Source organism: Streptococcus oralis (assembly GCF_022749195.1).
Classification (GTDB): Bacteria; Bacillota; Bacilli; order Lactobacillales; family Streptococcaceae; genus Streptococcus; species Streptococcus oralis_CI.
Genome location: NZ_CP094226.1, coordinates 1 through 115,343, shown reverse-complemented (window position 1 = coordinate 115,343; position 115,343 = coordinate 1). Strand labels below are relative to the sequence as shown.

Here is a 115,343-nt window from a genome sequence, read left to right as displayed (position 1 = left end):
TTCACGAGCATAGAATTCGCTTGACTTGTAAGCTGCTTTTGCGTAAAGGTCGATAACAGTTTCTGAATCTTCACCGAAGATGTAGATGTTTTCGTCGCCAACCAATTCAGCGATTTCCACGTTAGCTCCGTCCATAGTACCAAGAGTCAAAGCTCCGTTCAACATGAATTTCATGTTACCAGTACCTGAAGCTTCTTTAGAAGCAAGTGAGATTTGTTCTGAGATGTCACATGCTGGGATAAGGAAGCTTGCTGCAGTAACGTTGTAGTTTTCAACCATAACCACTTGCAAGTATGGAGCTACTGCTGGGTCGTTAGCAATCACTTCTGACAAGCAAAGGATCAAGTGAATGATGTCTTGGGCAATTGTGTAGGCAGGAGCCGCTTTACCACCAAAGAAGACTGTGATTGGACGAGCAGGGATGTTACCAGCCTTGATATCAAGGTATTTGTGGATCACATACAAAGCGTTCATTTGTTGGCGTTTGTACTCGTGAAGACGTTTGATCTGGATATCAAAGATAGAGTTTGTATTGATTTCCACACCTTGGTGTTCTTTCAAGTGACGAGCCAATTTACGTTTGTTGTGAGCCTTGATGCTTTCCAATTTTTCTTTAACAGCAGCCTTGTCTTCGTATGACAAGAGTTTTTCAAGCTCATCTGCTTCATGGTGCCAACCATGTCCAAGAATCTCATCCAAGTAGTGAGACAAGCTTGGGTTAGCATGCATGAGCCAACGACGGAATGTGATACCGTTTGTTTTGTTGTTGAATTTTTCTGGGTAGATGTCGTAGAAAGCTTTCAACTCTGAGTTCTTCAAGATCTCAGTGTGAAGAGCCGCAACCCCGTTAACGCTGTATCCGTAGTGGATATCCATGTGAGCCATGTGGACACGTCCACTCTCATCGATGATTTGAACAGCTGGGTCTTTATATTCTGCCTTCACACGACGGTCCAATTCTTCGATGATTGGTACCAAATGAGGAACCACTTCTTCCAAGAATTCAAGAGGCCATTTTTCAAGGGCTTCAGCAAGAATGGTGTGGTTAGTGTAGGCAGTCATGCTACGAACAATTGAGATCGCTTCGTCAAGTTCGATACCGCGTGCAGTCAAAAGACGGATCAATTCAGGGATCACCATTGATGGGTGAGTATCGTTGATTTGTACAACTGCGTAGTCCGCAAGGTCATGCAAGTTGCTTCCTTTTTCGATTGCTTCATCAATGATCAATTGCGCACCGTTTGAAACCATGAAGTATTGTTGGAAGATACGGAGCAATTCACCTTGGCGGTCACTGTCATCTGGATACAAGAAGAGAGTCAAGTTGCGAGCGATGTCTGTCTTGTCAAAGCTGATACCATCTTCGATGATAGAAGAATCAACTGAGTCCAAGTCAAACAAACGCAAGCGGTTTTTAGTAGCTGTCTTGTAACCAGGTACATCGATATCGTAAAGAGTAGATGTCAAGGTGAAGTGTGCAAATGGCACTTGGTAGCTACGGCTTGAGCGAACCAACCAGTTTTGCTCTGTCAACCAAGCGTTAGGAATTGTTTCTTGTTGGTTGTTTTTAAGAACTTGTTGGAAAAGACCGAAGTGGTAGTTCAAACCAACACCGTCACCATTCAAACCAAGTGTAGCGATTGAGTCGATAAAGCAGGCTGCCAAACGTCCCAAACCACCGTTACCAAGTGATGGTTCCAATTCTACTTCTTCAATTTCGATCAACTCTTTACCTGCAGCTGCAAGTTCCTTTTTCACATCGTCATAAAGACCGAGGTTAATCAAGTTGTTTGACAAGAGTTTACCAATCAAGAACTCAGCTGAGATGTAGTAAACTTTTTTCTTACCAGTGTTGACTGGTTTTTGACTGCTAGCAAGCTTGCTGTAGTTAAGAAGAGCAAGGTAAAGCTCTTCATTGCTACATTCTGCAATGGTTTTATTGTAACGTTTTTGTACAAATTCGTTTAATGGTAACATGTTTATGTGTCTCCTGATAATGTCTTATTTCTTTAATTCTACCAAATTTTCATTAATTCGGCGATAAATTGTAGTCAAGTCAAGCAAAGTTTCTTCAACAGCTGGTGTCAATTGATCTTCAGTCATACGCCAAGACCAGTTTCCACCAAGGGTAGATGGGAAGTTCATACGAGCTGACTCATCTAGTTCTAGCAAGTCTTGCATGGTTGCAATAGCCATGAAGCTAACTGATGAAAAGACTGTACGAAGCATAGCGTGTGGCACTGTTTCGTATTCTTTACGGTTAGTGTAGCGAGCCATGTACTCACGTGTCGCATCATCGATCTCGTTACGGTACCAACCAAGGACCGTATTATTATCGTGTGTTCCTGTGTACATAACAGAGTTGGCAGGCGCCAAGTGTGGGCTATCGATACTTTCGTCTTCTGGGTTGAAGGCAAACTGAAGAATCTTCATTCCTGGGAAACCAGTACGTTCGCGCAACTCGATAACCTCATCTGTCATGAAACCAAGGTCTTCTGCGATGATGTTCAGTTCACCAAGTTCTTCCTTAACGGCTGCAAAAAGTTTGTAGCCTGGACCTTTCACCCATTTACCAGGGGCCGCTGTATCGGAACCAGCAGGGATTTCCCAGTAAGATTCAAAGCCACGGAAGTGGTCGATACGAACAATGTCGTAGATTTTGAAGCTTTCACGCAAGCGTTCAATCCACCATTTGTAACCGTCTTTGTCCATTGCTTCCCAGTCATAGATTGGGTTCCCCCAAAGCTGACCAGTGGCAGAAAACTCATCTGGTGGGCATCCTGCGATACAAGTTGCTTTACCATTGGCATCTGTCTTAAAGAGATGTGGATTTGCCCACATGTCGCTTGAATCTTCCGCTACGTAGATAGGCATGTCCCCAACAATTTCGATGTGGTTATCGTTAGCATAGGCTTTCAATTTCAACCATTGTTGGAAGAAGAAGTATTGAGTCACACGGTGGTAAACCAACTTGTCTGCCAATTTCTCACGGTAGCTTTCAAGTGCTGAAGCTTTACGAGCACGAGCATCTGCATCTGGCCATTCTGTCCAAGCAAGATTGTCAAAATGCTCTTTGATCGCCATATATTCTGCGAAGAGTTCGAGCCATGATTGGTTGTCTTTAGCAAACTTCTCAAAATCTTTGACATCACCCACTTCCAAGAAGCGTTTGACTGCTTTTTCTAAAAGCGGACGACGTGCATAATAAATCTTCGCATAGTCAACTTCAGATGCATCACTACCAAAGTCAAAACCTTTAAGATCACTGGCTTCAAGCAAGCCTTGCTCTACCAAGATATCAAGGTCGATAAAATGCGTATTTCCAGCAAAGGCTGAGAATGATTGGTATGGAGAATCTCCATAGCTTGTTGTCCCAAGAGGGAGGATTTGCCAGTAACGTTGCTTGGTACGAACCAAGAAATCAACGAAATCATAGGCAGTCTGGCCAAATGATCCAATCCCGTATGCTCCTGGCAGAGAAGAGATGTGCATCAACACACCACTTTGACGTTTTTTCATAATAGCACCTCATGTGTTTGTTATAAAACGTTGCGCAATTAAGGCGCAAACGTTTGCGTTAATTTAAGTATAACGCATTTCAAAAACAAATGCAAGCGTTTTTAAAAAATTTTTTTGAATTATTTTAATCAAACAAAACTTGTTGCCACTGATATTTTATGAAATAAGCGAAAAAATTTTAAAGATTTTCTGATTTAAGATAATTCATTCCCAATATCTGCTCTATTTTCTGAAAAACCGAGCCGAATTTACGCAATCGTTTTCCTAATATATTTTCCATTCAAGAAAAACAAACATTTTAAGTTCTTTCCTATATAAAGGCTTTAATAAATGTTTGAAACCTTAAAATTTTTTTAAAATTTTTGCTAAAAAAGCTTGCAACCGTTTTCTATTTGTGCTATACTAAGTTCGTAAAAGAAAACGTTTGCGTTTTCTCATTAAATTATTTTTGTTATTCTTTAGGAGGAATACACTATGTCATCTAAATTCATGAAGAGCGCTGCTGTGCTCGGAACTGCTACTCTTGCTAGCTTACTTTTGGTAGCTTGCGGAAGCAAAACTGCTGATAAAGCAGCTGATACTAGCTCATCTGAAGCAAAAGAAATCACTTTCTACGTTGAAGACCAATACAAAGCCTACGCTGAAAAAGTTGCTGCAGCTTATGAAAAAGAATCAGGTACAAAAGTTAACATCAAATCAGGTGACCAACTTGGTGGACTTGACAAACTTTCTCTTGACAACCAATCAGGTCAAGCTGCTGACGTTATGATGGCACCATACGACCGCGTAGGTAGCCTTGGTACTGACGGACAACTTTCAGAAGTTACTTTGAGCGACGGCGCTAAAACAGATGATAAGACTAAATCTCTTGTAACAGCTGCTGACGGTAAAGTTTACGGTGCTCCTGCCGTTATTGAGTCACTTGTTATGTACTACAACAAAGACTTGCTTAAAGAAGCTCCAAAAACTTTTGCTGAATTAGAAGAACTTGCTAAAGACAGCAAATACGCTTTCGCTGGTGAAGATGGCAAAACTACTGCATTCCTAGCTGACTGGACAAACTTCTACTACGCATACGGACTTCTTGCTGGTAACGGTGGTTACGTATTCGGACAAAACGGTAAAGACGCTAAAGACATCGGTCTTGCAAACGACGGTTCTATCACTGGTGTCAACTACGCTAAATCTTGGTACGAAAAATGGCCTAAAGGTATGCAAGATACTGAAGGTGCTGCAAACTTGATCCAAACACAATTCCAAGAAGGTAAAACAGCTGCTATCATCGACGGTCCTTGGAAAGCTCAAGCATTCAAAGATGCTAAAGTAAACTACGGTGTTGCTACTATTCCAACTCTTCCAAATGGTAAAGACTACACACCATTCGGTGGTGGTAAAGCTTGGATCATCCCATCAAGCACTAAGAACCTTGAAGCTGCACAAAAATTTGTAGACTTCCTTGTTTCAACTGAACAACAAAAAGCATTCTACGATGCAACTAACGAAATCCCAGCTAACACTGAAGCTCGTTCATACGCTGAAGGTAAAAACGATGAGTTGACAACAGCTGTTATCAAACAGTTCAAGAACGCTCAACCAATGCCAAACATTTCTCAAATGTCAGCAGTTTGGGATCCAGCTAAAACAATGCTCTTTGATGCTGTAAGTGGTAAAAAAGATGCTAAGACAGCTGCTAACGATGCTGTAACATTGATCAAAGAAACAATCAAACAAAAATTTGGTGAATAATTGAATTCGTTACAAGGGGGGAGAATACAAATCCCCCTTTGATTTTATAAATTTACGAATGATTGCAGTTGCCTATCTAGTGATTGGAGACAAACTTCAATCTCGTATCCTATGAAAGGAGTATTCATGGAAAACCAACAACCTAGCAAAGCAGCCTTGCTTTCAGTGATTCCTGGGTTAGGACAGATTTACAATAAACAAAAGGCCAAAGGTTTTATCTTCCTTGGTGTAACTATCGTGTTTGTTCTTTATTTCCTAGCACTTGCAGCCCCTGAATTGCACAATTTGATCACTCTTGGTGACAAGCCAGGTCGTGATAATTCCCTCTTTATGCTGATTCGTGGTGCCTTCCATTTAATCTTTGTAGTCGTTTATGTGCTCTTTTATTTCTCAAATATTAAAGATGCACATACAATCGCAAAACGTATTAACAATGGAATTCCTGTCCCACGTACTTTTAAAGATATGATCAAAGGTATTTATGAGAATGGATTCCCATACCTCTTGATCATCCCATCTTACGTCGCTATGACATTTGCGATTATCTTCCCAGTTATCGTAACCTTGATGATTGCCTTTACCAACTATGACTTCCAACACTTGCCACCAAACAAATTATTGGACTGGGTTGGTTTGACGAACTTCACTAACATCTGGAGTTTGAGTACCTTCCGTTCAGCCTTTGGTTCCGTTCTTTCTTGGACTATTATCTGGGCTTTATCTGCTTCTACTTTGCAGATTGTCATTGGTATCTTTACTGCAATCATTGCCAACCAACCATTTATTAAAGGAAAACGTATCTTTGGTGTTATTTTCCTTCTTCCTTGGGCTGTTCCAGCCTTCATCACTATCTTGACTTTCTCAAACATGTTTAACGATAGTGTCGGTGCTATCAACACTCAAGTATTGCCAATCTTGGCTAAATTCCTTCCTTTCCTTGATGGGGCTCTTATTCCTTGGAAAACAGACCCAACTTGGACTAAGATTGCCTTGATTATGATGCAAGGTTGGCTTGGATTCCCATACATCTACGTTTTGACCTTGGGTATCTTGCAATCTATTCCTAACGACCTTTACGAAGCAGCTTATATTGACGGTGCCAATGCTTGGCAAAAATTCCGCAACATCACTTTCCCAATGATCTTGGCTGTTGCGGCACCAACATTGATCAGCCAATACACCTTCAACTTTAACAACTTCTCTATCATGTACCTCTTCAACGGCGGAGGTCCTGGTAGCGTTGGTGGTGGAGCCGGTTCAACTGATATCTTGATCTCATGGATTTATCGCTTGACAACAGGTACATCTCCTCAATACTCTATGGCGGCAGCTGTTACCTTGATCATCTCTATCATTGTCATCTCTATCTCTATGATCGCATTCAAGAAACTACACGCATTTGATATGGAGGACGTCTAAGATGAATAACTCAATCAAACTCAAACGTAGACTGACTCAAACCCTCACTTACCTCTACTTGATTGGTCTTTCAATCGTGATTATCTATCCACTTTTGATTACTATTATGTCAGCCTTCAAGACTGGTAACGTCGTAGCTTTTAAACTAGATGCTAACGTCGACTTTAGCTTTGCCAACTTCCAAGGGCTCTTCACCGAAACCTTGTACGGCACTTGGTACCTCAACACTTTGATTATCGCCTTGATTACAATGGCTGTTCAAACAAGTATCATCGTACTTGCTGGTTATGCTTACAGCCGTTATAACTTCTTGGCTCGTAAACAAAGTTTGGTCTTCTTCTTGATCATCCAAATGGTGCCAACTATGGCCGCTTTGACAGCCTTCTTCGTTATGGCCCTTATGTTGAACGCCCTTAACCATAGCTGGTTCCTCATCTTCCTCTATGTCGGTGGTGGTATCCCGATGAATGCTTGGTTGATGAAAGGCTACTTCGACACAGTACCGATGTCTCTTGATGAATCAGCAAAACTTGATGGTGCAGGGCACTTCCGCCGCTTCTGGCAAATTGTTCTCCCACTTGTTCGCCCAATGGTGGCTGTACAAGCGCTCTGGGCCTTCATGGGACCTTTCGGAGACTATATCCTCTCTAGTTTCTTGCTTCGTGAGAAAGAATACTTTACAGTTGCCGTTGGTCTACAGACCTTTGTCAGCAATGTGAAAAACTTGAAGATTGCCTACTTCTCAGCAGGTGCTATCCTCATCGCGCTTCCAATCTGTATTCTCTTCTTCTTCCTACAAAAGAACTTTGTTTCAGGACTTACAAGTGGTGGCGACAAGGGATAATATATCCCCGCCACCCTTTTTCATTTTATACTCTTCGAAAATCTCTTCAAACCACGTCAGCTTCGCCTTGCCGTACTCAAGTACTGCCTACGGCTAGCTTCCTAGTTTGCTCTTTGATTTTCATTGAGTATTAGAGCTTGTGACTATAAAACTATTCTTGAAGCAAGCAATTTGTCTCCTAGACTTGAAATAAAGCACATTTCTCTATATAATAATACTCATATAGAAAACACTTTTAGAAAGATGCCTATGCTTCCATATCCATTTTCATATTTTTCAAGTATTTGGGGATTTCGTAAGCCCCTGTCAAAACGTTTCGGACTCAACTGGTTTCAACTCCTCTTTACTAGCATTTTCCTCATCAGCTTGTCCATGATTCCAATTGCCATTCAAAACAGCTCACAGGAAACGTATCCACTGGATACTTTTATCGATAATGTCTACACACCCCTGACAGATGAAGCGATCATGGACTTGTCAGAGAATGCACAAATCATTGATGGAAAGCTGAACTACTCAGGTACGAAGAATCAGCAGCCTTCTCTTTTGATTGGCCCGAGCCAAAGCAAAGAATTGCCAAAGGACTTGCAACTTCATTTTGATACGGAAGAACTCGTCATCAGTAAGGAAAGTAAGGAACTAACTCGCATTCGCTACCACGCGATTCAAACGGAGAGTTTCCAGAGTAAGGAAGATCTAACCCAGGCCATTTCTAAAGATTGGTACCAACAAAATCGGGTCTATATCAGTCTCTTTCTCGTTCTTGGTGCTAGCTTCCTCTTTGGATTGAATTTCTTCATTGTCTCTCTTGGAGCTAGTCTTCTCCTTTATATCACCAAAAAATCACGCCTCTTTTCATTTAGGACTTTTAAAGAGTGCTACCATTTTATCTTGAACTGTTTAGGATTACCCACTCTGATTACGCTTATTTTGGGACTTTTTGGCCAAAATATGACAACGCTTATCACTGTACAAAACATTCTTTTTGTTCTTTATCTGGTCACTATTTTTTACAAGACACATTTCCGTGATCCAGATTATCATAAATAGGAGATTTTTATGCCCGTGACGATTAAAGATGTGGCTAAAGTAGCAGGTGTATCACCTTCAACTGTTACCCGCGTCATTCAAAATAAATCAACGATTAGTGATGAAACCAAAAAACGAGTTCGCAAGGCGATGAAGGAACTCAACTACCATCCCAACCTCAATGCTCGTAGCTTGGTAAGTAGCTATACTCAGGTTATCGGCCTGGTGCTTCCTGATGACTCGGATGCCTTTTACCAAAATCCTTTCTTCCCATCTGTCCTTCGAGGAATTGCCCAAGTCGCGTCTGAAAACCACTACGCTATTCAGATTGCAACGGGGAAAGATGAGAAAGAACGTCTCAATGCGATATCTCAGATGGTTTATGGCAAGCGTGTTGACGGTTTGATTTTCCTCTACGCTGAAGAAGAAGATCCTCTGGTCAAGTTAGTAGCTGATGAGCAGTTCCCTTTCCTCATTCTCGGAAAATCCACTTCACCCTTTATCCCTCTTGTTGATAATGACAATGTACAAGCGGGCTTTGATGCGACCGAGTATTTCATCAAAAAAGGATGCAAACGAATTGCCTTCATCGGGGGTACAAAGCGACTCTTCGTAACGCAAGATCGTCTAACTGGCTATGAGTCCGCGCTCAAACAACACCAACTTCCGATTGATACCAACTTAACCTACTTTGCGACCGAATTTCTAGAAGAAAAAGGGTATCAGTTCAGTGAACTCCTATTCAATCACGATCCGCAGATTGATGCTATCATCACAACCGACAGTCTCCTAGCCGAAGGAGTCTGTGACTATATCGCTAAGCACAAACTGGATGTTCCTGTCTTGAGTTTCGACTCTGTCAATCCTCGACTTGACCTCGTAGCTTATGTCGATATCAATAGTCTGGAACTTGGGCGCGTTTCCTTTGAAACCATTCTCCAGATCATCAACGATGCTAAAAACAATAAACAGATTTGTTACCGCCAGTTGATTGGACACAAAATTATCGAAAAATAAAGACCAGCCCCAAGGCTGGTCTTTTGAGTATTATTAATTGTCTGTTTCTACGAATCGCCCGAGAATGTGGACATTTTCAGATACAGAGACAAAGGCTGTCGGATCGACCTGTTTCATGATGTGTTTAAAATCATTAAACTCTGCTCGTGTGATAACCGTGATCAAGACTGCTTTTCTCTCATGATTATAGGTTCCTTCTGCATCGTGGATCATGGTTGCTCCGCGGTGCAATTTTTTATGGATTTTTGCGATTACCTTGTCAGGATTATTGGTCACAATCATGGCCTGCATACGTTTTTGCTTTGTAAAGACCGCATCTGTCACACGACTGGAGACAAAGATGGTAATCATGGAGTAGAGAGCGTATTTCCAACCAAAGGTCAATCCTGCTATCAGCATAATCGTCCCATTCACTAAGAAAGAAATACTACCGACATTCTTACCCGTTTTCTTTCGAATGGTGAGACTGACGATATCTGTACCTCCGCTAGAAATATTGTTACGGAGCGCAAAACCAATCCCCAAGCCCATGACAACACCCCCAAAAAGGGCATTGATAATGGGATCCTCTGTCAATGTCACAACTGGTACAATCTGGATAAAGAGGGAACTCATGGATACTGTGATAAAGGTAAAGATTGTAAACTTATGCCCAATCTGATACCAAGCCAAAATCATCAACGGAAAATTGATAGCATAAAAGGTTAGCGATATCGGAATGTAAAACCCAAACCAGTGATTACTCAAAGCAGAGATAATCTGTGCCAGACCTGTCGCACCACTAGAGTAAACGTGTCCTGGTTGAAAAAAGAAATTGACTGCTACTGCTGACAGAAAGCCATAAACCAGAGAAGCCGATACTTTCTCATCGTATTTTTCCCGAGAGATACTTTGTAAAACTCGTAAGATTTTTATCTGATAAGCAAAGCGGCGCAGATAATAGCGCCACCGCTTAATTCGTTTTGCTTGTTTCATCTTCTTCTACTTGTAAGCTGAGTTCCTCTAGTTGTTTGAGAGCGACTGTTGATGGAGCTTGTGTCATTGGGTCGGTTGCCTTATTGTTCTTAGGAAAGGCAATGACTTCACGGATATTCTCTTCTCCTGCTAAGAGCATCACAAAACGGTCAAGCCCGATAGCCAAACCACCGTGTGGTGGGAAACCATAGTCCATGGCTTCAAGAAGGAACCCAAACTGGTCATTGGCTTCTTCAGATGAGAAACCAAGAGCCTTAAACATGCGTTCTTGAAGGTCTTTTTGGTTGATACGGAGACTACCACCACCAAGCTCATAACCGTTCAAGACGATATCGTAAGCAATGGCACGAACCTTAGCCAAATCACCTTCTAATTCGTGAGCTGTTTCTTCCTGTGGAAGAGTAAATGGATGGTGGGCGCTCATGTAGCGACCTTCTTCTTCAGACCATTCAAACATTGGCCAATCAACTACCCAAAGGAAATTGAATTTATCGTTATCAATCAAGCCAAGCTCTTTGGCAATACGTCCACGAAGGGCACCAAGTGTTGCATTGGCTACCTCAAGCGTATCTGCCACAAAGAGAACCAAGTCCTTATCTTCAAGACCAAGTGCTGCAGTCAATTCTGCTTGGATACCAGTCAAGAACTTGGCAACTGGTCCATTTAATTCTCCATCAACAACCTTGACCCAAGCAAGACCCTTGGCTCCGTACTGTTTGGCTACTTCAGTCATCTTGTCAATGTCTTTACGTGAGTAGTTATCCGCAGCTCCTTTGACCACAATGGCTTTAACAGCAGGTGCTTCTGAGAAGACTTTAAAATCAACACCCTTGACCACTTCTGTCAAGTCCTGAAGCAACATATCAAAACGAGTATCAGGTTTGTCAGAACCGTAAAGAGCCATCGCGTCATCATACTTCATACGAGGAAATGGAAGCGTCACGTCGATGCCTTTGGTTTCTTTCATCACACGCGCAATCAATCCTTCTGTAATATCTTGGATCTCCTGCTCCGTAAGGAAGGATGTTTCCAAGTCGACCTGAGTGAACTCAGGCTGGCGGTCACCACGCAAGTCCTCATCACGGAAACATTTAACGATTTGGTAGTAACGGTCAAACCCAGCATTCATCAAGAGCTGTTTCGTGATTTGTGGACTTTGAGGAAGGGCGTAAAAATGCCCTTTATTGACACGAGATGGCACCAAATAGTCACGCGCCCCTTCTGGCGTTGATTTAGAAAGGAATGGCGTCTCCACATCGATAAACTCCAACTCATCCAAGTAGTTACGGATTGAGTGGGTCACCTTAGCACGAAGCTTAAGGTTTTCTAGCATTTCTGGACGACGAAGGTCAAGGTAACGGTAACGCAAACGTGTATCGTCATTGGCCTCAATCCCATCCTTAATCTCAAATGGCGTTGTTTTAGCTGTATTCAGCACTGTAAGAGCTGTCACGTTCAACTCAACTGCACCCGTTGGTAACTTATCATTAGCTTGCTCACGCGCAGCAACCTGACCAGTCACCTCAATGACAAACTCACTGCGAAGGCTTTCAGCTATTGCCATAACCTCTGCAGAAACTTTTTCAGGGTTGATAACCAACTGCATGATCCCTTCACGATCACGAAGGTCGATAAAGATCAAACCACCTAGGTCACGACGACGGCCAACCCATCCTTTCAAGGTCATTTCTTGTCCGATGTGTCCCTCACGAACACGACCAGCATACATACTACGTTTCATTGTTTCTCTCCTCTTTTATTCTGTTACTATTTTACCATAAAAGCGCAGGCTCTTCATGAAAATCAGCAGAAAAGTTTGATTGTCTTTAGGAATCAAAACGAACAGACAAAAAATCCGATGAAAACGTCATCGAATTCTCTGATTATGATTCTTAACCTTTTTTACGCTTTTCAGCAATCTCAGCTGCCTTTTTAGGTAGAACAATCTCCGTCGCATAAGCCGAAGCAAAACGCAAGACACCTGCAATAGGCGCAAAGACAACTGCTAGATAGTTGTAAAAGAAATCGCCTTTAAAGGCATAGGCAAGTGCCCCGATGATAAAGAAGAGAACGACCGCCTGTATCACTGCTAATAAAATTACTCGTTTCATGTGACCTCCTGACTCTATTATAGCATGAGTATCATCAAAAAGCCGATTAAATTATTCAAAGCGTGGAGAGAAATGCTGTAAAGAAGCCCTTTTCGGCTCACATAAGCCAGACCCAAACTCAATCCCAGACTAGCATAAACTAAAAACTGTTGCAAAGTCCCTGGAAAATGAATCAAGGCAAAAAGCACACTTGATACGAGGAGAAACAGAGCTGTCTGTTTACTGTTGTTTTGCTTAGGAAAGAGATAACGCGCCAGCATCCCTCTAAAGATGAGTTCTTCCGTCAGAGGAGCAAAGACCACTACCATAAAGAAACCAAAGACAGGCTGAGCAACTGTCAGTTGTGATACAATTTGTTGATTGACTGACGGATCTTCTGGCAAAAAGAACTGGGCTGTAATCGCCACTAGCAAAACCAGAGTAGGCAACCAGATATAACGATTAAAAGCTGTTGTCTGGATGCTAACCTTTTCTGTCTGATACCATCTGTAAACTCCATAAACATAGGCCCCTGACAGGGCGACATAAAGTGGCAAGACTCCAAAGATTGAAGCCCCTAGGTCAAGCGCTGATAAAGCCATACTCTGAACCAGACCATAGCCAAAGAAAAAGGATAAAACAGCTAGAAGAAACCAGCCAAGATTTTTAAGTAGTTTCATAAAAGACTCCTATTTGAAATGAAGACTTAGCATTGTTATTCGCATCATTTTGATAAAAATGTGGAATACAGTCGCAACTAAAAGGGCTAATCAGTGAATTCCTCTTGCAAAAATAGAAACGGTAGTAATGGTTTTATAAAGATATTTTTGAGCAAGCAAGAGCAATGTTGATCCTAGGAAAAAGAGGGTCAGGAATAAGATCCTGACCAGTTTTTCTACTATTAAAAGCCTAATTTCCCAAAGATTTCTGAGAAATTTTGATTGATAGCATCAAGTGACACTTGAACTTCTTCTCGTGTTTGGTTGTTCTTAACCGTCACTTGTCCGCTTTCGACTTCGCTCTCCCCTAGCGTGATGAGAGTCTTAGCCGCAAAGACATCGGCTGACTTGAACTGAGCTTTGAGTTTACGGTTAAGGTAATCACGCTCTGCTTTGAATCCTTGTTGGCGAAGGGCTTGTACCAATTCCAAGGCCTTAACATTTGCGCCTTCTCCCAAGACTGCGATATAGACATCTAGGGCATTCTCGATAGGGAGGGCCACACCTTGCTTTTCAAGGATGAGAAGCAGGCGCTCTACACCAAGCCCAAATCCAAATCCAGCAGTTTCAGGGCCACCAAAGTAGGCAACCAAACCATCGTAGCGACCACCCGCACAGACCGTCAAGTCATTACCCTCAATCTCTGTGATGAATTCGAAAATGGTGTGGTTGTAGTAGTCCAGACCACGCACCATATTGGTATCGATGATATAGTCTACACCCAGATTTTCCAACATCTGACGCACAGCATCAAAATGAGCTTGGCTTTCTGCATCAAGGAAGTCCAAGATAGACGGCGCATTTTCTACTGCCACCTTGTCTTCTTTTTCCTTAGAGTCCAAGACACGGAGAGGATTTTCCTCCAAACGACGTTGGCTATCCTTCGACAAGGTCTCCTTAAGCGGTGTCAAATAGTCGATCAAGGCTTGACGGTAGGCTACACGACTCTCAGGATTTCCAAGAGTATTAAGATGCAATTTGACACCTTGGATGCCGATTTCTTTCAAGAAATGAGCCGCCATAGCGATGGTTTCCACATCGGTAGCTGGATTACTAGAGCCAAAGCACTCGACACCAATCTGGTGGAACTGACGCAAACGACCTGCTTGTGGACGCTCATAACGGAACATAGGGCCCATGTAATAGAACTTACTTGGCTTTTGCACTTCTGGGGCGAAGAGTTTATTTTCCACATAAGAGCGGACAACGGGCGCAGTTCCTTCTGGACGGAGGGTGATATGACGATCACCCTTGTCATAAAAATCGTACATTTCCTTGGTAACGATATCCGTTGTATCTCCGACAGAGCGGCTGATGACCTCGTAATGCTCAAAAATAGGCGTACGCACCTCCGCATAGTTATAGCGCTTGAAAATCTCACGGGCAAAGCCCTCAACGTACTGCCACTTGGCAGACTCAGCAGGTAAAATATCCTGCGTTCCTTTAGGTTTTTGTAATTTCATAGGGAATCCTCTTTAAACTTAATAGTCTTATTTTACCATAAATAGAGGGATTAAAACAGCGAGAGTAGAAAATCTCAAGAGAGTCTTTTCAGAAAATTCATCAAAAACTTGCCAAATTGTCAGAATTATGAGAAAATAGAGGATATTTATCACGTGGAGGGACTGTTATGAGAGACGATATCAAAATCAATGACCGCGCTTTGGCCTTACAAGACCAAATTATCGAAAAACTAGAGAAGGTTTTTGATACAGATGTGGAATTGGATGTTTACAATCTAGGCTTGATTTATGAAATCAATCTGGATGAAACAGGTCTCTGTAAGATTGTCATGACCTTTACCGACACTGCCTGTGATTGCGCCGAAAGCCTGCCTATTGAAATCGTGGCCGGTCTGAAACAAATCGAGGGTATCGAAGATGTCAAGGTTGAAGTTACCTGGTCGCCTGCCTGGAAGATCACACGAATCAGTCGCTACGGACGTATTGCCCTTGGACTGCCGCCCCGTTAATACTCTTCAAAAATCTCTTCAAACCACGTCAGCTTTATCTCCAACCTCAAAGCTGTGCTTTGAGCAACCTGCGCCTAGCTTTCTAGTTTGCTCTTTGATTTTTATTGAGTATAAGCAGGCAAATCACTTTTGAAGATGAAAAGAAGCAAGCCGAAAATGGCTTGCTTTTTGAGTTTATTTTTTACCTGACTTGTCCATATTCCAGAAGTCTGTCACAGCTCCGCGTGAAGCAGATGATACGATATGGGCATATTTACCAAGGACACCACGGCTGTAGAGTGGTGGCAAGGTTGTTTCTGCCTTGCGTTTTTCAAGTTCTTCTTCGGATACGGCCATGGAAATTTCTTTGGTATCTTGGTCAACCGTAACGATATCACCTGTACGGAGGTAGGCAATTGGTCCACCATCCTGAGCTTCAGGAGCAATATGTCCGACAACAAGACCATAAGTACCACCAGAGAAACGACCATCCGTCAAGAGGGCAACCTTGTCTCCTTGACCTTTACCAACGATCATTGAAGAAAGGGACAGCATCTCAGGCATACCAGGACCACCCTTAGGTCCAACAAAACGAACAACGACAACATCGCCATCAACGATTTCATCTGTCAGAACGGCCTGAATCGCATCTTCTTCTGAGTCAAAGACCTTAGCAGGTCCAACGTGACGACGCACTTTAACACCTGATACCTTGGCAACCGCACCGTCAGGGGCAAGGTTCCCGTTCAAGATGATAAGCGGACCGTCTGCACGTTTTGGATTTTCAAGTGGCATAATGACTTTTTGGCCTGGTGTAAGGTCTGCAAAGTCAGCCAAGTTTTCAGCGACTGTCTTACCAGTACATGTGATACGGTCTCCATGAAGGAAGCCATTCGCTAAGAGATATTTCATAACTGCTGGCACACCACCGACTTCGTAGAGATCTTGGAAGACATACTGACCAGATGGTTTCAAGTCAGCCAAGTGAGGCACACGCTCTTGGATTGTATTGAAGTCCTCAAGTGACAAGTCAACATTGGCAGCATGGGCAATGGCAAGCAAGTGAAGAGTGGCATTTGTAGAACCACCGAGAGCCATCGTTACAGTGATGGCATCTTCAAAGGCTTCACGAGTCAAGATATCTGATGGTTTGAGACCAAGTTCCAGCATCTTAACAACAGCACGTCCTGCTGCTTCGATATCTTCTTTCTTATCAGCTGATTCAGCTGGGTGAGATGAAGATCCTGGCAAACTCATCCCTAGAACTTCGATAGCAGTCGCCATGGTATTAGCTGTGTACATACCACCACAGCCACCAGGGCCAGGGCAGGCATTACATTCGAGACGCTTCACATCCTCAGCCGTCATATCACCGTGGTTCCATTTTCCGATACCCTCAAACACAGAAACCAAGTCAATGTCTTTGCCATCAAGATTTCCAGGTGCAATGGTTCCACCATAAGCGAAAATAGCTGGGATATCCATATTGGCAATAGCAATCATAGAACCAGGCATGTTCTTGTCACAGCCACCAATAGCCACAAAGGCATCTACGTTGTGACCACCCATAGCCGCCTCGATTGAGTCTGCAATGATATCACGAGATGTTAGAGAGAAACGCATACCAGGCGTTCCCATAGCAATCCCGTCCGCTACCGTGATCGTTCCAAACTGCACAGGCCAAGCACCTGCAGATTTGACACCTTCTTTCGCCAATTTCCCAAAATCATGCAAGTGAATGTTACAAGGGGTATTTTCCGCCCAAGTCGAAATCACTCCCACAATCGGTGTTTCAAAGTCCTTATCTGTCATACCAGTGGCACGAAGCATGGCACGGTTTGGTGATTTAACCATGCTGTCATAAATGCTACTGCGGTGACGTTTATCTAATTCAGTCATCTTATCCCTCCCGTTTCAGTTTTTACTATTATAGCACATTTTAAAGGCAATGAACAGAAGAAAATTCTTGAATTTTCAGAAAATTTCGATTAATTTGATTGAATGACTTCTAATTTTTTCATCTTTTTTTGTCAAGTAACTTTACTTTACAAAAAAAATGTGTTATTCTAATATGGTTGATGAAAATCAGTAGATTGAATCGAATTTAAATACCTAAAGGAGAAAAGAAAATGGCAGTACCTGCACGTCGCACCTCAAAAGCGAAGAAAAACAAACGTCGTACACACTACAAAGTAACAGCTCCATCTGTAAACTTTGACGAAACTACTGGAGATTACTCACGTTCTCACCGCGTATCACTTAAAGGATACTACAAAGGACGTAAAATCGCTAAAGCTGCATCAGCTGAATAATAGAAGGGAGATACCATGCGCGTAAATATTACACTTGAACACAAAGAATCTGGTGAACGCTTGTACCTTACTTCTAAAAACAAACGTAACACTCCAGACCGTCTTCAATTGAAGAAATACTCACCAAAACTTCGCAAGCACGTTGTGTTCACCGAAGTTAAATAAGAGTTAAATTAGTGAAAATAGCGTTAAATCAACGTTTAAACACTTAATACTAGCCGAGTGGGAACATTTTGGCAACAAAAAAGGTAGTAAGATGTAATCTTGCTACCTTTTTATAATCTCCGTTTTCGTATAACAGACTTCGCTAGTGATACGAAAGCCGTGATTGAAATTAAAGCGATATTACCCCCTCTAGTTTATCCGCTACCTCTTTCATAGCTGAAGGGCGAAGATGGGAATATACTCCTAAAGTCGTCTGTATATCCGCATGTCCTAACCTATTTTTAAGTTCTAGGTCATTCATACCTAAAGATAGCAATAGACTTGCGTGGGAGTGCCTTAAATCATGTATACGGATACTTTTGACTCCAGCCATTTCTCCATGTTTCTTCATGCTATTAGCAAGCATTGTCTTAGTCACAGGTAAACAGTTATAAGAAAAGACAAAACTTATTTTTCCTAGCTGTTTCTGATGATTTTTCCATGAGGATAGCGCCTTAATCGTCATGGCATCGAGATAGATTTTTCTATTACTTGAAAAAGTTTTTGTAGGGTTAATTTGCCAATTATTTTTATTTTGATAAAACATAGACTTATTGACTTGTACAGCTTTATTTTCAAAATCGACATCTTCCCACGTTAAGGCTTGTAATTCGCTGATCCTCAATCCTGTCATAAAGAGAAATAGAAAACAGGTATATTTTAAATGTTCTACAACATCATTTTTTTCAAATGTTTTGATAAATTTTTCAAATTCTTCTTTTGTCCAAAAATCAACCTTTTTTCTAGTCCTCTTCATATTCCCCACCTGCCGAGCAGGATTTTCACTGACAACACCCAAAGTAAGAGCCATATCAAATAATTCTTTTACTGTTTGATGTAAATCTTTTAAGTAGTTATTAGATAAGCCTTCTTCCAAGATATCTGTATGCCATTTTTTTATATGAATAGGTTTAACATCAACCATTTTCATAGGATAAAAATATTTCAATCTTTTCAACTTAGAAGAAAATGTCATAAATGTCCGAACTGTCACTTTATTCTTATAGTGAGGTACAAAATATTTTTCCAGGAACAACTCAACCGTTAAAGTTGCACCATGTACAATAGCTTTTTTCGAGTGTTTGGCTATAAAATCATCATACCATTTCTTGGCTTCTGTTTGAGTTTTAAACCCTCTTTTCTTTTTCTGCATTCTTTTACCGGTCACTTCATCAAAACCTAGAGAAGCAACCGCATAATAAGAACTACTAGCCTTGTCATAATATACATGAGGGATTTTAGGCATATTCTTCCACTTCCTCAAAATTTAATTTTGTACCCAAAATTTCCTCAACAGCTTCAACAGGAACTTGACCCAAACCCTTGGAATTATAGTAAGCAAAGCCCTTTTGTACCATCAAAGCCTTAGCCTGTTTAATCAAACTGTAAGCCTGATAATTTCCAAAACCTAATTTTTTTAAATCTTCTTTTGTTACGAACATAGCTTTTTTCTCCTTTTCATGTTATAATTATCTTGGTTTTTTATTTTGATGTGTGATTGATTTTCACGCATCTTTTTTTTGCATCTATTCCATAAATTCCTATCATTCAGAAACATATAGATGTTATCTATTTCTTGCCTTACTGGTATACACTTCCCAAAGCGTACTATACGAAAGCTAGTATTTAACCTTTCATCAAAGAACATCACAATTTTTTTAGTCATTTGTCACGTCCTTTGCTTTTTTAGGCAATATTCTAGGATAGATACAATCTTCAAGCAATTTACGAATAAAATCGTCCTTATCTTGCGAACAAAACAAATCTTCATAGTCAAAGTTCAAAACGACGCTAGAGCCATCAGGACGTTGAAAATGACCATTCTCTCTATTCTCTCGAACTTCTGAAACACTATAAAATCTTTCTTCCATTCCATGTTTTCTAGCAATTTCAGAAGAGTAATTGACACGTCTTAAATACTGGTTTATATCTTCTTCCTGAATTTGTCCGAAAAATTGTTTAGGAGACATATAAGCCGACATAATCACCAATCTAGGAACTACTAGCTTATTTCGATAGCGTGCCGACATTCTAGCCGAGTTGATTGGATCGAATAACTTCAACCAATCCGCAGGAGCTAGGCTATCCTCTCGCAAGTCATCTAAAATAAGGATTTCCTCTCCTGAGTAATTGTCAAATGGATTTTTTGAGCTTGCAGAATATGAGCCACCTCTTAAACCTGCATTTTCAAGCGCTCCTTGCACCTCTAAAGCAATATCTCTAGCAAGTGTAGACTTACCAATCCCAGGCTTCCCTTGGATATATAGGACAGTCAAATCATACTCCCCATTTTGCAAGGCTTCCAAGCGTAGAACACTTTCACGTTCTCCAAAAATATCAAAGCCCTCAAGGAATTTCTGACGATTGTTCGCCATCAGATAATACAAATTATCGTCTTTCATAATATCAAAATATGTAAGTTCTCCCTTGTAAACTTTAGACAATACCAAATCTAAACTTTCATCAGATTTCTCACGCTTTTTCGTAGCTGCATACTTCTCAAAATCTTCTTTATTCTGATTGATAAAGGTTTCATAATCAAGCGTATCAAATGTTTCCACATCACTAGCAGGATACTGATATTTATCTTTATCCTTGGCATGGATAAGATAAGCTAAAGCGTTGATACGTGTTAGGTGTCTTCCTCCTCTTGATTTTGGAGTTTCTACACGTTCTTTTTCTACTCCAAGAGCCAAGGCAACTTTTGATAAATCCATTCTTCTTGGGAAATCAATATATCCGTGAATATGAGGTTCAACCAATTTTGTCCCATAAGAAATATCTTTATCATGGACGATAAAAGCGACTTCCACAAATTCCTCTTCTTCAACTAATTCACGGATACGGTCAAAGATTAATCTGAAAATCTTTGTCTTATTATCTTCCCAATTCTCAAGTAATTTCTTATCTGATACAGCCCAATCCCAAAAGTCTGGTTTCAGTTGTTGCTCAAATAAGAAACGTCTATTTCTAATTCTTTTCGTCATTCTTTCTCCTTTTCAATTTATGAAAGGTTTTTTGCATATTATTTCTATGCTTTTGTTTTTTTATTCTTTTGTTTTGGGCATATGCTTCATTTTTTCGAGCATAAGCCCATACATAAGCCCATGCATAAACCCAAGAAAAACCCCTTAATTTTTGGCATTTTTGCTTTTCCTAACGCTACGCTGACACCTTCGGTAATGTCCTCGGAAAGCTTGCCAATCAAGGGATTACCCTTGGTTTGCACCATTCTATCGTCAAGTCCTAGAATGGCGCCCGCGCATAGGTTTTGGGCATATGGGCATATACTTCCTCAAAAAACTCTTGTGACTAAAATTTCTGCATATTTAGGTAGCTTGGTTGCATTGCCCTGTCGGAACAAGTCAGCCAACTAGATGCCCGCTGATACCCGCAACCGCTCAGGGCGAACCGCCCTTTTTGCGGTTGCTATCAGCTACTAGTTAGCTCACTTGTAAACCGACAGGAGCAAGGCGGCCAGCTCCCATCATATACAGAAATTTTAGACCTACATAGCAAGTTTTAGCCCAGAGGCTACTAGTTTGACGGCTTTATATCCTGCATTTCTACCCTCAACCCAGTCCGCTTTGACCTGCACATCTAGCAACTCAACGAATAGAGAGCCACCAAACTCAATGGTTTCTTCAATCTCCTCAAAACTGCCATGAACTTCAATCTTGATAGACTTAACGTCCTCTTGATCAATTAACCCATCATTTACGGCTTTAGCGGTTCGCTCATCAATTCCCTCTAAAATATAATGGCTCAAAATGTCCGTCTGTTTACCATCTTTGAACTTCTTACTTGGTCGAGCTTTGGAAAAATCTACTTGAATTTTCTTCGGAATATCAAATTGAGAGCTTTCAAGAGCTACTTCTTTAAGTGAAAGAGGTGATGTAAGTTTAATTTTTTTGTTTGCCATTTTTTATATTTCCTTTTCTATTTTTTCAATTTTGAGAAGAACCCTTTTGCCTGTTTTTCTTCCAAGGCTTCAAGTCGTTCTTCTAGCTTTTGTAGTCTTCTAATATCGTTTTTCAAAGAAATAATCTGAAAGGCTGTATTTTTGTTACTTTCTTTCTGTTTCTCTTTGAACTTTTTTAATTCAGCCACGTCTTGTTTAAGTGCCCTTTCTTCAGCACTCTTCAAGTCGCCCCATATAGCAGTTACAGCTTCAGTCATGTTTTTTGTTTCATCAATTCGCTTAGAAAGTTTGATAAACTTTTCAAATTCTTCTTCAGTAAATTGATAATGGTCTTTTACGTGCTTACGTGTGACCTTTATTTTGACTTTCTTAAACTCGTAACCTGATAAGCGTTCTATACTTATCCGCCATTTTTTAACAGCACTATAAGACTTCCCTGTGGCTTCCATGATGTCTTTATACTCGTAATAATTCTTATTCGGCATCTCCTTTCCTCTTTTCTATATATATGTTATAATTAAGATGGTTTTATTAAATATGTCTTTGAGGTTTTTCTTCAAAGACCATTTTTATACAATCATAAGCAGTTACCCCCTTGAAAATCCTTCTCAAAATATGATATAATCAATACGTCTTTTTGAGATATATTTTATTTTATCTCGTTTTGAAGTGTTTGTCAAGTTTTTAACACGTCTTTTTGAGATTTTAGATCGGAGCAACTATGGGAAAAGTATCTTTACTACCTCAACGATTAAAAGAATTGCGATTACAGCATGGACTTACACAGGCTCAACTAGGTGAAAAAGTCGGTGTAAAACAAAATACCTTCACAAATTGGGAAAATGGAAAAAGAACTCCCAGTTTAGAAGATATTGTTAAATTATCTAATTTATTAAGTGTATCCATAGAATATCTTGTTGGATATAGCGACATAAGAAGACCTTATATTGTCACTAATGTAGAAGATGAAAATTACAGAACAGTAGAAGCACTGTTAGAAATTACAGACTTACTTATAGGTATCAACAAAGAGGCAACGGAAACCGGACAAAGCATAGAAAATATAATCGAAAACTTAGCAATTTCTGAACAGACCAAAAAACTCTATAAAGACTTCTTAAATTTTGCTAAATTCCAATATTTTGGCAACAATTCGGAAACAACAGAAACAGAATAACCCTATTTTTAGTAACTTAAAACTTATTAAAACTTAATAAAACATGGCGTTTTAGTTAAATCAATAGCTATATGTTACAGAGGTTAAATAAGCATAACTCAAAACGCCTTACTGAGCGTTTTTTGCTTTATTGGTTAGCGATCTATAACTTTTCAGGAGAGATTTATGGCATTTTATCTTTGGATATTCCCGCTACTCTTTATCTTTCACGATATGGAAGAAATTATCGGTCTTGTCCCTTGGATTCATCTCAACGAAACCTTGCTGGCTCAAAAGGCTCCTGCTATTCTCAAGATTCACAAAGGAATTACAACAGAGGGATTTGCCCTTGCTGTTTTTGAGGAGTTTATCATTGTCTTATCCATCACTTTATTAGCGTATTTTACTCAATCTAGAGCGCTCGAATTAGTTTGGTTAGGAGGATTTGTGGCCTTTGCACTCCATCTCTTGCTCCACATTGGACAATCAATTCTTCTCCGTAAGTATATCCCTGCTCTCATCACTTCTATCCTTTGTTTTCCTATCAGTGCTTATTTGATTATCGACATCGCGCATTTGTGGCAGGTTTCGACTAGCGAATTTTTCCTATTTTCACTGGTCGGTTCAAGCATCGTCGTCATCAATCTCCTCTTTGCTCTCTGGCTTGGGAAAAAATATTCCGTCTGGCTTGCCCATAACCATTAACAAAAGTTCCTTGCAATTTCATTTTGCAGGGAAATTTTTTATCCTCCTTCATAGTTAAGAAGTGTTCTATAGTTTTTTAAGACAAAGCAAAAAGCCCACTGTTGTAGGCTTTCTGTAAGATATTTCTTAAAATTAAAGCATTTTGTTGTAGAATTCAACGACAAGTGCTTCGTTGATTTCTGGGTTGATTTCGTCGCGTTCTGGCAAGCGAGTCAATGAACCTTCCAATTTTTCAGCGTCGAATGATACGAATGCTGGACGTCCAAGAGTAGCTTCTACTGCTTCAAGGATAGCTGGAACTTTCAATGATTTTTCACGAACTGAGATCACTTGACCTGGAGTTACGCGGTATGATGGGATATCAACGCGTTTTCCGTCAACAAGGATGTGACCGTGGTTTACGAATTGACGAGCTTGACGACGAGTAGTCGCAAGGCCAAGACGGTAAACAACGTTATCCAAACGACGTTCCAAAAGAAGCATAAAGTTGAAACCTAGGATTCCGCCTTTGATTTTTGTAGCTTGTACGAACAAGTTACGGAATTGTTTTTCACCTACACCGTAAGTGAAACGAAGTTTTTGTTTTTCAGCCAATTGCAAACCGTATTCTGACAATTTAGAACGGTTGTTTGGTCCGTGTTGTCCTGGTACGTAGTTACGACGTGCCAATTCTTTACCTGTACCTGTAAGTGAAAGGCCAAGGCGACGAGCTTGTTTCCAAGATGGTCCTGTATAACGTGACATGTGAATGTCCTCCTGATATAAATAATATTTCGGTGGAAATAGTCACTTAGAAAGCCCTGATTCGTGCAGATGCCCTTCGCCTAAACAGCCAAGGTTACTTGTCATAAGACACCTGTTGACGAGCTTCATGCTTTCCTGCTGCTATTTCACACAAAGGCTATTGTACCATGAAAAGCTAGATTTGTAAAGGGATTTTACGGCTTTATTTCAAATTAAGGCTGAATGTAAACTTGCTTCCTAAGCCATATTGACTTTCTGCTGTGATTTCGCCACCAAGCTGATGGGCTAGTTCGCGTGCAATCGCAAGACCTAATCCATGTCCACCTGTCTTCATATTGCGCGAAGTTTCCACACGATAAAGTCGTTTAAAGATCTTTTCCAAATCCTCAGGAAGGATCCCCTGACCCTCGTCTTTCACACTGATTGTCAGCTCTTGTTCTGTTAATTGGGCAAGAACCTCGATTCTGGTTCCTGGTTCTGAATATTTAAAGGCATTGTTTAACAAATTGACCAGAATGCGAGAAAGTTTGTCAGAATGGCTCTTGATTTTCGCCGACTCAGGTGACACTTGAATGTAAACATCCCGCTCCTCTTGTTCAATCTGGAGTTGAAATTCACTCATTGACTCAATCAGTAACTGATCTAAAAAGACCTCTTCGACTTCTTCATCGGCAGTATCTTGAGGTTGTGTATTAAGAGTCAAAACATCCAATTCCTCCACTAGCTTGTTTAGACGCTCAGTTTGCCGACCAATCGTGGTTAAGTAGTGGAGCCGCTCCTCTTCCTTAATCACTCCATCTAGAATTCCCTCCACAGTAACCTGAATGGAGGTAATGGGAGTTTTAATATCGTGAGAGAGCTGCGCAATCATCATTCTCTTTTCTTGCTCGCTCTCATCAAGTGATTGAAAGGTAGCTTGCAAATTGTGGGACATGTCATTAAAAGCCTGGCCCAGCTCTTGAAATTCTAATGGGCCTTTAGTTTCGATTTCTGTGCTGAAATCCTTGCTTGCTATATCCTGAGCTTGTTTTTTCAAATGTTTCAGAGAAGAGAACACTGGCGACAAAAGAAAGATGCTCACTGCAGCGCCAATGAAACTAGCAATCAAGGTCATTCCAACTAGGAAGTAAACTTCACTTTTCTCGATCAACATCCGTTGGACTGCCCAGAAAACGACCAAAATCGTTAGTAGAGTCGACACTAGATACCCCACTAAAATATAGTTTTTTAATTTCATTTTCTACCTCTTGGTCTTTCCATCTTATAGCCCAAACCCCAAACAGTTTTGATAGCAGGAGCATTTGAATTCGTATACTTGGTCAACTCTTGCCTCAAAGCATGGATATGAACATTGAGTGTATTGGTATCATCCACATAGTCCTCTTGCCATACCTTCTCGTAAAGTTCCGTCTTTGAAAAGACTCTCTCGGGATTGCTGGCTAATATCCATAGAAGTTCAAAGGATTTTACTGTCAATTCCAAAGGTTGATCCCCAATGCGAACCTCATGAGTCACATGGTTGATCACTAAGTCACCAAACTCGATCTGTTCTGTCTCTCTTCCACGGCTAAGGCGACGCAAGATATTATTCACTCTTAAAACCAATTCGCGTGGACTAAAGGGTTTGACTATAAAATCATCTGCCCCCAAACTTAAGCCATAAATCTTATCCTGTTCGCTTGTCTTAGCAGTTGTAAAGAGGAAGGGTTGATCCGGAGCGATATACTGAACTTCACTGATAAAATCATAGCCATCCATATTGGGCATCATGATATCTGTGATAATGAGGTCGATAGATTTTTTTCTGAAAAGCTCTAAGCCCTCCTTACCATCATGGGCGACCAAAACATCGTAACCTGCCTGTATAAGATAGCGGTGTTGAATATCTAGAATATCTATCTCATCATCAACCAGCAAAATTGTCTTTTTCATCTGACACTCCTTCGATAAAAACAGTGTTATACTTGCTTTAGTATAACACTATTTTCCCTAATGTTTAAGTGATTTGAATCTTAATCTTCTCGTTTGCTTGTCAAACCCAAAAGTCCAACAAGACCTGCCAAGGCTAGACCAAAGATACCAAGGCCAGCTGTAGCTGTTTTAGCTTCCCCAGTATTTGGTAACATCGCTTTATCATCTTTTTTCATCATATTAGCCATTGGGCTAGAAGCTGGTTGATCTACTTTCATATCTGACATATGGTGATTTGTACCCATCATACCCTCAGTCGTACCTGTAGAGCCTGTTTCAGAAGGCTTCGTATTCATCTGACCTTGTTGAGATGGTATTGTCGCCATTTCTTTTCCACGAAACTGAATCGTTACTTGACGAGTAGCAATCAGATTGGTCAAATCAGGTTTGCCATCTTTAGAACCATAGACTTTAACAGTAGCTAGGTATGTATGTGTTCCGTTAGCTCGAAGTTGATCCAGCAAGGCCTGACCATCTTTGCCAACCGTATTGCCATTCAAATCCACTTCGTAGAAATATTGGCCTTTAGCCAAGCCTTCAAGTGGCAATAGAGCAGGATTTTTAGCTGTTCCGTTGTCTGACCATGGGGCTTTGTCTGAAGCTTTTAACAAGAGGCGAGTCAACATACCATCTCCACCAAAAGCTTCGTATGGAATAACTTGGTTGACACCGGCCAAGAATGGACCTGGAACATTTGCTTTTTCAAGGTAGCTAGCTGGAACATCAATGCTATTTTTGATGTTATTAGCAACAGAGTCTTTAACCTGATTTGGTGTGGTCAAGCCATTCAAATTAACAGTCAAATCTTTAGTCGCTACCAGATTAGTTAAGTCAGGCTTGCCGTCTTTTGCACCGTACACCTTGATGGTAGCCTTATAGCTTTGAGTTCCATTTTGTTTCAAGAGATCAAGCAACTCTTTGTCAGATTTGCCTTGGGTGCCTGCCAAGTCCACTTCATAGAAGTAAAGGCCTTTGCCCAATTTCTCTACTGGTGGAAGAGCGGGATTTTTAGCTGAACCATTGTCTGACCATGGAGCTTTGTCTGAAGCTTTCAAGATAAGACGAGTTAACATACCGTCACCAGCGAAGAATTCATATGGAATGACTTGATTGACACCAGCTGTGAATGGGCCTGGGAAGTTGGCTTTGTCAAGGTAGCTAGCTGGGACATCTACTGTGTCTTTGGTATTGTCAGCCACACCTTTTTGCACTTCAGCTGGAGTGGTCAAACCATTCAAGTTGACATTTAAATCCTTAGTCGCTACGAGGTTAGTTAAGTCAGGCTTGCCGTCTTTCGCACCGTACACCTTGATAGTAGCTTTATAGCTTTGTGTACCATTTTGTTTCAAGAGATCAAGCAGCTCTTTATCAGATTTGCCTTGGGTGCCTGCTAAATCCACTTCATAGAAGTAAAGGCCTTTGCCCAATTTCTCTACTGGTGGGAGAGCGGGATTTTTAGCTGTTCCGTTGTCTGACCATGGAGCCTTATCAGAGGCTTTCAAGATCAGGCGAGTTAACATGCCGTCTCCAGCGAAGAATTCATATGGAATGACTTGATTAACACCAGCTGTAAATGGTCCTGGGAAGTTAGCCTTGTCCAAGTAAGTGGCTGGGACATCTACTGTATCTTTGGTATTGTCAGCCACACCTTTTTGCACTTCAGCTGGAGTAGTCAAGCCATTCAAGTTGACATCCAAATCTTTAGTCGCTACCAGATTAGTTAAGTCAGGTTTGCCGTCTTTCGCACCGTACACCTTGATAGTAGCTTTATAGCTTTGAGTACCATTTTGTTTCAAGAGATCAAGCAGCTCTTTGTCAGATTTTCCTTGGGTTCCAGCCAAATCCACTTCATAGAAGTAAAGGCCTTTGCCCAATTTCTCTACTGGTGGGAGAGCAGGATTTTTAGCTGTTCCGTTGTCTGACCATGGAGCCTTATCAGATGCTTTCAAGATCAGGCGAGTCAACATGCCGTCACCAGCAAAGAATTCATATGGAATGACTTGATTGACACCGGCTGTGAAGGGACCAGGGAAGTTAGCCTTATCCAAGTAAGTGGCTGGGACATCTACTGTGTCTTTTGTGTTATCAGCCACACCTTTTTGCACTTCAGCTGGAGTGGTCGCCGGTTGCGCTTCACTGGCTTCACGGTCTTGTCCAGAACCTGTAGACGCAGGACTTTCCACAGGTTTAACTGCATCTTCTGTTTGTTTCTTAGAGTCAGGTTGTGCTTGCACTTCTTCTTTTGGTTCTACCACTGGCTCTTTAGCAGTTACATCCGCTTTTTCTGAAGAGCTTGTCGTATCCACACTTGCTTTAGGTGTTGGAACAGACTGTTCTGAAGGAAGAGCTACATCAACTGATTTTTTGAGAACCTCTGCTGGTAAGTCGCTCTTTTCACTCACCGAAGTAGTGTCTGGCACGACTTGGGCAGGGGTCGGATTGACGACATCAGCACGTGCAGAACTTGGTTGACCAACTAGGACAAAGAAGCCACTAGCCACAACAACTGAAGCAACACCGACACTGAGACGGCGAATTGACCAACGAGTATATCTCTGATTTGGATTGAATTTCATAGGATTCTCCTTAGAGTTTTCTTTTTTTTGATGACTCTAGTATAATCTCCTAAAATTAAAAAGGATTAAGAAAAAGTTAAAATTTTTCTTAAATCCCTCTTATAAAATACTTATATTGACTCGTTAATTATTGGGATAGAGAGTACCCTTCCTCTCCTACTCACTCAGTTCAGCTAGGGTGTCCAGATGTTGGTTATTAATGACGGCCATGATGTAGGCATCTGCCTGCAAAAGGTCATTGGGTCCGAATTGGACATCCAGAGGAGCATTTTCGTAGGCACGAAAACCAAGTACGTTGAGGTTGTATCGCCCACGCAAATCCAACTGACTGAGGCTTTTACCTACCCATGATTGGGGGATTTTCATCTCGACAATCGATACATTCTTGTCCAGCTGAAAGACGTCTACGCTGTTATGAAAGAGGATGGTCTGCGCCAATGAGCGCCCCATTTCAAACTCTGGTGAGATGACTGCGTCTGCGCCAATTTTTTCTAGAACCTTTTTAGCTGTATGACTTTTGACCTTGGCAATAACAGTCGGTACTCCTAGACTCTTGCAGTGCATGACCGCGAGAACACTGGACTCTAGATTTTCCCCCGTTGCGACAACTACGGTATCACAGGTGTCAATCCCCGCTGATAGAAGGAGTTCTTCATCCGTGATATCTCCAACTACTCCACGCGCCAGCACAGGTTCAAATTGATTAATGCGTTCCTCGTGGTCATCAATAGCAATGATATTCATGTCATGCTTGGCTAGGGCAGCCAAAACACTGCTCCCAAAAATTCCCAAGCCTAAAATTCCAATTGTCCGATCTGACATCGTTCTTCCTTTCTTATCCGATAGTGATATCTGCTTTCATATAGTGAATCGTATCTTTCTTGTCTGGCTGGTATTCCGCTACACTGACCAGTAGTGTCAAGGGACCAATACGACCGATAAACATCAACAACATAACGATGCTGAGGGCTAACTTACCTAACTCCGGCGTTAAATTTGCTGTCACTCCAACTGTCGCAAGCGCTGAAATAGTCTCAAACATGAGGTAGATAAAGCGCGGATTTCCCTCTGCGGTTACCCCTAGCAGGATCAGGCCCAGCAAGAAGGTCAGCAAGAAGATAATAAAGACACTGAAAGATTTTTGCACAGTTCGGGGTTCAATGGTTCTCCGAGCAACATTGGCATGAGGCAAGCCCAATAGTTCGCTACGAGCAAAGACCAACAAGACAAAGAAGGTCGTAATCTTGAGCCCTCCTGCTGTCCCTCCAGGTGCCCCGCCCAGAAACATCTGCAAGATGTAGATCAGCAAGGTAACTGGTCGAGCCTGGGTGTAGTCAATTGAAGCAAATCCTGCCGTTCTCATGCTGACGGTCTGGAAGAAACTAACCAGCAGTTTCTCTGGAGCGCTGAGATTTCCAATCGTTCCAGGATTATTCCACTCAATTAAGAGAGTCGATACTGTTCCAAAGAGCAGAATTCCCGCCGTTAAAAAGAGAACCAGCTTGGTATGGAAACGCAGACGGCGTTTTTTCTTTTTCCCAATCTGGGTCGCTAGGTTAAACCAGACCATAAATCCTAGACCACCTGTGATAATCAAGCCTGCAATCACTAGATTGATTAAGGGATCCGTTTGAAAGGCTACCAAACTCGTACTTCCAAAATTATCAAATCCAGCATTACAGAAAGCTGAAACAGCCAAAAAGATAGAGGTTAGAATCCCTCTCCCCCAGCCAAATTCGGGGATAAAGCGCAAACTCAAGAGAAAGGCACCAATTCCTTCCACCAGAAAAGTCGTCAGAAAGATTGAGCGGATGAAGTCCTTTAGAGACTGGGTTTCTCCATAACTGAAACTTTCTAGAATGGTCTCACGACCACGAAGGCTGAGCTTTTGCTTGCCTTGGATGTAAAAGACTCCGATAAAGGTCATAAGCCCCAATCCACCGATCTGGATCAAGAGCATGCAAATCAACTGGCCCCATATATTGTAAGTAGAGGCTACCGGCTGGGTAAAGAGTCCTGTCACACAGACCATGGACACGGTCGTAAAGAGATGGTCAAAGTAGGTCGCTTGTGACGTTGTTGCTTGCACAAAGGGAAGACTTAAAAGGAGAGAACCCAGGAAGATAACTAAGGCAAAACTTAAAAAGATGCGACGGGCTGGCGACAACCGAGACAGCGTCGTATTTGTTTTTCCCAAAAATGATTTGAATAACATAACTACATTCTACCATAAAAACAGTCAGAGCACTCACATATGGTGCACAATGGCAAGACAGAGTTCGAGTGCCTTATCAAAAGCTTCTGATCCCCAGTCACGACTGTCGTAGTTGTCCAGATCCGCTAAGGAATCTGCGGTAAAGAGTAACTCTCCCCAGACAACACCACGTAGCTGAGCTACTGCCGCTAGAGCCGAGCACTCCATCTCCACAACAGCACAGCCTTCTTCCTTGCGATAGGCAACCTTTTCAGCTGTCTCTCGGTAAAAACCATCTGTCGTCCAGGTCATAACTTCCTCATAAGGAATGCCTCTTTTCTCCAAGACTTGCTCAATGGCAGAGATAGCCTCAAGCTGCATCTCCATATAACGAGAAGGCGCTGCATAATGGTAGCTTGTCCCCTCATCTCGCAAAGCGCGAACAGGGACAAGAAAAGCATTTTCCTCTATATCGGCTAGGACTCCACAGGTTCCAGTGGAAATAATTTGCTCCACACCATAGCCAATCAACCAATCCATAAACTGGGACGCTGGGGCAGAGCCCACGGGCGCCTGGGCCAGACAAATCTCCTCGTCCTTGTAGTTGAGGACATAGACTGGATACGTCTTGGTGGCCGAAACGAACTCACCAACACAATCCGCCCCTACTTCCTGAGCATAGCGGTCAATCTCTTCCTCCAAAAACGCATAGATGCACTTCTTTGGCAACTTTAAATCTAGCCCCTCGTGATTTGGCATAAGGATCGCTTGGGGATTGTCGTCAAACTCTAAAATGGGAATCACATGTTTCTGAATCATAGCCCACCTCCTGTAATTTTGTACTATTGTATCAAAAGCTGACGAAGTGTCAAGGAGTTGTCTTTATCAATCCAGAAATCTCCTCTTCCATACACTTGAGAAATCGTTGCACCGCTGGAGAGGTCGGTTTCTGTTTTAGTAAAGTGATTGAGGACTATCACCAAAATACCAAATTCAATAATAAAAAAGCACAAATCTGCATCAGGTAATGTATACCCTTTTATATTATCTTGTACAAGAAGCCAAACCAATAGAATCTAGCCTCCATTTTGTCTAGGCCTACTCTATTTCCACAAACCACCTAAAATCTGTTTTTCTAATAAGTCTAGGTCTTCTTCCTTTATTTCTCCGTTGTCACTAACGATATAAAGCTGAGCGAAGTAAGCCAACAATGGACCAACACAAATACGAACCATTTGAGGAATCGTTAACTCTGGATTTACACGTGGATCTGCTAGCAATTCCTTATGAAGCACTCGAAGTTTATCTTGAATAGCACTCCAGATAAAAATCTGTTCATTTTTTAGTTTTTTATTTGAAAAACTCTCCTGCAGAATGATTTTCATCAAAGCACGATTTTTTTTGAGATAGCTCATACGATCATGGACGAGATAACGAACCCTCTCTTCTGTCGTTTCAAAAGCTAAGAGTTCCTCAAAAAAACTACCGAAAATGCCTGGGACTACAGGATGTAAAATAGCCGTCAGTAAATCATCCTTCGTCTTAAAATACTTAAACAAAGTTGCCTGGCTTAGTCCAGCACGCTCAGCTATGTGAAGAGTTGAGGTCCCATGGTAACTCCTAGTTGATATGAGGTCCACTGCTGCCTGCATGATTTTTTTCTTTCCTTGAGGGTAATTCGCTTCTTCTAAGTAATCTTCAAACGATTCAAAAACAGTCTTATCCATCTAATCTTCACACCTTTTTAGCATTATTTATGTCGATTTCTAAACTTTACGATAACGACGCAATCCAACAATATTAAGAATTGTTAAAATGATCAAGAAAACCATTAAAACACCAAGATTTGACAAAATATCACCAAGATTGTGCCCGTAAAGAATAATCTGGCTTATTGCATCACCAGAATAGGTTAATGGCAAAAATTTCCCCACAGTTAGAGCCCATTCTCCCATGGATGACAATGGAATAATTCCTGAGAAAAAAAGTTGGGGCATAATCACGAGAGGAATAAATTGCATCATTTGGAATTCTGATTTTGCTAGAGTAGACAAGAGAATTCCAAAAGCTAGTGCTACAAGAGCCAGTACTACATTAACTATTATAACATTTAAAATACTTCCTACAACTTCTACATCTAGTAGCCAAATTGCTGCTAAAACGACAACTGCCGTTTGAAAAATCGCAATAATACCGTAAGACAACATATAGCCATAGACGATTTCAGATCGTTTCACTGGTGTTGCTAACAAACGTTCTAGTGTTCCACTGGTGCGCTCTTTCAAAAGCGCCATACCTGAAATCAAAAAGACAAAGAAGAAAACTACAAAACCTATCAAAACCGGAATCATACTGGTAAAGAAGCTTGTATTTTCATCTCCATATTGATAGGACTCCTTGATTTCTGGTATTTTTGCGTCCGAGTCCAATTGTGGAAGAGCTTGTTTGACACGAGATAGTAACTGATCGGTGCCTTCACTGGCGATACTTGTTCGTAACACTTGTCGTATCATAGATGTCTTGGAGACATCTGTATTTGCGTAGTCGACCTGATACTCACCGTCTTTATAAGAAATCACAGCATCGACTTTTTCATTTGCTAGCGCTTCTTTGGCCTGATCTAAGTCTTGATAAGTCTCGATGTCCACATGATCAAGCTCATCCATTTTCGTTACCAAACCAGTTGGTAGATCTTGTGTCGCTAACTTGACATTCACGGTTGTACTAGCTGAAAACATGAGGTTCATCAACCACATGATAAAAACAGGTGCCATAAACATCAGGGCTAGAGTTCGTTTGTCACGAAGTAATTCTTTGATGACTTTTTTTGCAATCGCTATTGTTCTCATTTTACTCACCTTCTGCTTTTAAAAATACTTCTTCAATACTTGAAACTTGATAACTTTCTTTTAAGTGTTGCGGTGTATCAAAAGCAATGATTTTTCCGCCTAATAATAAGCCGACCTTATCCGTCAACTCTGCTTCATCCATAACATGGGTAGTAACTAATATCCCAATCCCATTGTCTCTAAGCGCGAATAATTCTTTCCAGATTTTCTTTCGAAGAGAAGGGTCGATTCCAACTGTCGGTTCGTCCAAAATCAAGAGTTGAGGATTTCCTAACAGCGCGATAGCAAGAGACAAACGCCGTTTCATTCCTCCAGAATAACCAGATACCGCCTTGTTTAAGTAGTCTGTCAGATCTACTACTTGAGCTATATGAGCAATTTCCGCCTTTAGGTCTTTTTTAGAAAGCCCCTTTAGCTGACCAAAAAATTCCAGATTTTCTTGGCCTGACAAGGACTCGTATAAAGCATCTGATTGGGCCATATAGCCAATATCTCCTAAAATATGGCGATTGGGCATAGTGTGATTTAACACTAAAGCTACGCCTCCATCAGCCTTTTCCATTCCTAACGTAGTCTTAATCATAGTTGATTTACCAGCACCAGACGGACCAATTAATCCTATAATTTCTCCTGTCTGCAATTCAAAGCTGACATGATTCAGAACTATTTGATTGTCAAAAGATTTTACTAAATCTTGTAAATGTAGTAATGTTTTCATTTACTTCCTCCTTGGTGAGTGGGTACTCACTTTTTAAATCACAGAAGCTATTATAGTGAGTAATCACTCACTTGTCAAGAGAAAGGGTTAAATTCTTTAAAAAAATAAAACACCAGATTCGTATCTGATGTTTATAATGCACATGTCTTATTTCTAAAAATGTTTTTGAACTTCCTCTCTATACTCCGAAATGGTCTTTCCTGTCCACTTTTTAAAGGCCTATTCTTCCTCTACTTTTCTCAGCCAATCCTACCATCGTCATTGCTATCGCAACTCTAATGACCTTGGCGATGGAAATTCATTTTACTCATTTTTATATGAAACAGACTAAGAAATTTTCAAGACCTAATTGGGAGTTGTTTTAGCTACAATCCACCTCTCAAACACAAAAACTCTCCCTTCTCTTTCGAGAAAGGAGATTTTTTGTTTATCCTTGTCCACTAGGGGCTGGACCGCCGCCTTGAGGGCCTCCATTTGGTCCACCGCCTCCAGGCATAGAGTTGACAATTTCCGTTTGTTTCTCACCGTTGAGATAGATATCTCCACCTGTGTAGGTCGCTGTTCCATCAAAGTCAAAACCTGTTTGACCAGTCATTTTAATGGTTCCACCTGTGACTGTGATATTGCCGTTCGAGTCGATTGGATCTGTGTCTTCTTGGCCGACTTCTACTGTCAGGTTCCCACCGTTCATAGTGAAGAAGATTTCACTCTGTTGGGCATTTTTGTTAGCTGCGTTGACTCCATCATCTGTCGAATAGATGCTAATGTCCCCATTGTTGATAGTGATTGACTTACCTTCAAGTCCTTCTGTCGAATTCTTGACGGTGTAGGTACCACTATCGATAACCAAATCACCTGATGCGTGAATGCCATCATCTCCTGCTGTGACGGTGATGTTGTTGTTGGATAGGTACATGGTTCCGACTGAAGTATCCTCGTCATTGTCCACCTTGACCCCATCTTCTTTGGCATCGATAGTCATGGTCGTTCCAGTGATGTTGAGTTCATCATTGACATTAAAGGCATCGCCAACTGCTGTGATGTTATAGGTTCCACCCGTGATGTGGAGGGTGTCGTTGGCCTTGATACCGTTGTTTTTCTTGCCATCCACATTGAGAGTTCCTTTCCCGTTGATGGTCAAATCCATCTTAGAAAAGAGAGCTGCGTCTGCTTTTTCGTCGCTGTTAGAGCTTGAGTCAGAGAGACTGTTGGTGGTTCCCTCTGCTAGAGTCAAGTAGACATGGCCAGCTGATGTCGCAGAAATTACTGCATTGGTATTGGTCATGGTCGCGCCTTTTAGGACTAGATGAACATCTGCAGACTTATCTGCCGCGATCTTGATCTGCACTCCGTCAGACTGACCTGAAATTACATAGGTTCCAGATTTTGTGATGGTCACTGTTGATTCAGAGACTGTCACCCCATCTCCAGAGACGTTTGCTGATGAGCCAGATAACTCAATTTTAGAAGCTGTGCTTTCGTCATAAGAAGTATCATTGTCCTTCTCTGTAAAATAGGATGATTGGTTTGTCTTTGTTGCAGTTGTTGTGGCACTATTTGTCGTTGCATTGGTATTGGATGTAGTTGTTGACTGGGCACATGCTGCCAGCAGTACCATTGCCGTTAAACTCGTTGCGAGTAGGGTCCATTTTTTTGATTTCATACTTTTTCCTCTCCTTCGTATGATATAGCTAGACAGTCTACAGAAGATTCCTGAAACAAAACTAAAACTTTTCTGAAAGTTTCCTTAAATTCAATTTCGCTCAGTATTCTTTTGAAAGGGCTACTAGAAACAATTTGAGAGTACTAAAATGCATTTAATAGTTTTTAAAAGCAACATCCCCAAGTGCGATGTCACTCTAACCCAAAAAGCCAAAAAAGAAAAATCTATAAGACTAAGATAAAGAAAACTAAAAAGAACAGCCCAAGCTGTTCTTTTTAGTTTTCTTTTACTGGGATTTCCTTGATAACACGCGCAGGATTACCAGCTAGGACGACATTGTCTCCAAAGGACTTGGTAATCACGGCCCCTGCTCCTGCAACGACATTATTTCCCAGTGTCACTCCAGGAAGGACAATGACGCCACCTCCAGCCCAGAAATTGTCTCCGATAGTGATGGGCTTACCATATTCGACCTCTGAATTGCGTTCATCCGGATCCAGTGGATGGAGTGGGGTTAAAAACTGACAGTTGGGGCCAAGCATGGCGTTGTTCCCGATGCGAATCGGACAAACATCCAGCATGGTCAAGTTCCAATTAGAATAAAAATTTTCCCCTAGATGGATATTGACTCCATAATCGACCACCAAGCGTGGATTGATATAAAGATTTTGCCCGGTTGAACCAAACCAAGTCTTGATGATATCCGCTCCCTTCAAGGGATCTTCTTCCTTGTTAAAGGCAACCTGTTTTTGGCGAGAAGCCTGCGCCAAGGCCCGTAACTCTGGGTCCGACGGACGGTAAGGCTCCCCTGCTATCATTTTCTGGTATTCGCTAGCCATCTTATCACCTCACACTTACTTTGGACCCATCATATCAAAAAGCCTTTGAAAGGTCAAGAATAGCCTGCTTTCTAGACTCTCAAAACCAATCCCCTCCAAGTTAAAACAACTTGCTTGACAAAAGCTTAACTTCATGGTTTAATATACCCCATAATGGTATATGTGGAGGTGCCTATGTTTCACTTATTATTTACAAAAATTGACAGTATTTCTACCAGCGAGTTAGAAGCTAAACTCAGAGAACCGATTCAACTACTAGATGTTCGGACGCCTATGGAATTCCGTAGAGGTCATATCAAAAATGCCAAAAATGTTCCTTTAACGGAAATCGGTTCATACACACCTGCGACAAAAGAAACACTTTATGTCATTTGTCACTCTGGTGTACGAAGCAAACTAGCTGCGAAAAAGCTTAAGAAAAAAGGCTACGATGTCATCAATGTACGAGGCGGTATGAGCGCTTGGACAGGTCAGGTCACCTAGAAGCATCAAATGGGCTACGCAGCCTTGAACCTTATCGAAGGTCTGAGCGACCATATCCAATGGTGTCAGCTCAAAGACGATCTGACTAAGGGCAAATAATCCCTAGATGTGCGGACAAGTGGCGAATTTCAGAGTGGTCGACTCAAAGTCGACACCATCCACATTCCCCTAAACGAATTACGGGAACGCTTGGATGAATCGGACAAGAAGCAAACCTACATCCTTAGCTACCACAGCGTTTTACGCAACTATATCGCAGTGCGTATCCTCCAGTAGGCAGGATTTACCGTCCAAAACCTTGATGGCGCTTATTCACTATATAAAATAGCTAATCCAGAAGGAGTCAAATATGGAAACGAGTATCAGCATGGCTGACTTTTATGAAAAATACCTAAATGAAAATCTAAATCTTATCGATGTACGTGAAGTGCATGAATTCCAAGCAGGACATGCACCAGGTGCCAAAAATCTTCCGTTAAGTACCTTGGAGCAAGGTTACAAAGAACTCAAACCTGACCAGGAATACCATGTCATCTGTCAAGGTGGAGTACGCTCCGCATCTGCTTGTGAATTTCTAAGCGCCCAAGGCCTCACCGTTATCGATGTAGAAGGTGGTATGAATGCTTGCCCGGTCAAGTAGAATAATGAAAAAAACCGATTAAGGAACTTAATCGGTTTTTTCATTTCTGCAACCCACTGATATAGGGCTCGTAGCCCGTCGCTTCTAAAAAACGAAACACATTGATGGTATCTAAAAAGAGGTTTTCTCATTGGTATTGGGGGGAACTCATCCGTTTGTCTGACATGATTTCTTTATCGAAATAGACTTAAATGCCTTTGTCTGCATTGTTTATCAATAGCAAATTAGTTTATTTCCGTTTAATCAGGTATCGGATGGCCTTTTCTAGGCGTTCCTTTTGAGCCTCGGGGTCATCTAATGGTTGGTTGATACAGTCAGTGAGATTTTCAGCAATGATCATCTCAATCACGCGCTCAACGCTAGATTTCACTGCTGTCAACTGCGTAACAATATCTGCGCAGTCACGATCTTCTTCAATCATCTTTTGAATTCCACGCAACTGGCCCTCTGAACGTTTCAGACGTGTTATATACTTTGAGTTTGTCATTGATTTATCCTTGGTCACTTTTTCTTCATTATATCTCGAATAAGGGGCTTTGTCAAAATTCACTTCCTGTCTGTATTTGTAGGAGGCAACCTCTCCTCTGTATCAGATAGAAAAAATTGATAAGCATTGAAATGGAAAAGAAACTCTGTCCTCCTTGAAGCTCGATGGGAAATTAAATTTCCTATTAACCAACTGACCTTTATGCGTATATCTTGGACAAATTGGACAAAAAGGCTAGGATCACTATCCCATAGACTATAACTAGAGCCAGCCCAAATCCGATACCAAACCACTTGTAAAACTTGTTCATTCCGCTGTAACGTTCGACATAGGCCCTGGTCGGCTTGTCTGGATCATACCAGACCGTCAGCTCCGAATGAAGGGGGAAATGGGTCTGCATCAAGCGTTTGAAGGAAACAAAGGAGTTGCTGTAGCGAGTGATCGAAGAGGCCAGCATGTCCTCTCTTGTATAGTCCTTTAAAAATTTAGTAGTTCCCCACGGAATTGTGACCGTTTTGAACATAAAATACTGCAAGGTTTTCTTATAAGTAATCCCATCCACCGTGTATTCGACGATAGGTGGATACCCCTCACGAAAACGGCTATAGCCGATAACTGTTCCCTGTACGGATGACTGGGCAAAGCGGACCAACTTCTGATCTCGAAGATAGAGGTAGAGAAAGGTCCCACATACAAACACAAAAGATAGGAAGATGACGATTGTCCCAACTATCAAACCAATCACTTCTTTATTCATATGAACTCCTCCTGTTATTTTATACAGTAAAATCCCAAAACTAGCTCCTCCAGCAAGGGCATCGAAGCCCTTGAGTCTACTCTTCGGATTTTTCTTTTGACTGTTTTTCTCTCAAATCTTTCACAGATTTTGATATGATATCTCTCACCTGTTCGTCAGTAAGTCCTGGAATCTGGTAATAAGGATTATTGGACTCGCTTTTTGACGGCTTTGTTCCTGAACTTTCGGTTTTAGAACCTTGTTCAGTCGAAGACGAGGATTTCGACTCTGAGGAACTGGATTCTTTGGTCTTAGAGGAACTGGACGACTCAGACTCAGGAGACTTGGACGTTCCAGGCGTGTTAAAATCAAGCTTAGGCGGATTGTTTACTTGGACGTTCGGCTGTTTCACAGGTTTATAGAATAGCCCAAAAGACAAGAGTAAGGCTATCAAGATTCCAATACCAGCCAAGGTTCTTTTATTGGCTTCAGCCGAGGGAACCTTTACTCCCTTCGTACTGAGTATTTTCCATTCTGGATGCTCTTTTTCTATGGCTTTTTTCTGTCTCCTAAGAGGACCAAGTAGAAAATGATTAAAAGGCACAATCGTTACCATAGCCACCGTTACAAGCGGGACATAATTGGAATGACTTGATACCAGTAGAACATCGAGTATAGCGAGAAGAATGAAGAGGAAACGCCCCACAAACTTACGAACTTGATGCTCTTTTTTGATCTGCAAATATCTCTCTTGTGACATTATTATTCCCTCTTTTCTATTTCTTCCTTAAATATCACTTTCCCCTGTTCATACTTTCGCACAGCTAAGAGCCAGCGGATAGGGTTGTTTTGGAATAAGAAAAGGTACAACAAGGCAGGAAAGAGACCTGCTAAAGGCGAGAAAAAGATTTGTATATCAAATGCCTCTTGCTTATTGAATGAGTCAATAGTGCCCGGAATTGCAGCAGCAAATATTACTATAGTAGTCATAAAAACTAGTAGCATGACAATCATAAAAGCCAACATTTTCGCAAACGTCGCTTTTTTCTCACTAAAATTTTCCCAGAACAAATTTGAATAAACTGCTTCTTTAAACTCTTTCTTTGTTGCTCCTTGGACTCGTTTCACTCCTTTATATAAGGCGACTTCCATCATCCATATAAATCCAAATAGGATAAAGGAAAGACAAAGAATAAAAATAGGAACCATCCCACTATTATAACGAAGGCCTGAGAAAATTGGTATTGCAACAAATCCTCCGAGTAAACCTAACAAAGAGAATATAGCAATTAAAGGAGCAATCCCCCTATTCGATCTCCTAGCCCCTTCTGTATTTAAAAGGGCACTCTTATCTGCTACAAGAGCTTCTCTCGTTCGCGTGTTATAGTAAACGGCCTTATCACCGCTCTGTCCAATAAAAATTATTTTTCTCATATAAAATCACCACAGTTTCCACCAATCACTACAATCAGAAACTTCAATTTTTATCATAGGTCGTTGATAAAACATCATCAACCACTGGTAATGATAATAGTGTTTCACTCATGTTTCTAGTTCTTCTCTTCCCTAAATAATACTTTCCCCTGCTTGTATTTTCGTACGGCTAAGAGCCAGCGGATTGGATTGTTTTGAAATAGTAGAAGAACCACGCTAATTGGGACGATCGTTGCTCCGATTGGCACCATGAACATCGACGGTTCAAACCATTCATGTTCATAGTAGGGAATGAAGGTCCCAGGTATGGCAAAGAACACAACAATAACAAAAACAAATAGAAGAACGAGGATAACAAATAGATACAAGATGATTTTATCGACTGTTGGTTCCTTATCTGGAGACTTTTTCCAAAATTTACTACTTTCAACTGCTTCTTTAAACTGCTCTTCACTTGCTGGGACAAGCGACTTGGCCCCACTGTAAAAAAGTTTTTCAAATCCATAAACACTTCCGATAAAAACGAAAAGGATAGCGGATAGATGGATTGGAACCATCCACTCACTCAATCTAAAGGGCGCTATCAAAGAACGAATCCAAATGCCGATAATAGCAACTAGCAAGAAAGCAAAGAAGACAACCCAAGGCCACTTGGATTTCTTTGAACTGATGGCACCGTCGGTTTCTGACGAGGCGCTAGACTCTGTCGCTAAAGCCTCTCTCGTCCTTGTGTTATAGTAAACGGCCTTATCACCGCTCTGTCCAATAAAGATTATTTTTCTCATCTTACATGTCTCCCTCCTTCCCTCGACTACCGTCCTGTAATGTCTCCATCAGCTCCTTGAACAGTCGTTTGCGCGTTTTCATCCGAAAATCATAGACTATATATGTAAGAATACCAATCCCTAACATGTACATAAGTAAAAACTGAAAATCAGAAACAGCCAGATAACGATAGGCTGAAAAAATCGTTATTAAAACAAAAATGTAGCCAACTACTGTCAACGCCCTTGATTTTCTCCTAAGTGTTTTGATATTGGCTTTTGTCAGCCGGACTTTTCTGAATCTATCTGTCTTCATGTTACGTCGGGTAGACTTGGCAAGGAGAATGGTCCCAAAAACTAAAAACAGCGACATCAAGATAAAGAAGATTAGATTAAGAGGGGATGAGACATCTCCAAAGGTTTGGTTGAGCAACTTTGACAGCCGTTGGAAGGAATAGATTGCAATAGGGGCTGCAATGGCTGAATAATTCATGCCTTGTTTTACACCGTAGAATACTTGATTCTTCAGATCATAATAGATAAAATAGTCCTCCAGAGGGCCCATACTGATTAAATTTTTTACACTTGTGTCCATCTTATTACCATTTCCTAAACTCAATACGGATGTTCAAACAAAGTTCTACTTTCTCTTAAAAGCATCGTGACAACGATTGCCAGCATTCTAGCTGATTTTGGGCATTTGCCTTCCTAGAGAAAGAAAAGTTTATTAGTATTATAGCATGAACCCCCAGAAAATGAAAAATATCCCCGACCAATACCTTTGCCAGAGCCAAGAAAGCTTTCGTCATTTCATAAAAAAGCGGACAAGTCCGCATTATAAAAACAGAATGCGAGCTTATCCGCCTTTTCCTATGTCTCTAAAATAAATAATGTGTTTTCCTCGTCTCATCGTTCCAAGCGAATGCGAGTCACAATCCCATCTGGGTCTACAAGATCCAACTCACTCGAATTTAGCCACTTAATCGGAGATTCTAGCTCTTGTGCTTGCTGAACGATGTCCAAGAGTTCTTCCTTGCTTTCGACCTCAAGGACATAGTAGGCCAAGCCTGGCAAGCCTTGCTCACGCGGAGCCAGCCCTTTTCCAGCCCATTCGTTGACAGCCAGGTGGTGATGGTACTGACCAGCCGCTATCCAACTAGCACTAGGAATGCTAAATTTATCTTCTAGTCCTAACACCTTTTGATAAAACTGGCTCGCCGCATGGCTATCCTTCACCGATAGATGGATATGCCCCATTCTCGTCCCTTCAGCTAGGATAAAGGGATCCACCTTTTCCCCTAACTCATAGATGTCCTGTGCCGCAAGGGCTTCGGTCACACCGATAATGCGATCGTCTTCTCGAATATCCCATGAAGACACTGGCTTATCACGGTAGAGTTCAATGCCATTTCCTTCCAAATCCTCTAGATAAATAGCCTCACTGTATCCATGATCTGCACCCCCAACCAGAGGAATCCGCAAATCACTTAGGTGTTTCAAGACATCTGCCAAGGCTTTTCGTGTCGGCAACAAAATCGCCAGATGGTAGAGCCCATAATGCTCCCTTACTTCGCCAGACTTTTCTGCCTGAATCAAGTGAACCAAGGCTTTTCGACCAAGTCCCAAAATCGCTTCTGTCTCTGTTTGGGATAAAATCTCCAAGCCAATAATCTGGTGATAAAAAGCCGTTTGACTCGTCAAATCCTTGACATTTAAAACCGCCTCTGCTAGATAAATGTGGCTTTGGTATGCATAAGTCATCGAGTGTCTCCTTTTGTTGTAACTTTATTAATTACATCAATTATACACTATTGAAATAAAATGTCAACGAAGACAACTCAAAAGAGCTGGAAACCAGCTCTTCTTTTTATTTTACAACAAGCTCATAGCGAGTTTTGCTGGTGAAGGTTTGACCTGCTTTGAGAATGACTTGGTCTTTGAGGTCACTGTGAATGGCATCTGGTAAAGCTTGCGCTTCCAGGGCAATCCCATTGTGTTGCAGCATTGGCTGACCAGCTATGAGCACGCTCTCATCCACAAAGTTTGCTGTGTAGACCACAAAGCAAGGGGCCTCTGTCTTGAAAAGCAGGAAGCGACCTGAGTTTTGGTCATAAAGGAAACCAGCATTGTCATGACCGGCAGGAAGGGCAAATGGGTGATCCAAACCAGATACCAGCTGGATTTGCTCATCTTCCTCTGCAAAGATGTCCTTCAGCAAAGCTCCATTGTAGATATGTTTAACCACATCACGAGTAGCATCTGGAGTCTTAGCCGGAACACCGTCCGGAGCGATTGGATAAATGCCCTCCGTATTTAACTGAAAGACATGGCGGTCAACTGTCTGCGTGAAATCACCAGACAAGTTGAAGTAGCTGTGATTAGTTGGATTGACAAGCGTATCCTGATCTGTCGTCACCTTATAGCTGACTTCGTAGGCACCACTTTCTTCCAAATGATAGCTGATCCATATCTTGAGATTGCCAGGAAATCCTCCTGTCCCGTCTGTACGCTCTGTGTAGAGGGTCAAACCATGGTCGCTCACCTCAGTCAATTCAAATAAGCTCGCATCCCAACCTGTTGAACCACTGTGGTTACAGTTGCTAGCATTATTGACTTCAAGATCATAGGTCTTGCCATTAAGCTCAAATGTCGCACCTGCAATACGGCCCGCTACAGGACCTACACTTGCTCCATGCTTGGGACTATTGCCTACATAGCTATCAAAATCATCAAAGCCCAAAATCAGATTGGCAAAATTCCCAGCCTTGTCAGGCGTGACATAGCGCAAGATGGTCGCACCATAGGTCATAATTTCTAGTTGGTAGCCACTGTCAGTCTCAAAGCGATAGGCCAAGACATCCTTACCCTCATGATTTCCAAATACACGTTCTGTGTATGCTTTCATTCTTCTCTCCTTTGATCCATTTCTCTTAAGTAAACAAACCATAGAGAGTGTATTCACCATCTATGGTTGTAGTTTCTATTTTCAGAATCCTTTGTCAGAAAACCTAAGCATTTGCTTAACAAAAAGGGATTCCTCTATATTTGTTTTATGCTTCCACTCGTTCAGTCCATGACGTCGCTGTTGTTTGAAGAACCTTGTTGAGTTCGTCAATGTTCTCAAATCCAGTTGTACGCAACCACTCACGAGCTGCTGTTTCACCGTCTTTGATGTAGGCTTCAACTGATCCAGCCCATGTAGCACGGCCACAAAGAACTCCGTTGAAGTTTGCGCCTGATTCGTGGGCAAAGACAAGTGTTTCTTGGAAGAGTTTAGCTGACACACCTGCACTCAAGTAGATGTATGGAAGATTTGTTGCTTCGTCTTGTGCTTTGAAGAAGGCTGCTGCTTCTTCACGTGTATGAACGATTTCACCATCACCAAAGCCTTCAACGTATTTGACGTTGACTGGAACTTCCACTTTCAAGACATCGATGTTGAAGCGTGGGTCTGAGAAGACCTTCATGGCACCGATAACCTTGTGTGGTTTTACTTTTGCGTATTCTGCAGAACCTGCGTCAGCGATTTTTTCATCGTAAGCCAAGATTTCAAGGAAGAATGGAATGTCTTCCGCCACACACTCTGAACCAATGCGTTCGATGTAGGCTTGTTTTTGCTGGTTGAGTTCGTCAGAGCTATCTACATCGTAGTAAAGCAAGAACTTAACAGCATCTGCACCTTGTTCCTTGATGCGTTTGGCAGACCAAACATCCAAGCAGTCAGGCAAGCGTTTGGTGCTTGTTGTGTCGTAGCCAGTTTTCTCATAAGCAAGGAGAAGACCAGCATTTGGTGCAAGAGCTTTTGTAGCTGGAAGACCATACTCAGGGTCAAGAAGCATAGAGGATGCGTATTTTGTCAATTCATCTGCAACCAATACTTTAAGTTCTTCCATTTGAGCAACTGTTGGCTCTTCTGTTTGATATTGAGCCATGAGACGTTTCAAAGCGCCACGTTGGTCAAAGGCAAGAGCTGAGATGATGCCGTTCTCGTCAGAGAGTTTTTGCAAGCAAGCTACTTTATTAGGACTTAATTGTAATTTACTCATAGACACTTCCTTATTTTTGATATTCATGAATGATCACACCTTGTACCACACGGTTTACAGTGCCAGTAGGAGATGGTGTATCTGGTTTATTTTCTACCTTGAGTGAAGTCAATAGGGCAAAGAGTTGGGCATAAACGATGTAAGGGAAGACACGGTAAATATCATTCAAGACACCGCCACAACTAAGGGACACTTCCTTGACATTTTCAAGACCAAAGGCTTGATCACTCAAGAGCACGACACGACGGGCGATGTGATCACCAGCCACTTCACGAACCAAGTCCAAGTCGTACTTGCGAGTGTAGTCTGTCGTTGTGCCAAAGATCAAAACAACTGTATCTTCGTTGATAAGAGATTTTGGACCGTGACGGAAGCCAACTGGGCTTTCATACATGGTCGCCACTTGACCAGCTGTTAATTCCAAAATCTTGAGCTGAGCTTCATGAGCAAGTCCAAAGAAAGGACCAGCACCAAGATAGATGACGCGGTTAAAGTCGAGGTCAACCAGCTCTTTAACATCTTCTGCATTGTCTAGAATCTTACGCGCAAGGCTCGTCACAACTTCAAAACGTTGAGCTTTCACAGCAAATTCTGTAGGATCAAAGACCAAGAGAGCTGTTAGCATCATGGACGTAAAGCTAGAAGTCATGGCAAATCCAGCGTCATTGGAAGCAGCTGGTTGCAAGAGCAAAAGATTGCGCTCATCGCCATGAGCTTGAAGAGCCAATTTACCATCTGCAGCACATGTAATGGTCACTTGATAGAGGTCATCAACCAAGGCTTTGGCCAAATCAACCGTCGCCACACTTTCAGGTGAGTTCCCACTACGAGCAAAGGAAACAAGAACAGTCGCCACATCTTTTTTCAAATAAGTTTCTGGATTGGCAACAATATCTGTTGTCGCAATAGCATTGAAATTCCATTTGCGCTCGTCATAGACTTCCTTAAAGTATGGCACCAAGGTATCTCCCACATAAGCAGAAGTACCAGCACCCGTCAAGATAACCTTGATATAGTCATGTTTATCAGCGATACCTTGCAGAAAGGCTGCAATTTCTTCACGTTTCGCTTGATAGGCTTCAAAAGCTTCTTTCCATACATCAGGCTGTTGGTAGATTTCACGAGTCGTGATTTCTGCACCCAGTTCAAGTAATTCTTCTTTTGTGTAATTTAGCATAGAGTTCCTCTAATCTATTATTGTTTCATTCCTATTGAAAATATGGGAATGGGATTGACTCCCATTCCCATGTATATTCTATATAAGATGCTCTAAGTTACATCTTATACTCAATGAAAATCAAAGAGCAAACTAGGAAGCTAGCCGCAGGCTGTACTTGAGTACGGCAAGGCGTCGCTGACGTAGTTTGAATTTGATTTTCGAAGAGTATTATTCATCTTCGTCATCATCGAAGCCCGCTAACAGATCATTGACTTTCACAATGCTTTCTGCAGCACGGCTCTTGTAGTCCGCATCTGCACCCGTAAGGCTCGCATTGATAAATTCAATCACCATTGGAAGATTCATCCCTGCGTAGAGTTCAATGTCGCGACCTTCCATGATCAAACGGCTTACCACGTTACATGGTGTACCACCGAGAAGGTCCGCAAAGACTAGGAAATCATCCAATCCTTCGATAGCAGCTTCAAATTTTGCAGTAAATTCTTCTGGGCCATCTTCTGGAAGAAGAGCCACTGCATGAATGTTGTCCTGTGGACCCATGATCATTTCTGTGCTACCTTTAAGTTCTTCACAGAAACGACCATGACTCACCAAAATTAATGATTTACTCATAAATTATGCGCCCATTCCAAGCAAGAATTTACCGATGAATGAAAGACCTACTGCAAGAACGATAATGATACCGATCGCTTTAGTAGAGTTCATACCTTTCTTACCAAGCAACCAGAAGATAAAGGCAGTAAAGATTGCTGGAAGCAAGCGTGGGAAGATTGAGTTCAAGATGTCTTGGAAGTCAATCATCTTTTCACCGATTGGCAATTTGTAAGAAATGTCAAAGTTGATCATTGTTGCTACAAGAGCACCCATCATGAAGACACCAAGTACAGATGCAGCATCAATCAAAGCTGTCAAAGTACTTTGCATGTTGTTGATAAGGTTAACCCCTTCTTTGTAGGCAAATTCCAATTGTTTCCAACGGAAGATGTCATATGCAACTGCAACTGCGATCCAAAGGAAGATACCCCATGGTTGGCCAGCGATAGCCATAGTTGCTGCGATAGATCCCATGATAGCAGGTACAAGTGAACCAAAGATAGTATCTCCAAGAGGAGCAAATGGTCCCATCAAACCTGTCTTGATACCGTTAACGGCATCTTTTGAACCCACACCATCTTTTTCTTCCATGGCAAGGTCAAAACCAGCGATAATTGTGTGGAAGAATGGTGAAGTGTTGAAGAATTGAGTATGAACTTTCATCATTTCTTTCAATTCAGGAGTTCCATCCCCATACATTTTACGCAATTGAGGCAAGATCATGTAAAGGTAACCAGAAGCTTGCATACGTTCGTAGTTCCAACCTAATTGGAAAGTAAACAAGCTACGTTTGTTGATTTGATTAAAATCTTCTTTTGTTAATTTGTAATTAGAATTCGTCATCTTCAATTTCCCCACTTTCTGATGGTGTAGAAGGTGCTGCTACAGCTACTTTTTGGCTGTTCTTAAAGTGAACAACTGCAAGGAAGATACCTACGATAGAGATACCGATCATAGACAAACCTTTGAAGTTGTTAGCAAAGCCAATCTTTTCAGCAACATCAGCAGGAAGAGTACCAAGAATACCCGCAACAGCTCCACCAAGACCTGTTACATATGAGTAAAGAACAGTCAACATAGCTGTCAAACCGAATCCCATTGCAAGGTAGTGAAGGTTACGTTTAACTGGAAGGTAACGAAGCAAGATTGCAAATCCAAGACCTGGAAGCATACGACCTGCAAGTGTCAAACCGTCTGCAACCCATTGGTATTCTTTAACAAGGTTTACAACACCTTGTACGAATTCTCCACCAAAAGCAAGAGCGAAGAACACTGGAAGGGCACGAGAAAGAGCCCATGGAAGCGCGCCAAGTAGGTAGTTGCGTTCGATACCTTTGTAGTCAAAGCGTTCGATCGCAGCATCAATACGGTGTGCAAAGAAAGTAGTTGTCATACGTCCAAGAACGTCGAAGTATGTCAAAAGTGCTGCTACTGGTACAGCGATTGTTGTAATCGCAAGGTCTGTATCAATACCTTGAGAGATAGAGAATGCTGTTGCAAGAACCGCACCAGAAGTTGCGTCAATACGAGAAGCACCACCGAAGGTACCAACCCCGAGAACGAACAACTGCAAGCTACCACCGATAAACAAACCAGTTGTCACATCTCCCATGATCAAACCAGTAATGAAACCAGCGAATACAGGGGAACCTGCAGATGAAACGATTGTCAACTCATCACAGATTTGATAAGCTGAGTACAAAGTGAGAAGTAAAATTTGCCACCATTGTATCATAACAATGACCTCCTAAAAATTTTTTCCTATTTTAATAAGCTCAAAAAGTCTGAAACTGGATCATTTGGAACCATTTGAGCAGTGAGTTTCACACCTTTTTCTGCTAGTTTGTGGAAATCTTCCACATCCTTGTCTACCACGTTGATAGAACGTGTGATAGAGCGAGTTTCTGGTGTTTGAGACATATTGCCGACGTTGAGTGTTTCAAGCGGAACACCTGCTTCAACCAAACCAAGGAAACGGTCTGGTTTACGTGCAACGATAAAGAGACGTTGGCTATCGTATTTACCAGCAAGGATATTTGCTGCTGCTTTCTCAACTGGCAAGATACTGAGTTTCACACCTGGTGGTGTCGCAAGTTTCAAACCACTCTTTTCAATATCGTTGTTAACAACTTCGTCGTCTACAACCATAATGCGTGAAACATTTAGTTTTCCAGCCCAAAGATTGGCTACTTGACCGTGGATCAAACGTCCATCGATACGGCATCCTACAATTGTCATAAGTTTTCCCCCTTTATGTGTTTTAGTGTAGGTTTATGAGTTAAATGAATCTCTTCTTTATATTCGCCCTCAGTTTCAAAGATGATGATGCGGTTAGCACCTTCCTTGAGATAGCTATGAGGGATATAAAGTGAGAGGGTCGGGCCGACGTTCCAGAAACGTCCTAAGTGACGCCCGTTGACAAAGGCAACTCCCTTACCAAACTCAGACAAGTCTAAGTAGGTATCCTTCGGCTCTTCAACAGTAAAGTCGAAAGCGTAAAAGGCTGGCTGTCCTTCTGTCCATCCTTTTGAAAAATCAATCTTCTCAGGATTATCCAGTGGCAGTGGATATTGTTTCCAATTCAGTAAGAAATGTAGATCTTTGCAGACACCTGTACGAATTCCTTTACGTTGCGTATCTGCCAAGAACTTATGACCGTAGTTGACACGCCCCATATTTTCAATCAAGATGTCAATCTCTGAAAAGCCTTCTCGATTGCCCTGACAGTAGATATCTTCACCAATCTCTGTCTGGTATTGAGTAGCAATCCATTGACCATCTACAAAGAGTTGAGCTCGGTCACGTCCATCGATGATACGGAGACGTTCCTCTTCTGCATCCCAACTTGCCTCAGTGCGGTAGAGAAGGTAGCCATAACTTTGACCAAGTTCTTCCATCGCTTTTGGATAGAGGCTTTCAGTAGGACTAGAGAGATTATCCAGGGTTTCAAACAAGGAAACTTTTTCGACCAATGGAATGGACCCTATCTCCATGCTTTCCTTATAGAGTGGTTCCAACTGTGGATACTCTGGGAAGTGGGTTGCCATCATCTTCTTGACTGCTAAGTATTTAGCAGTTGGATTTCCTTCTTCATCGAGAAGGGCATCATAGTCGTAAGATGTGACTTGTGGCAAATCCAGAGTCCCTCGAGCTGAGCAACCATTCATGAAACCAAAGTTTGTCCCTCCATGGAACATGTAGAGGTTGATAGAGCCTTGCTCCAATACCTCTCGAACAGCTTCTGCCAATTCTTTAGGATCCCGTGTGATGATGGGTTCTTTCCAACGGTTGAACCAACCATCCCAGAATTCCATACACATGAGGGGCCATTTCTTGCCATGCTCATCAAAGAATTCCTGCATCTGTGAAAAGTTGTACGGAGCTTTAGAACCGAAGTTTCCTGTCACAAAGAGGTCGTCTTCGATCAAGGTTCCGGCTTTCAGAGTAGCCCTCCATGGGCCATCTGAAGTAAAGAGTGGGCAATCAATCCCTCGGTCTTCCATCAATTTTCGAATTGCTCGTAGATAAGACTTATCTTCTCCATAAGAGCCATATTCATTTTCGACTTGCATCATGAGAATGTTTCCACCATTATCCAACAAGCGAGGTACAAGCCTTGGCAATAATTGGTCATAATAGCGAGCAACAGCCTCGATGTAGGCCGGGTCGGACGAGCGAATTCGCATGTCCTTGGTCAAGAGCCAAGCCGGCAAGCCACCAAATTCCCATTCCGCACAGATAAATGGAGACGGGCGTACAATGGCATAGAGACCCAGATCTTGTGCAATTTGAAGAAATCTCTCCAAATTTCTGGCACCTTCAAAATCAAACTCCCCTTCAACAGGTTCGTGTAAATTCCAAGCCACATAGGTCTCGACTGTATTAAAGCCAAGCGCCTTTAAGTTATAGAGAGAATGATACCAATCCTCTGCTGGAATCCTAAAATAATGAATGGCGCCGGACAAAATCTTGAACGGTTTTCCGTCTAAATAGAAATCGTCCTCAATTTTAAATCTGGTCATGTTATTACCTCTGACGAATTAAGTTTGCGCTTTCATTTATTATAATATTAACTATAATCAAATCTTTTGCATTTGTCAATAGGTTTTAGAAAATTATTTAAAATTTTTCTATTTTTTTACTTACCGTTTACCGAAATTATCTAAAAATAGCATGAAAACGATCTTTTTATGTATGATAATTCACAAGAACATCAAATGAATTTTTTTACATGTAAAATAACATTTTTAGTCTATTATTTTAATTTTTTGACCTTAATACTACTCTTTTCTTTATATTTGTGGTAAAATCAAAATTGGAGAAAGAGAATCGAGGTGAAATTTATGGCTATTCCTAAATACCAATATATTAAAGATGAATTAAAAAACAAAATCATCTCTGGTCAATTTGCAAGCGGAGATAAATTTTATACAGAAGCCGAATTGATCGCGATGTACGATGTGAGTTCAATCACAGTTGTTCGTGCCCTAAATGACCTTGCTAAAGACGGCTATATTGTCCGTCAACAAGGTAAAGGAACTTTCGTTTCACGTGCCCGTAAGCACAAACTCGTTGAGTTTTCAGATGTCGAAATCTTTGAAACAAAAGACGATAAAGTTACTGTCCTTTCTATCGAGCGCGGAAACAAACTTGAATATTTAGATAAACTTGGACTACGTGGAGATCAATTCTACTATAAGATTGAACGTATTCGTCAGACAAACGACGTAACATACATCTACCACACATCTTATATTCCTGAGCAATACATCAATGCCAATTATCCAAATCTTGATTATTATAGCTCTATCTATACACGTTTCAAATTGGATTACCGCATTCACATGAGTGATGAACACTTTGAGGAAATCAACGAAATCGCATTCCCAACACCAGAGCATGCTGCTTCTGTACTCGGAATCGATACACAATTCCCAACTGTCTTCCAAACGAAGACTACAAAACTTGAGGCCACTGGCCAAGTCCTTGCCTATAGTGAAACTTATAAGCGAGCAGACTACTACAAAATCAAATTCATCTCATGTAACCGAGGTCATTAAGAAAAAGCTTGAGCCTAGCTTTGACTGTACCCCACAAGTTAGATTTTTTCCGTCTAACTTGTGGGGTGTTTTATTATGAAATTAACTTATGATGATAAAGTCCAGATCTATGAACTCAGAAAACAAGGGCAAAGCTTCAAACAGCTTTCAAAAAGATTTGGTGTAAATGCTTCTGGTCTAAAGTACATGGTGACATTAATTGACCGTTATGGAATAGAAATCGTTAAAAAGGGGAAGAATCGTTACTATTCCTCTAAATTGAAACAAGAAATGATTGAGAAAGTTCTGCTGGAAGGTTGTTCACAAAGAAGTGTAGCTTTGGATTATGCTTTACCCGACCGTTCGCTGTTGACAAATTGGTTGGCGCAATACAAGAAAAACGGGTATACTATTGTTGAGAAAACAAGAGGGAGACCAGCTAAAATGGGACGTAAACGAAAGAAAACTTGGGAAGAAATGACTGAACTTGAGCGACTTCAAGAGGAGAATGAAAGCTTACGGACTGAGGTAGCCTACCTAAAAAAGTTAAAAGAGTTAGAGGAAAGGGACGAAGCCCTAGAGCGAGAAAGGCAGAGACAGTTAGAGAAATGGTTTCAGGAGGATTTCGACTAGATTTACTTCTTGAAGTGGCTCGTTTAGCTCGCTCAACTTACTACTATCAGTTGAAGGAACTAGATGGGCTTGACAAAGATAAAGAGCTTAAAACCGAAATTCAGACTATTTATAATGACCATAAAGGCAACTATGGCTATCGGAGAGTTACTCTTTAACTAAGGAATCGTGGTTATTCAGTCAATCATAAAAGAGTTCAACGTCTGATGAAGGTCCTTGGTCTAACAGCTCGAATTCGTCGGAAACGAAAGTATTCTTCCTACCAAGGAGAGATTGGTAAGAAAGCAGAGAATCTCATTCAACGCCAGTTTGAAGGGTCGAAACCGATGGAAAAGTGCTACACGGATGTGACAGAGTTTGCCATTCCAAATAGCACACAGAAACTCTATTTATCGCCTGTTTTAGATGGCTTTAACAGTGAAATTATTGCTTATCATCTTTCTACTTCGCCCAATTTAGAACAAGTGAAAGCTATGCTGGAGCAGGCCTTTACAGAGACACACTATGAGAAGACCATTCTCCATAGTGACCAAGGCTGGCAATATCAACACGATTCTTATCATCGGTTCCTAGAGAGTAAGGGAATTCAGCCATCCATGTCACGCAAGGGCAACAGCCCAGACAACGGTATGATGGAATCCTTCTTTGGTATTTTGAAATCCGAAATGTTTTATGGTTATGAGAGGAACTTTAGGTCTTTAGAAGACCTTGAACAAGCTATTGTAGACTACATTGATTACTACAACAACAAACGAATTAAAGTCAAACTAAAAGGACTTAGTCCTGTGCAATACAGAACTAAATCCTTTGGATAAATTATTTGTCTAACTTTTGGGGTCCGTACATTCTATAAAAATAGGCCCCAATATAATCTAACAATCATTATCATCCAGAAGATTTTTAGTTTCTTTCTTGACATCATCCAGAAGAGATGTTTCAGGTAAATCTGTCTGAACATTAATATCTAACCAATTTCTATTGAACCACTTCATAAAATACCGTAGGGACTTTATAACATCATATATAATCACCAATGTTAGAACTCCTAATGGTATTAAAGATAAATTCTTAAATATAGAACCAAGTTGAGTAAAATAAGAAATCAGGACTGCAGGCTTATTCAGAAGTAAAGCTACTAGAAATAAGCAGGGAGTCCAAAAATTGATGAGCTCTTGACCAATGTCAAAAACGACCTGATCAATCTCCCCCAAAAAATGGTTATCTTCATTTTTAGTAAAAAAACGTCCTTTTATATCTCTACAAAGTATCAAAATAAGAAACACAGTAAGAACAACTGCAAGTATCTGTAAAAGATACATCGAAAACCGTCCTATAAGTTGCAAAAGAACATCTTTCGTAAATTCAGTAAACCCTAAAAAAAAGAGAGCTAATCCTACAATTGGTAGAAGATGTAGGAAAATCTCCTGTTTATTTTTTGGTTTTTTATGTGTTTCCTGATAGTTTTCTCCTGGACGATTCATCTAATCCATCTCCTACACATAGTCTGTAAAATAATTAATATTCTACTATTATAGCACATTCATTTTTAGAAGCAAATTGATAACAGAAACTTATGAAACGAAGTAGTAAATACCCTCTATTCGTCAGTTGAACAACTCCCTTTAATTTATAAAAAATGAGCTAATCTAACTAATAGTATAAGTTTAAGAAAATCCTTTTTTATAAAAAACAAAAAGCTCATTCTTATTTGGGTGTTGTCTTTCGTGAGGACGCCAACAAGACCTTGAATAAACAATTAGCTTTTAACTTGAACGTGCTGGATAAGTTTTGTTTAGCTGTGCTTAAACAGTTAGATGTTGGCAAGAAAATGAGTTTGAGACGGAAAAAATTCAACTTAAGGATGAACTTTGACCAGTATTTGAAGAAATTAATCTAGTCAAAAAAGTGATCGTCTATGGTAAAACAGAGAAGAAACATTCATACGTTTGTCGTGTCTATTAGTGAAGATAGTTGACAAAAGGGGAAAAATAAGGTATAATAAAGATCTAATAGTGGATTTAAGCATTTGTTGTTTAAACCCAAAGCCCTTATCTATTGCGCTAGATAAGGGCTTTTTTATGTTCTTTTATTGTGAACAAGGGTTATTTTTGGCGACGCTTTTTACGACGGCGCGTTTTTTTCGAACGTTTCTTACGAAACTTTCTTTTTTCAAATAGTTTATCCACACATTTTTTGACAAAATGTATCAGAATTTGTTCAACTATTCGAAGAAGAATCTCCATTAGTATTAGTGGATTATTCATGTGTATTCTCTCCTTTCGTTAGGATGTGCTAATCTCAGTCTTTAAGACTTACAATCAACACTTGAAAGGAAGTAGGGGTGATTGCCATGGCAATCTTCTATCTTGATTAGATATCCTCCTTACTTCCACTACAGTAGAAGCAGGGACGAGCCCAAACTCTTACTGAAAGTAACCACTGCTAACATCAAATCGGCTTAACAGTGATGGGTATCTCTTTTCCTCCTTTCCATTGCTGGACATATAAAAAATAAGCAGCTTACATACTTTCCCCGAATTGTTCAGAACCGTTGTGTCCCTTCAAATTCGGTGTTTGCTAACAGTCGCGCATACCCTGCTCTTCCGCAAGATAGGCACGACCCAAACGTAACAGTTCCCTAAATATAAAAAAGCACACTGAAAAACAGCCCCAATTGATCTTTTCTTATCAATCAAGACTCCCTGTTGCCACGGATTTCAGACTTCTCTGAATCGTGATGACACAACAGGCTTTTTCAAGTGTGTTTCATTCCTTTTTTAGGTTACCGCGCGGTCTTGTTCCTCCTAGAGGCTGCTTTCATCTAATCCGACCGGTAGATGTTTCTCTATCAATAAATGATAAAGAGGATGAAAGGGACCCGTCAGTGTTAAAATAAAGACAATGCTTTATCAATTCCAGCTCACTGAGCGTTTTTCTTTTGAACCGAACTATCGGTTCCTCTCATTCTGGATCATAAGGGATAAAAATAAAATTTTTACATGACTAGTTTAGAGTTGAATTATTCAAATCTTTGAGTTATAATGAAAATGTAAAAGATAAACAAGCTCAATTAAACCGTCGTTTTATTAATTGAGGTTTGTAAGATTTAAATGAATCTTCATCTTTTGCATTTTCTTATTTAAAGAAAATCGGGATTCCAAATCTTATTTTCTTTATCATGTGTTTTTCAGCTATTGTGAACAAGGGGATTGAAGAACTAATTGTTTCTGCTTTTTCGTAAGAAACGGGGTGAGCGCCACGGCAATCTTCTATCTTGATTCGATATCCTCCCTATTTCCACTACAGTAGAAGCAGGGACGAACTAAAACTCTTACTGAAAGTAACCATTGCTAACATCAAATCGGCTTAACAGTGATGGGTATCTCTTTTCCTCTTTTCCATTGCTGGACATATAAAAAATAAGCGGCGTAAGCCGCTTACATCCTTTTGAACCGAACTATCGGTTCCTCTCATTCTGGATCATGAGAGATAAAAATAAAATTTTTACATGACTAGTATAGCAATTGAATTATTCAAATCTTTGAGTTATAATGAAAATGTAAAAGATAAACAAGCTCAATTAAACCGTCGTTTTATTAATTGAGGTTTGTAAGATTTAAATGAATCTTCATCTTTTGCATTTTCTTATTTAAAGAAAATCGGGATTCCAAATCTTATTTTCTTTATCATGTGTTTTTCAGCCTAGAACTGTTGTTCGAACTGAATCAACTTTTTACTAACCTAGATTGTGGTTATCTGAGTTAGTGAACCAGCTTCTTAACAGAGGCTGGTTTTTTAGTTATTAAAAATCCCAAAGTGCTTAACTTTGAGATTCTAACTTTAAAAATACCTTATTTTCATTCCTATATTATAGTTACTTCTATATAATCGAAAGAAGATAAATTTAGTATCAGTCAATCACTCCATATTTTACAGGAGTACTATTAACCTGTTTTAAGCATCTGGCACAATAGCAATTTTCGCTAAATTCTAAAATTTCTCCATCTACTAACATACTATTAGCAGGATATACTTTTAAATACGGGTAATAATGAGAAAGCAACCTCTCATAACTACTAGCTTCATCTACAAAATCTCGTGCAATTTGTTCAAAATCGTAAAGCCTCAAATAAATCATTGTTTGTAATGAGAAAATAACATAAATCAGAATATTTTTCACTAAGAAACTCTCGATAAAAAACATTTCCCTTACTACAATGGGGACAAACAGAAAAACGTTTGACTCTATTATTGCGAAACCACTTGTCTAAAAAACTTTGCAAATATCTTTTATTTTGACCAAACTTTAATGCAATGACTGGCAATAAAAGAAGAGATACTGTCAATAATTATGTGTAAACACTCAAGTAGAGTTACGGAGTTTTAATCAAATAAAATTTCAAGTGTGTCAGAACATTGGCCAAACCCTTTATGGATGCGTTGACTTTGCTTGAAATTATAATCTTTAAACAAAGTAACTAACTAACGTTCCAGAGACTCCTCGTTAGGAAAAAGAACCTTCTTTTTCGTTTGACGTTTGATTTCTTTGTTGAGATACTCAATGAGGTTTGTCGAATAAATGCTATGCCAAATATGGTAGGGAAACTGATAAAAAGTTAAAAAATTGTCCGTATTCTCCAGACTTTCCATTATTTTTTATACTTTGGTTTCCATTACGATCTCTAGGAATGCTCAACTGAACAGTCCCATATTTGGTTTCAAATTTCCGTGAATAGCTTCCATTACGCCTAGTCCCAGAATTATAGCCTACTTTATCGTAAGGTTCATACCCTAAAAGGGCTGACAACTCTGCTTGAAGAGGGTCATTCATAGCTGTTTTAAGAGAAGTACGGAAAAATTTATCAATATCTTGCTTTGGGGCTAGGAAGTTAAGTAGTTCAGTGCTAAACTGAGTCATAGGAATAAATCTCTTTCTAGTAATGTTTCGCAACTCTACTATAACGGATTTATTCCTTTTTGTGTTTACACAACTTATTGTATACTACCCAATTTTCTCCTAAATCTTATGATTTCCTCCATTTATTATAGTTCTTATATAAACCCACTTGACATTTTACTCCTTAGATAATAAAATAAAATTGGTTTTATGTAAACGCTATCATATATGATAATAACAAGGAGGTTTTGTCATGAAACTAGAAAAGAAACAGCGCTTCTCCATCCGTAAATACGCGGTTGGGGCAGCTTCTGTACTTATAGGATTTGCTTTTAGCGCTCAAGTCGTATCTGCCGACGGGATTACTCCAGCTCCAACAGCTGAAGAAACTGTTCAAACTATTCAGGAGAATCCACAAGCAGTCAAAGAAACTGTAGACTCCAAAGTTCCAGAAAAACTGGAAGAAAAGGCTGACAAACCTGTAAAAGAGGAGGTCAAAGAAGACCAGGAGGATCCTCGAACAGTTGCTCCAAAAACAGAAGAGTCAAGCGCACCAGTTGTGACAGAAAATGCTACTCCAACTCCTACTGCCGAGAAAGAGAGTCCTGCCCCAGCTGAAACTCCTGCCGAAAGCACTCCTTCAGAAAAGAAAAATGAAGCCGTCACACCTGCAGTAGCCACTCCTAGCACGGAACGAGCAGCTCAGGTAAATGAAAAACTGGCAAAACGAAAAATGATCTCAATCGACGCTGGACGCAAGTATTTCTCTCCAGACCAACTCAAAGAAATCATCGACAAAGCCAAACACTACGGTTATACTGATCTTCATCTACTAGTTGGAAATGACGGCATGCGTTTTATGTTGGACGACATGACGATCACAGCAAATGGCAAAACCTATGCCAGTGAAGATGTCAAACGTGCACTCGAAAACGGAACTGATGCCTACTACAAGGATCCAAACGGCAACCATTTGACAGAAAGTCAGATGACGGACTTGATCAACTATGCTAAAAATAAAGGCATTGGTCTCATCCCAACTGTAAACAGCCCTGGTCACATGGATGCGATTTTGCATGCCATGAAAGAACTAGGTATCCAAAAACCTAACTTCAACTACTTTGGTAAGGAATCCGCTCGTACCGTTGACCTTGATAACAAAGAAGCGGTTGCATTTACCAAAGCTCTGATCGACAAGTATGCTGCTTACTTCGCTGGCAAATCTGATATCTTCAATATCGGACTGGACGAGTACGCCAATGATGCTACAGACGCTAAAGGCTGGAGCGTTCTTCAAGCCTATAAATGGTATCCAGAAGATGGATTCCCTGACAAGGGTTATGATAAATTTATCGCCTATGCTAATGACCTTGCTCGCATCGTCAAATCTCACGGCCTCAAACCAATGGCCTTTAACGATGGTATCTACTACAATAGCGACACTAGCTTTGGAACCTTTGACAAAGACATCATCGTTTCTATGTGGACTGGTGGATGGGGCGGATACGACGTCGCTTCTTCTAAACTTTTAGTTGAAAAAGGCCACCAAATCCTTAATACCAACGATGCTTGGTACTACGTCCTCGGACGAAATGCCGATGGCCAAGGCTGGTACAACCTCGACCAAGGACTCAATGGTATCAAGAACACTCCAATCACTTCTGTACCAAAATCTGATGGGGCTACTATCCCGTTCATCGGGGGTATGGTAGCTGCTTGGGCGGATACCCCATCTGCACGCTATTCACCATCACGCCTCTTCAAACTCATGCGTAGCTTCGCAAATGCCAATGCTGAATACTTCGCAGCTGACTATGAGTCTGCTGAGCAAGCTCTGAAAGAAGTACCAACAGACCTTAACCGCTATACTGCAGAAAGTGTCGCAGCTGTAAAAGAAGCTGAAAAAGCCATTCGCTCACTCGATAGCAACCTCAGCCGTGCCCAACAAGATACCATTGACCAAGCAATCGCAAAACTCCAAGAAGCTGTAAGTAATTTGACCTTCACACCAGAAGCTCAAAAAGAAGAAGACGCGAAACGCGAAGTTGAAAAGCTTGCCAAGAACAAAGTAATCTCTATCGATGCTGGACGTAAGTACTTCACGCTCGACCAACTCAAACGCATCGTAGACAAGGCGAGCGAACTCGGCTACTCTGATGTGCATCTTCTCCTAGGAAATGATGGACTTCGCTTCCTCCTTGATGACATGACCATCACAGCTAACGGCAAAACTTATGCAAGTGACGATGTCAAAAAGGCCATCATCGAAGGAACAAAAGCTTACTACGATGATCCAAACGGAACCACTCTTAGTCAAGCTGAAATCACTGAATTGATCGAGTACGCAAAATCAAAAGGTCTCGGACTCATCCCAGCGATCAACAGCCCTGGTCACATGGATGCCATGCTTGTCGCTATGGAAAAATTGGGTATCCAAAATCCTCAAGCCAACTTTGACAAGGTCTCCAAAACAACCATGGACCTCGAAAACGAAGAGGCGATGAACTTTGTCAAAGCCCTCATTGGCAAGTACATGGACTTCTTTGCAGGCAAAACTAAGATCTTCAACTACGGTACAGACGAATATGCCAATGATGCCACCAACGCTCAAGGCTGGTACTACCTCAAATGGTATGGACTCTATGGCAAGTTTGCTGAGTACTCTAACACTCTTGCTGCTATGGCCAAAGAAAGAGGCCTTCAACCAATGGCCTTCAACGATGGCTTCTACTACGAGGACAAGGACGATGTTGAGTTTGACAAAGATGTCATCATCTCTTACTGGTCTAAAGGATGGTGGGGTTACAACCTTGCAACGCCTCAGTACCTAGCAAGCAAAGGCTATAAACTCCTCAATACCAACGGAGACTGGTACTACGTGCTAGGTAATCACAAACCAGATGAAGCTTACCCACTATCAAAAGCACTTGAAAACTCTGGCAAAGTGCCATTTAACCAGCTTGCTTCTACCAAGTATCCAGAAGTAGACCTTCCAACAGTTGGAAGCATGCTTGCTATCTGGGCAGACAAACCAAGTGCCGAGTACAAGGAAGAAGAAATCTTTGAACTCATGACTGCCTTTGCAGACCACAATAAAGACTACTTCCGCGCTAACTACAATGCTCTCCGTGAGGAGCTTGCTCAAATCCCTACTAACTTGGAAGGATACAGCAAGGAAAGCTTGGATGCCCTAAATGCAGCTAAAGAAGCACTCAACTACAACCTCAACCGTAACAAACAAGCCGAGTTAGACGCTCTCGTAGCCAAACTCAAGGCAGCCCGCCTAGGCCTTAAACCAGCAGCAACCCACTCAGGAAGCCTCGATGAAAATGAACTAGCTGCCAACGTTGAAACCAAACCGGAACTCATCACAAGAGCAGAAAAGATTCCATTTGAAGTTATCAAGAGGGAAAATCCAAACCTCCCAGCTAAGCAAGAAAAGATTGTCACACCAGGTGTAGATGGCGAACGCACTCATTACATCTCTGTCCTTACTGAAAATGGTAAACAAACAGAAACCGTTCTAGATAGCCAAGTAACCAAAGAACCTGTGACCCAAGTGGTTGAAATCGGTGCCCCTATTACCCACAAAGGGGATGAAAGTGGCCTTGCTCCAGCTGCCGAAGCGAAACCAAGACTGGATATCCAAGAGGAAGAGATTCCGTTCACTACTGTGACACGTGAAAATCCACTCTTGCTCAAAGGGAAGACTCAAGTCGTTACTAAAGGCGCTAACGGTCGTCGCAGCCATTACTACTCTGTGAGCACTAGTGCTGACGGTAAGGAAGTGAAAACTCTTGTAGATAGCCTTGTGACTCAAGAAGCAGTGACCCAAGTTATTGAAGTCGGAACCCTTGTAACCCATGTAGGAGACGAACACGGTCTTGCTCCAGCCGCAGAAACAAAACCAAGACTGGATATCCAAGAGGAAGAAATTCCATTCACTACTGTGACACGTGAAAATCCTCAATTACCAAAAGGACAAACGCAAGTTGTTACTAAAGGGGCTAACGGCCACCGTACTGCCTTCTACTCTGTCAGCACTACTGCTGACGGCAAGGAAGAAAGAACCCTTGTCAATAGTGCGGTATCGCAGGAAGCGGTCGCTCAGGTGGTCGAAGTCGGAACTGCCGTTGAGAAAGCTGAGCAAGCTGAACCAACTACTAGCAAAGCAGAAGAAAAACAACTTCCTGCAACAGGAAGTCAAGACTCTGCAGGCTTGGTCGCAGCAGGACTCATGGCCACACTAGCAGCCTACGGACTCACTAAGAAAAAAGAAGATTAAACCCCTTCAATAAGCATACAAAAAAGCGAGATTGAATCTCGCTTTTTATTGTTAGGATTAATCACCAAGTCCGATACGTTCAAAGATATCATCCACTCGTTTAGTGTAGTATGCAGGGTTGAAGATTTCATCAATTTCCTCTTGTGTAAGGCGCGATGTCACTTCTGGATCTGCTTCGAGAAGCGGTTTGAAATCTACTTGGTTGTCCCAAGAGTAAGCCGTTTTCGGTTGAACAAGGTCGTAAGCTTGCTCACGGGTCATGCCTTTTTCAATCAAGGTCAACATAGCACGTTGGCTAAAGATAAGACCAAAGGTTGAGTTCATGTTGCGTATCATGTTTTCTGGGAAGACCGTCAAGTTCTTGACGATATTTCCAAAACGGTTGAGCATGTAGTCGATCAAAATAGTCGTATCTGGTGTGATGATGCGCTCAGCTGATGAGTGGGAAATATCACGTTCGTGCCAGAGAGCAACATTTTCATAAGCTGTCACCATGTGGCCACGGATAACACGCGCCAGACCTGTCATGTTTTCAGAACCGATAGGGTTGCGTTTGTGAGGCATAGCAGATGAACCCTTTTGCCCCTTGGCAAAGAACTCTTCCACTTCGCGTTGCTCAGATTTTTGCAAACCACGAATCTCAGTCGCCATGCGTTCGATTGAAGTTGCGATGCTGGCAAGAACTGCAAAGTACTCAGCGTGAAGATCACGAGGAAGGACTTGTGTAGAGATTTCCTGAGCACGGATACCCAATTTGTCGCAGACGTATTTCTCTACAAATGGTGGGATGTTGGCAAAGTTTCCAACCGCACCAGAAATCTTACCAGCTTCCACACCAGCAGCTGCATGCTCGAAACGCTCGATGTTGCGCTTCATTTCGCTGTACCAAGTCGCCAATTTAAGACCAAAGGTTGTCGGCTCCGCATGCACACCGTGGGTACGCCCCATCATGATAGTGAACTTGTGCTCCTTAGCCTTGTCAGCGATAATATTGGTGAAGTTTTCAAGGTCACGACGGATGATGTCGTTGGCTTGCTTATAGAGGTAACCATAGGCAGTATCCACCACGTCGGTAGAAGTCAAACCATAGTGAACCCACTTGCGCTCTTCACCAAGAGTCTCAGAAACCGCTCGTGTAAAAGCCACCACATCGTGGCGAGTCTCTTGCTCGATTTCCAAAATACGGTCGATGTCAAAGTCCGCTTTTTCACGAATCAAGGCCACATCTTCCTTAGGGATTTCCCCTAACTCAGCCCATGCCTCATCCGCCAAGATTTCCACCTCAAGCCAAGCACGGTATTTATTTTCTTCACTCCAAATGTTCGCCATCTCAGGGCGAGAGTAACGGTTGATCATGTTGTTTCTCCTTTTTCTTTATAAATAAGGGACTACAATCCCCAAAACTTATATATATCTGGGTTTCTGTTTTCATAATAAGCTACTATCTTATCTAATTCACTTAATTGAAATTTTAATTTCCTCTTATCTCCATTTCTGAAAGGAAGTGGAAAATCGAAATCTTGCCAATCTCGAGATTCAACAGTTCTATAATAGTAATCAAACAACGCATATATTACAGTTGAACCATTTCCACCAAAGTAAATATCAATACTTGACAAAGATTTCTCCACAGTTGTATAAAGCGGACAGAAATCTGAAGTTCTATTTCTATATTCTAACTTAGCTAAAATAAATAATTTAAAAAAACTTTTCAGTACATTTGAAAAATTGTAAATTATGAATAACTTTGTATCCGTACCAGTCTCACCTAAATAGTTTCGCACTTTTAATTGTATAATATCCAAAATATCAAAATAAAATGATAGTATTTTTTCAACTGAATCAAAAATCTCATTCAATCGACAATGAAATTTTTCCGTGTCCATTTGAAAACTTTCACCTGTATGAAATTTAAATAAAGAAGTAAGCTCAGTGTCTTTTTGAAATTTACTATATCGATGAGTTGAATAAAATTCCATTAACTGACTTAAAAACTTATTTTCCTGTTTTTGTAATTTTGTTTTAATTTCCATGTACTGAATCAGAAGATTATTCAACTGCTCATGATTATGACCATAGAAGGCTTTATCAATTTGTGAACTAAATTCCTGCTTCTTATCTCCCTCCAACTGATTATATGCTAAATTTAATATTATTTTTTGAATTCTTTCAATACCAACAGCTATTTGATAATATGCTTTAAATATTTTAGATTCTGAATAAGACTGGAAGTAAGTAACGTAAATCATACTCTCTAGCCCATCAAAAAGAAAGTCAGCTGCTGTCATAAACTCTGTATTGAGTACTACACTGTAATGAAAAAAGTCGTCATAAAAAATAGTATCTTCCAAATCTTCCTCCTTACTCAAATTCTTCTTTCCCAATCCACACAGATGGGTAATGATCCAGTCTATTCAAATCTGTATCAAGTGGTAAATCATAAATTGCTAGATAGTTTTCTGGATTTCGAGCAACTAGTTCTTCATACTTTGCTTTCACTTTTTCGTGGTCACTAATAGCATACAAGACTTCGACGACCGCTCCAGTCTTATCCTTTTCAACAAAAGCATTAACGATGATTTGAATCATAGTAATTGATAAAATCCGAATACTGTATTTCGTTTTAGAAAATACAAGTAGCCATGTGCCTTTCTTTTTTAACTAAAATTAGCATCAGTTCAGTTAATTATCTATTTCTCAATATGGCCTAAATATATATTCTCCATATCCTAATTCCTTATAAAGGTTGTCAAAATCTCTTTGATCTACATAAATTAAAGGATCAAAAGAATCATTGGCAACAATCTCCATAGTTTCACTTTGTTGCAATTTCACGACCAACCAAGGATTAATGATAAACATCTTTTTATCATTATGTATATAAAATAATCCAAAGATATTTGAAGGCCACAAAACATTCTCAATCATAACTTCTTGCTCAACATCAATGATATATTGATGTTCTTCTGACTGAGTCAATAGTAATTGTAACTCCTTCGAGTTAACAAAATATTTACCGATTTTTTCAAATCCAAAAATAATAAAACCTTCGTTATCAATAAAGCTTTTTGCAATATTATAATTCCCAGTTCCAACTGTAGTTGAAACATAATGGGAAACATAAGATTTAAAATCAAAGAAAGTTTCTTTCCCACAATTATGAACAATTGCTTGCAATAACCTCAACCTCATCTTTTTATCTGAGGGTAAAAAGAACTCATCAATATTTATTTTTGTTTTAATTTCATTCAATAAGTACTCCTCATTACTAAATTGTTCTGAGAGTATTTGATTTTGACTATCCCCAAGTTGATTTTTAATAAAATCAACTCCTTTGTCCCCAACAATAAAGAATTTATTCAATCCATTTTCTAAAATATAACTTACATCTGGATAAATATGCTTTAATCGAGTACCTCTATAATAAGTAAAAAATGAATCGCTAGAATTAACATTACTAATAAACAATTTGAACTTTTTTAGAATCTCTTCTTCAACGACTTCCAATTGGTAACCTGACATACATTTTGGATCAATTGTTCTAAAATCAACATCAGTAAAATCTATATCTAAGTCTACTTTTTTAAATTTTGAATCTTTAATTATAACCATACTGCATTAAATATCCTTTCTAAATCCTGCATATTGATAATTCATAAATTATATTTGTTTATACTAGAAAATTAAGCTTATATTAATTTGTTACATGCCTATATTGATTATTAAACATTCTATTTTCAATATCAATTTTAGGAGTCTATTTAATAACTGATGTAAACATGCATTTGAATCTTTATTAAGGACTTGAATTTTTAAAAATCTCCAACCTCATCCGGCATATCACTAAAAAAAGTCACGTGTCCCATCTTGCGGTTGTGCTTCGCTTCTATTTTACCATACAGGTGGAGGTGGGCGCTTGGATTTTCTGTGACATATTTTTCAGCAGCCTCGACGTGCTGACCGAGAACGTTGAGCATGACAGCTGGAGCATGCAGTTTGATAGCTGGCAATGGTGCTCCCAGAACACCTAAAATGTGGGTATCAAACTGGGAGAAATCACAAGCTTCAATCGAATAGTGCCCAGAGTTATGTGGGCGTGGGGCAATCTCATTGACGATGATGTCATCAGCTGTTGCAAACATTTCCACACAAAGTGTTCCAGACAAGTTAAGCTGTTCAGCAATTCGCACTGCCATGGCTTTGGCCTTGTCTGCTAAACTTGCTGAAATGCGAGCAGGCACAATAGTCTTAGACAGGATATTGTTTCGGTGGATATTTTCCTGAACTGGGAAAACCGTCACGTCCTTGCCATTTCCTGATACGATGACAGAAATTTCAAGGTCAAAATTGACAAATTCTTCCAAGACACAGTCTGCTGAGTCTGCTAGTGCACGGGCTTCCTCCAAGTCTGCTTCTGAACGAATAACCTTTTGCCCATGGCCATCGTAACCACCGGTCGCCGTCTTGAGGACATAGTTTTTAGAAAGGTCGATATCTGCTAAGTCTTGGCTTGAAGTCACTACCTTGTAGGGTGCCACAGTGACTTGAGCCTTGTTTGAAAGAAAGTCCTTTTCAAAGATGCGATTTTGAGAGATGCGGAGTAGGTCTGTTCCTTGTGGAAGTTGTCCATCCTTGATAACAGCATCCAAACCGTCTGCATCAACATTTTCAAATTCATAAGTGAGGACATCGCAACGCTCAGCCAACTGACGAAGGGCATCCACATCGTTATAAGGCGCCACGATGATCTCCGCCACGCGAGAGGCTGGGCAATCCGCCGCAGGATCCAGCGCGATGACCTTGTGCCCCATGTAGATAGCAGAAATAGCCATCATCTGCCCCAGCTGACCGCCACCGATAATTCCGATTGTTTTAGATGAGCTCATTTGTAGACTCCTCTGCGATTTTTCCTTGTTCTTCTGCGAAATCTGCCAATGCTTTCGCGATAGCCTGATCCTCTACTGAAAGAAGACGAAGGGCAAAGAGGGCCGCGTTTGTCGCCCCTGCTTCACCGATAGCCATAGTTGCGACAGGCACGCCACCCGGCATCTGTACGATAGAGTAGAGCGAGTCCACGCCACTAAGAGCGCGCGACTTGACCGGTACCCCGATGACAGGAAGGGTTGTTTTGGCAGCTACCATACCTGGCAAATGGGCTGCGCCTCCAGCACCTGCAATAATGACCTTGATACCGCGACTGCGGGCTTCTTCCGCATGTTGAAACATGAGATCAGGCGTGCGGTGAGCAGAGACAACCTTTTTTTCGTAGGTTACACCGAAGCGATCTAGGACTTCGGCGGTTTTTTGCATGGTTGCCCAGTCGGATTTTGAGCCCATGATAATGGAAATTACTGGTTTCATAGTTAATATCCTTTTCTTTCCTTTCTTTTTTCAATCACCTTAGGTTGTGAGGGACGGTAGCAGCCACCAAAGGTGTCTCATGCCTAAATTGGAAGCCCAAGGTCATCCGATTTCCCTGAACGATTGGATGATAATCCAATCGTTCTTTCACAACGGCGGTGATTGCTCTATATCAGCTCGCTAATACTCGCTAATCAAACGACCATTATCGTATTTGGCGACTTCGTCGCATTATTCTTATATCTTTACTTAATTGCCTTGCTACCAATGTCCGTACGATAGAACAAGCCTTCTGTTTTTTGTTGGGAGAGTTCTTGGTAGATGGTGTTTTGGGCTTCTTTGACGGTGTCTGCTGTGGTGACGAGCATATAGACACGTCCACCGTTGGATAGCAGTGCTCTGCTATTTTCCGCAAACTTAGCCCCTGCATAGTAGGTGATGATGTCGCCATCGGTTTTAGCTGGCAATTCAACGCCCTTTTCATAGTCTAGCGGGTAACCATTGGACGCGACAACCACACCCAGAGTCACGCCCTTGTCCGTCCACGTGATGTTCGGCTCCTTGCTATCGAGAATATCCGTGATATTTTGCGCAAAATCAGAGGTCAGGCGAGGCAGGATAATCTGTGTTTCGGGATCTCCAAATCGAGCGTTGAACTCGATAACCTTCGGACCGTCAGCTGTCAAAATAAGCCCCGCGTAGAGGACACCAAGATACGGACGGCCTTCTTTGATCATCCCTTCAAGGACTGGTTTGACAATGGTGTCAACCGCCGTATCAACCACGCTCTGTGGCAAGTGTGGAACTGGCGCATAAGCTCCCATACCACCCGTGTTAGGGCCCTTGTCACCGTCATAGGCACGTTTATGGTCCTGAGCCGTTGGCATGATGTAGAACTTGTCCCCATTGACAAAGGCAAAGAGAGAGAACTCTTCTCCGTCAAGGAATTCCTCGATGACCACTCGCGCCCCCGAGTCACCAAATTTATTGTCCAAAAGCATCTCGTGAGCGGCTTCGACCGCTTGCTCGACTGTCTCGGCAACGACGACACCTTTCCCAAGAGCCAATCCATCCGCCTTGACAACGATAGGAGCGCATTTCTCCTCGATATAGGCCTTGGCCTCCTCGAAATCTGAAAATGTGCCATAGGCTGCTGTCGGAACGCTGTATTTGACCATTATTTCCTTAGCAAAATCCTTGGACCACTCCAGCTCCGCTGCCAATCTTGTCGGACCAAAGGCTTTGAGACCAGCTGCATTGAACTCATCCACAATCCCAGCCGCAAGGGCATCATCTGGCCCGATAAAGGACCAAGCAATATCGTTGGCTTTTGCAAACTCAATCAATTTAGAATGTTCGGAAATAGAGATATTTACCAATGCCAGACCATCCAGAGTCATCCCATCATTTCCAGGAGCTACAAAGACTTTTTCAACGTCTTTTGATTCAAGCAATTTCTTAGCAATGGCATGTTCACGACCACCCGAACCGACAACTAACAGCTTCATCTTACAACCTCTTTTGCGAATTATTTACTAACATTATAACACAAACGTTCGTTTTAATCTTGTTTCACTTAGCATTTTAAGCCAAAAAAGGAAAGAAACTGTTTTCTTCCCTTTTGCTTTTAATGTCTAAAATGTCTCACTCCTGTGAAGACCATAGTCAAGCCGTATTTATCCGCTGCTTCGATAGACTCTTGGTCACGTACTGAGCCACCCGGCTGGATGATGGCCTTAATACCTGCTTTGGCGATTTCTTCCACGTTATCCGCAAATGGGAAAAAGGCATCGGAAGCAAGGACAGCACCGTCAAGACGGTCTTTGGCTTGTTCAATGGCGATGCGAACAGAAGCCACTCGGTTGGTTTGACCTGGCCCAACGCCAAGTGTCATGTGGTCGTCGGTCACGATGATTCCGTTTGATTTGACGTACTTGATAGCCTTCCAAGCAAATTCAAGAGCAGTCGCTTCTGTCTCGGTTGGCTGGCGCTTGGTCACCACTTGCCAGTCAGCTGGGCTTTCCTTGACCACGTCTTGATTTTGAACAAGGAGACCACCAACCACACCTGTGTATTCTGCCTCTACCTCACTAGCATCTTGAGCGTCAAATGGCAAGGCTAGGATGCGCAAGTTTTTCTTTTTGTTGGTCAAAATGGCTAGCGCTTCATCGGTATAGCTAGGTGCGATGATAATCTCAAGGAAAACGCCGTGCATCTTCTCAGCAGTCGCAGCATCCACCTCACGGTTAAGGACGACAATTCCACCAAAGATAGACACTGGGTCAGACTCATAAGCATAGTCCCAAGCAGTCTCGATGTCATCAGCTTGACCGATACCGCACGGATTCATGTGTTTCAAAGCCACCACTGTTGGACGGTCTTTGAAATCACGAATAATACGAATGGCCGCATCCGCGTCACGAATGTTATTAAAGGACAATTCCTTACCGTTGAGCTGTTTCGCTGATGCAATCGAATAGTCGGTCGGCAAAGCTTTTTGATAGAAGTCCGCATCCTGTTGAGGATTTTCCCCATAGCGCATGGCTTGCTTGAGGTCATAGGTCAAAGTGAGTTTTTCTGGTTTTGCTTCACCCACTTGAGCTGTGAAGTATTCTGCAATCAAGGCATCATAAGCTGCTGTGTGACGGAAAACCTTGGCTGCCAAACGTTGGCGCGTTTCATAAGTCGTTTCACCATTGGTTGCCAATTCGTCCAAAACCACTGCATAGTCACCAGGGTCTACCACAACCGTCACGCTGGCATGGTTTTTAGCTGCTGAACGAAGCATAGACGGCCCACCGATATCGATATTCTCCACTGCATCTGCATACGTCACATCTGGTTTGAGAATCGTTTCCTTGAATGGGTAAAGGTTTACCACCACAAGGTCAATCAATTCGATATTATTGTCCTTGGCCGCTTGAAGGTGGCTATCAAGATCACGACGAGCCAAGAGCCCACCGTGGATATTTGGGTGAAGGGTCTTGACACGGCCGTCCATCATTTCTGGGAAGCCCGTCACATCATCAATTGCAATGGTCTCCACCCCAGCATTATCAAGGGTAACCTTTGTCCCACCTGTCGAGATAATCTCCCAACCGAGTTTTTTAAGTTCTTGGGCAAATTCAACAATGCCCGCTTTGTCTGAGACGCTGATTAAGGCGCGTTTAGTCATGTTATTTCCTTTCATTTACTTATCTAACAATTCTCTAATAACCTCTGGATACAACTTGTACTCTGCCTCATGAATACGAGCGTCAAAGCTTTCGATGGTATCATCAGCTAGACGTGGTACGCGTACTTGTTTGATGACCTTTCCTGTATCTACACCAGAGTCCACCCAGTGAATGGTCACGCCGCTCTCAGCAACACCAGCATCCCAAGCATCCTCAATCCCATGAGCTCCTGGAAATTCTGGCAGATAGGCTGGATGGATATTGATGATTCGGCCTTCATAGGCTGCCAATAAGGTTGGCCCAACGATTTTCATGTAGCCTGCTAGGCAGACCAAGTCAATCTGGTGCTCTTCCAAGAGTTCGACAAGAGCAGCTTCATAGTCCGCCTTGTTCTCAAACTCTTTGAGTTCAAAAGCATAGGACAGGACGCCGAGCTTTTCTGCACGCTCGAGCACATAGGCGTCACGATGGTCTGAAAAGACAAACTCCACCGGAAACTCTTCGGCAATCACCTGAAAATTTGAGCCATTACCAGAGGCAAAAACCGCTATTTTTTTCATTTGATAATGACACTTTCGTTTTCTTTCTTGACGATGCGACCAATTTCATAGACTGGTTCATCCAGTAATTCATTGACACGATCTACATTTTCAGGGCTAACTGCCAGCATGAGTCCCACACCCATATTGAAGATTTCAAACATTTCTTCGTGCTTGATTTTACCGTATTTTTCAAGGGCTTTGAAAATCGGAAGCACTGGAACCTTGTCTTCTTCAATTTCCGCAGCTAGGTCAGCCGCAAACATACGAGGGACATTCTCGATAAAGCCGCCACCTGTGATGTGGGCAATGCCGTTGACCAACTCTTCCTTGATGAGTGGCAAGACAGCCTTGACATAGATACGAGTCGGCTCAAGCAGGACTTCCTTGAGTTTCTTGCCTTCCAATTCTTGCAAGACTTCCTCACCTGTATAGTCGGCAAAGACACGACGAACAAGTGAGTAACCATTTGAGTGAATCCCACTTGAAGCAAGCCCGAGAAGAACATCGCCTTCTGCCACCTTTGAGCCGTCAATGATTTGAGATTTTTCAGCCACACCAACTGCAAAACCAGCCAAGTCGTAGTCATCTTCGCCATACATACCAGGCATTTCAGCCGTTTCCCCACCGATGAGGGCAGCGCCTGCCTGCACACAACCTTCTGCCACACCAGCAACGACTTGTTCTAGTTTAGCTGGTTCATTCTTGCCAGTCGCGACGTAGTCAAGGAAGTAAAGAGGCTCCGCACCTGCAGCGATGATGTCATTAACACACATGGCCACACAGTCCTGACCAATCGTATCATGCTTATCATACTTGATGGCCAACATGAGCTTGGTCCCGACACCGTCAGTCCCTGAGATCAAGACAGGCTCTTTTACCCCTGTCTTTGAAAGGTCAAACATGCCACCAAAGCCACCAAGAGCTCCCATAACACCCGCACGCTCCGTACGAGCCACGTGCTTTTTGATCCGCTCAACAACTTCATAACCCGCTTCAACATCTACACCCGACTGGGCGTACGCATTTTTATTTGCCATTTTATTTTTCCTTTTCTTTGAGAAGATTGCGACGTATTTTTAGATAAACAATTATTTTATCTAAAAATACTAGTCAGGGCTCTAGCTTTGGTCCCATAGGGCAAAGCGTCTACTGACAAATGCTTTAGCTTTTAGTCAGTAGCGAGACGTGGCGCATAAGCATTTTTATTTGTCATCTTCTCTTCCTTTCCTTTCATGGAGAGTCTTTATCCGTCTACTTGTAAAAACTGGTCTTATCCCCCAAACTTCTACGATAGTCTTCCTCATAGTCGTAGAGAGGAGTTGGGTAGTCGCCGTCAAAGTAAGCGACACAGAGACCACCATTCGGCGCATCTGTTTCAATACCAATCGAATCAATCAAGCCATCAATCGAAAGATAGGTCAGGCTATCTGCACCAATGATTTGGCGAGTCTCTTCGACCGTATGATTGGCCGCAATCAGCTCCTGACGCGTCTGGATATCAATCCCGTAAAAACATGGATAAGCTAGCGCTGGACTGCCAATAGCAACATGAACCTCAGACGCACCTGCTTCTTTCAAAAGCTGAACAATACGGCGAGAGGTCGTCCCACGAACAATGGAATCATCAATCATGACCACGCGTTTGCCTTTGACAACACCCGAAACAGCTGACAGTTTCATCCGCACCCCTTGCTCCCGCAATTCTTGAGTCGGTTGGATAAAGGTACGTTGCGTGTATTGGTTTTTGATCAGCCCCATTTCATTTGGCAGACCAGATTCTTCTGCAAATCCCATGGCTGCGCTGAGTGAAGAATTGGGCACACCGACTACGATATCCGCCTCATGCTTAAATTCACGCGCTAATTGTGCACCCATACGTTTGCGAGCTGTATGGACATTGACCCCATGGATGTTAGAGTCAGGGCGAGCAAAATAGATATACTCCATAGAACAAATCGCCAACTGGGTATCATTCGTATAGCTATCGTACTGGATGCCGTTGTCATCCACAATCACAATTTCCCCTGGTTTTACATCACGAATCCACTCGGCACCGATGACTTCAAAGGCACAGGTTTCAGACGAAACCACCACCGCTCCATTGGCCATTTTCCCGATTGAAAGCGGACGGAAGCCATTAGGATCAAGCGCAGCAATCAACTTATCCTCAAACAGCAGGATATAAGCAAATCCACCTTTGACAAGGCTGAGCGCCTCCTTGATTTTGCCCATCAAGTTCGGATTGTGACTTCGACGAATGAGGTGAGCCAAGATTTCCGAGTCCGAAGTTGAACTGAAAATAGCTCCTCTTTGTTCCAATTCTTTCTTGAGCGATTCAGCATTGGTCAAGTTTCCGTTGTGAGCAAGTCCAAACTGCATATCGTGAAAGCGGAAGAGAAAGGGCTGGATATTATCTACAGAAGCTTCGCCAGCAGTCGCATAACGAACATGCCCAATCGCGCTCGCTCCAGTCAGTTTATCCAAATTAGCTGGATTTCTGAACACTTCTGATAAAAGCCCCATATCACGATGACGCTTCAATTGCCCCTGATCATTGGAGAGGATTCCCGCCCCCTCTTGACCACGGTGTTGAAGACTGTGGAGACCAAAATAGGTCAATTTAGCAGCATCTGGATGCCCCCAGATACCGAAAACACCACATTCTTCATTAAGAGATTTTACTTCGTATGTCATTTTTTATACCTAATTTTTATTTGTGTATCATTCCTTTAGTAGAGCGGAATGATACGGTAGGAGCTCATTTCACTCGCAAAACAAACCTTTTGCAATCACCAAGAGCTAGATCTACATGACTTTTATATTACAGATACTATCTATTAGAAAATCTGTAAGTCTTATTTCCCAGTAAAGTATTTAACCGCCGACGCAAACAGGTGCTGATCTTTATTCCCTGGGATGTTTTGGAAAAGACCATCTTCATAACGTTCTGAGTGTCCCATCTTACCGATGATTTGACCGTTCTTGCTGGTAATTCCTTCGATAGCATGAACAGAACCATTCGGATTGTACTTAGAATCCATGCTCGGCTTGCCTTCAAAGTCTACGTATTGGCTAAAGATTTGACCATTGTCACGGAGTTCAATGAATTCCTCAGCTGTCACGACAAACTTCCCTTCACCGTGCGAAACAGGAATAGCGTGGACATCGCCCACTTGCACCCCAGCCAACCATGGTGAGTTGGTATTGGCAATCCGAGTTTCCACCATCTTGGCCACGTGTTGGTTAGCATCATTGTAGAAAAGGGTTGGACTAGTACCGTTAGCATCCTCAAAGTTCCCGTATGGAAGAAGACCTGATTTGACGAGGGCTTGGAATCCATTACAGATACCGATAATCAAGCCACCACGAGCGATAAAACTGTCAATAGCTACCCGCACTTTTTCATTAAGCAGGATGTTGACGATAAACTTAGCTGAACCATCTGGCTCGTCCGCAGCTGAGAATCCACCTGCAAAGAAGAGAATGTTTGCCTTGCCGATGTTGTCAACCATGGTTTCAACTGACTTGACAATGGCTTCTTCATTCAAGGTCACAAATGGCACCAAGTTAACCTCTGCACCTTCTTTTTCGAAGGCCTTGGCTGAGTCATATTCTGAGTTGGTTCCTGGGAAGACTGGAATGTAAACCACAGGTTTTACAATAGTTTCCTTGGCTTTGATGACTGCGTCAGAAGCGACAGCTGGCACTTCTTCCAATTCTTTAGATTGGGCAAATTCTGTTGGGTAAACTTCTTCCAGTTTCCCTTGGAAAGCACTGTCAAGTTTGTGTCCATCTAGCTTCACACCGTTGACAAGGAGTGTAAAGTTTGCTTTCGTTTGACCGATTTTCTTCACTCCAGCGATTTCTTGAGGAGATGTAAAGACAAATCCGCCCAATTGAGCTGTCAAGGCTGTTTCAAGTTCAGGCAAGGTCACCTCTGCACCGATATGGTTCCCAAAGCTAGCAAGTGCCAAGCTTTCAAGGACACCTCCGTATTTAACAGCTGATGCAGATGTTACTTTATGTCCAGCTTGGATGGCTTCAAACTTGGCAAAATTAGACTTAATCAAGTCAAAATCAATCTCTGCAGAAAGAGCTTGACCTGGGATGTAGTAGATATTTTCACCAGCAGTCTTGAACTCAGGAGAGAGCACCTTACGGCTATCTGCTGTTGTCACCCCAAAGGCAACCAAGGTTGGCGGTACAGTCAATTCTTCAAAAGTACCAGACATGGAGTCCTTACCACCGATAGATGGCAAACCAAGTTGGATTTGTGCTTCGATAGAGCCTAGAAGAGCTGCTACCGGCTGACCAAAACGCTCTGCTTGTTTATCCATCCGCTCGAAATATTCTTGGTAAGAGAAGCGAGCCTTGGACCAGTTGGCACCAGTAGCAACCAAACGAGCAGTTGCTTCGATAACCGCATAAGCAGCACCGTGGTATGGAGACCATTCTGCCACATAAGGGTTGAAACCTTGCGCCATGACAGACGCAGTATGAGTCACGCCGTGTTGAACTGGCAATTTCTGCACAGATGCCTCAGTTGGTGTGAGTTGGTAGCGACCACCAAGTGGGTGATTGACCGTTGAACGACCGACCGAGCAGTCAAAGATGGTCTGCAAGCCTTTTTGACTCGCATGGTTGAGGTCAGATAGAACCGCAAGAGTATCAGCTTCTAGTGTTTCAGCGCTTGTTGTGCGCTCTTCTGGGAGGTTGACATCTTTGTCCACAACCTTGGCATAAACGACTACGCGCACACCGTTTGTATCAAGGAAACGACGTTCCAAGTCAACGATGGTGTCACCATTCCAGTGCATGACTAGATTTGGTTTTTCAGTCACTGTCGCAACAACAACAGCGTCAATATTTTCTTTATTACATTCCGCAACGAAGGCATCTACGTCTTCAGGACGCACCACAACCGCCATCCGTTCTTGTGATTCAGAAATGGCAATTTCTGTACCGTTCAATCCTTGGTATTTAAGAGGCACTTTATTAAGGTCAATTTCAAGACCGTCTGCCAATTCACCGATAGCCACACAGACACCACCAGCACCAAAGTCATTGGACTTCTTGATGAGACGAGTGACATCTCCATTACGGAAAAGACGTTGGATCTTGCGTTCTTCGATGGCATTCCCTTTTTGAACCTCAGCTCCAGCAGTCTCTACAGACTCAACTGTTTGAACCTTAGAAGATCCTGTCGCACCACCGACACCATCACGTCCAGTCTTCCCACCGAGTAGAATAATCACATCACCGGCTTCCGGTTTTTCACGGACTACATTTTCCTTAGGAGCAGCACCGACAACGGCACCCAACTCCATGCGTTTAGCTACAAAGCCTGGGTGGAAATACTCACGAACGTAGGTCGTTGCAAGACCAATCTGGTTCCCATACGAAGAATAACCGTGAGCCGCTGTCTTCGAAATGACTTGTTGTGGCAATTTACCAGCACGAGTTTCTGAAATCGGCGCTGTAATATCACCAGCACCTGAGATACGCATGGCTTGGTAAACGTAGGAACGACCTGACAATGGGTCACGAATAGCTCCACCGATACAAGTAGCCGCTCCACCAAATGGTTCGATTTCTGTTGGGTGGTTGTGGGTTTCGTTCTTAAACATGAGGAGCCATGGTTCTTTCACTCCATTCACATCCACTTCGATTTCGACCGAGCAGGCATTGATTTCGTCAGACACTTCCATATCGTCCAAACGACCATTAGCACGCTCATAACGACCGAAAATAGTTGCCATATCCATCAAGGTTTGTGGCTTTTCAGACCGACCTAGTTCCTCACGCATGGCAATATACTTGTCATAAGTCGCCTGCAATTGCTTTTGGAATTTAGAAGCTGAGAAATCAATGTGTTTCAACTCGGTCTCAAAAGTCGTGTGACGACAGTGGTCAGACCAGTAAGTGTCCAAAACCTTGAGCTCTGTTTCCGTCGGTACGCGCCCGATTGATTTGAAGTAGTCTTGGATAAAGAGCAAATCATCCACTTCCATTGCCATCCCTTGCTCGGCCTTGTAGCGAGCAAAGTCTTCTGCCGTATAACTTTCAAAGAAAGTCAATTTAGGAATGGTCTTGTCCGACTCTGAAAATTCCTGCTTGGCAATCCCTGTCGTGATGTCCTTGAAACGAGAATCAACTGGGTTGAGCAGGTAGTTCTTGACCGCTTCCAACTCAGTCGCATCAATATCCTTATTGACCAAGTAAAGCTGGGCTGTGTTGACTGTTACATCACTTGAACTTCCCAGTAAAAGCAAGGCTTCCTGTGAAGAAGCTGCACGCTGGTCAAATTGCCCTGGCAAACTTTCAATGGCAAAGAAAGCATAGTTGGCAAGATCTGCTTGTACGGCTGATTCATCCAAGATACGGTCTGTCACCTGCTCAGAGAAAATATGCTTCTCTGCGGGTGCAAACAAGTCCTCTACCAAATCAAAGACATCATAAACCTGCACAATGCGAATACTTTTCAAAGTTGACAGTCCCAAGTTGTGCTGGAGCTCTCTTACCAAACTCTCTGACTTGACCTGAAAATCAGCCTTTTTTTCAACAAAAATACGTTTATCCATCAATTCTTATTCCTTTATTTCAGCTCTTGCAATGTTCCCAAACGACCTTGAAGATGTTATTTTAAACCTTGCAACTTTTCCCAGACAATCTCGTAAACATCCGTCAATTCACCCAATCCACGACGGAAAACATCCTTGTCCATGTGGTTGCCATCTGCATCCCAAAGTCGGCAGTTATCTGGTGAAAACTCGTCTGCCAAGATAATCTTGCCATCCTTATCAAAACCAAATTCCAGTTTAAAATCGATCAACTTAAGACCAATCTCAGCAAACCAATCCTTCAAGAGCTCATTGATACGACGGGTTTCTTCCTTCAAGTAGGCAATCTGCTGGTCATCCGCAATCTGTAGGAATTTCACATGCTCATCATTGATAAAGGGATCATCCAAATCATCATTTTTATAGTAAAATTCGACAATTGGAGTCTCAAATGCGATACCTTCTTCTACGCCAAAACGTTTTGAAAAGGAACCAGCTGAGTAGTTGCGGAGCACAACTTCCAAAGGAATAATCTCAACCTTTTTATTGAGTTGTTCCGTATCCGAAATTTTCTCCACAAAGTGAGTCGCTACACCAGCAGCATTCAACTTTTCAAAAATAAAAGATGAAATCTGATTATTCAAGACTCCCTTGCCCGCAATCTGCTCCTTCTTGACACCGTTGAAGGCAGTTGCCTGGTCCTTGTAAGTTGAAATAATGAGATTTTCATCCTCGGTTGTATAGATATCCTTGGCTTTTCCCGAATAGATCAGTTGTTTTGACATTTTAAAGTTCGCCTTTCGTTTTACTTGAGCACATTCTACCACAAAAGCATGAAAAATTCAAGGTTTTTACGAATAAATAACGTTTTCCTGTTTTAAGCGTAAAGAAAAACTGCAAGATGAACTCTTCTTACAGTTTTAAAATCATTTATCCTTTGAAAAACACGAATATTACCCTTTATTCAAAAATTGATCCCAAAAATAACGGAGGTAGCTTTTCTTTCCTGTAATCATCTGTAGGCGGCCTTCTAAACCATAACGAAGTTTTTCAGCCTGCTCTGAAGTTAAATTAGTCTCCGCTTCAATTTTAAAGAAATTTCCTTGTTCAGTCTTTGTAGCTGTCGCATCAATACTTGTAATCGTGGAATCCAGGAAAATTTGATTCTTCGCATCATTAGTCGTAGTATAACGGACAGAGTCCCCAATCTTGACTCTAGTAACATCCTTTGAACTGAGATAGGCTGTGAGTTTAGTTTTCCCTTCTTTTTCCAGGGATGGATAGAGTTGGGCTAGCAGGGTTCCTTCTGCGACCATGGTAGAATCACTGGTTTCAGGATTAAGGTGAAGCACCCCATCCTCACTTGCTGTAATCTTCCCCTTATCGAGGAGACCTCCCTGGACTTTCTTACCCGACTCTGCTTCTAAAATTTTCTGATCCAAAAGAGTTAATTCCTGACCGACTTTGACTAAGTGCTGAGATTTGAGTGATTCCAGTTGACTATCCAGTCCCGTTGCGTGGGCCTGTTGAGCTCCAGAACCCGCATACTGTACACGATACGTAGCTAGACTAGACTCTAGCTGGGCAATTTGTGCATCCACTTGCGCAATAACTTGCGATTTAGCTTGCGGATCTTCTTCACCTTGATTTTTATAGGTCTGGTAAAAAGAGTAGGCTGGATTCTGACTATCCAGTTGATCTCCCTTTTCAATTGCTGACTTAGCTGTTTTGTAGTCTCGGATTTTATCCTCTGTTTGACTGATAAGATTGCCAATCTCGGCCTGGCTCTGACTTGCTGCCGCATTCTGCGAGGAGATGCTGGCATTTTGCTGAGAAACATTACTTCTAAGACTACTAGCTTGGCTGAGATAGTCTCGAAACATCTCCTGATAACCAAACTTATCTGCTTCTGGAAATTGATCACTCCCCTCTTTCAAACTGGATTGCAAATATTCCAACTGCTTTTTTTGATCCTTTAACATCTCCAATTGGCTGGCGTATGCTTCGACCTGGACAGCCTCCGCCCCTTGTTGGTACTGAACGAGTAGTTCCCCCTGCTTGACCAACTTGTTTTCTTCCAGATAATTGGCCACAATGCGTTGATTGCTAGTCGACTGGATATTGGCAATAATCCGACTAGGTTCGACAGTTGCTCTGGTAGACAAACTCATCTCCTTCTCTGCAAAAACTGAAAATCCTAGTAAAAACACGAACAGAAGTGACATAGGTAAAATCACCCGACTGGAAAAATTATGGTAACGACGATTATAAAACTCCGCACTTTCTAAAAATTCTGGTTTCATCCTCTCCTCTTTCTAGCTATTCACCAAATGGGCGTAAAATCCATCCTGTGCAAGCAAGTCTGCATGCTTTCCTTCTTCGATAATCTTGCCCTGTTCCAAAACAACAACCTTCTCTGTCCGCTCAGCGATGGTCAAGCGGTGGGCGATGAAAATCAAGGTCTTGTCCAAAGCCATGAGATTATCAACAATCCGCTTCTCTGTCAAAATATCCAGACTGCTGGTCGCCTCGTCCAAGATCAAGACAGGCGCATCTGTCAAGAGAGCACGCGCCAGAGCGATTCGCTGACGTTGTCCACCTGAAATTCCAGCCCCATCCGAAGTTAATTCTGTCTGGTAATTCAGTGGCATGCGCTCGATATCCTCTCGAATCTCGGCCAATTCGACTGCCCGTAAGATATCCTCTTGAGTCGTCCCCTCCTTGGCTCCCAAAAGAAGATTCTCCAAAATCGTTCCGTTAAAGACATAGGGCTGTTGAGGCAGATAGTTGATATACTGGCGCAGGGCTTTTTTATCAATCTGATTGAGATTGACACCACCCAGACTAATCTCCCCTTGACTTGGGTCGTAAAAATTAACCATCATCTTGGCCAAGGTGGTCTTTCCTGACCCCGAAATCCCCACAAAAGCCATCTTAGACCCTTGCGGAATGGTTAAATTGATATCCGACAAGACGTCACGACCATAGCCATACTTGTAGTGAACCTGTTTAAAGGTCATATCCCCTTTCATCATGCTCAAATCTTCTACCGTTTTCTTCTCCTCAAACTCCGAAGCTACTAGATAAACCTCATTTAAGCGATTATTGGCAACCTGCGCTGTCTGAAGTTTGGTTTGTAGGTTAATGATATTTTCCAAAGGATTGGTAAAGTAAACAAGCAGGGTGTTATAAGTAATCAGCTGACCCAAACTCATTTTCCCATCCATGACAAGAATAGCTCCCAACCAGAGAACGGCAACATTGAGCAGGAGCTGGGCAACTTTTTTCAGAGCCTTTTGCTGGCTTTCTGCCCGACTGTAGGTAAAGGATTTTTTCAGATAAGCCACAAATTCCTTATCAATCTTTTGATAGCGTGAACTTTCACTGGTCAAAGACTTAATGGTCTCAATACCGTTGATGTCCTCGATGATAGAAGAAGACAGAACCGCATTAGCTTCCATGGTATCCCGATTCATCTTTTCAAAAGGCTTCATAAAGGCAAAGATAATCACTGTATAGATGGGAAGCGCAAGCAGACTAATGAAAAAGAGTGTCATATTTTGTGAAAACAAGACCAGCGAGATAATCAAAATCGTCGACACATCTAGGAAAATCGACAGAATGGTCGACGCCAACGCATCGATGATACTGTTGGCATCTGTAAAACGAGATACGATTTCTCCTGTCCTGCGTGTCGCGAAAAAGGACATCGGCAGGTGAAAAACATGCTTGATGTAGGACAAAATCACATCGATGGACAAGCGCTGCCCAAGGATTAGTAGGAGATATTCCTGCGCGTAGGACAAAATCTGCTGGAGGATATAGACGATGACCAGCCCAATAGAGATAATACCCAGCGTCGAGCGCATCTGATCTGGCACGTAACTATCAATGATGGACTGAAGATAGTAGGAGCCCACGATATTGATCAAGGTTACCAAGAGTGTCGCTAGGACGATATTGGTAACTAAGCCACGCTGTTTGAATAAAATCGGCAAGAAGGATAGGAGACCCTGTTTCTTCTCCTTATGAGGTTTATAGCCCGGAGATGGCGCCATAAAAATACTGACCCCTGTCCACTCTTGCGCAAAACGCTCACGGGAAATCTTGGTCAGCTTGACACCAGGATCCGGATCAGCGATATGAATGTGCTTTTTATCCTGACCTATCACCACATAGTAGTGGAGCAACTTTCCTTCCTTGAGCACATGAGCCACAAAAGGAAAGGTCAAATCTGGCAGATCAAAGAGCGTCATATCCGCCTTGATAGCCCGCGTCTCAAACCCAATCTCCTCTGCCACCTTTACAAGTCCCAAAGCGGTCGTCCCATCCATGGTCGTCTTGGCTAACTCTCGTAGATGAGCCAAGGAGTAATAACTACCGTAGTAGCCAAAGACCATAGCCAAGGAAGCCACGCCACAATCCATCTGATCCACCTGGGGACGATAGTGCCTTTTCCTAAATTTCATATCTTCTCCTTTTTCTAACAATCTCTTTAAAAATTTGTAAGATTATTTTAACCAAATAAGGATAAAAACAGGAGAATATTCCCAAATAAACCATTTTCGCGCCTAAAACGCACTTTAAAAAGCATAAACTATCATTTAAATGTAAAAAAGCAGAACAAAAGTTCTGCCTGCTTAAAGTAACCGTTAAAAAATGAATGTCCAGAAATAAACTATTCTGAAATGATATTTCTATAAAGTAAGATAAATGTCATCAAGGATGATGGAATCCTAGGTATGTCAAAACATTCAAACCACGTAGGTAGATTTATTTTGTTTATATTAGCCACCTCTCGCTGCTGACTGATAACCATTATAGGCACCCCAAGCTAGGAGTCCGAGAGAAACAATTCCTCCACCAACGAAAAGTAGCACTCCCCCACCATCTACTTCTTGTAGTTCAAGATCGTTTAAAGTTGGATAGTTTTGTTCCAACGTTTGTAAATTTAACATAATTCCTCCTTCATTTTACTAATAAAAATTAATGTTCTTTCAACATACCCACAATAATCATTAATACACTCAAGAAAAACGCAGATAGCAGTCCTTTAGTAGTACTATTAAAAAAAGGTCTGTTAAAAACAAAATAATTATATGCAGATAATCCTAAACCAATAGCAGTTACTACTATTGTAATAACGAATAGTATAATCCAAAATGTTTTTTTGCTCATATTTATCAAAAATTATGGATGAGTAATATAATAGAATGTTTTACCAGCAGCTTCGCCAACTTGGTAAATTCCCCAACCAATTGCAATACCTACAGAGACCATCTCCCAAGCAATCCCCCCATTCACATCCGTCAACTCTTCTTCTGTAAGAGCTACAAAGTTCTGTTCCATGTTGTCAAAATTTGTCATTTGTTCTCTCCTTATTTTTTTATATATTTAATCCTTAACCTCTAAGCCACTTAAATAGCCAGATTGGATAAATTACTGAAATCATTTTCTTCTCTCCTTCCCTTTTTCCTTACCTATCTATTCGAAAAACAATTCGAAAATGAACAATTCATTCATTTTTATTTTAAAAACCACTTAATAAACCACGGATAAAAACCGGTCACATACATAAACGTTCCTCCTTTTTCTTTCTCATCTCTTTATTCGCAATTTCTACCCAAAGTTTCTCTTTTTTCTGCAAACAAAAAACAACATGACTTGCATGTTGTTTTTAGCTATTTTTTATCTTTAATAATCGCTACTACATCCGCTACACTTTGAAGTTGATCGATTTCCTCATCAGTGATTTCGATACCAAATTCATCTTCTAGTGTCAAGACAAACTCCATCAAATCCACTGAGTCGGCATCTAGATCGTCTTTCAAACTTAAGGCCTCTGTTACGGCAAAGTCTTCTCCCTGTCGCTCTTGGATAATGGTTACAATACGGTCAAAAATTTCTTTTTCTGTCATCTTTTTTATTCTCCTGAAAATTCACGCGCAGTTTGAGCAACTACGTCTGTTTCTAGCATGGTACGAATCTGACGAATCGTACTGTACACAGCCTTGGCATCACTTGAGCCATGAGTTTTTACAACTGGCGCCTTGACACCAAACAAAACTGCTCCTCCAACATCTGAATAGTTAAGCTGTGTCTTCAACCCCCTAAGACTATCCTTAAGAAGTAGAGCACCTAGCTTCGCTCGAAGGCCACCACCCGTAATAGCATTTTTAAGTAAGCCCATGATTCCCAAAGCTGTACCTTCGATGGATTTTAGAACAGCGTTTCCCGTGAAACCATCTGTTACGACAACATCCGCAACGCCATTCATCAGATCACGCGCTTCCACGTTTCCGACAAAGTTCAAACTTTCATCAGCTACTAACAAGTCGTATGTTTCCTTTCGAAGCGGATCTCCCTTGCTGCTTTCTGTTCCATTGTTGAGCAAACCAACACGTGGTTTCGAAATCCCACGAACATTTTTCGCATAGAAGGAACCTAGGACAGCGTATTGGTGCAGATGATGGGCTGTATTTTCCGCATTGGCTCCAAGGTCTAGCATGTCAAAGCCTTTTCCATCAATGGTCGGCAAGGTAGACATGAGTCCTGGACGATCGATGTTCTTGATACGACCCACAATGAAGAATCCTGCAGCCAACAAGGCACCTGTGTTCCCAGCTGAGAGGACAGCGTCTGCTTCTCCCTCCTTGACTGCCTTGGCTGCTAATACCATGCTGGCATTTTTCTTCTTACGGATAGCTTTTGTCGGCTCATCGTCTGAGTTAATTTTCTCATCCGTATGGATGATGCTAACGCGCTCTGTCGCTGTTAGATATTGCTTGATCTTGCTTTCATCTCCATAGAGTTGAATCTCAATATCTGAAAAGTCAGCAAGGGCTTGATTGACACCCTCAACGATGGCTTGAGGTGCGTAATCGCCCCCCATAGCATCTACTGCGATTTTTTTCATTTGTCTTCCTCTTTTAGTAATTGTCCCCAGTCTGCTAGGGAATCAATAAATTTCTTTGATTTTAGGTGAATCCCAACATACTCTTCGTAGAGTTGATCCATAAATTGGCGTAGCTCTTGCTTGATTTCGGCCTTAAGCGAAATGGTCTCCAAGGTTTCAAAATCAATGGCTTGAAATTGATTGAGCAGATAAGGGATATTGGGATTCAGATGGCAACGTTTCTCGTCTTCATGATAATGCTCTGGGCAAAGGCAGGCTCCATATTTAAAAGAAAAGTCAAAGGCCTGACCCACCCGATGGCAAAAGACACACTCATTAAAATTAAGGCTGATCCCAAATCGAGTCAAGATTTGAATTTCAAAAATATTGGTCAAAACCTGATAATCTATGCCTGCTTCCATCAACTCCAAAGTCTTTTGCAAAAAAGCAAACAAGGGAGCATCCTGCTGATTATCCTGCAAACTAGCATCTGCAAGAGCAGCCACATAGGTTGCATAGGCCATGACAAAGAGATCACTATTAATCTTGGGAAAGGTCATCACCTCGTGATAGTCCTCAATGTAGCTAAGCCCATCATCATTGATACGCAAGAGAAATCGTGCCAACACCAAGGGCTGAATAACAGGAGCTAGTTTGGACTGGCCAGCGTGTTTGACGAAAAACATGCGCTTGCCCGCTTGCTCGGTAAAGATCTTGACTAGCTTGTCATCCTCACGAAAGTTACGATTGTAGAGCACCAAGCCTTGACTCGTGATAGACTGAATCATGCTTCTCTCATATACTCCTCAAGTCGTTTCATGGCCTCTCTGATTGTTTCCATGCTGGCTGCATAAGACAGACGCACATAGCCTTCTCCGTAACGCCCAAAGGCGGCACCAGGAATAAAGGCAACGGCCTTCTTCTGGGCAAAATCCTTCAGAAAAGCAAAGGAGTCTTGATTGTAACCTGTTGGAATCTTAGCAAAGATATAGAAGGCACCGTCTGGTTTGATAATCTCAAAACCAAGAGCAGTCATCTTTTCGATGATATAATCTCGACGCTCGATGTATTCCTTCTTCATAGGCTCTGCGTCGTTTTTACCAGCGGTCAAAGCCTCCACCGCAGCATGTTGAGCCATAGTGTTTGCGGCAGTAACCAAATATTGGTGACTCTTGATTAACTGAGCTGTGAAAGCTGCAGGAGCAAAGATAAAGCCTAAACGCCAACCTGTCATAGCATGCGATTTAGACAAGCCATTGATAATAATAGCCTGGTCTCTCAGCATAGTTCCCAGAGATACATGGGCTTCGCCTGTATAGGTTAATTCTGAGTAAACCTCATCACAGACAACAAAAATCTCGTATTTACGTAAAACAGCAGCTAAATCTTCCAACTGCTCCCGACTATAGGTAATTCCTGTCGGATTGGCTGGATAATTAAGAATAACCGCTTTGAGCTTGTCCCCTTGTTCCAAAATGGCCTTCTCCAACATCTCAGGAGTCAAGACAAAACCATTTTCAGTTGTATCAATCTCGACAATCTCTGCCCCAACTAGATTGACAATCGGCTCATATCCTGGATAGGCAGGAGCTGGCAAGAGCACCTTGTCGCCCTCTTCCAAAATAGCTGTCAAAGTAGCAGATAAAGCCTCTGTCGCCCCAATTGTAACCAAGATTTCATTTTCAGGAGCATAGTCCAGTTGGTATTTTTCCTTAACAAAGTCACTAGCCGCCTGACGTAGAGTCAGCAGACCACTCATCCCAGTATAGTAGGATTGGTTCTGGTCAATGGCTCGCTTGGCTGCCTCCTTGATATGATCTGGTGTTGTAAAATCAGGTTCCCCCAAGGTCAAACGCAAGACCCCAGGAATCTCTGAAATAGCCTGGTCAAACTGGCGAATCAACGAAACTTGAATCTTGTCTAACTGTTTATTAAAGCGCTTGGTTAAGTCCATAGATATCCCCCTTGCTTACAGAACATAGTACTATTATACTACAAAAGCTCCCTGACCGCAAAATCCATCTGAAACCTGCATTTTTCACTTTCTATTTTACTTTTCTTCTCGACAGGACTATAATAATAAGTGCTTATTTCGGAGGTTTATATGTCATTTTTATCAAAAAATGGAGCAGGAATCTTGACCTGCCTTCTCATTTCTATCATATCTTGGTACCTAGGAGGTTTCTTTCCTGTCGTGGGAGCACCTGTCTTTGCGATTTTTGTGGGGATGCTCCTCCATCCTTTTCTCTCTTCCTACAAACAATTGGATGCTGGATTAGCCTTTAGTTCTAAGAAATTGCTCCAATATGCCGTTATTTTGCTTGGTTTTGGTCTCAATATCTCGCAAGTCTTCGCGGTTGGGCAATCTTCGCTCCCTGTTATCCTCTCCACCATTTCAATAGCCTTGATTGTTGCCTACCTCTTCCAGCGATTCTTTTCACTGGATACAAAACTAGCTACCTTGATTGGAGTGGGTTCTTCTATTTGTGGTGGCTCTGCCATTGCGGCGACAGCACCCGTTATCCACGCGAAAGAAAAGGAAGTTGCCCAAGCAATTTCCGTTATCTTTTTCTTCAATGTCTTGGCTGCGCTCATCTTTCCAACTCTAGGAACCTGGCTTCATCTATCCAATGATGGCTTCGCCCTCTTTGCAGGAACTGCGGTCAATGACACTTCCTCTGTAACGGCTACCGCCAGCTCCTGGGACAGTCTTTATCAGACCAATACCCTTGAGTCTGCAACTATTGTTAAACTCACACGAACTCTAGCTATTATCCCCATTACGCTCTTTCTCTCCTACTGGCAAAGTCGCCAGCAAGAAAATAAACAAGACGTACAACTGAAAAAAGTCTTCCCACTTTTTATCCTTTACTTTATCCTGGCTTCTCTCTTAACGACTCTCCTTACCTCTCTCGGTGTGTCCGGTAGTATCTTTACCCCTCTTAAGCAACTCTCCAAATTCCTTATCGTCATGGCCATGAGCGCCATCGGTCTCAAAACCAATCTCATTGGATTGATCAAATCCAGCGGTAAGTCCATTCTTCTTGGAGGCCTTTGCTGGATTGCCATCATCTTAACCAGCCTAGGCATGCAGGCATTGACTGGTATTTTCTAAGACAAAAGGTAGCCCATGGCTACCTTTTATTGTTCAAGAATTAAGCGTGTGTGTTCTCTCTTGATACAGCGATTCATCACGATGTCGTCGCATCCTCCAGCACGCAAGATTTCTTCCGCTTCTAGACTTTCTAGACCTAGTTGTGCCCAAAAAATCTTGGCATCAGCCTTGAGAAAATCACGCGCCACATCTGGTAAAAACTCGCTACGTCGGTATACATTGACAATATCCACAGGAAAAGGAATCTCAGCTAGACTAGCATAGGCCTTTTCTCCCAAGATTTCGCCACCTGCAGCCTTGGGATTAACTGGAATGATTTTATAGCCCCGAGCTTGCATTTCCTTGGTCACTCGATTACTAGTTGTTTCCTCACGATCGGACAAACCCACTACCGCTAACGTTTTACTGGTCTCCAGATACTGACGGATCACACCATCACTTGGATTGATAAATTCTTGGCTCATAGAAATCCTCCTTTTTTCTCAGTATAGCATATTTTGAAAAGGCTTGCAGATTTTGACTATAAAAATCTCCTAGCAAGAAAAGAAACCTGCTAGGAGTTCTGTCTACTTCAAGTGAAAGATTAAATCTTTTTCTCAATACAAAATAGGGGAGAAAGAGGACGTTTTTCGTGAATACGGATAATAGCATCGCCCAGAAGATGAGCAATCGAAATTTGTTCAATCTTATCAATCAAACGCTCTTCTGGTAGGTAGATCGTATCCAAAACAACCAATTTCTTAATAGCTGATTTTTGGATATTATCCATAGCAGGACCAGAAAGTACTGGGTGCGTACAGCTTGCGTAAACTTCAACAGCACCTGCTTCAGCAAGAGCATCCGCCGCATGACAAATAGTTCCAGCTGTATCGATCATATCATCAATCAAGATACAAGTCTTACCTTCTACCTTACCAATGATGTTCATCACTTCACTGGTATTCATCTTATCTACACTACGGCGTTTGTCAATAATCGCAATCGGAGTTTTCAAAAACTCTGCCAATTTACGAGCACGAGTCACTCCACCATGGTCTGGGCTGACAACCACGTAGTCAGAACCAACCATGCCACGACGTTCAAAATAGTCCGCAATCAATGGAGCACCCATCAAGTGATCTACTGGAATATCAAAGAATCCCTGAATCTGTGCAGCGTGCAAATCAATCGTCAACAAACGATCTACCCCAGCAACTTCTAGCATGTTTGCAACGAGTTTTGCTGTGATTGGCTCACGCGCGCGCGCTTTTCTATCCTGACGTGCATAACCATAGTAAGGCATAACAACATTGACAGATTCTGCACTGGCGCGCTTCAATGCGTCCACCATAATCAAAATTTCAAGTAAATTATCATTTACAGGTGAACTCGTTGATTGTAGGATAAAGACGTGTTTTCCACGGATTGATTCTTCAATGTTGACCTGAATCTCCCCATCTGAAAATTGGCGAACAGTCGATTTCCCCAACTCTATCCCAATTTCTTGCGCCACACGTTCTGCCAATTCTCTATTAGAAGAAAGGGCAAACAGCTTTAAATCAGAAAAAGACATGATTTCCTCCGGTATTTATGTATCACTTGTTTTTACACAACATTTTCCATCTACCATTGTAGCGCTTTTTCCTTTATTTTTCAATCAAAAATAAAACAAGAGTAAACATTTATACCCTTGTTTTATGCTATTTTATATTAGCTATATTAAAACTAAAAATTCTACATTTTAACAATCGATTTTATGCTAGGATGAGATTTTTTCGAGACAAAGTTAGTATACTTCTCTCATACTTCCTGTATCCACATCATAGACAGCACCTGAAATAACCACATCATCAGGAATCAGTGGAGACTCTCTAAGCAATTGCATATCCTCTCTCACACTCTCTTCAACATCCTGGAATGGTAAAAAATCTTGATCAGATACATCAACTCCGAGCTCGTGTTTCAAATGTTCATGAAAACTTTCATTTTGAAAGGTTTGAGCTCCACAGTCTGTATGGTGAAGAACCACGATTTCTCTTGTCCCCATTTGTTGCTGGGAAATCACCAGTGAACGAATCATATCCTCAGTTACTCGACCACCCGCATTCCGCAAGATATGAGCATCCCCAAGGGCCAAACCAAGAGCATGGGCAACGTGTAGACGCGAGTCCATGCAGGTCACGATCGCTACTCTGGTTTTGGGTTTAAGTGGCAAATTTAACTGCCCATGTAGGGCAACATAAGCCTGATTAGCTTTCATAAACTGTTCAAAATACGACACGATTCCCTCCTCAAAAATTTGATAATCAAATATTTCTCCTATCTTATCATTTTTAAGAGGATTTGTCACGGATTATGCAAAGACCTTTTTCAAAACTTCTTGAATCGTTGTCACACCAATGACTTCAATTTCCTTGGGTGGAGTGATTCCTGTCAAGGAATTCTTGGGTACATAAATCTTGGTAAAGCCCAGTTTTGCCGCTTCATTGATGCGTTGTTCGATACGATTCACGCGCCGAATTTCTCCGGTCAAGCCCAGTTCACCCACAAAACATTCCTGAGGATTGGTAGTCTTGTCCTTGTAACTAGAGGCAATAGCCACTGCAACGGCTAAGTCAATGGCAGGCTCATCCAATTTCACACCACCAGCAGATTTGAGATAGGCATCCTGGTTTTGCAAAAGAAGCCCTGCTCGTTTTTCCAAAACAGCCATAATCAGACTCGCACGATTGAAATCAAGTCCAGTCGTCGTACGTTTAGCATTTCCAAACATGGTTGGTGTTACCAAAGCCTGAACCTCCGCCAAAATCGGACGGGTCCCTTCCATGGTCACAACGATTGATGAGCCAGTCGCTCCATCCAAACGCTCTTCTAGGAAAACTTGACTCGGATTGAGGACCTCAACCAATCCACCCAACTGCATCTCAAAGATGCCAATCTCATTAGTGGAACCAAAACGGTTTTTGACTGCCCTCAAAATACGGAAGGTATGGTGGCGCTCCCCTTCAAAGTAAAGCACCGTATCCACCATATGCTCCAACATACGCGGACCTGCCAAGGTTCCTTCCTTAGTCACATGTCCTACGATAAAGATAGCAATGTTATTAGTCTTCGCCAACTGCATGAGTTCAGCCGTTACCTCACGCACCTGAGACACAGACCCCTGCACCCCTGAAATCTCAGGAGACATAATCGTCTGGATAGAGTCGATGATGAGAAAATCTGGTTGGATGCGCTCCACCTCAGATCGAACACTCTGCATATTGGTCTCTGCATAGAGATAAAACTCGCTATCAATATCCCCCAAGCGCTCTGCACGGAGTTTAATCTGCTGGGCAGACTCCTCCCCACTGACATAGAGAACAGTCCCTACTTGGGACAGCTGAGTCGATACTTGTAAGAGAAGGGTTGATTTCCCAATCCCTGGATCCCCACCGATAAGGACGAGACTCCCTGGTACCACTCCGCCTCCAAGTACACGGTTGAATTCCTCCATCTCCGTCTTGGTTCGATTGACATTGATGGAAGTCACCTCAGCCAGTTTCATGGGCTTGGTTTTCTCACCAGTCAAGGACACACGCGCATTCTTGACCTCGGCAACCTCAACCTCTTCTACAAAAGAAGACCAAGACCCACAGTTAGGACAACGTCCCAGATATTTAGGGGAATTATACCCACAATTTTGACATACAAATGTCGCTTTTTTCTTTGCGATGATTCTAATCCTCTCATTTTAAAATTTCTTTTTTCACGCTATCAACTATCTTTCTTTAAAACAGTCAATCCGCCATCATCTGCATAAGCATAATACTCTCCATCCGGACTAAAACCAAAAATATACGGTAAATAACCTTTATAAATTTGTACCCTAGTTTCTTTATCCTTTTCCCAAAAAATGGTTAAAATCGGATACTTCCCAGATTGATCTTTTTCCATTGTCACTCGGATATCTTCCCCATTGTCCAAAGGGAGACTTCCACCATATTGTTCCGCAATAGAAATGGGAGAATCACAGCCCTCATACATGGCTACTAATTCCGTCTCATCATAATCCCCATCTACAGGAGTTACCTGATCATTTTCACAGTCAATTATTGACATATATTCTGAAGAAATACAAAGAATTTTATAATAGGCTTCCGGAAGAAAAGCTAAGTAAAGAAATCCTCCAATACTGATATTATAGACTTTCTTATACCCTTGACAATTTTCTGGAGTAAAAGACTGAAAGTCTTTATAACTCATTTTATTATCCTTCTTTCTATCAGCTGATTTCTCCTGTTATGGTTTTGAAAGCAGGTCCTTATCTTAATGCCCTGTCGATCCAAATCCACCAGTTCGCACGCCGTCTGCCTCATCTCCATCTGCAATCAAAAATGGTGCAAAAACAGCCTGGACCACACGTTCTCCAACTTCGAGGGCGACTTCCTGTTCAGTAATGTTTTTCATCTGAGCAAAGATATGGCCTTCATTCCCAGGATTTCCATAATAATCCCCATCAATGACCCCAACTGAGTTAATCAAGACCAAGCCCTTCTTGCGAGGGTTTGATGAACGGTCATAGAGATAGAGCACTTCTGTCGGCTGCATGTAGGCCTTAACCCCTGTCGGAACCAAGACAATCTCTCCTGGAGCAATCACAGTGCGTTCCGCAACCTTTAAGTCGTAACCAGCTGCGTGAGCTGTCTCTCGTTTCGGCAATAAATTTTCGTCTGTAAAACTCGAAACCAATTCAAAACCACGAATTTTCATATTTTTCTCTTTTCTATAATCATTTATTCTAGGCTATTTTATCTTATTTATTCGAAAAAAGCACGAAAAAAGAGCACACAATTCACATCGCTTAGGGCTGCTGGATTCCTCCCCTGACCCGCTTCACGCAGAACTGTTGCTCCACTATTCATTATACCACATTCCCCTCTGTTTTTAAAGAGAAATTATTTTTTCCGTCGATTTCGGAAAAAGTCCTGCATAATCGCTGCACAATCATCTTCCAAAATTCCCGTTTCTACCTCTACACGATGATTGAGACGCTCATCTGTCAAAATATCGTACAAACTTCCAGCTGCACCAAATTTCTGGTTTTTAGCCCCATAGACTACGTTTGGAATACGGGCAAGCCCAATGGCCCCGCTACACATGACACAAGGCTCAATGGTCACAAAAAGCGTGCAATCCAGCAAGCGCCAGCTCTCCTCACTCAGATTCGCATTCTCTATAGCCATGATTTCTGCATGCATGACCGCCCGTTGCAACTCCTCGCGCGCATTATGTCCCCTACCAATGATTTCTCCATCCTTGACAATCACACAACCAATTGGAATTTCATCGTGTTCTAAGGCAATCTCAGCCTCTCTCAAAGCCTCTCTCATAAAGGCTTCTTTTTCTTCAACTGTATAATTCATCGTTCTTCTCTTTTCCTACTTGTCGATTTTATTATTATATCATGATTCTCAACACAAAAAAAGCCACCGAATGCGGTGACTTAATAGGGAGATTATTATGAAAAAGAAAAGTTTAGGATATTTGTTACAACAAGTTAGGAGGTCTTCTTGTAACTGTCTATAGTATACCCAACCTGTCTTAAACTAATCTTAAAAATCTCCTATGACCAAACACTTTCTAAAATATTAGTTTGTTCACGACCAGGACCTACTGAGAAAGTAGAGATACGAACACCAACCAACTCGCTTATACGACGAACATAGTTACGTGCATTCTCAGGAAGGTCTTCTAAATTACGGACTCCAGTGATGTCTTCTGACCAACCTGGTAACTCTTCGTAAATTGGCTTGCAACGTTTCAACTGCTCAAGACTAGCAGGATAGTAATCAATACGTTGACCATCGAGATCATAAGCTACACAGATTTTTACCATATCCAAACCGCTCAAAACATCGATAGAATTCAATGAAAGATTGGTAATCCCAGATACACGGCGACTATGGCGCATCACAACTGAATCAAACCAACCCACACGACGTGGACGGCCAGTTGTTGTACCGTATTCATGACCTACTTCACGGATGCGATCTCCCACTTCATCAAATAATTCAGTTGGGAAAGGTCCGTCTCCTACACGACTTGTGTAGGCTTTACATACACCTACAACCTTGTCAATCTTACTTGGGCCAACACCAGACCCAATTGTCACACCACCAGCGACAGGGTTTGACGACGTAACAAATGGATACGTACCTTGGTCGATATCTAGCATAACACCTTGCGCACCTTCAAACAGCACACGTTTGCCATTATCAAGCGCATCATTCAAGATAACGGATGTATCTGTCACGTATTGCTTGATTTGTTGACCATATTCATAATACTCTTCAAAAATATCATCAACTGAAATAGGGGTGCTATCATATAATTTTTCAAACAAACGATTCTTTTCTGCAAGATTGCGTTCCAAACGTTCACGGAAAATATCCTTATCCAAAAGATCCGCAATACGAATTCCAACACGAGCAGCCTTGTCCATATATGCTGGACCGATTCCCTTGATTGTAGTACCAATCTTATTGTCACCCTTAGCTTCTTCCTGCAAGCGATCCAACTCAATGTGATAAGGCAAAATAACATGCGCACGATCAGAAATACGCAAGTTATCAGTTGTCACACCTTCCTCATGAAGATAGCTCAACTCTTTCACAAGGGATTTTGGATTCACGACCATCCCATTCCCAATAACAGAGATTTTTTCAGGAAAGAAAATTCCAGATGGAATCAAGTGCAACTTAAATTTCTTACCATCGATCACAATCGTGTGACCAGCATTATCACCACCTTGATAACGAGCAATTACCTCTGCATTAGCAGAAAGAAAATCTGTAATTTTCCCTTTACCTTCATCACCCCACTGGGTACCTACAACAACAACTGAAGTCATAATAAAATTCGTCTGAGCTACTAGGAGCTCGTCCTTTCTCATATACATGGCAGGAATCTCACCCACAATTATATCTTACAATTTATTATAAGAAAAAAACACTATTTTATCAAGAAGAAACAGTAGAAAAGATTTGGAAATTCTTTCATTTCTAAATACAGGAGCGTTTGATTATAAGCTAATTCTATATTTTTTAAAATATATCTATAACTATCGTTCGTAATTATGATATAGATACTTCCTATTGAATGAGAGTTGTACCACCTTGTAGTAATTTATCTAGATATAGACGATAAGCTGTTTTAAAGTGATATAGTGAAAAGTCCCTATCACTTTTTATTTTAAATCGGATTAAATAATATAGTAAAAACCGAAGATGAAGTGATTCCCACTCTGAACAACTCTGGCCTAAAGAGGCATATTCTTGTTCAACTAGTTTCAAAAAGACGAATGCTCGATCATAAAATTTCTGAAGCATATAAAAATTCCCTTTCTTATTAGTAACACTAGTCTAACAAAAAAAGGAACTAAAAAAGCTTCAAATCCTATAAAAGAAGAATTTAAAGCTAAACGAACTAAAAATAAAATAAAGAGGTAATTACAGATTTAAAAATTAAAATTTGAAATTTCAACAATCCACTATATTTATAAATAAAAAAACGCTCAGTTGAACGTTTCGATTTATACTCCGCCAGTAGGACTCGAACCTACGACATCATGATTAACAGTCATGCGCTACTACCAACTGAGCTATGGCGGATAAAAGCTAAGCGACTTCCATATCTCACAGGGGGCAACCCCCAACTACTTCCGGCGTTCTAGGGCTTAACTGCTGTGTTCGGCATGGGTACAGGTGTATCTCCTAGGCTATCGTCACTTAACTCTGAGTAATACCTACTCAAAATTGAATATCTATCAAATACCAAGAAAACCTCACACTTCGTATTCTCAGTTACTTTGGATAAGTCCTCGAGCTATTAGTATTAGTCCGCTACATGTGTCGCCACACTTCCACTTCTAACCTATCTACCTGATCATCTCTCAGGGCTCTTACTGATATAAAATCATGGGAAATCTCATCTTGAGGTGGGTTTCACACTTAGATGCTTTCAGCGTTTATCCCTTCCCTACATAGCTACCCAGCGATGCCTTTGGCAAGACAACTGGTACACCAGCGGTAAGTCCACTCTGGTCCTCTCGTACTAGGAGCAGATCCTCTCAAATTTCCTACGCCCGCGACGGATAGGGACCGAACTGTCTCACGACGTTCTGAACCCAGCTCGCGTGCCGCTTTAATGGGCGAACAGCCCAACCCTTGGGACCGACTACAGCCCCAGGATGCGACGAGCCGACATCGAGGTGCCAAACCTCCCCGTCGATGTGAACTCTTGGGGGAGATAAGCCTGTTATCCCCAGGGTAGCTTTTATCCGTTGAGCGATGGCCCTTCCATACGGAACCACCGGATCACTAAGCCCGACTTTCGTCCCTGCTCGAGTTGTAGCTCTCGCAGTCAAGCTCCCTTATACCTTTACACTCTGCGAATGATTTCCAACCATTCTGAGGGAACCTTTGGGCGCCTCCGTTACCTTTTAGGAGGCGACCGCCCCAGTCAAACTGCCCGTCAGACACTGTCTCCGATAGGGATAACCTATCCGGGTTAGAGTGGCCATAACACAAGGGTAGTATCCCAACAACGTCTCCTTCGAAACTGGCGTCCCGATCTCATAGACTCCTACCTATCCTGTACATGTGGTACAGACACTCAATATCAAACTGCAGTAAAGCTCCATGGGGTCTTTCCGTCCTGTCGCGGGTAACCTGCATCTTCACAGGTACTAAAATTTCACCGAGTCTCTCGTTGAGACAGTGCCCAAATCATTACGCCTTTCGTGCGGGTCGGAACTTACCCGACAAGGAATTTCGCTACCTTAGGACCGTTATAGTTACGGCCGCCGTTTACTGGGGCTTCAATTCATACCTTCGCTTACGCTAAGCACTCCTCTTAACCTTCCAGCACCGGGCAGGCGTCACCCCCTATACATCATCTTACGATTTAGCAGAGAGCTGTGTTTTTGATAAACAGTTGCTTGGGCCTATTCACTGCGGCTGACGTAAAGTCAGCACCCCTTCTCCCGAAGTTACGGGGTCATTTTGCCGAGTTCCTTAACGAGAGTTCTCTCGCTCACCTGAGGCTACTCGCCTCGACTACCTGTGTCGGTTTGCGGTACGGGTAGAGTATGTTTAAACGCTAGAAGCTTTTCTTGGCAGTGTGACGTCACTAACTTCGCTACTAAACTTCGCTCCCCATCACAGCTCAATGTTATAGATATAAGCATTTGACTCATATCACACCTCACTGCTTAGACAGACACTTCCATTCGTCTGCTTTAGTTAGCCTACTGCGTCCCTCCATCACTACATACTCTAGTACAGGAATATCAACCTGTTGTCCATCGGATACACCTTTCGGTCTCTCCTTAGGTCCCGACTAACCCAGGGCGGACGAGCCTTCCCCTGGAAACCTTAGTCTTACGGTGGACAGGATTCTCACCTGTCTTTCGCTACTCATACCGGCATTCTCACTTCTATGCGTTCCAGCACTCCTCACGGTATACCTTCTTCACACATAGAACGCTCTCCTACCATACCTATAAAGGTATCCACAGCTTCGGTAAATTGTTTTAGCCCCGGTACATTTTCGGCGCAGGGTCACTCGACTAGTGAGCTATTACGCACTCTTTGAATGAATAGCTGCTTCTAAGCTAACATCCTAGTTGTCTGTGCAACCCCACATCCTTTTCCACTTAACAATTATTTTGGGACCTTAGCTGGTGGTCTGGGCTGTTTCCCTTTCGACTACGGATCTTAGCACTCGCAGTCTGACTGCCGACCATAATTCATTGGCATTCGGAGTTTATCTGAGATTGGTAATCCGGGATGGACCCCTCACCCAAACAGTGCTCTACCTCCAAGAATCTTTATGTCGACGCTAGCCCTAAAGCTATTTCGGAGAGAACCAGCTATCTCCAAGTTCGTTTGGAATTTCTCCGCTACCCACAAGTCATCCAAGCACTTTTCAACGTGCCCTGGTTCGGTCCTCCAGTGCGTCTTACCGCACCTTCAACCTGCTCATGGGTAGGTCACATGGTTTCGGGTCTACGACATGATACTAAAGCGCCCTATTCAGACTCGGTTTCCCTGCGGCTCCGTCTCTTCAACTTAACCTCGCATCATATCGTAACTCGCCGGTTCATTCTACAAAAGGCACGCTCTCACCCATTAACGGGCTCGAACTTGTTGTAGGCACACGGTTTCAGGTTCTATTTCACTCCCCTCCCGGGGTGCTTTTCACCTTTCCCTCACGGTACTGGTTCACTATCGGTCACTAGGGAGTATTTAGGGTTGGGAGATGGTCCTCCCAGATTCCGACGGGATTTCACGTGTCCCGCCGTACTCAGGATACTGCTAGGTACAAAGACTATTTTAAATACGAGGCTATTACTCTCTTTGGCTGATCTTCCCAAATCATTCTTCTATAATCTTTGAGTCCACATTGCAGTCCTACAACCCCGAAGAGTAAACTCTTCGGTTTGCCCTCCTGCCGTTTCGCTCGCCGCTACTAAGGCAATCGCTTTTGCTTTCTCTTCCTGCAGCTACTTAGATGTTTCAGTTCACTGCGTCTTCCTCCTCACATCCTTAACAGATGCGGGTAACAGGTAGTACCTGTTGGGTTCCCCCATTCGGAAATCCCTGGATCATCGCTTACTTACAGCTACCCAAGGCATATCGTCGTTTGTCACGTCCTTCTTCGGCTCCTAGTGCCAAGGCATCCACCGTGCGCCCTTATTAACTTAACCTTATTTTTTGACCTTTCAGTCATAAACTCTTTTAATACTACAGCGTTTCGGTTTATTTTCTTGTTACTATTTGATATAGATATTCAATTTTCAATGTGCATTACTTGGTGATCTCTCACCAATGGAGCCTAGCGGGATCGAACCGCTGACCTCCTGCGTGCAAAGCAGGCGCTCTCCCAGCTGAGCTAAGGCCCCACAAGACCTCTCAAGACTAAACAAGACCAATGTGCAGTTCCTTATCCTTAGAAAGGAGGTGATCCAGCCGCACCTTCCGATACGGCTACCTTGTTACGACTTCACCCCAATCATCTATCCCACCTTAGGCGGCTGGCTCCTAAAAGGTTACCTCACCGACTTCGGGTGTTACAAACTCTCGTGGTGTGACGGGCGGTGTGTACAAGGCCCGGGAACGTATTCACCGCGGCGTGCTGATCCGCGATTACTAGCGATTCCGACTTCATGTAGGCGAGTTGCAGCCTACAATCCGAACTGAGACTGGCTTTAAGAGATTAGCTTGCCGTCACCGGCTTGCGACTCGTTGTACCAGCCATTGTAGCACGTGTGTAGCCCAGGTCATAAGGGGCATGATGATTTGACGTCATCCCCACCTTCCTCCGGTTTATTACCGGCAGTCTCGCTAGAGTGCCCAACTGAATGATGGCAACTAACAATAGGGGTTGCGCTCGTTGCGGGACTTAACCCAACATCTCACGACACGAGCTGACGACAACCATGCACCACCTGTCACCTCTGTCCCGAAGGAAAACTCTATCTCTAGAGCGGTCAGAGGGATGTCAAGACCTGGTAAGGTTCTTCGCGTTGCTTCGAATTAAACCACATGCTCCACCGCTTGTGCGGGCCCCCGTCAATTCCTTTGAGTTTCAACCTTGCGGTCGTACTCCCCAGGCGGAGTGCTTAATGCGTTAGCTGCGGCACTAAACCCCGGAAAGGGTCTAACACCTAGCACTCATCGTTTACGGCGTGGACTACCAGGGTATCTAATCCTGTTTGCTCCCCACGCTTTCGAGCCTCAGCGTCAGTTACAAGCCAGAGAGCCGCTTTCGCCACCGGTGTTCCTCCATATATCTACGCATTTCACCGCTACACATGGAATTCCACTCTCCCCTCTTGCACTCAAGTTAAACAGTTTCCAAAGCGTACTATGGTTAAGCCACAGCCTTTAACTTCAGACTTATCTAACCGCCTGCGCTCGCTTTACGCCCAATAAATCCGGACAACGCTCGGGACCTACGTATTACCGCGGCTGCTGGCACGTAGTTAGCCGTCCCTTTCTGGTAAGATACCGTCACAGTGTGAACTTTCCACTCTCACACTCGTTCTTCTCTTACAACAGAGCTTTACGATCCGAAAACCTTCTTCACTCACGCGGCGTTGCTCGGTCAGACTTCCGTCCATTGCCGAAGATTCCCTACTGCTGCCTCCCGTAGGAGTCTGGGCCGTGTCTCAGTCCCAGTGTGGCCGATCACCCTCTCAGGTCGGCTATGTATCGTTGCCTTGGTGAGCCGTTACCTCACCAACTAGCTAATACAACGCAGGTCCATCTGGTAGTGATGCAATTGCACCTTTTAAGTATATGTCATGCAACATCTACTCTTATGCGGTATTAGCTATCGTTTCCAATAGTTATCCCCCGCTACCAGGCAGGTTACCTACGCGTTACTCACCCGTTCGCAACTCATCCAGAGAAGCAAGCTCCTCCTTCAGCGTTCTACTTGCATGTATTAGGCACGCCGCCAGCGTTCGTCCTGAGCCAGGATCAAACTCTCATTAAAAGTTTGAGTTCTCACTCATTTCTGTCACTGACAGATTTATTGTTTTTTTCATTGTTCAGTACTATAACCTCAGTTATAGTGCCCTGCACATTGGTTCGTCTTGTTCAGTTTTCAAAGGTCTTTGTCACTCATTCTCTCTCAAGCGACAACTATATTAGTATATCACAGCCATCTGTCTCTGTCAACAGATTTTTTAAACTTTTTTCCAAGTTTTTTTACCACAATATACCCATAGTCCGTACGGGATTCGAACCCGTGTTACCGCCGTGAAAAGGCGGTGTCTTAACCCCTTGACCAACGGACCTTGAGCTTTTCAACTCTTTCTATTATACCTACTTTTCCGCCTTTGTCAAGAACTTTTTTCAGTGAATTTGATTTTTCTTTTCTTCACTAACTTAACCACTGCTTCTGTTCGTGCAGTGTGGGGAAACATATCGACCGACTGGATATACTGGAGGTCATAGACTTTTACTAGTTTAACCAAATCTCGTGCCAAGGTCGAAACATTGCAAGATACATAGACCATTTTTTCTGGAACATAGGTCAGAATGGTATCCAGTAGCTTATCATCTAAACCTGTACGTGGAGGGTCAACTATCAAGGCATCTGCTCGGTAGCCATCACATTAGAACATAAAAAGAGAGGTTGAACCTCTCTAAATTTATTTTTCTTCACTCATTTTTGATTTTACTTCATCATAAGATAGTGCATGTGATTCCTCTTCTACGGTCTCAGGCATTTTACCTGTTTCGTAAAGAGATTTAATCTGTGTACTATCTAATGTTTCGTATTTCAACAATGCTTCTGCAATCAGTTTGTGGGTTTCACGATTTGATTGGATAATTTCAGCAGCTTTGTTTCGTGCCTCATTTAATAATGAACGAACTTCCTCATCAATCTCATAGGCTGTTTGTTCTGAAATTGATTTTTGAGGACTTTGTGCACCAAACATAGCATGATTACCTTCGTATTGAACTGGGCCAAGTTTTTCACTCATACCGTATTCAGTGACCATTGCACGCGCCATCTGTGTAGCTTGTTCAAAGTCATTTGAAGCTCCTGTCGTTTGGACATTAAAGATAATCTCTTCAGCTACACGACCACCCATCAAACCTGCCAATTGCTCTTTCATGTCTTCTTTAGATAGAAGCATTTGATCCTCTTTCGGAAGTGCAATCATGTAGCCACCTGCACGTCCACGTGGTACAATGGTAACTTTATGAACAACACGGGCATTTGACAAGACTAAACCAACAATGGTATGTCCAGCCTCATGATAAGCAACCAATTCACGTTCCCTTTGTGATACTGTTTTATCTTTCTTAGACGGCCCAGCAATCACTCTGTCCTCTGCCTCATCAATATCTGAAGCATCAATGATTGATTTGTTGCGACGAGCAGCAACTAAGGCCGCTTCATTTAGAACATTTTCTAAGTCAGCTCCCACAAATCCTGGGGTTTGTTGGGCAACTAGTTTCAAATCAACATCGTCTGCCAGAGGTTTATTTTTAGCATGAACTTTCAAGATTGCTTCACGACCTTTAACATCAGGGCGACCAACTAAGACTTTTCTATCAAAACGTCCTGGACGGAGAAGAGCTGGATCTAGAACATCTGAACGGTTCGTCGCAGCGATAACGATGATTCCTTCATTTCCCTCAAAACCATCCATCTCAATCAAGAGTTGGTTCAAGGTTTGTTCACGTTCATCATTACCTCCACCAAGACCGACACCACGTTGGCGACCAACGGCATCAATTTCATCGATAAAGATGATGGCTGGCGCTGCTTTTTTTGCATCCTCAAAAAGAGAACGAACGCGGCTTGCACCAACTCCGACAAACATTTCTACAAAGTCAGAACCTGAGATACTAAAGAATGGAACACCTGCTTCCCCAGCAACTGCCTTAGCAAGTAATGTCTTACCTGTTCCCGGAGGTCCCTCCAAAAGAACACCTGCAGGAATACGCGCACCAAGTTTTGTAAATCGTTTTGGATCTTTTAGGAATTCAACAACTTCTACTAATTCTTGTTTTTCTTCCTCGGCACCTGCAACATCTGAGAATCGTACCTTGATATCTTCTTTGTTAGCAGCTTTGGCCTTGCTACGTCCAAAACTCATTGGATTTCGGCCACTATTTCCTCCCATATTTCCCATCATAGAGAATAGGAAGAAGAAGAGAATAGCAAATGGGACAACAGACACAAGGATATTGATCCACATACCGCTTGAACTCTCATGTTTGACTGTTACTTCTGCCTGATGTTCAGAAGCAAGTTTTTGCAATTCTGACACTGTTGAATCAGACGGAAGAATAGTACTTGAGAATCTTTCTACTGTTGTAGCTGTAGGAGTGAAAAATTGAATTCCTGTTTCTTCTTTACTAGTCTTAGGATTTTTATAAACACCAGACACTTCAATGATGCTGCCATTTGGCTGATAGGTTAATTCTTTTACATTGTCTGCTGTAATTTCTTTTACCAATTCTGTATAGTTAATTTTTTCACTTCGTCCAGCAGTATTTCCAGAGTAAAAATACTGGAATCCTGTCACTAGGAAGAAGATAATTAACAAGTATAGAAATGGATTTCTAACTAAACCATTATTTTGTTTTTTCATTAAAGATAAATCTTTCTAATTTGAATAAACTTCTTCTTTCAATACTCCGACATAAGGAAGGTTACGATAATTTTCTTTATAGTCCAAACCATAACCTACTACAAACTCATTTGGAATAGTAAAGCAAGTATAATCTGCCTCAATTTCAACAACGCGTCCCTCTGGTTTGTCCAACAAAGTCGCAATTTTAACAGAAGCTGCTTCTCTTGCAATAAACATATCTCTCAAATTCTTCAAGGTTTGACCAGTATCGATGATATCTTCTACAAATAGAACATGTCTTCCTTTGATATCTTGAGTCACGTCTTGCTTGATATTGATCACACCACTACTTGCAGTTCCACCATGGTAGCTAGATACCATCATGAAGTCCATCTCGATATGCGTATCAATATGCTTAACCAATTCAGCCATAAAAGGAATCGATCCTTTCAAAATTCCAATAAGAATTGGATTTTTCCCCTCATATTCTTTTGTTAGTTGCGCACCTAGCTTTTTAGCTGCTTCTGTAATTTCATCATGTGAAACGAGGATTTTTTTAATATCGTGTTCTAACATCTTTTTACCTATCTATTTTTTCTATATAAATCACAGTGTTCATTATATCATTTTTCGTGTTTTTACTCAAATCACTGGTCGCAATTCCTGAAATTGAGACAATTTCTCCAAATTGCTCAATAATAGGGGTTGTTTTTCGTTTTTCAATAGGGATTTTCAAATCTATAAATAAACGTCTCAGTTTCTTTCGATGACCATTCAGGGTAATAACATCGCCAGGTTTTCGACATCTAATATGTACAGATGTTTCCCGTGAAACCGTTACTTTTTGAACAAAATCCCCTTCAATAGGAATGCCAAAGGAAAATAAATAGCCCATATATCGAACTTGATTTTGATAGTGTAACACAAGTTCATCTTCCTTTTCATCGGCCTGAGGACTGATTTTACAAATTTGAAACCGTTGATACTCTTTTATCAATTCGTAGCCATTTTTAAGAGAATGACAATACTGACTTTTCGTTGCTAAAATCTGTCGAACTTCAGCAAACTGAGCCTTTGTCAGATTTAAGTCTGGAAATTGATTAAGATAGTTCTGAAGCAAGACCCCTTGAGTTTGTTGGGAATATGAGAAAAGCTCATTCAAATCTTCCACATCAATCTGTTCAGAAAGTTCCATTATTGTTGCTTGGTAATCTGAAACTTCCATTCCAAAATCTAAAAGGGCGGATTTAAGACGAGGATTTTCTTTTTCAAGTTCTGGTAAATACCTATTCCGAATGCGATTGCGAAAATAGGTATTTTCCTGATTTGTTTGATCTTCGAAATGAAAAATTGGTGGGAAGTCTGTTTTATGAAAATGCAACAAGGGTCGGATGATTTCAATATCATCAACTACTTGAATTTCTTTTATTCCTGTTAAATGGCGTAGTCGACTTCCTCGAATCAAGCGCATCAAAATCGTTTCAACCTGATCATCTGCATGGTGGGCAGTGACCAAGGCAGTCGCTCCAACCTCTTTCATGATTTTCCTAAAAAAATCATAACGAAACTCTCGAGCACGCGCTTCTGAAAAGTCTCCTGAAAAGCTTGTGATATAAATAGGAAGTCCAGCTGCATCAGCTAACTTCCTTAGTTCATTTTCCTCCCAGTCAGACTCACTTCTCTGCTTGTGATTGACATGAGCTAAAATCAGCTCAATTTCCAACTCTTCTTGATAAGTAGACAATAGATGAAATAAAAACATCGAATCCAGTCCACCAGACAGAGCCAATACGACTTTAGAATATTTTTTGAAATACTCTTTTTGGAGAAAATGATTTAAAAAATCCTGCTCCCTCATTTTAGAACCTCATAGACGTCCTTGGCTATCTTAGCAATAGTGTCATAATCAGAATTTTTGGTGAAAATGGAAAGAACAAAAGGAGAATCCGTATAAACAATCGCAGTGTCATGTTTAAACTCATCCGCATCTCCGATTTTATGAGCTACCTTAACCGAAACACCTTTTGCGATTCGTTGGTTGTCAAAATCAGTCTTACCTAGAGACTCTAAGACAAAACCATTCTGATTATAAATAGCTTCCATGACTTTTCCAGCCATTTTTGAAGAAGTTAGTTTATCATTCACATCCCAATCTTCGCCCATAATGGTGGACATTTTTTCTTTGAAAGCCCCGTCAGATTGATTGGTCACGTAATAACCTAAAATATTATGAGCAACATTATCAGACTCTTTTGTTACCTTGGTAATTAACTGTTGAAGACTGTATTCTTTGTTATCTTCTTTTTTAGGTAAGCTACCACTACCTTCTGGTTTATAGGACCCAGGGAAACTATTTACTTCCGGGACATACTTGAAGCTACTGTCTAACGTATACTCTCCTTGATTTATCTTATCTTGAGCATAATAAAGATAGGCTAGTTTCAAGATGCTAGCTGCATAAAATTTGCTGTCTTCATTCACCCCAGCCTCTTTACCTGTACTCAGTTGTTTAACATAAATAGAATAATTTTCGTTCTGATAGTTGTTTGATAAAACTTCTTGAACCTTCTGGATGCGATTGTCTTCTTCCGAGACGAACTCTTTTGATACCCACCCAACTTGATCAATATGAAGAAATTCTTGTCCCTCAGCAAAGAGGGTTCTATCCACTGTTACGCGTTGATAGGGAGAGAGGAATGAAGAAATTTCTTTAGTGTCATAAGGGCTGTTATAGATAACAAACCCTGACTCCAACCATACTTGTCTATTTTGAGTTTGAACTTGACTTTGATCATAGACCAAACGCTTATCTGCAAGAATAAACTGGTGATTATCTAATTTAAAAACAGGAGCACCTTGTCTATTCAAACGCCATTCTACGATTTTAAAGGTGGTTCCAGGAATCAATTTACCAGACTCCTTAACAAGATCCTCATTAGCATAGACGGCTGTTTCTCCATATACCATTGGGGATTCCAGAGTTTCTTTATAGTAGAATCCATAATCAGACTCGGTTAGATAATAAATTTCTTGCGAAGAGTAAGAAAGCTGTTTTTCTGTGCTAACTACTCTTGAGGTTATGATAAAAGCAGGTAGCAATAAAACTACTAAGAACTTACGCATTCTTCTCTTCCCTTTCTTCTTGTAATCGTAATAAATGGTTTTTAGCTGCCAATTCCTCTAATTTTTCATCTGATAAACTTAAAAATTGCTCAACAACTTCCAATAAATTTTCCATGACATTACCTCGGAAGCAAATCAGGAATTGTGTAAATTGCTTCTCGTTTCTTTGAGTAATAGTACTTGGCGCGTGCATATTTTGCTACATAGTCTTCATCTTTCAACTTTGCAGCAAAAGCAGATTCCTTATCCTTTTCGTCACTAAGAGTTTGGTACTGCTCTTTCAACTCTGTCAATTGCTGACGGCGTTGCAGTAACTGATCATAGCTTTGAGCCAAGTTATAAGTTGGTAAAATAAACAACAAGATCATCAAAATAAGGACCAAACCCATAAAACGATTTCGTTTTTGTCTCTCCTTCATCAGGTAACGACGACGTTGATGTTCATTTTGAATAAAAGAATTATTCATCTGTACAATATTTTTAGACATTTTCTTCTACCCGTGTTTCACTGAGAATTTCATACATGCCTGCTGCATCTTCTTTTTTTGTACTATCTTTCATTTCTAGTACTTTAACAAGCAACAACTTATTTCCAAAGCGAATTTCAACTTGGTCATCAACTTTCAAATCCGTTGAACTTTTGGCCAAAATTCCATTTACCTTGATTCTACCTTTATCTGCTACTTCTTTTGCGACTGTGCGGCGCTTAATAATTCGTGATACTTTTAAATACTTGTCTAATCTCATTTTTATTACCTCAAATTATTATTGTACCATTTTTATCCTTTTTATAGAAGAAAAATGTTAAATGGGATTTGCTTCCTTTGATTCTTTTATCTCTAATAAACTTTCTCCAAAAATCAGCAAACCTTCTAAAATTTCATAATCCTTCTTGTTTCGGACATCGAATACAACTTCCATTAATCCCTTATTCTCAGCTATGGCTGCTTTTAAGTTCGTTGCGGATAAAGCTTTAAAATAATCTTGAGCCAAGAATAGTCGTTGAGTGACTTTTTCAAATTGAACTGTAATCTTGTTATCTTTTCTTTCCACACGTTCTACAAAGACCTTGTCCAAATATGACTTAACCAAACCAATCTCTAAAAGGTAGACTACTACATCTGGGTATTCTCCAAAGCGATCCATCAATTCTTCTTGTAGTTCTTCATAGTTGACACGATTGCCAATTTGACGAATTTTCTTGTAAATTTCAATCTTATGTCGTTGGTCAGAAATATAAGTGTCAGGAAGATAGGCGTCGATTTGTAAAATCAACTCAGCATTTCCTTTGCTTCTTTTATTCCCATTGCCGTTCCGTTTAGCAATAGCTTCCTCTAGTAACTGCGAATACAATTCAAAACCAACAGAATCAATGAAACCAGACTGGGACTTTCCTAGGAGATTTCCTGCTCCGCGAATCGAAAGATCTCGCATCGCAATCTTAAATCCTGAGCCTAATTCTGTAAATCCCTTAATAGCTTCTAATCTCTTCTCAGAAACTTCACTGATTGATTTTTCTGGACGATACATGAGATAGGCATAAGCGATGCGATTGCTACGACCAACTCTTCCTCTTAATTGATACAAGGTTGACAAGCCCATGTGGTCTGCATTTTCAATAAATAAGGTATTGGCGTTTGGAATATCCACTCCTGTCTCAATAATAGTAGTTGTCACCAAAATATCATACTGACCTTCAATAAAGTCCAATAAAGTATTTTCCAACTGAATTTCACTCATTTGTCCATGAACATACCCAATCGAAGCTTCTGGAATCAACTCTTGTAATTCTGAAACCTTCCGATCAATAGTGTCAACTTTGTTGTAAAGATAGTAAACTTGACCTCCACGTTCCATTTCACGCAAGACAGCATCACGAATCACACTATCATTCTTTTCCAAAACATAGGTTTGAACAGGATAGCGATTGGTTGGAGGAGTTTCAATGACAGACAAATCTCTGATTCCTAGCATAGACATATGAAGAGTACGAGGAATCGGCGTTGCTGTCAAGGTTAGAACATCTACTTGTTTTTTCAGTTCTTTCAAAGTTTCCTTATGCTTAACACCGAATCGTTGTTCCTCATCAATAATCATCAAGCCCAAATCAGAAAATACAACATCTTTTGACAAAACACGATGCGTTCCAATCAAAATATCAACTTGACCATTCTTTAATTTTTCAAGTGTCTCTGCCTGCTCTTTTTTACTTCTAAAGCGACTCAACACATCAATATTAACAGCAAAATTTTGGAATCTTTCCTTAAAATTCGTATAGTGTTGTTGTGCTAACACCGTCGTCGGAACTAGAACAACAACCTGTTTGTGATCATTGACAGCCTTAAATGCTGCACGCATTGCAACTTCAGTCTTTCCAAAACCAACATCCCCAACTAAAAGTCGATCCATGGGATGAGAATCCTGCATATCTCTCTTGATTTCCTCAATACTACGAAGTTGATCATCCGTTTCAACATAAGGGAAAGCATCATCAAAAGCATGTTGATCATCATCATCAGCTGAGAAAGCAAAGCCTTTCAATTGACTGCGTTCAGAATAGAGTTTTATTAAATCGTCAGCTATATCCTCTACCTGGTTCTTAACTTTTTGCTTGGCCTTTTTGAAATGACCGTCATTTAATTTATTGAGTTTTGGAGGTTTCCCATCACTTGAAACATATTTAGACAGTAACTGAATCTGCTCTACTGGGATAGAGATTTGGTCACCATTTTGATATTGAACACTGACATAATCACGGTGAATCCCTTTGATTTCAATTGTTTCAATTCCTAGATATTGACCAATTCCATGGATATGGTGAACAACGTAGTCCCCTTTTTCAAGTTCATTGTAATCTTTTAATCTCTCTGCGTTTGAAACATGTTGTCTTCGAAAACGACGTTTCAATTTCTTTTGAAAAATCTCATGTTCAGTAATCAAGAGAATTTTTTCATCTACAAAATGAAAACCATGTCTTAGATTACCCTCAATCAAGTTTACAGATTCTTTACAGATACTTGACTTATCTCTGGAATCCAATTTGATCTGATATTCCTCTAAAACATCCTCCAACGTCTTACTTCCCATTGAATTGCTAGACTGCAAGATAATAGTGTAGTCCATTTTTTTATATCGCTCAATTTCTTCTTTAAGAAAAGAAAACTGATTGAAGAATTCTTGCATGGGGTATTGATTAAATTGATAAATGTGATCAAACTTGAGATTTCCTAAGCCCTTTTGCAGATTAGAGAAAAAGGTAACTGGACTTTGTTTTTTATAGGTTTGCTCAGTATCTGCAAAATACTTCATCTCAGAAAATGATTTACCATTCTGTAAATCTTCTGTAAAGTATTGCGCTAATTCTCTTTCAAAAGCTTCATACTGATTCATCAATTTTTGATAGTCATCAAAGAATACTGGTGTATCTTTTTCAATATAATCAAAGACAGTCCATGTTTTATCGTAACATAAGGACAAAAACTTTCGACTATCTGAATGTACTTGTTTTTGATGAAAACTTGACAAAATTTCTTCTAGATAGGATTTCAAAATTGGTGATAGAGTCTTCGAAATTTGCTTCTCTAAAGCTGACTGACCTCGTTGATAATCCTTTTCTCTCAAAAGTATGTCGCTAGCTGGAAAGATAGTGAGGTTTGTCTGATTTTCTTTCGATAATTGTGTTTCGACTTCAAAAGTACGAATACCATCTACTTCATCTCCAAAAAACTCGATTCGGAAAGGTTCTAACTGAGACATCTCAAAAATATCTAAAATATCTCCTCGAATACTAAACTCACCTTGGGTCTGTACTTGAGTAACTTTTCGATATCCAATTTCCTTTAACTGGTGAAGTAGCTCGTGTTGGTCATATTCTTCGCCAACTGCAATTTTTATAATACTTTCTTTAAATCTAGTCGGAGAGGGTAGAATCAATCGACTCGCTGCGATATTACAAACTAAAACCCCTTTCTTAGATGGATCATTCAAAAAACGCAAGGCTTCAACCCGCGAAATGATTTTTTCTTGCGAAGACATCAAAAACTCTATCATAGGAGAGTCATCTACTAAAAATGGATAGACAAATTCCTCTCCTAAGAGAGAAAGAAGATCACTGATAATTCGTTCTGCTTCTCCATAAGTCGAGGTCAGTAACACAATCTTATTTTCTTTTTCTAGGCTGCTTGCAATTGCAAGAGCCTTAGTAGACGTTGATAAACCAAGTATTAGTTGTCTTTTCTTATCTATCAGATTTTGATGCCATTTTTCTATCTGAGTATTTTCTGAGAATAAATCTAATAAAGTCACCATTTATCCATTATACCTCTGCATTGTTTTCTCAAAGTTTTTCTCTTGTAAATAGTAGTTTACAGCATCGTCAACCTTGTCAATTGACTGTAAAACACCTAGATAGTCATCCTGATCAAACTTACTTAAAACATGGTGAACCACTGACATACCTTTTTTAGGCCTTCCGATACCTATTTTAACACGATTAAAGACCTGAGTACCTATATGCTGAATAATAGACTTGATACCATTATGACCACCTGCTGAACCCTTTGCTCTTAAACGAATTTTCCCAACTTCCATGTCCAGATCGTCGTAAATAACGAGTAAATCTTTAATATCCAAACCATAATAAGTCAATAAAGCATGAACTGCTTTCCCACTTTCATTCATGAAAGTCGTTGGTTTAACAAGATAGATTTTTTCTCCATTAAAAAAAAATGATGCTAGGTCAGCTTGAAATATCTTGTCGTGTGTAAAGGTGACATTTTGTTTTTTAGCTAGTTGGTCAATCAACATAAAGCCAACATTGTGCTTGGTTTCAAAATATTTATCCCCTGGATTTCCTAATCCAACAAGTAATTTTGTCATTTATTTTTCCTTTCAAAAGCCAAAAGGGTTGGAATTTTTTTCCAACCTAATTGACACTATTTATTAAATATTATTAAACGTTAAAGCGGAATTCCATGATATCGCCATCTTGAACGATATATTCTTTTCCTTCTTCACGCAAACGCCCAGCTTCTTTTACAGCCTTTTCAGATCCATATTTCACTAGATCCTCATATGACATTGTTACTGCACGAATAAACCCTTTTTCAAAGTCTGAGTGGATAATACCAGCTGCTTGAGGAGCTTTCATCCCTCGCTTAAAGGTCCAAGCACGGACTTCTTTTTCACCAGCTGTGAAGTAAGTTCCAAGCCCAAGCAAGTGATAGGCTGCACGAGTCAACTTGTCAACGCCTGATTCTGTCAACCCAAGTGCTTCAAGAAACTCTTGCTTATCCTCATCGTCTAACTCAGAAATTTCTTCCTCAGCACGCGCGGAAATAACGACTACTTCAGCATTTTCTGTCGCTGCAAATTCACGAATTTGCTTCACATATTCGATAGAATCTGGATCTGAAACTACATACTCATCCACATTAGCAACATAAAGAACTGGTTTAGTGGTCAAAAGGAAGAGACCTTTGACAACCTTTTGTTCTTCATCTGTAAATTCAATAGTACGTGCTGATTTTCCATCTTCAAGGACTGGTTTAATCTTTTGAAGAACATTAAATTCTGCTACTGATTCTTTATCTTTTTGCGTACGTGCCATCTTTTCTACACGCGCATAGCGTTTATTAACTGATTCTAAGTCAGCAAGAATCAACTCTAGGTTAATGGTATCAATATCTGCAAGTGGATCCACAAAGGCGTCTTCACGTCCTTGCTCGCGCATCACATTTTCATCATCAAAAGCACGAACTACGTGAACAATCGCGTCTACTTCACGGATATTGGCCAAGAATTTATTCCCTAGACCTTCTCCTTTTGATGCTCCTTTTACAATCCCTGCAATATCTGTAAATTCAAAGGTTGTTGGGACTGTCTTTTTAGGTGTAATCATTTCTGTTAGTTTTTGTAGGCGTTCATCTGGAACTTCCACCATCCCAACGTTTGGATCAATAGTCGCAAATGGGTAGTTTGCCGCCTCTGCTCCTGCTTTTGTAATTGCATTAAAAAGGGTTGATTTACCAACGTTTGGCAAACCAACGATGCCTGCTGTTAAAGCCATAGTTTCTCATTCTCCGTTCTCATTTCAATCCCTAACATTATAACACAAAAAGGAAAAACTTGCTAACCCTCTAACTAAGGGTTCTTAGTCAATAATCTTATTCATTTTTCGTTCAAAATCATAACGACTCATCATAACAAGGTGGTCACAATTGCTACACTTTATTTTGATATCTGCCCCTACACGTGTAATTTCCCAACGATTAGCTTTTTTTCCTGTTGACTTAATTATACAAGCATGTGTTTTTTTCATCTCAACAAAATTTCCAACTTGATACATACTACTCTCCTTTTCTTTTTTGATTATATCATAAAAGAGGCGAGCCAGGCCCAACCTCTTTCTCTTAGTTTGTACGAACTGGTGTGATAAGCTGCATGAAATCTTCGTCAGTATCTGCTGGCACAAGAGTAAATGGACGAACTGCTGAGATAAAGCTAATGGTCACCTTCTCGCTATTTAAAGCCTTGAGGGAATCAATCAAGTAAGTTGGGTTAAAACTAATAGTCAAATCATCACCAGTCACATGCTCCGTATCGATTTCTTCGTTTACTTTACCAACTTCTGGAGAGTGAACATGGGCGCTAACAACTCCACCTTTAATTTCAAGTTTCACAGTACCATTTTGAGTCGCACTTGATAAGAGACGTGCACGCTCCATAGATTGACGTAAATTAACCACATCAAAAGTAATTGTAGTGTTAAAGTCTGTTGGAATCAAGCGATCTGTATCAGGATAATTACCTTCTAGGAGACGAGTGTAGAAGCTAATATTTTCGCTTCTAAAGAGGATTTGATTATTTGCAAAGAAAATCTCTACAGTTTCAATATCATCTGTAAATACCGCTGAAAATTCGCGTAGAGAACGACTAGGAATTACTACATCGAAATCATCACCATTTTTTTCAAGAGTCAATTTCTTCTGGCTAAGACGGTGTGAGTCTGTCGCAACTGTTTTTAGTTCTTTGTGTTGGCTCAATACGAAGTGGACACCTGTTAAGATTGGACGACTTTCTTGTGTACTTGCAGCAAAAGCTGTTTCATTGATAATTTTCTTGAGTAGTTTGGTTTCAAGAACCAAAGGAGTACTTGCTGAAATTTCTTGAATACGAGGATATTGTTCGCTATCTTTTCCTTTTAGAGTAATTTCTGATTTACCACTTGTTAAGACAATTTGTTTTTGTTCAATCTCTTTGAAATCTAGCGTTACATCTGGAAGACTGGATACAACATTGATAAAGAAAGAAGCTTCAAGAAGAATTGAACCCAAAGAAGTGATCAAAAGACCAGCGTCTTCATTCTTTTGAGAAATGAAATTTTCAATAGAAATTTGACCGTTTGATCCAATTAAAGTAATTCCTTCATTGGTAACGTCAATTTTGATTGTTGATAAAATTGGAATAGCATTTTTAGAGCTTATTGCTCGTTTTGTAGTATTTAAGGCTTGTAGAAATAAATTTTTATTGATTGAAAAATGAATCATGGATTCTCCTTTATTTATTTTTAGTATTAGAAAGTTAATAGTAATAATAGAGTGTGTGAATTCTGTGGAAAACTGAGTGCTATTTAGTAAACTTAAGCTTCTAAGCTTGTTTAAAAAATGTGGATAAAAAAGATAAGAAAGGAAAACTTATCCACAAGCTACTTAATTTTCTTTTTGATTGCTTCCATTTCTAAACGTAAATTATCGTCTTCGTCAATCAATGATTTGATTTTAGCATGGGCATGAATCACGGTGGTGTGATCCTTTCCACCAAATTCTTTTCCGATTTTCGGAAGACTGTTATCTGTCAGTTCTCTAGCTAGATACATAGCAACTTGACGCGCTAAAACGATGTTTTGAACTCGTCTCGTCCCCTTCATTTCTTTGACACTCACTCCATAAAAATTACCAACTTCAGTTTGGATTTTCTCAATTGGAATAACAAGTATCTGGCGGGCGTCTTGCTTACGTGCTCTAATAGCTTCCGCAGCAATATCAATAGTAATATCCTTAATCTTCTTCACTCTGGCAATTAAGGTGATATCGTTGATTGCTCCTTCCAATTCTCGAACATTTGAATCAAATTGGCCAGCCAAGTATTCCAGAGTATCACTTTGGAAATGGTAATCCAAGTGCTCTGTTTTACTTTGAAGAATGGCGATACGTGTTTCAAAGTCAGGAGGGGTGATATTTTGCGTCAATCCCCAACTAAAGCGCGTAACAAGTCTTTCCTCAAGGCCTTCTAGGTGTTTAGGACTTCGATCACTGGTTAGGACAATCTGTTTCTGTTTATCATGAAGAGCATTGAAGGTATTGAAAAATTCTTCCTGGGTCGCGACTTTTTTGCCACTGAGAGATTGGATATCATCGATCAACAAGAGATCAAGGCTACGGTAGGTCTTTTTGAACTTTTCCATTTCCCCAAGTCGCAAGTGTTCAAGAAAGTCATTGATAAAGCTTTCGGCAGGAATGTACTTGACACGCGCATCAGGAATATTTTTTAAAATCTCATTTCCAATCGCATTGAGTAAGTGAGTCTTTCCAAGGCCAGGTCCTCCATAGATGAAAAGAGGATTATAGGTCAGAGCTAAATCTTCAGATACAGCTAGTGCAGCAGATACCGCCCAAACATTCCCATCACCTTGAATAAAGTTATCAAAGGTATATTTTTCTTTTAATCCTGTTTCAGAATAGGGAATCGTTGGTAGTGCAGGTGTGTAATCGTAAGTAGAGACACTATTCGTATCATTTACCTGAGGAGATTCTGTACTCTGAGGTTTAGTGAAAATATAGTGAGGTTTGATTTCAGAATCATAAATTTCAAAACCAGCAGCAATGATAATATCTTTTAATTGCTTTTCCCACACCATTTCCATCTCTGATCTCGGTAGAAATATAGTAGCTGTATTTTCTTCTACTTTGATGAGTTCAGCAGGTGTAGCATAGAAATCATACATAGATCGTGTCAATCTTTCTTGAGCAAATTCTAAAATACGATTCCAAAATTGCTTTTCTTTCAA

The 115,343-nt window shown here is 41.4% G+C and carries 103 protein-coding genes, 3 tRNA genes, 3 rRNA genes, 1 other RNA gene and 6 pseudogenes (1 of these 116 running past the window's edge); 19 read left to right on the top strand and 97 right to left on the bottom strand.

What is annotated here, in order from left to right; translation table 11 throughout:
* Both glgP and malQ read right to left on the bottom strand, forming a co-directional pair.
* Positions 1–1,977, bottom strand: partial view of a glycogen/starch/alpha-glucan family phosphorylase gene (gene glgP / locus MP387_RS00570; protein WP_242746844.1) — the 5' portion only. It extends 282 nt beyond the left edge of the window; the window shows 1,977 of its 2,259 coding nt (coding positions 1–1,977); it begins with the start codon at positions 1,975–1,977; its stop codon lies beyond the left edge, outside the window.
* A gap of 24 nt (positions 1,978–2,001) precedes the next feature.
* Positions 2,002–3,519, bottom strand: coding sequence for a 4-alpha-glucanotransferase (malQ, locus tag MP387_RS00565; RefSeq protein WP_242746841.1), 1,518 nt, complete (start codon positions 3,517–3,519; stop codon positions 2,002–2,004).
* A gap of 474 nt (positions 3,520–3,993) precedes the next feature.
* On the opposite strand from malQ, the gene MP387_RS00560 reads away from it, so the two are divergent.
* From MP387_RS00560 to MP387_RS00540, 5 genes are all read left to right on the top strand, one after another.
* Positions 3,994–5,265, top strand: coding sequence for an extracellular solute-binding protein (locus tag MP387_RS00560; RefSeq protein ID WP_242746839.1), 1,272 nt, complete (start codon positions 3,994–3,996; stop codon positions 5,263–5,265).
* 126 nt (positions 5,266–5,391) lie between these two features.
* Positions 5,392–6,684 (top strand): carbohydrate ABC transporter permease, encoded by a 1,293-nt coding sequence (locus MP387_RS00555; RefSeq protein ID WP_242746836.1) that lies wholly within the window; start codon positions 5,392–5,394, stop codon positions 6,682–6,684.
* A gap of 1 nt (position 6,685) precedes the next feature.
* Positions 6,686–7,528 carry a sugar ABC transporter permease gene (locus MP387_RS00550; RefSeq protein ID WP_001065654.1) on the top strand — a complete coding sequence of 281 codons (843 nt, stop codon included), beginning with the start codon at positions 6,686–6,688 and terminating at the stop codon, positions 7,526–7,528.
* 249 nt (positions 7,529–7,777) lie between these two features.
* Positions 7,778–8,578, top strand: coding sequence for a DUF1189 domain-containing protein (locus MP387_RS00545; RefSeq protein WP_242746833.1), 801 nt, complete (start codon positions 7,778–7,780; stop codon positions 8,576–8,578).
* A gap of 9 nt (positions 8,579–8,587) precedes the next feature.
* Complete coding sequence (locus tag MP387_RS00540; RefSeq protein WP_076984846.1) at positions 8,588–9,574, top strand: LacI family DNA-binding transcriptional regulator; 987 nt, start codon at positions 8,588–8,590, stop codon at positions 9,572–9,574.
* A gap of 33 nt (positions 9,575–9,607) precedes the next feature.
* Here the strand turns inward: MP387_RS00540 and MP387_RS00535 are convergent, their stop codons facing one another.
* The 5 genes from MP387_RS00535 to hisS all read right to left on the bottom strand — a co-directional run bounded on the left by MP387_RS00535 (position 9,608) and on the right by hisS (position 14,821).
* On the bottom strand, positions 9,608–10,549 hold the full coding sequence (locus tag MP387_RS00535; protein ID WP_000806296.1) for a YitT family protein: 942 nt from the start codon (positions 10,547–10,549) through the stop codon (positions 9,608–9,610).
* Positions 10,527–12,290 (bottom strand): aspartate--tRNA ligase, encoded by a 1,764-nt coding sequence (gene aspS, locus MP387_RS00530; RefSeq protein ID WP_242746829.1) that lies wholly within the window; start codon positions 12,288–12,290, stop codon positions 10,527–10,529. Before aspS ends, MP387_RS00535 begins: the two co-directional genes overlap by 23 nt.
* A gap of 151 nt (positions 12,291–12,441) precedes the next feature.
* Positions 12,442–12,660 (bottom strand): hypothetical protein, encoded by a 219-nt coding sequence (locus MP387_RS00525; protein ID WP_000832176.1) that lies wholly within the window; start codon positions 12,658–12,660, stop codon positions 12,442–12,444.
* A 17-nt stretch (positions 12,661–12,677) separates the two neighbouring features.
* Entirely contained in the window at positions 12,678–13,319 is a 642-nt protein-coding gene (locus MP387_RS00520; RefSeq protein WP_242746826.1) for a CPBP family intramembrane glutamic endopeptidase, read from the bottom strand.
* 221 nt (positions 13,320–13,540) lie between these two features.
* On the bottom strand, positions 13,541–14,821 hold the full coding sequence (gene hisS, locus MP387_RS00515; RefSeq protein WP_242746823.1) for a histidine--tRNA ligase: 1,281 nt from the start codon (positions 14,819–14,821) through the stop codon (positions 13,541–13,543).
* Positions 14,822–14,988: 167 nt separating this feature from the next.
* Between hisS and MP387_RS00510 the strand changes: the two genes are divergently transcribed.
* Positions 14,989–15,330, top strand: a complete 342-nt coding sequence (locus MP387_RS00510; RefSeq protein ID WP_001204052.1) for a metal-sulfur cluster assembly factor — start codon at positions 14,989–14,991, stop codon at positions 15,328–15,330.
* A gap of 174 nt (positions 15,331–15,504) precedes the next feature.
* On the opposite strand, the gene ilvD is transcribed toward MP387_RS00510, so the two are convergent.
* On the bottom strand, positions 15,505–17,208 hold the full coding sequence (ilvD, locus tag MP387_RS00505; protein ID WP_000137343.1) for a dihydroxy-acid dehydratase: 1,704 nt from the start codon (positions 17,206–17,208) through the stop codon (positions 15,505–15,507).
* Positions 17,209–17,438: 230 nt separating this feature from the next.
* Here ilvD and rpmF point away from each other — a divergent pair, with 230 nt between their 5' ends.
* Together rpmF and rpmG are read left to right on the top strand one after the other, a co-directional pair.
* A complete protein-coding gene (rpmF, locus tag MP387_RS00500; RefSeq protein ID WP_000290417.1) occupies positions 17,439–17,621 on the top strand; it encodes a 50S ribosomal protein L32 in 183 nt (60 codons plus the stop codon).
* Between the two features lie 15 nt (positions 17,622–17,636).
* Entirely contained in the window at positions 17,637–17,786 is a 150-nt protein-coding gene (gene rpmG, locus MP387_RS00495; protein ID WP_001265622.1) for a 50S ribosomal protein L33, read from the top strand.
* A gap of 169 nt (positions 17,787–17,955) precedes the next feature.
* Here the strand turns inward: rpmG and MP387_RS00490 are convergent, their stop codons facing one another.
* The 5 genes from MP387_RS00490 to MP387_RS00470 all read right to left on the bottom strand — a co-directional run bounded on the left by MP387_RS00490 (position 17,956) and on the right by MP387_RS00470 (position 22,232).
* On the bottom strand, positions 17,956–19,071 hold the full coding sequence (locus tag MP387_RS00490; protein ID WP_242746809.1) for a site-specific integrase: 1,116 nt from the start codon (positions 19,069–19,071) through the stop codon (positions 17,956–17,958).
* Positions 19,064–19,267, bottom strand: coding sequence for a DUF3173 family protein (locus tag MP387_RS00485; RefSeq protein WP_000498227.1), 204 nt, complete (start codon positions 19,265–19,267; stop codon positions 19,064–19,066). The genes MP387_RS00490 and MP387_RS00485 overlap by 8 nt, the downstream gene beginning before the upstream one ends.
* A 216-nt stretch (positions 19,268–19,483) precedes the next feature.
* Positions 19,484–20,812 carry a Rep family protein gene (locus MP387_RS00480; RefSeq protein ID WP_242746804.1) on the bottom strand — a complete coding sequence of 443 codons (1,329 nt, stop codon included), beginning with the start codon at positions 20,810–20,812 and terminating at the stop codon, positions 19,484–19,486.
* Between the two features lie 521 nt (positions 20,813–21,333).
* Complete coding sequence (locus MP387_RS00475) at positions 21,334–21,747, bottom strand: hypothetical protein (protein WP_125415165.1); 414 nt, start codon at positions 21,745–21,747, stop codon at positions 21,334–21,336.
* Between the two features lie 17 nt (positions 21,748–21,764).
* A complete protein-coding gene (locus MP387_RS00470; RefSeq protein WP_242746802.1) occupies positions 21,765–22,232 on the bottom strand; it encodes a hypothetical protein in 468 nt (155 codons plus the stop codon).
* Between the two features lie 236 nt (positions 22,233–22,468).
* Here MP387_RS00470 and MP387_RS00465 point away from each other — a divergent pair, with 236 nt between their 5' ends.
* Complete coding sequence (locus MP387_RS00465) at positions 22,469–22,924, top strand: helix-turn-helix domain-containing protein (RefSeq protein ID WP_242746800.1); 456 nt, start codon at positions 22,469–22,471, stop codon at positions 22,922–22,924.
* A gap of 165 nt (positions 22,925–23,089) precedes the next feature.
* On the top strand, positions 23,090–23,608 hold the full coding sequence (locus MP387_RS00460) for an HXXEE domain-containing protein (RefSeq protein ID WP_242746792.1): 519 nt from the start codon (positions 23,090–23,092) through the stop codon (positions 23,606–23,608).
* A gap of 132 nt (positions 23,609–23,740) precedes the next feature.
* Here MP387_RS00460 and rpsD read toward each other — a convergent pair whose 3' ends face one another.
* From rpsD to MP387_RS00405, 11 genes are all read right to left on the bottom strand, one after another.
* A complete protein-coding gene (gene rpsD, locus MP387_RS00455; RefSeq protein WP_000092756.1) occupies positions 23,741–24,352 on the bottom strand; it encodes a 30S ribosomal protein S4 in 612 nt (203 codons plus the stop codon).
* 202 nt (positions 24,353–24,554) lie between these two features.
* Complete coding sequence (locus MP387_RS00450; protein ID WP_042768210.1) at positions 24,555–25,589, bottom strand: sensor histidine kinase; 1,035 nt, start codon at positions 25,587–25,589, stop codon at positions 24,555–24,557.
* On the bottom strand, positions 25,586–26,284 hold the full coding sequence (locus MP387_RS00445; RefSeq protein WP_242746790.1) for a response regulator transcription factor: 699 nt from the start codon (positions 26,282–26,284) through the stop codon (positions 25,586–25,588). Before MP387_RS00445 ends, MP387_RS00450 begins: the two co-directional genes overlap by 4 nt.
* A gap of 80 nt (positions 26,285–26,364) precedes the next feature.
* Complete coding sequence (locus MP387_RS00440; RefSeq protein ID WP_242746788.1) at positions 26,365–28,899, bottom strand: SSURE domain-containing protein; 2,535 nt, start codon at positions 28,897–28,899, stop codon at positions 26,365–26,367.
* Between the two features lie 156 nt (positions 28,900–29,055).
* Positions 29,056–29,721 (bottom strand): potassium channel family protein, encoded by a 666-nt coding sequence (locus MP387_RS00435; protein ID WP_038806509.1) that lies wholly within the window; start codon positions 29,719–29,721, stop codon positions 29,056–29,058.
* A gap of 13 nt (positions 29,722–29,734) precedes the next feature.
* Positions 29,735–31,114 carry a TrkH family potassium uptake protein gene (locus MP387_RS00430; RefSeq protein ID WP_242746786.1) on the bottom strand — a complete coding sequence of 460 codons (1,380 nt, stop codon included), beginning with the start codon at positions 31,112–31,114 and terminating at the stop codon, positions 29,735–29,737.
* Between the two features lie 33 nt (positions 31,115–31,147).
* Complete coding sequence (locus MP387_RS00425; RefSeq protein WP_242746784.1) at positions 31,148–31,912, bottom strand: nucleoside phosphorylase; 765 nt, start codon at positions 31,910–31,912, stop codon at positions 31,148–31,150.
* 23 nt (positions 31,913–31,935) lie between these two features.
* Positions 31,936–32,163 carry a hypothetical protein gene (locus MP387_RS00420; protein WP_242746782.1) on the bottom strand — a complete coding sequence of 76 codons (228 nt, stop codon included), beginning with the start codon at positions 32,161–32,163 and terminating at the stop codon, positions 31,936–31,938.
* Positions 32,164–32,196: 33 nt separating this feature from the next.
* On the bottom strand, positions 32,197–32,820 hold the full coding sequence (locus tag MP387_RS00415) for a TetR/AcrR family transcriptional regulator (protein ID WP_000361926.1): 624 nt from the start codon (positions 32,818–32,820) through the stop codon (positions 32,197–32,199).
* Positions 32,821–32,859: 39 nt separating this feature from the next.
* Positions 32,860–33,942, bottom strand: a complete 1,083-nt coding sequence (locus MP387_RS00410) for an ABC transporter permease (RefSeq protein WP_242746779.1) — start codon at positions 33,940–33,942, stop codon at positions 32,860–32,862.
* A gap of 1 nt (position 33,943) precedes the next feature.
* Positions 33,944–34,660 (bottom strand): ABC transporter ATP-binding protein, encoded by a 717-nt coding sequence (locus tag MP387_RS00405; protein ID WP_242746776.1) that lies wholly within the window; start codon positions 34,658–34,660, stop codon positions 33,944–33,946.
* A 230-nt stretch (positions 34,661–34,890) separates the two neighbouring features.
* Here MP387_RS00405 and MP387_RS09155 point away from each other — a divergent pair.
* Positions 34,891–35,025, top strand: a pseudogene (locus tag MP387_RS09155) (low temperature requirement protein A); the annotation flags it as partial.
* A gap of 62 nt (positions 35,026–35,087) precedes the next feature.
* Here MP387_RS09155 and MP387_RS00400 read toward each other — a convergent pair.
* Positions 35,088–36,323: a carbohydrate-binding domain-containing protein gene (locus MP387_RS00400; RefSeq protein WP_242746774.1), complete on the bottom strand. Its 1,236-nt coding sequence runs from the start codon at positions 36,321–36,323 to the stop codon at positions 35,088–35,090.
* A gap of 275 nt (positions 36,324–36,598) precedes the next feature.
* A complete protein-coding gene (locus tag MP387_RS00395; RefSeq protein ID WP_242746771.1) occupies positions 36,599–37,162 on the bottom strand; it encodes a sugar O-acetyltransferase in 564 nt (187 codons plus the stop codon).
* Between the two features lie 174 nt (positions 37,163–37,336).
* On the opposite strand from MP387_RS00395, the gene MP387_RS00390 reads away from it, so the two are divergent.
* From MP387_RS00390 to MP387_RS00380, 3 genes and pseudogenes are all read left to right on the top strand, one after another.
* Positions 37,337–37,645, top strand: a complete 309-nt coding sequence (locus MP387_RS00390; protein ID WP_242746768.1) for a rhodanese-like domain-containing protein — start codon at positions 37,337–37,339, stop codon at positions 37,643–37,645.
* A 3-nt stretch (positions 37,646–37,648) separates the two neighbouring features.
* Positions 37,649–38,020, top strand: a pseudogene (locus MP387_RS00385) (rhodanese-like domain-containing protein); the annotation flags it as partial.
* Positions 37,995–38,285, top strand: a complete 291-nt coding sequence (locus tag MP387_RS00380; RefSeq protein WP_242746765.1) for a rhodanese-like domain-containing protein — start codon at positions 37,995–37,997, stop codon at positions 38,283–38,285. The pseudogene MP387_RS00385 and the gene MP387_RS00380, both read left to right, overlap by 26 nt.
* A gap of 229 nt (positions 38,286–38,514) precedes the next feature.
* Here MP387_RS00380 and MP387_RS00375 read toward each other — a convergent pair whose 3' ends face one another.
* From MP387_RS00375 to MP387_RS00305, 15 genes are all read right to left on the bottom strand, one after another.
* On the bottom strand, positions 38,515–38,772 hold the full coding sequence (locus tag MP387_RS00375; protein WP_242746762.1) for a metal-sensitive transcriptional regulator: 258 nt from the start codon (positions 38,770–38,772) through the stop codon (positions 38,515–38,517).
* 199 nt (positions 38,773–38,971) lie between these two features.
* Positions 38,972–39,529, bottom strand: coding sequence for a DUF3592 domain-containing protein (locus MP387_RS00370; RefSeq protein WP_242746759.1), 558 nt, complete (start codon positions 39,527–39,529; stop codon positions 38,972–38,974).
* A 76-nt stretch (positions 39,530–39,605) separates the two neighbouring features.
* Positions 39,606–40,268, bottom strand: coding sequence for a hypothetical protein (locus MP387_RS00365; protein WP_242746757.1), 663 nt, complete (start codon positions 40,266–40,268; stop codon positions 39,606–39,608).
* Positions 40,269–40,270: 2 nt separating this feature from the next.
* Positions 40,271–40,942, bottom strand: coding sequence for a hypothetical protein (locus tag MP387_RS00360; RefSeq protein ID WP_242746755.1), 672 nt, complete (start codon positions 40,940–40,942; stop codon positions 40,271–40,273).
* Between the two features lie 116 nt (positions 40,943–41,058).
* Entirely contained in the window at positions 41,059–41,727 is a 669-nt protein-coding gene (locus MP387_RS00355; RefSeq protein WP_242746753.1) for a hypothetical protein, read from the bottom strand.
* Position 41,728: 1 nt separating this feature from the next.
* Positions 41,729–42,301, bottom strand: a complete 573-nt coding sequence (locus MP387_RS00350; protein ID WP_242746751.1) for a hypothetical protein — start codon at positions 42,299–42,301, stop codon at positions 41,729–41,731.
* A gap of 311 nt (positions 42,302–42,612) precedes the next feature.
* Positions 42,613–43,467 carry a VOC family protein gene (locus MP387_RS00345; RefSeq protein WP_242746739.1) on the bottom strand — a complete coding sequence of 285 codons (855 nt, stop codon included), beginning with the start codon at positions 43,465–43,467 and terminating at the stop codon, positions 42,613–42,615.
* Between the two features lie 106 nt (positions 43,468–43,573).
* Complete coding sequence (locus MP387_RS00340; RefSeq protein WP_242746736.1) at positions 43,574–44,611, bottom strand: aldose epimerase family protein; 1,038 nt, start codon at positions 44,609–44,611, stop codon at positions 43,574–43,576.
* Between the two features lie 145 nt (positions 44,612–44,756).
* Complete coding sequence (gene lacD, locus MP387_RS00335) at positions 44,757–45,752, bottom strand: tagatose-bisphosphate aldolase (protein ID WP_242746733.1); 996 nt, start codon at positions 45,750–45,752, stop codon at positions 44,757–44,759.
* A 10-nt stretch (positions 45,753–45,762) separates the two neighbouring features.
* Positions 45,763–46,929, bottom strand: coding sequence for an SIS domain-containing protein (locus tag MP387_RS00330; RefSeq protein ID WP_242746730.1), 1,167 nt, complete (start codon positions 46,927–46,929; stop codon positions 45,763–45,765).
* A gap of 210 nt (positions 46,930–47,139) precedes the next feature.
* Positions 47,140–47,544 (bottom strand): PTS sugar transporter subunit IIA, encoded by a 405-nt coding sequence (locus tag MP387_RS00325; RefSeq protein ID WP_000045700.1) that lies wholly within the window; start codon positions 47,542–47,544, stop codon positions 47,140–47,142.
* A 3-nt stretch (positions 47,545–47,547) separates the two neighbouring features.
* Positions 47,548–48,369 (bottom strand): PTS system mannose/fructose/sorbose family transporter subunit IID, encoded by an 822-nt coding sequence (locus MP387_RS00320; protein WP_000185284.1) that lies wholly within the window; start codon positions 48,367–48,369, stop codon positions 47,548–47,550.
* Positions 48,356–49,261 (bottom strand): PTS mannose/fructose/sorbose/N-acetylgalactosamine transporter subunit IIC, encoded by a 906-nt coding sequence (locus MP387_RS00315; RefSeq protein WP_070567959.1) that lies wholly within the window; start codon positions 49,259–49,261, stop codon positions 48,356–48,358. The genes MP387_RS00320 and MP387_RS00315 overlap by 14 nt, the downstream gene beginning before the upstream one ends.
* A gap of 26 nt (positions 49,262–49,287) precedes the next feature.
* Complete coding sequence (locus MP387_RS00310; protein WP_000156968.1) at positions 49,288–49,764, bottom strand: PTS sugar transporter subunit IIB; 477 nt, start codon at positions 49,762–49,764, stop codon at positions 49,288–49,290.
* Positions 49,761–51,548, bottom strand: a complete 1,788-nt coding sequence (locus MP387_RS00305; protein ID WP_242746728.1) for a glycoside hydrolase family 35 protein — start codon at positions 51,546–51,548, stop codon at positions 49,761–49,763. Before MP387_RS00305 ends, MP387_RS00310 begins: the two co-directional genes overlap by 4 nt.
* A 321-nt stretch (positions 51,549–51,869) precedes the next feature.
* On the opposite strand from MP387_RS00305, the gene MP387_RS00300 reads away from it, so the two are divergent.
* Positions 51,870–52,586 (top strand): GntR family transcriptional regulator, encoded by a 717-nt coding sequence (locus MP387_RS00300; protein ID WP_001007181.1) that lies wholly within the window; start codon positions 51,870–51,872, stop codon positions 52,584–52,586.
* Positions 52,587–52,661: 75 nt separating this feature from the next.
* Positions 52,662–54,013, top strand: a pseudogene (locus tag MP387_RS00295) (IS3 family transposase).
* A gap of 57 nt (positions 54,014–54,070) precedes the next feature.
* Here MP387_RS00295 and MP387_RS00290 read toward each other — a convergent pair.
* Positions 54,071–54,679, bottom strand: coding sequence for a hypothetical protein (locus tag MP387_RS00290; RefSeq protein WP_242746726.1), 609 nt, complete (start codon positions 54,677–54,679; stop codon positions 54,071–54,073).
* A gap of 224 nt (positions 54,680–54,903) precedes the next feature.
* Here MP387_RS00290 and MP387_RS00285 point away from each other — a divergent pair.
* Positions 54,904–55,095: pseudogene (locus tag MP387_RS00285) on the top strand (ISAs1 family transposase); the annotation flags it as partial.
* Between the two features lie 205 nt (positions 55,096–55,300).
* Here MP387_RS00285 and MP387_RS00280 read toward each other — a convergent pair.
* The 3 genes and pseudogenes from MP387_RS00280 to MP387_RS00270 all read right to left on the bottom strand — a co-directional run bounded on the left by MP387_RS00280 (position 55,301) and on the right by MP387_RS00270 (position 58,116).
* Positions 55,301–55,462 (bottom strand): hypothetical protein, encoded by a 162-nt coding sequence (locus MP387_RS00280; protein WP_242746724.1) that lies wholly within the window; start codon positions 55,460–55,462, stop codon positions 55,301–55,303.
* 1,646 nt (positions 55,463–57,108) lie between these two features.
* Positions 57,109–57,402, bottom strand: coding sequence for a hypothetical protein (locus MP387_RS00275; protein WP_242746722.1), 294 nt, complete (start codon positions 57,400–57,402; stop codon positions 57,109–57,111).
* Positions 57,403–57,581: 179 nt separating this feature from the next.
* Positions 57,582–58,116: pseudogene (locus MP387_RS00270) on the bottom strand (transposase).
* Positions 58,117–58,348: 232 nt separating this feature from the next.
* On the opposite strand from MP387_RS00270, the gene strH reads away from it, so the two are divergent.
* Positions 58,349–62,380, top strand: coding sequence for an LPXTG-anchored beta-N-acetylhexosaminidase StrH (strH, locus tag MP387_RS00265; protein ID WP_242746720.1), 4,032 nt, complete (start codon positions 58,349–58,351; stop codon positions 62,378–62,380).
* Positions 62,381–62,437: 57 nt separating this feature from the next.
* Here strH and purB read toward each other — a convergent pair whose 3' ends face one another.
* The 22 genes from purB to MP387_RS00155 form a co-directional block, all read right to left on the bottom strand.
* On the bottom strand, positions 62,438–63,736 hold the full coding sequence (purB, locus tag MP387_RS00260; protein ID WP_049506259.1) for an adenylosuccinate lyase: 1,299 nt from the start codon (positions 63,734–63,736) through the stop codon (positions 62,438–62,440).
* A 32-nt stretch (positions 63,737–63,768) separates the two neighbouring features.
* Complete coding sequence (locus MP387_RS00255; RefSeq protein WP_242746717.1) at positions 63,769–64,731, bottom strand: hypothetical protein; 963 nt, start codon at positions 64,729–64,731, stop codon at positions 63,769–63,771.
* Between the two features lie 10 nt (positions 64,732–64,741).
* The gene (locus tag MP387_RS00250) at positions 64,742–64,969 is read right to left on the bottom strand and encodes a phosphoribosylaminoimidazole carboxylase (RefSeq protein WP_125423444.1); all 228 of its coding nucleotides are present in this window, start codon (positions 64,967–64,969) and stop codon (positions 64,742–64,744) included.
* 108 nt (positions 64,970–65,077) lie between these two features.
* Positions 65,078–65,992 carry a hypothetical protein gene (locus MP387_RS00245; protein ID WP_125423447.1) on the bottom strand — a complete coding sequence of 305 codons (915 nt, stop codon included), beginning with the start codon at positions 65,990–65,992 and terminating at the stop codon, positions 65,078–65,080.
* A 200-nt stretch (positions 65,993–66,192) separates the two neighbouring features.
* On the bottom strand, positions 66,193–67,266 hold the full coding sequence (gene purK / locus MP387_RS00240; protein WP_242746714.1) for a 5-(carboxyamino)imidazole ribonucleotide synthase: 1,074 nt from the start codon (positions 67,264–67,266) through the stop codon (positions 66,193–66,195).
* On the bottom strand, positions 67,253–67,741 hold the full coding sequence (gene purE / locus MP387_RS00235; protein ID WP_242746712.1) for a 5-(carboxyamino)imidazole ribonucleotide mutase: 489 nt from the start codon (positions 67,739–67,741) through the stop codon (positions 67,253–67,255). Before purE ends, purK begins: the two co-directional genes overlap by 14 nt.
* Positions 67,742–67,775: 34 nt before the next feature.
* A complete protein-coding gene (locus MP387_RS09150; RefSeq protein ID WP_341275345.1) occupies positions 67,776–67,892 on the bottom strand; it encodes a phosphoribosylaminoimidazole carboxylase in 117 nt (38 codons plus the stop codon).
* A 94-nt stretch (positions 67,893–67,986) separates the two neighbouring features.
* Complete coding sequence (gene purD / locus MP387_RS00230; RefSeq protein ID WP_242746709.1) at positions 67,987–69,249, bottom strand: phosphoribosylamine--glycine ligase; 1,263 nt, start codon at positions 69,247–69,249, stop codon at positions 67,987–67,989.
* Positions 69,250–69,368: 119 nt separating this feature from the next.
* Positions 69,369–70,916 (bottom strand): bifunctional phosphoribosylaminoimidazolecarboxamide formyltransferase/IMP cyclohydrolase, encoded by a 1,548-nt coding sequence (purH, locus tag MP387_RS00225; RefSeq protein WP_242746706.1) that lies wholly within the window; start codon positions 70,914–70,916, stop codon positions 69,369–69,371.
* 15 nt (positions 70,917–70,931) lie between these two features.
* Positions 70,932–71,477 carry a phosphoribosylglycinamide formyltransferase gene (gene purN / locus MP387_RS00220; RefSeq protein WP_242746704.1) on the bottom strand — a complete coding sequence of 182 codons (546 nt, stop codon included), beginning with the start codon at positions 71,475–71,477 and terminating at the stop codon, positions 70,932–70,934.
* Positions 71,474–72,496 (bottom strand): phosphoribosylformylglycinamidine cyclo-ligase, encoded by a 1,023-nt coding sequence (purM, locus tag MP387_RS00215; RefSeq protein ID WP_242746700.1) that lies wholly within the window; start codon positions 72,494–72,496, stop codon positions 71,474–71,476. Before purM ends, purN begins: the two co-directional genes overlap by 4 nt.
* A gap of 214 nt (positions 72,497–72,710) precedes the next feature.
* Entirely contained in the window at positions 72,711–74,153 is a 1,443-nt protein-coding gene (purF, locus tag MP387_RS00210; RefSeq protein WP_242746697.1) for an amidophosphoribosyltransferase, read from the bottom strand.
* A gap of 161 nt (positions 74,154–74,314) precedes the next feature.
* Complete coding sequence (locus MP387_RS00205) at positions 74,315–78,040, bottom strand: phosphoribosylformylglycinamidine synthase (RefSeq protein WP_242746695.1); 3,726 nt, start codon at positions 78,038–78,040, stop codon at positions 74,315–74,317.
* Positions 78,041–78,096: 56 nt separating this feature from the next.
* Entirely contained in the window at positions 78,097–78,804 is a 708-nt protein-coding gene (purC, locus tag MP387_RS00200) for a phosphoribosylaminoimidazolesuccinocarboxamide synthase (protein ID WP_242746692.1), read from the bottom strand.
* Between the two features lie 168 nt (positions 78,805–78,972).
* A complete protein-coding gene (gene comB, locus MP387_RS00195) occupies positions 78,973–80,322 on the bottom strand; it encodes a competence pheromone export protein ComB (RefSeq protein ID WP_242746691.1) in 1,350 nt (449 codons plus the stop codon).
* 12 nt (positions 80,323–80,334) lie between these two features.
* Positions 80,335–82,488 carry a peptide cleavage/export ABC transporter ComA gene (comA, locus tag MP387_RS00190; protein WP_242746689.1) on the bottom strand — a complete coding sequence of 718 codons (2,154 nt, stop codon included), beginning with the start codon at positions 82,486–82,488 and terminating at the stop codon, positions 80,335–80,337.
* Positions 82,489–82,806: 318 nt separating this feature from the next.
* Positions 82,807–82,977, bottom strand: coding sequence for a H354_08695 family bacteriocin-like peptide (locus MP387_RS00185; protein ID WP_070837635.1), 171 nt, complete (start codon positions 82,975–82,977; stop codon positions 82,807–82,809).
* Positions 82,978–83,209: 232 nt separating this feature from the next.
* A complete protein-coding gene (locus MP387_RS00175) occupies positions 83,210–83,386 on the bottom strand; it encodes a hypothetical protein (RefSeq protein ID WP_000180837.1) in 177 nt (58 codons plus the stop codon).
* A gap of 314 nt (positions 83,387–83,700) precedes the next feature.
* The gene (locus MP387_RS00170) at positions 83,701–83,937 is read right to left on the bottom strand and encodes an acyl carrier protein (protein WP_000136435.1); all 237 of its coding nucleotides are present in this window, start codon (positions 83,935–83,937) and stop codon (positions 83,701–83,703) included.
* 5 nt (positions 83,938–83,942) lie between these two features.
* Positions 83,943–84,935, bottom strand: coding sequence for a phosphate acyltransferase PlsX (plsX, locus tag MP387_RS00165; RefSeq protein WP_227232162.1), 993 nt, complete (start codon positions 84,933–84,935; stop codon positions 83,943–83,945).
* The gene (gene recO, locus MP387_RS00160) at positions 84,932–85,702 is read right to left on the bottom strand and encodes a DNA repair protein RecO (RefSeq protein ID WP_125826015.1); all 771 of its coding nucleotides are present in this window, start codon (positions 85,700–85,702) and stop codon (positions 84,932–84,934) included. The genes plsX and recO overlap by 4 nt, the downstream gene beginning before the upstream one ends.
* A complete protein-coding gene (locus MP387_RS00155) occupies positions 85,699–86,868 on the bottom strand; it encodes a pyridoxal phosphate-dependent aminotransferase (protein WP_242746687.1) in 1,170 nt (389 codons plus the stop codon). The genes recO and MP387_RS00155 overlap by 4 nt, the downstream gene beginning before the upstream one ends.
* Before the next feature lie 150 nt (positions 86,869–87,018).
* Here MP387_RS00155 and MP387_RS00150 point away from each other — a divergent pair, with 150 nt between their 5' ends.
* Entirely contained in the window at positions 87,019–88,029 is a 1,011-nt protein-coding gene (locus MP387_RS00150) for a YeiH family protein (protein ID WP_242746685.1), read from the top strand.
* 26 nt (positions 88,030–88,055) lie between these two features.
* Here MP387_RS00150 and MP387_RS00145 read toward each other — a convergent pair whose 3' ends face one another.
* The 30 genes and pseudogenes from MP387_RS00145 to dnaA form a co-directional block, all read right to left on the bottom strand.
* The gene (locus MP387_RS00145) at positions 88,056–88,493 is read right to left on the bottom strand and encodes a CoA-binding protein (RefSeq protein WP_000076495.1); all 438 of its coding nucleotides are present in this window, start codon (positions 88,491–88,493) and stop codon (positions 88,056–88,058) included.
* A 119-nt stretch (positions 88,494–88,612) separates the two neighbouring features.
* Complete coding sequence (locus MP387_RS00140; protein ID WP_000010174.1) at positions 88,613–89,581, bottom strand: ribose-phosphate diphosphokinase; 969 nt, start codon at positions 89,579–89,581, stop codon at positions 88,613–88,615.
* Between the two features lie 213 nt (positions 89,582–89,794).
* Positions 89,795–90,289, bottom strand: coding sequence for a beta-class carbonic anhydrase (locus MP387_RS00135; protein ID WP_007522536.1), 495 nt, complete (start codon positions 90,287–90,289; stop codon positions 89,795–89,797).
* 72 nt (positions 90,290–90,361) lie between these two features.
* Positions 90,362–91,726, bottom strand: coding sequence for a DNA repair protein RadA (gene radA / locus MP387_RS00130; RefSeq protein WP_278192668.1), 1,365 nt, complete (start codon positions 91,724–91,726; stop codon positions 90,362–90,364).
* Positions 91,727–91,764: 38 nt separating this feature from the next.
* Positions 91,765–92,253, bottom strand: coding sequence for a hypothetical protein (locus MP387_RS00125; protein WP_242746683.1), 489 nt, complete (start codon positions 92,251–92,253; stop codon positions 91,765–91,767).
* 63 nt (positions 92,254–92,316) lie between these two features.
* A complete protein-coding gene (locus MP387_RS00120; RefSeq protein WP_242746679.1) occupies positions 92,317–92,760 on the bottom strand; it encodes a dUTP diphosphatase in 444 nt (147 codons plus the stop codon).
* Between the two features lie 54 nt (positions 92,761–92,814).
* An RNA gene (ffs, locus tag MP387_RS00115) (signal recognition particle sRNA small type) lies at positions 92,815–92,913 on the bottom strand.
* 32 nt (positions 92,914–92,945) lie between these two features.
* The gene (tadA, locus tag MP387_RS00110) at positions 92,946–93,413 is read right to left on the bottom strand and encodes a tRNA adenosine(34) deaminase TadA (protein ID WP_242746670.1); all 468 of its coding nucleotides are present in this window, start codon (positions 93,411–93,413) and stop codon (positions 92,946–92,948) included.
* 200 nt (positions 93,414–93,613) lie between these two features.
* On the bottom strand, positions 93,614–94,900 hold the full coding sequence (locus tag MP387_RS00105) for an adenylosuccinate synthase (RefSeq protein ID WP_242746668.1): 1,287 nt from the start codon (positions 94,898–94,900) through the stop codon (positions 93,614–93,616).
* A 241-nt stretch (positions 94,901–95,141) separates the two neighbouring features.
* A complete protein-coding gene (comW, locus tag MP387_RS00100; protein WP_242746665.1) occupies positions 95,142–95,378 on the bottom strand; it encodes a sigma(X)-activator ComW in 237 nt (78 codons plus the stop codon).
* 208 nt (positions 95,379–95,586) lie between these two features.
* Positions 95,587–95,660, bottom strand: a tRNA-Asn gene (locus MP387_RS00095).
* A 5-nt stretch (positions 95,661–95,665) separates the two neighbouring features.
* Positions 95,666–95,781: ribosomal RNA gene (rrf, locus tag MP387_RS00090) — 5S ribosomal RNA — on the bottom strand.
* A 76-nt stretch (positions 95,782–95,857) separates the two neighbouring features.
* A 23S ribosomal RNA gene (locus MP387_RS00085) occupies positions 95,858–98,758 on the bottom strand.
* Positions 98,759–98,880: 122 nt separating this feature from the next.
* Positions 98,881–98,953 (bottom strand) — tRNA-Ala (locus tag MP387_RS00080).
* Between the two features lie 51 nt (positions 98,954–99,004).
* A 16S ribosomal RNA gene (locus MP387_RS00075) occupies positions 99,005–100,551 on the bottom strand.
* Together the 16S, 23S and 5S rRNA genes with 3 tRNA genes alongside form the textbook arrangement of a ribosomal RNA operon.
* A gap of 232 nt (positions 100,552–100,783) precedes the next feature.
* A tRNA-Glu gene (locus tag MP387_RS00070) sits at positions 100,784–100,855 on the bottom strand.
* Between the two features lie 45 nt (positions 100,856–100,900).
* Positions 100,901–101,173, bottom strand: a pseudogene (locus MP387_RS00065) (23S rRNA (uracil(1939)-C(5))-methyltransferase RlmD); the annotation flags it as partial.
* Between the two features lie 39 nt (positions 101,174–101,212).
* Entirely contained in the window at positions 101,213–103,171 is a 1,959-nt protein-coding gene (gene ftsH, locus MP387_RS00060) for an ATP-dependent zinc metalloprotease FtsH (protein WP_000744587.1), read from the bottom strand.
* A 15-nt stretch (positions 103,172–103,186) separates the two neighbouring features.
* Positions 103,187–103,729 carry a hypoxanthine phosphoribosyltransferase gene (gene hpt / locus MP387_RS00055; RefSeq protein WP_000889402.1) on the bottom strand — a complete coding sequence of 181 codons (543 nt, stop codon included), beginning with the start codon at positions 103,727–103,729 and terminating at the stop codon, positions 103,187–103,189.
* Between the two features lie 4 nt (positions 103,730–103,733).
* A complete protein-coding gene (gene tilS, locus MP387_RS00050) occupies positions 103,734–105,011 on the bottom strand; it encodes a tRNA lysidine(34) synthetase TilS (protein WP_242746649.1) in 1,278 nt (425 codons plus the stop codon).
* Complete coding sequence (locus tag MP387_RS00045; protein ID WP_242746645.1) at positions 105,008–106,276, bottom strand: serine hydrolase; 1,269 nt, start codon at positions 106,274–106,276, stop codon at positions 105,008–105,010. The genes tilS and MP387_RS00045 overlap by 4 nt, the downstream gene beginning before the upstream one ends.
* Positions 106,269–106,391: an SP_0009 family protein gene (locus MP387_RS09130; RefSeq protein WP_000429343.1), complete on the bottom strand. Its 123-nt coding sequence runs from the start codon at positions 106,389–106,391 to the stop codon at positions 106,269–106,271. Before MP387_RS09130 ends, MP387_RS00045 begins: the two co-directional genes overlap by 8 nt.
* 4 nt (positions 106,392–106,395) lie before the next feature.
* A complete protein-coding gene (locus MP387_RS00040; protein WP_242746642.1) occupies positions 106,396–106,764 on the bottom strand; it encodes a septum formation initiator family protein in 369 nt (122 codons plus the stop codon).
* Positions 106,757–107,023, bottom strand: coding sequence for an RNA-binding S4 domain-containing protein (locus MP387_RS00035; RefSeq protein WP_001234975.1), 267 nt, complete (start codon positions 107,021–107,023; stop codon positions 106,757–106,759). Before MP387_RS00035 ends, MP387_RS00040 begins: the two co-directional genes overlap by 8 nt.
* Positions 107,024–107,080: 57 nt before the next feature.
* A complete protein-coding gene (mfd, locus tag MP387_RS00030) occupies positions 107,081–110,584 on the bottom strand; it encodes a transcription-repair coupling factor (RefSeq protein ID WP_242746639.1) in 3,504 nt (1,167 codons plus the stop codon).
* The gene (pth, locus tag MP387_RS00025; RefSeq protein ID WP_242746635.1) at positions 110,585–111,154 is read right to left on the bottom strand and encodes an aminoacyl-tRNA hydrolase; all 570 of its coding nucleotides are present in this window, start codon (positions 111,152–111,154) and stop codon (positions 110,585–110,587) included.
* A gap of 73 nt (positions 111,155–111,227) precedes the next feature.
* Positions 111,228–112,343, bottom strand: coding sequence for a redox-regulated ATPase YchF (ychF, locus tag MP387_RS00020; RefSeq protein ID WP_242746632.1), 1,116 nt, complete (start codon positions 112,341–112,343; stop codon positions 111,228–111,230).
* 84 nt (positions 112,344–112,427) lie between these two features.
* Positions 112,428–112,622, bottom strand: coding sequence for a DUF951 domain-containing protein (locus MP387_RS00015; RefSeq protein ID WP_242746630.1), 195 nt, complete (start codon positions 112,620–112,622; stop codon positions 112,428–112,430).
* Between the two features lie 64 nt (positions 112,623–112,686).
* Positions 112,687–113,823: a DNA polymerase III subunit beta gene (gene dnaN / locus MP387_RS00010; RefSeq protein WP_242746626.1), complete on the bottom strand. Its 1,137-nt coding sequence runs from the start codon at positions 113,821–113,823 to the stop codon at positions 112,687–112,689.
* Positions 113,824–113,981: 158 nt separating this feature from the next.
* Complete coding sequence (dnaA, locus tag MP387_RS00005) at positions 113,982–115,343, bottom strand: chromosomal replication initiator protein DnaA (protein ID WP_061853355.1); 1,362 nt, start codon at positions 115,341–115,343, stop codon at positions 113,982–113,984.

Coding starts and splice junctions, on each gene's coding strand:
- purM (WP_242746700.1), bottom strand. CDS start 72,496: ATGGCAAATAAAAATGCGTACGCCCAGTCGGGTGTAGATGTTGAAGCG.
- MP387_RS00445 (WP_242746790.1), bottom strand. CDS start 26,284: ATGAAAAAGACAATTTTGCTGGTTGATGATGAGATAGATATTCTAGAT.
- MP387_RS00040 (WP_242746642.1), bottom strand. CDS start 106,764: ATGTCTAAAAATATTGTACAGATGAATAATTCTTTTATTCAAAATGAA.
- MP387_RS00310 (WP_000156968.1), bottom strand. CDS start 49,764: ATGACAATTGTAGGATGCCGTATCGATGGACGTTTGATCCACGGTCAA.
- MP387_RS00345 (WP_242746739.1), bottom strand. CDS start 43,467: ATGACTTATGCATACCAAAGCCACATTTATCTAGCAGAGGCGGTTTTA.
- tilS (WP_242746649.1), bottom strand. CDS start 105,011: ATGAGGGAGCAGGATTTTTTAAATCATTTTCTCCAAAAAGAGTATTTC.
- MP387_RS00375 (WP_242746762.1), bottom strand. CDS start 38,772: ATGACAAACTCAAAGTATATAACACGTCTGAAACGTTCAGAGGGCCAG.
- MP387_RS00550 (WP_001065654.1), top strand. CDS start 6,686: ATGAATAACTCAATCAAACTCAAACGTAGACTGACTCAAACCCTCACT.
- rpsD (WP_000092756.1), bottom strand. CDS start 24,352: ATGTCACGTTATACAGGACCATCTTGGAAACAAGCTCGTCGCCTTGGC.
- MP387_RS00465 (WP_242746800.1), top strand. CDS start 22,469: ATGGGAAAAGTATCTTTACTACCTCAACGATTAAAAGAATTGCGATTA.
- ychF (WP_242746632.1), bottom strand. CDS start 112,343: ATGGCTTTAACAGCAGGCATCGTTGGTTTGCCAAACGTTGGTAAATCA.
- purD (WP_242746709.1), bottom strand. CDS start 69,249: ATGAAGCTGTTAGTTGTCGGTTCGGGTGGTCGTGAACATGCCATTGCT.
- mfd (WP_242746639.1), bottom strand. CDS start 110,584: ATGGTGACTTTATTAGATTTATTCTCAGAAAATACTCAGATAGAAAAA.
- ftsH (WP_000744587.1), bottom strand. CDS start 103,171: ATGAAAAAACAAAATAATGGTTTAGTTAGAAATCCATTTCTATACTTG.
- rpmF (WP_000290417.1), top strand. CDS start 17,439: ATGGCAGTACCTGCACGTCGCACCTCAAAAGCGAAGAAAAACAAACGT.
- MP387_RS00400 (WP_242746774.1), bottom strand. CDS start 36,323: ATGAAATCAAAAAAATGGACCCTACTCGCAACGAGTTTAACGGCAATG.
- purE (WP_242746712.1), bottom strand. CDS start 67,741: ATGAAACCAGTAATTTCCATTATCATGGGCTCAAAATCCGACTGGGCA.
- MP387_RS00555 (WP_242746836.1), top strand. CDS start 5,392: ATGGAAAACCAACAACCTAGCAAAGCAGCCTTGCTTTCAGTGATTCCT.
- MP387_RS00320 (WP_000185284.1), bottom strand. CDS start 48,369: ATGACGAATTCTAATTACAAATTAACAAAAGAAGATTTTAATCAAATC.
- MP387_RS00450 (WP_042768210.1), bottom strand. CDS start 25,589: ATGAAATTAAAAAACTATATTTTAGTGGGGTATCTAGTGTCGACTCTA.
- pth (WP_242746635.1), bottom strand. CDS start 111,154: ATGACAAAATTACTTGTTGGATTAGGAAATCCAGGGGATAAATATTTT.
- MP387_RS00325 (WP_000045700.1), bottom strand. CDS start 47,544: ATGAGTAAATCATTAATTTTGGTGAGTCATGGTCGTTTCTGTGAAGAA.
- MP387_RS00360 (WP_242746755.1), bottom strand. CDS start 40,942: ATGAGAAAAATAATTTTTATTGGACAGAGCGGTGATAAGGCCGTTTAC.
- purB (WP_049506259.1), bottom strand. CDS start 63,736: ATGATCAACCGTTACTCTCGCCCTGAGATGGCGAACATTTGGAGTGAA.
- ilvD (WP_000137343.1), bottom strand. CDS start 17,208: ATGACTGAATTAGATAAACGTCACCGCAGTAGCATTTATGACAGCATG.
- MP387_RS00440 (WP_242746788.1), bottom strand. CDS start 28,899: ATGAAATTCAATCCAAATCAGAGATATACTCGTTGGTCAATTCGCCGT.
- MP387_RS00170 (WP_000136435.1), bottom strand. CDS start 83,937: ATGACAGAAAAAGAAATTTTTGACCGTATTGTAACCATTATCCAAGAG.
- MP387_RS00280 (WP_242746724.1), bottom strand. CDS start 55,462: ATGAATAATCCACTAATACTAATGGAGATTCTTCTTCGAATAGTTGAA.
- MP387_RS00485 (WP_000498227.1), bottom strand. CDS start 19,267: ATGTTCGTAACAAAAGAAGATTTAAAAAAATTAGGTTTTGGAAATTAT.
- MP387_RS00140 (WP_000010174.1), bottom strand. CDS start 89,581: ATGTCTTTTTCTGATTTAAAGCTGTTTGCCCTTTCTTCTAATAGAGAA.
- MP387_RS00470 (WP_242746802.1), bottom strand. CDS start 22,232: ATGCCGAATAAGAATTATTACGAGTATAAAGACATCATGGAAGCCACA.
- strH (WP_242746720.1), top strand. CDS start 58,349: ATGAAACTAGAAAAGAAACAGCGCTTCTCCATCCGTAAATACGCGGTT.
- MP387_RS00395 (WP_242746771.1), bottom strand. CDS start 37,162: ATGGCTAGCGAATACCAGAAAATGATAGCAGGGGAGCCTTACCGTCCG.
- MP387_RS00435 (WP_038806509.1), bottom strand. CDS start 29,721: ATGTCAGATCGGACAATTGGAATTTTAGGCTTGGGAATTTTTGGGAGC.
- MP387_RS00425 (WP_242746784.1), bottom strand. CDS start 31,912: ATGATTCAGAAACATGTGATTCCCATTTTAGAGTTTGACGACAATCCC.
- hpt (WP_000889402.1), bottom strand. CDS start 103,729: ATGTTAGAACACGATATTAAAAAAATCCTCGTTTCACATGATGAAATT.
- MP387_RS00305 (WP_242746728.1), bottom strand. CDS start 51,548: ATGACCAGATTTAAAATTGAGGACGATTTCTATTTAGACGGAAAACCG.
- purF (WP_242746697.1), bottom strand. CDS start 74,153: ATGACATACGAAGTAAAATCTCTTAATGAAGAATGTGGTGTTTTCGGT.
- MP387_RS00290 (WP_242746726.1), bottom strand. CDS start 54,679: ATGAATCGTCCAGGAGAAAACTATCAGGAAACACATAAAAAACCAAAA.
- MP387_RS00350 (WP_242746751.1), bottom strand. CDS start 42,301: ATGGACACAAGTGTAAAAAATTTAATCAGTATGGGCCCTCTGGAGGAC.
- comB (WP_242746691.1), bottom strand. CDS start 80,322: ATGAAACCAGAATTTTTAGAAAGTGCGGAGTTTTATAATCGTCGTTAC.
- recO (WP_125826015.1), bottom strand. CDS start 85,702: ATGATTCAGTCTATCACGAGTCAAGGCTTGGTGCTCTACAATCGTAAC.
- MP387_RS00340 (WP_242746736.1), bottom strand. CDS start 44,611: ATGAAAGCATACACAGAACGTGTATTTGGAAATCATGAGGGTAAGGAT.
- rpmG (WP_001265622.1), top strand. CDS start 17,637: ATGCGCGTAAATATTACACTTGAACACAAAGAATCTGGTGAACGCTTG.
- purN (WP_242746704.1), bottom strand. CDS start 71,477: ATGAAAAAAATAGCGGTTTTTGCCTCTGGTAATGGCTCAAATTTTCAG.
- malQ (WP_242746841.1), bottom strand. CDS start 3,519: ATGAAAAAACGTCAAAGTGGTGTGTTGATGCACATCTCTTCTCTGCCA.
- MP387_RS00430 (WP_242746786.1), bottom strand. CDS start 31,114: ATGTTATTCAAATCATTTTTGGGAAAAACAAATACGACGCTGTCTCGG.
- MP387_RS00380 (WP_242746765.1), top strand. CDS start 37,995: ATGGAAACGAGTATCAGCATGGCTGACTTTTATGAAAAATACCTAAAT.
- lacD (WP_242746733.1), bottom strand. CDS start 45,752: ATGAGTAAATTACAATTAAGTCCTAATAAAGTAGCTTGCTTGCAAAAA.
- MP387_RS00120 (WP_242746679.1), bottom strand. CDS start 92,760: ATGAAAATTCGTGGTTTTGAATTGGTTTCGAGTTTTACAGACGAAAAT.
- MP387_RS00370 (WP_242746759.1), bottom strand. CDS start 39,529: ATGAATAAAGAAGTGATTGGTTTGATAGTTGGGACAATCGTCATCTTC.
- MP387_RS00035 (WP_001234975.1), bottom strand. CDS start 107,023: ATGAGATTAGACAAGTATTTAAAAGTATCACGAATTATTAAGCGCCGC.
- purC (WP_242746692.1), bottom strand. CDS start 78,804: ATGTCAAAACAACTGATCTATTCGGGAAAAGCCAAGGATATCTATACA.
- MP387_RS00315 (WP_070567959.1), bottom strand. CDS start 49,261: ATGATACAATGGTGGCAAATTTTACTTCTCACTTTGTACTCAGCTTAT.
- comW (WP_242746665.1), bottom strand. CDS start 95,378: ATGCTTCAGAAATTTTATGATCGAGCATTCGTCTTTTTGAAACTAGTT.
- MP387_RS00540 (WP_076984846.1), top strand. CDS start 8,588: ATGCCCGTGACGATTAAAGATGTGGCTAAAGTAGCAGGTGTATCACCT.
- aspS (WP_242746829.1), bottom strand. CDS start 12,290: ATGAAACGTAGTATGTATGCTGGTCGTGTTCGTGAGGGACACATCGGA.
- MP387_RS00185 (WP_070837635.1), bottom strand. CDS start 82,977: ATGTTAAATTTACAAACGTTGGAACAAAACTATCCAACTTTAAACGAT.
- MP387_RS00155 (WP_242746687.1), bottom strand. CDS start 86,868: ATGGACTTAACCAAGCGCTTTAATAAACAGTTAGACAAGATTCAAGTT.
- MP387_RS00250 (WP_125423444.1), bottom strand. CDS start 64,969: ATGATTCAAATCATCGTTAATGCTTTTGTTGAAAAGGATAAGACTGGA.
- purH (WP_242746706.1), bottom strand. CDS start 70,916: ATGACTAAACGCGCCTTAATCAGCGTCTCAGACAAAGCGGGCATTGTT.
- purK (WP_242746714.1), bottom strand. CDS start 67,266: ATGAGCTCATCTAAAACAATCGGAATTATCGGTGGCGGTCAGCTGGGG.
- MP387_RS00150 (WP_242746685.1), top strand. CDS start 87,019: ATGTCATTTTTATCAAAAAATGGAGCAGGAATCTTGACCTGCCTTCTC.
- MP387_RS00355 (WP_242746753.1), bottom strand. CDS start 41,727: ATGAGAAAAATAATCTTTATTGGACAGAGCGGTGATAAGGCCGTTTAC.
- MP387_RS00560 (WP_242746839.1), top strand. CDS start 3,994: ATGTCATCTAAATTCATGAAGAGCGCTGCTGTGCTCGGAACTGCTACT.
- MP387_RS00535 (WP_000806296.1), bottom strand. CDS start 10,549: ATGAAACAAGCAAAACGAATTAAGCGGTGGCGCTATTATCTGCGCCGC.
- MP387_RS00105 (WP_242746668.1), bottom strand. CDS start 94,900: ATGACTTCAGTTGTTGTTGTAGGTACCCAGTGGGGTGATGAAGGTAAA.
- MP387_RS00520 (WP_242746826.1), bottom strand. CDS start 13,319: ATGAAACTACTTAAAAATCTTGGCTGGTTTCTTCTAGCTGTTTTATCC.
- MP387_RS00480 (WP_242746804.1), bottom strand. CDS start 20,812: ATGACGAAAAGAATTAGAAATAGACGTTTCTTATTTGAGCAACAACTG.
- MP387_RS00145 (WP_000076495.1), bottom strand. CDS start 88,493: ATGAGCCAAGAATTTATCAATCCAAGTGATGGTGTGATCCGTCAGTAT.
- dnaN (WP_242746626.1), bottom strand. CDS start 113,823: ATGATTCATTTTTCAATCAATAAAAATTTATTTCTACAAGCCTTAAAT.
- MP387_RS00490 (WP_242746809.1), bottom strand. CDS start 19,071: ATGCCTAAAATCCCTCATGTATATTATGACAAGGCTAGTAGTTCTTAT.
- MP387_RS00405 (WP_242746776.1), bottom strand. CDS start 34,660: ATGAAAACATTACTACATTTACAAGATTTAGTAAAATCTTTTGACAAT.
- MP387_RS00525 (WP_000832176.1), bottom strand. CDS start 12,660: ATGAAACGAGTAATTTTATTAGCAGTGATACAGGCGGTCGTTCTCTTC.
- MP387_RS00330 (WP_242746730.1), bottom strand. CDS start 46,929: ATGCTAAATTACACAAAAGAAGAATTACTTGAACTGGGTGCAGAAATC.
- MP387_RS00275 (WP_242746722.1), bottom strand. CDS start 57,402: ATGTTTTTTATCGAGAGTTTCTTAGTGAAAAATATTCTGATTTATGTT.
- MP387_RS00015 (WP_242746630.1), bottom strand. CDS start 112,622: ATGTATCAAGTTGGAAATTTTGTTGAGATGAAAAAAACACATGCTTGT.
- MP387_RS00460 (WP_242746792.1), top strand. CDS start 23,090: ATGGCATTTTATCTTTGGATATTCCCGCTACTCTTTATCTTTCACGAT.
- MP387_RS00300 (WP_001007181.1), top strand. CDS start 51,870: ATGGCTATTCCTAAATACCAATATATTAAAGATGAATTAAAAAACAAA.
- MP387_RS00390 (WP_242746768.1), top strand. CDS start 37,337: ATGTTTCACTTATTATTTACAAAAATTGACAGTATTTCTACCAGCGAG.
- MP387_RS00175 (WP_000180837.1), bottom strand. CDS start 83,386: ATGACAAATTTTGACAACATGGAACAGAACTTTGTAGCTCTTACAGAA.
- comA (WP_242746689.1), bottom strand. CDS start 82,488: ATGAAATTTAGGAAAAGGCACTATCGTCCCCAGGTGGATCAGATGGAT.
- MP387_RS00125 (WP_242746683.1), bottom strand. CDS start 92,253: ATGAGTTATAAAGACTTTCAGTCTTTTACTCCAGAAAATTGTCAAGGG.
- MP387_RS00545 (WP_242746833.1), top strand. CDS start 7,778: ATGCTTCCATATCCATTTTCATATTTTTCAAGTATTTGGGGATTTCGT.
- MP387_RS09130 (WP_000429343.1), bottom strand. CDS start 106,391: ATGGAAAATTTATTGGAAGTTGTTGAGCAATTTTTAAGTTTATCAGAT.
- MP387_RS00045 (WP_242746645.1), bottom strand. CDS start 106,276: ATGCGTAAGTTCTTAGTAGTTTTATTGCTACCTGCTTTTATCATAACC.
- MP387_RS00205 (WP_242746695.1), bottom strand. CDS start 78,040: ATGGATAAACGTATTTTTGTTGAAAAAAAGGCTGATTTTCAGGTCAAG.
- plsX (WP_227232162.1), bottom strand. CDS start 84,935: ATGAAAAAAATCGCAGTAGATGCTATGGGGGGCGATTACGCACCTCAA.
- MP387_RS00245 (WP_125423447.1), bottom strand. CDS start 65,992: ATGGTTATAATTAAAGATTCAAAATTTAAAAAAGTAGACTTAGATATA.
- MP387_RS00410 (WP_242746779.1), bottom strand. CDS start 33,942: ATGAGAACAATAGCGATTGCAAAAAAAGTCATCAAAGAATTACTTCGT.
- tadA (WP_242746670.1), bottom strand. CDS start 93,413: ATGAATTATACAGTTGAAGAAAAAGAAGCCTTTATGAGAGAGGCTTTG.
- MP387_RS00475 (WP_125415165.1), bottom strand. CDS start 21,747: ATGGCAAACAAAAAAATTAAACTTACATCACCTCTTTCACTTAAAGAA.
- MP387_RS00365 (WP_242746757.1), bottom strand. CDS start 40,268: ATGTCACAAGAGAGATATTTGCAGATCAAAAAAGAGCATCAAGTTCGT.
- hisS (WP_242746823.1), bottom strand. CDS start 14,821: ATGAAATTACAAAAACCTAAAGGAACGCAGGATATTTTACCTGCTGAG.
- MP387_RS00510 (WP_001204052.1), top strand. CDS start 14,989: ATGAGAGACGATATCAAAATCAATGACCGCGCTTTGGCCTTACAAGAC.
- MP387_RS00415 (WP_000361926.1), bottom strand. CDS start 32,820: ATGGATAAGACTGTTTTTGAATCGTTTGAAGATTACTTAGAAGAAGCG.